Below are 115,343 nucleotides of genomic sequence, written 5' to 3'. Positions count from 1 at the left end.
GAGTATGGGGGTGGTATGATGTGGGTTTACGCTACAGGACGGTATGAAATCACTAAAGAGAAAAAGAATGGCTTTTACTTCAGGCTTTCAGGTAAGCAACTCAGTGCGGAGTACCGTATGCATCTGATGAAAGACAAGGAGTGGTTATTGGAGCGTGTAGATACCCCACAGCAAAATCTATTGGACCAGGTAATGAAACCTATGCTGGCCGATGCATCAAAACGTGTGCCGCTGGGTGACTTCTATTATGAACTGAAGTGGGATGGAATTCGAGCATTAATTCACCTGAATGAAGGTCAATTGAAGATCTATAGCCGAAATGGCAATGACATCACCGAGCAGTTTCCGGAACTGAACATTCCTGAGCAGGCTTTCCGTATCAACAACGCCATTTTTGATGGTGAGATTGTGTGCCTCGATCAAGAGGGAAAAGCCAATTTCAAGAAGGTGATCAAGCGATTGATGAGCAAGAAAAATTTTGACTATGAATCTAAGCGATCGCCAGCCTATTGCTACTTGTTCGATTGCCTGTATCTAGATGGTCGCTCTTTAATGAACGACCCGCAAGACCGCAGAAGGTGGTGGATGATCGATTCTACTAGAGTGGGAGAGACCAACTACCGGATCAGTCAATCTGAAGAAGATGGTAAGGCCTTGTTTGCAGCTGCAAAAGCCCATGGTATAGAAGGCATTGTCGCCAAAAGAATTGATGCGAGATATACTCCCGGCAAGCGAAGTGATGCATGGATTAAAGTGAAAGTAAAGGAAACGAAAGACTGCTACATCATTGGTTTTACACAAGGTGAAGGGGAGCGTGAACGATCATTTGGATCTTTGCAACTTGCTGAGAAGGATGGTGATGATCTGATTTACAGAGGTAGGGTTGGTACAGGATTTGATGATGCATTGCTAAAGTCGTTGACAAAGCAATTTGTTGAGTTAGTCTCTGCTGAAAAGCCTGTAGAAGGAGAAGTGCATGAAGAGAAAAAGACCGTTTGGTTGAAGCCGGAGCTAGTATGCGAAGTAGAATACTCCATGATCACTGATAATGGCACATTCAGAGATCCGGTTTTTAAGAAGCTTGCTGAGTTGACCTAGAACGATTCGTGCTTGTTGAAATATCGAAAAACATCAATCATACCACCTGATTGTGATAACTGGATGTTTCTTAAAAAGATGTAGTCTTTTACATCCCTCTTCCCGAAAATATCATATAAGTCTTTTTCCTCACTCACACGTATAAAATCGCCCTTAATCATTGTAAAAAACAATTCACCTGCCTCTAACAACGGATGATCACCTGAGATGAGAACCTTGTAAAAGGTAGTATTACCTTCCTTGTAAATCGGGATATAGGTATCACGATGCTCGTTCAACAAGGTGACTTTCTCAATATCACTTAGAAACATCCTATTGATTGAGTCTTGCTGAATCAAAATAGTACCAGACTCAAAATTAATTTTGACCATTCCATAAATGGTGTCTGATCGGATAATAACATAACCCTCTTCGGGATCATTGGCCTGGGCATCAAGAAGTCCTGAAATCAGTATCAAGATAATAATTAATAGGTTTCTCATGGCTAGTTGTGTTGATCCACAAACAAGCTAAAAACGAAAGAAAAAGTAAAGGAATGAAAGCAAACTTGACACAAGTATGACAACTACATAAAATGAGTTTAACAGTAGAGGTACGTTATTATTAAATTATAAATACTTGGGCTAAATAGATTGTAAGTCTGGCACAGATTAATTAAGGCATTGATAGGTATATTAACTAATGTGTTTTTACTGGATTCCTCACATTTTTTCTAACGTACCGTTAATTATATTTGGATGACTTTAAAATTAAATAATATTATATTGACATTATTTATCGCCAGCAAATGGAAGAACGGATGAAAAGAATCGTTTTGATTGATGATGATGAAACGACGAATTATCTAAATAAATTAATCATCGAGCGGTCTAAATTAGTCGATGAGGTGGTTTCATTCGACTCAGCACAAGATGCGCTTAATTTTTTCTCGAATAATCATTCTGAGGAAGATGAGTCACTCGTACTATTGGATGTGAATATGCCAATAATGAACGGCTGGCAGTTTTTAGATCATTATCATACCTTGGATAAAAACAATTCGAATAAAATTGTCATTCTAACCTCTTCAATCAATCCGGCTGATAAACAGCTTGCAGAGGAAAAGAAAGGAATCATTGATTATAAGGCCAAGCCACTGTCCATTGAAATGATAAATGAATTGGTGTCAAACCATCTCAACTGAGGTCGTTTCCTGAGGAAACTCGATGTTAACGGCCGTTCCTACTCCCTCTTCACTTTCAATTCTTACCCAGCCATTTAGCGCATTTATTCTGGACTTCACAATAAAAAGTCCCATTCCTCGACCTTCAACATCCAGATGGAATCGTTGATACATTTTGAAAAGTTTATCTCCAACTTTGTTGAAATTCATCCCTCTGCCATTGTCTGAGATGACAAGGTATTTATGTAAATCATCTTCATAGCTCTTGATCTGAATGTGAAGCCTTTTTGATGGATCCGAAAACTTTATACAATTGCTAAGAATGTGATAGAAAGCGTCTACTAAGAATGGCCTGAAAGATTTTATTTTCTTTACCTCCAGGTTTTGATCAATTGTGATATTTTGATTTGTCAACTCCGGTTTAAGAAGGTCAAGAACTTCTTTTATCACACGCTCAATAGAAAGCTCTCGATAGTCTGAAGGAGTTGGGTCTTGTACATTAAGTACCGTGCTCAATTCCTTGATTACCTTATCTATACGATTCGAAGCGTGACCAATTTTGTCAATGATATCTTTTGAGAGCGAGACTTCATTTTCGTCTTTTAGCAAGTCAGAAAATCCAATGATTTGAGTAAGTGGTTCTCTTAAATTATGGCTGATTACACTATTGAATTCAAGAAGACTTTTATTTCTACTTTTCAGTTTTTGAATGAGCTCTTCTTTTTCTATTTCCAGAATATTGCTTCTGTATTTTGCGATTGCTGTGATGATCAGGTCCACCAGCGAACCAACATATCGCTCTTCATTTACTGTCCAATCACGGTATTTATTTTTCAACATAGAATACGAGATGAACCCTGCAAATTCACCATCTATAAATACCGGGGCATTTAAGATCGACTCTATTCCTGCCGATTTAAAATACTGATAATAGATATCTCTTAATCGGTCATCTTTACTAATTTGATTTACGGCTAGTGTTCTATTATTTACGAAATCCTTGAAAAAATCAGGAAAATCATTCAGACTTATTTCTTTGCTTGGGATGGTGGAAGCTTCTTGTTTTGAGTTGATCGCATTTAAGATGACGACATTTCTGTCTTTTTGATAAAGCCAGTATGTCACACGATCACACTTTATTGCTTTTCTAGATTGTTCCAGTAAACCCTGGATAAATGAATCGAGATTAAGCGTATCGCTGTTAAGCTCTTTTGATAATGACAAAAGGGTATTGGTGAACTTTGCTTCCCTGCTAGCTTCTTTAATCTTTTTTTGGCGCTTTCGGTATTGATAACTTGAAAAGCCCAATCCACCAACTATAAAAATGGCTAACACAAAAACAATCAGTCTTGCTTCTTCCTCAGCCTTCAGCTGCTGTTGCTCTTGTCTCAATAACTTGTTTTCAGCTAGAACCAACTCAGATTGCAGCGCTGATTTCATTTTTTCTACATTGGAGATAAATTCAGCGTTTCTGATGCTATCTCCTAAGTTCTTGTGCTTCTCAAGATAGAATGCTGCATCTTGTATTTCATTTCGTCTGAGATGAAAAGTGTAGAGTTTGTTGTATGCTTGATTTAGCAGATCATTTGCTTCAAAGGATTTAGCAAGCGCTTCTCCTTTCCTCCAATAGTATTGTGCACTATCGGTACTAATTCCACTTAAGTAATAGTCTCCAATTTGTAAATATGATTGAATCAACCCACGCTTATGATCAGCGATTATTCTGTTTTCAATTGACTTTCTCATCAAATCAATCGCTCTTTTCTTCGCTCCTTTCAGGTAGGCACATTCTGCCAGTCCAAAGTAGCCGTAACCAATTCCTCGAAAATGATTGGTGCTTAGCGCATTGTCCAGACAAAGTGTGAAATACCTTTCAGCCATGTCAATTTCTCCTTTCATCAGACTAACCTCACCTAGGTTATTGTAAATGATAACAGGCTGATATTCAGGTAATTTTTCAATTGCAAGGGTCAAGGCCCGATTGAAATAGGTTAAACTGGAATCAAATACTCCCTTTCGTCGATAAACTTCACCGATGTTATTATTCAACCTGACATGATCAAGTGGATATTTTGATACATTATAGGATAAGGCTTCCAGGTAAAAGGCGAGTGCCTGATCAGGAAGTCCCACCACCAGGAAACTACTACCTTTGATCGTGGTAGCACGGATTAATCCTTGCTCGTAACCAATATCCTTTGCTATGGAAATCGCTTGGTTGATATAATAGATAGACTGTTGCTGATCAGTCATACTGAACCTGAAAGCAATCTCATTTAATGCATTTACATAGGTAGAATCATGATTTTCAATTTCACTCAAAGAGGATATGAGGCTGTCCAGCTGGTCACTTTGTCCGAAACACGGGCTGATACACGTAACAATTACAAACAGAAAAAAATATTTCCTCATTCCAATATCTAAGGTAGCCCTTACCTTTGGATTATGGCATCAGACTATTCGCAAATTTTGAAAGACATCAATGGCGGATCCTTCGCGCCTGTCTATTTCCTCCAAGGTGAGGAAACGTTCTTTATTGACAATATAATTGAAAATATAGAAAATAACGCTTTGGAAGAAAGCCAACGCAGCTTCAACCAAGTGATATTATACGGTAAAGATACTACACTTACTGATGTTATTGGTGCCGCAAGAAGATACCCAATGATGGGGGAGCGTCAGGTAGTGATTGTGAAGGAAGCTCAGGAAATGCGTGACTGGAAAAATGAAGATAAACAAAATCTGGTCATTAACTACCTGGAAAATCCGCTGGCCAGTACCATTCTAGTGTTTGGGTACAAGTATAAAACGGTTGACAAACGAACCAAATTTGGAAAGGTGGTTGAAAAGAACACTGTTTTTCTCCACGCTAAGAAGCTCTACGACAATCAGGTTCCGGATTGGATAAAAAACTATTGTGTTAGTCAGGGAGTAAAGATCGATGATAGTGCAGTTATGATGCTATCTGAAAACATTGGCAATAATCTTCAGCGACTCGCCAATGAAGTAGAAAAGCTATTACTGAATGTAAAAGATGGAGAAATGATTACTTCGGCCATGGTTCAGAGATACGTAGGAATAAGCAAGGACTACAACATCTTTGAGCTGCAAAAAGCGCTTAGTGCTTTGAACAAACAAAAGGCACACAAAATTGCCGACTATTTTGCTGCCAATCCAAGCAATAATCCTCTCGTCTTAACCATCTACAGTCTTTTTTCATATTTCAGCAAGTTGTTATTGATTCATAATTCAGCGGATAAAAATGAAAGAGCTATTGCCTCTACCATAGGAGTGAATCCATTCTTTGTTAAAGAGTATTTACAGGCGGCAAGAAATTATCCGGTCGGAAAGGTGGTTCAAAACATTAAATATCTGCATGAAGCCGATTTGCAGTCAAAGGGGATCGGCTATGCAACAAAAAAAGAGGGTCCGGTTTTAACAGAGTTGGTATACAAATTGATGAATTGATACAATTTGCCAAAAAAATTACGTTCCATTTGATGGTCAAAAACAGTAATGTATTGAAAAAGATATTATTCCTGATACTAGGTTTAATCACCTATTCATTATCCGCCCAGAATTCATTTTCCAGTAATGACTTTGCCGGCTTAGAAGCATTCGAGGAGTTTCAAGCCAGAAAATATCAGTCTGTTATTGGAGGTCTCAAAAGCCAACCACAGCGGAGCAATGGTGAAGAAATACTGTTGTTGCTCAGTGAGTTAAAAACGGGAAAAAGAGATGCTTCCAAAATAGAAGCATGGTATCATCAAAATGAAAATCACCCCATCAAGCCATTCGTTGCTTATCACCTGGGAGAGTTCTACTTCTATCAAAAAGATTCACTGAAGAGTAAAGAATACCTGTCATCAATTACAGCTTCTGAGCTCTCCACCCAAGATAAAGCTTCATATGGCTATATCTACGGTTTGCATCAGTTAGCTGGTGGTAACTATAAAAATGCAAAAGGCCTTTTTCAATTTGCTCGTAAGAATGGATTTTCAAATACGGCAGCTTTGGACTATTATGAAGCCTATGCTAGTTATCATTTAGATGACTGGGAACGTGCTCTAGAAGGGTTCGAAAAATCATCAAGTACTAATGAGTATGGTACTTCATCTAAATTTTTTATAGCTAAAATACAACTTGAGAATGGACAATTGGATCAGGTAATTGAGCTTGCTCAGGGGGAGCTATCTGAAGAGGCTTCCATTACCAATTCCGGTTTTTATCAAATCATTGGTGAGGCTTATGCTCTTAAGAACAATACTCAAAAAGCAGATGCCTATTTTGAACGAGCAATTCAATTACATCCTGGTCGGCCTACTTCTGCTCTCTATTATCAGGCAGGGGTTTCCAAGTTTAAGATCGGGAATGAAGATAAAGCCATATCATACCTGACTAAAGCCGGTCTTCAGGGCGGAGAGTATGCTCAGCTAAGTGCCTTTCAATTAGGAAGGCTTTACTTGAAGAAAGGAGCCCTGGAAGATGCCTTATTTGCATATATAGAAGCATCCGCAGCTGATAATGATGTTATCAAAGAGGAAGCTTACTATCAGTCTGCTCAAATACATACCAAACTGGAAAACTACTCTGAAGCTATTCAGTATGCTTCCGATTACCTGGATCAATTCAATTCTGGTCAGTGGAAAGTAGAAATGCAGAATTTGATTGCTCAGTCTTATTTACGTACATCCAATTACGACCTTGCCATTGAGCATCTGCAATCATCAGGAATTAATACTTCGACACAAAAAGAAGTCTATCAGGTAGTCACTTTTCAAAAGGCATTGTTGCTGTTTAATGATGCAGCATTTGATTTATCGAAAAAATGGTTTCTGGAAAGTTTGAAGCACCCGGAGGATATCATGCTCACAAACCGGAGTTATTACCATTTAGGAGAGATTTCTTTGAGAGTAGGAGCATATAAACAAGCACTTAACCACTATCAGAAACAAACACTGATTGATCCACTCTCACATTATGGAATCGGTTATGCATATTATAATCAGCAACAATATGAAGCAGCCATTAGTCATTTCAGAAATGCGAGGAATGCCACTGAAAAAGAGATTCAACAAGATGCTGCGGTGCGCCTGGCTGATTGTCTGTTTGCGACCAAGTCTTATGACCAAGCAGCATCCATTTATCAAAACTTACAAAATCAACTCAACTCACCGTACGTTACTTTTCAGCTAGGGAAGACGTACAGGAATCTGGGGAATGATGATCAGGCCATTCGTGCATTTAGAACAATCTTTTCATCAACCAGATATGGAGCACTAGCACGTTTTGAGTCAGGCATGGTCTTCTTCGAGGCTGCAAAGTTCAGTGAGGCAATTGAAAACTTCAGTCAGGTAATTAATAGATTCCCTGACTCACCTTCAGTTTTGGAATCTATACTCAATAGGGGAATTTCCTATAAAAACCTGGGTGAGCTGGGAGAAGCTAAAAATGAATATTTAAGTATTCTCAACAAATATCCGACGGAAGAAATTGCTTTAAACGCAATTTTAGGTTTACAGGAATTGCAACAAGCAGGAATTGAGGTTGGCAATCTGGAATCATTCATTGACACCTACAAAAAAGCCAATCCTAACAGTGGAAGTTTGGAGGTAATAGAGTTTGAAGCGTCTAAACGACAATACTTTGACTTTGCCTATGATCAGGCTGTAAAATCATTTGAAAAGTTTTTGAAAAACTACCCATCCAGTTCTAACAATTTAGAAGCCAAATACTATTTAGCTGATGCCTATTATCGATTGGAAAAATATCAGGAATCGGAGCGAGTATTCAATGAATTGAAATATGTCAGAAATGCGTTCACCGGTCGCATTCTAAATCGATTAGGAGATATCAATCGCCAATTGTCGGATGTAAGTGAATCTGAAGAAGCGTTTAAATTATTACTTGACTTAGACCTAAACCCTAAGGACACTTACAACGCAAGGCGTGGTTTAATGTCTCTTTATTATGAAAACGATCGCTATCAAGATGCGATTAACCAGTCTGATGAAATCATCCAATCCACATGGAAACCGTTGAATGCTGAGCAAGAGGCCAGGCTGGTCAAGGCAAACAGTTTGATGAAACTAGGTAATGTTGATTCGGCTTTAGAACAGTTTCAAATGCTGGCTGAGGGAAAGGACGTATTTGCAGTTGAGGCAGGTTACAATATTGGATTAATCCAGTATAACGAAGGAAAGCATGAGGAATCTCTCAACACCTTATTTGACCTGAATGCAGCCTATGGAAGTTACCAGGACTGGATCGATCGATCATATCTCTTGATTGCCAGAAATTACATCACAATGGAAGAACTATTTCAGGCAAAAGCTACTTTGAGATCCATTATTCAGCACGCCAAAAATGAAGAAGTCAAATCGGAAGCTGACACATTATTAAATCAAATTGAACAAGACACCATTGATTCTGATACCATCACTAAAAATGAAGAATAGCATGCGGTTGATAATTACAATTTTTTGCTTGGTATATGGTGGGTCATTATTGGCACAGAACGACTCTACCCGTACGGAAAAAGGGGAAATACTTACCGGTGAGGTAGTTATTGAGAAAGATAAGCGAATCGTATTACCACAGGCAGATAAGATTTTCTTACGAAGCTCATTGAAGGATTATAATAATAAGCCGCTTAATGTATCCTTTGACATAAGAGAGCCCAATTTTGAGTGGCCGGACTACAAATCTGATGTTCCATTTCAAACTACAGAAGAAACATATCCGGAGGCTGCCTTTCAAAACTACGTTAAGCTCGGGTATGGTAATTATAATTCTCCATTATTGGAAGCAGGGCTGTTTCATTCAATAGGAAAATGGGATAGTCAAGCGAAGTTGTATTATGAGAGCTTTAAAACAGGGCCAGTTAATGCTGATAACAGTGGAAACGCTGAGGGAGGAGTAGCATTATCTAGCACATACCTTCAAAAGAGTTTTACGATAACGCCCTCACTTTCCTTTAATCAAAATCGCTATAAATATTATGGGAATACAAATCGGGTGAACGCTGGATTTGATTCAACAGACCCTGAAAGAGGGACTATCACTGATTTCATGACGGATTTAAATCTTGGCTGGGAGAAAAGGGATATAGAGATCACGATAAGACCTCACTTTTCTAGTACCAAGCAATCAATCAGCCCTTCAAATGAAGGAAATAGTGAAAACCTCTTTGGAACAGATGCTTTCCTAAAGTATGAAATTGATGAGGTGTTTAATGCAGGTCTATCAATCAATGGATATGTTGCTAACTATAAAGGTGGACTTACATATAATAGGTCATTATTGAATATTAACCCTTGGGTTTCGCACGAAAAAGATAAATTATCTCTTAGGGCAGGCTTCATTTTGTCATCAAACATGGTGAATGAAGTATCAGAAACAAAGATCTATCCAAAAATCAAAGCGGATTATTCGATATCGGAGAACTGGACCGTATTTGGTACCATTGAAGGTGGTGTTCAATGGAATAGTTTGACTAACCTCTTTACTCAGAATAGCTTTTTGGATGACTCTCTTGCGATAATCAACACAGAAAATACCTTTAGTATTGGAGGCGGATTGGAAGGAAATCCTGTGAAAAACATGCTTTTGAGAACTTCCCTGACACACTTTTCTTTAAATGGTCTTCCATTTTTTGTGCCTTCATCCGGTGATTCATCTAAATATGTGTTGGCTTACGATACAGAGACCATCAATTTATTACAGTTTAAATCCAGCATTTCTTACATGCCAAATGCTACAAGTAATTATGGAATGAGTCTTGAATTGAATAGCTACAATTTAAGTTCACTTGATAGGCCATGGCATAAACCAGCGTATATTTTGAAGGCTTTTACAAGTCACAATATCAGCGAAAAATTGATTGTATCCGCCTTTTTCACCAGTATGGGAGGAATCCGTGGACCAGCAGACGTTCCTTTCGGATACGTGAAGCTTCCTGCCTTTACGGATGTTGGGATCAGTGCTAAATATCTACTATCTCCACGTTCATCAGTATTCATTGACGTAAATAATTTGCTTAATAATGAATACGAACGATATTTGGGGTACCCGATCCGAGGACTCGCTTTCAAAATTGGTGGTCAGTACCGTTTCTGACACTAATATTTCCTAATAATGAATTTTATTTTATCTTGGTTCGGTCAATAAAATAAACCTATGGCTACAGACGATAAGAACAAAGACAGAGATGATGACGATTTCTTCGGTGATGATGAGGATTTCGGTCTTCCGGAGTTAGACTATGAAGCATTGGAAGATGATGATGATAGTGATGAAAAAACTGAAGAAGAAGTAACTGAAGAGGTTGAGGAGCCTACCGCTAGCGCTCCAGAGGAGACCCCTGAAGAGACAGAAGACGAAGCTTCTGATGATTCTGTCTTTGATAATGAGTCAATGGATATGGACGACATGGACATGGATATGGATGATGAAGATATCCCTGACCAAATATCTGATGAAGAACTTGAAGCATCTTTAGATGATTTAGGAGATGATGATATGCCGGATGTCTCAGATGAAGATTTAGCTTCTGACGATTCCTCAGACGATCCTTCAGAAGAAGAGATGGAGGATTTTTATGAAGAAGAGTCTTTTGATGATTTTGAATCTGATATGGAAGGCGATGGTGAAGAAGTGCCTGATTCCGTTTTTGATAGTGATGTGTTAGATGAAGATGAGTTTGCTCAATTTGAGCAGGAATTGATGGACACAGAGGCGAAAACTACTGAAGACATTCCTACATTCCAGGCAGATAATGTGCCGTCAGAAAACAAATCCAAGTTTGCCAAGGTGGTGATCTTTGGTGTGCTCATTTTTGCTGCATTAGGAGCAATCTTTTATTTCATGGCACCATTAAGTGGCGAGGGAGAGAGCGAAGCTCAACCTGTGGCTGAGCGAGCGGAAAGACCTGCCGCTAAAAAACCGGAGGAGAAACCAGTCGAAGAGCAAGCTAAACCTGCGGAAGAAGAAAATAGTGGCGCGGCTAAAGAAGAGGAAAGCCAGCCTTCCAATAATCAGGCAGAGAATAATGCCACGCCTGCAAGAACACAACAGCCTGCACGGAAGCAACCTGCCAAACAAGAGCCTCAACAGGTTCAGCAGACGGCTGGAACAGTTAATTCATTGACTGACAGAACGGGAAATTACCATATTGTGATTGGTAGTTTCTTGGATGGTGACATGGCGATGGATTATGCTAATAAGCTCTCAAGCGAAGGAAAAAGTCCATCTATTATTCCTCCATTCGGTAATGCAATTACTCATCGAGTGGCAATTTCCAGCTATGGCTCGCTAGCAGGCGCTCAGAATGCTGTTAATGGGTTTAAAGACCAGTATGGACAGGATATTTGGATTCTGAGATACTAGTGTACTAAGTTTTACGTTCAATCTGATTGAGTGGAATTTCCATTCATTTAAACTCAAGATAAAAGAACAATATGCTTATTAGTGTTATGCAGGATCCTCTTGTAGAGGGTCTGGAATCAGAAGAATCAATCTCTTTATTAGAGCTTCTTACAAATGGTGGGTATATGATGATACCCATCCTTTTATTATGGATGGTTGCCATCTACATTTTCGTGGAACGTACCCGCACTTTGAGTGCAGCTGCAAAGACTCCTGAATCTTTTAAAGACCAAATTAGATCACTGGTTATTGCAGGCGATATCAATGGGGCACTGATGCTTTGCGGTAAAACAGACACACCTGTTGCCCGAATGATTGAAAAAGGGATCACCCGAATCGGGAATCCATTAAAGAACATCGAGGTTAGTATCGAAAATGTAGGTAAGCTTGAGATTTATCGATTAGAAAAGAACCTGAATTTGCTGGCTACTATTTCAGGAGCTGCACCTATGATTGGTTTCCTTGGCACTGTGACAGGGATGATCCAGGCATTCATTGCCATCGCGCAGGAAGAAGGGGCTGTAAGCCCTAAGCTCCTTTCGTCGGGAATTTATGAGGCAATGATTACCACTGCAGCTGGTCTGTTTGTTGGTATTTTAGCATACTTAGGGTACAATTATCTTGTGTCGAAAGTTGGGAAAGTGATCCACACAATGGAGTCTAACGTTATAGACTTTATTGACCTTTTGCAAGAACCTAAAAAGTAGGCGCTCATGGATCTGAAATCAAAACATAAGGTGAATGCTAGTTTTAGCATGTCATCAATGACAGACATCATATTTCTGTTGTTGATCTTCTTCATGCTTACGGCCTCTTTTATTACGCCTTCTGGGCTTCCTGTCAATCTACCTTCCTCTAAGTCATCCGAAATCGTGATGCAGAAGGTGAGTGTTACAATAACCAAAGACCTTAGTTACTTCGTTAACAATAAACGGGTGAGTCGATCCGGGTTAGAGTCTGTCTTAAGATCAAACCTGAGCGGTAAAGAAGGCATAGTGGTATTGCATTGTGATTCCGCTGTTCCGGTAGAACGATTAGTGGAAGTTGCAGGAATTGCAACTTCATTGAAAGCTAAAGTTTCGATAGCTACGAAACCAGAGTGATGGACGAAAGAGAGAAACAAGAAGAAAAGAACAAACGCATTGGTTGGTTGACAACCATAGGGGTTCAATTGGTACTGCTGATTCTGTTCTATTTTATTGTGGCATGGAAAGAACCATTTCCGCCTATCCCTGAATATGGAATTGAGCTTGGGTTTACAACTTCAGCAGGTGCACCCAGCACTTCATCTCCTTCAGTAGAAGCTCCGGAAGAAGAGGAAACAAATGATGTAGAGGAATCAACTGAGACAGAGGAGGTAGTTCAAGAGCAACCAACAACAACAGAAGCCACAGATCAGCAGCCGGAAGTAGTATCCGAGTCGGAATCTCCTGTGAAAGTTGAGGAATCAAACGTGGAGCAACAGGAAGTCGTAGAAGAGACAAAAGAAGAAGTGGATACGCGTGCAGTAATGAATCCGTCAGAGACCAAATCAGAGGAAAAAAGTGACAACCCTTCCGAAGGAAAAGAAGAAGAGAGAGAAGTGGATCAAAGAGCTATTTATGGAAGTCAGGGGCCAAACACAGGCGATTCAGAAGGAGCGCAACTTTCCCTAGCAGGTTGGAAATGGGATTCAGAACCAAAACCTGATGACACTTCCGATGAGTCAGGCACAATCGTTTTTGAAATTATTGTCGATGAAAGGGGTGAAATTCGTGGGATAAAACCAATAAAATCTACTGTTTCTCCAGCTGTTCAACTTAAATATAGACGAGCTATTGAAAAACTGACTTTTAGTCAAACACCAGGAAGCAAAGTTCCTGCACTTTCCACTGGTACCATTACATTTATTATTAGATCCAGATGACATACGATCAGACTCTCGAGTACTTATTTACTCGATTGCCCATGTATCAGCGGGTAGGGAAGAAGGCATATAAAGCAGATCTTGTCAATACGATCAAACTGATGGAGTACCTGGACAACCCCCAGGATAAATTCAAGAGTGTTCATATTGCCGGAACCAATGGTAAGGGTACAAGCGCACACGGAATTGCTGCTGTATTACAAACGGCAGGATATAAAGTGGGATTATACACATCGCCACATTTAAAGAACTTCACTGAGCGAATTAAAATCAATGGTAATGAAGTTTCAGAAGCATTTATAGTTGATTTTGTCAATAGGATAAAACCGGCTATAGAGAACATAGAGCCTTCTTTTTTCGAAATTACCGTTGCAATGGCTTTTGATTATTTCGTTCAGCAGAATGTTGATATTGCGGTAATCGAAACAGGTCTGGGAGGCAGATTGGATAGCACCAATGTGATCACTCCTGAGGTTTGTCTGATCACCAATATCGGATATGACCATATGGATCTGCTGGGAGATACCCTTGAAAAAATCGCTGCTGAAAAAGCAGGCATCATTAAACGACATGTACCTGTGGTAATAGGTGAGACCCTTCCTGAAACCGCACCCATATTTGAGCAAATAGCTGAAAACAACGAATCAATTTTAATTAAAGCAGGCATTTCTAACTGGAAACCGAAGAACCTGGTACCCAGTTATTTCCTTAAAAACATGGGAGGTATCGAATCTGTCATACAAGAACTTATCCGTCAAGGGTGGAAGATAAAGCCTGAGCATATCATACAAGGCGTAGAAAATAGTAATGAATTGACCGGACTTAAAGGCAGGCTGCAAGTGTTAGATGAGGAGCCACTCTTAATAGCTGATGTTAGTCACAACGTGGATGGGCTAAAGCTTCTATTTTCACAGGTCGAGAGTATCTGTCAAGGCAGATTGCATTTGGTGTTTGGTACAGTAAAAGAGAAAGAGCTTAGCTCAATCTTCTCAGCTTTTCCTAAAGATGCTGTAGTCTATTGGACGCAATCACATGTGCCACGAGCACTGGAAGTTGAAGAACTAGCTATTCAAGGAATCATACATCAGGTCGAAGGAGAATGCTTTAAAGACGTAAATGAGGCAATACAAAGTGCAAAAGAAAAGGCGCAACCCCAAGATTTAATTCTTGTAACAGGAAGCACCTTTGTTGTAGCCGAGGTGGATAATCTCTAATCTTCTCCTAAATGCAGGTGATGCACATGCTCGTCGATTAGGTCTATCTGTTTGGTTATTTCAACCACATACTTCTTGAGCTCATCTTCCAATACTTTTACTTCTTTCTTGTACTCAGGGCCTTTCGCTCGACCCAGATTCTTTTCAATGTCATTGTAGGTATTACATTCCTGATGAATAAATCGTCTAAACGACTTAGTGGTATATTCACTTTCCAGTGTTTCTATATCATCAAGTGTCGCTTTTGCTTCAGGGTCTTGATTTGCCTCGAATTTGCGAGTCACTATTCCGTAGAGCAGCGTGTCGTAATGATGGATTTCATCAAGCATCCCGATAATTTTCTTTCGGTAAGCAGATTCACCACAAAAACTGCCTAACCCTTCATAAGTTTGCAGCTTCTTAGCTTCATTGTCCCAACTGATGGTTAAATCATCTACTGCTTTTACTACTTCGGCTTCATTTACCTGACAGTAGGCATTAAGGGCAAAAAGCATAGCAATGGATAGGAGAATACTGGTTTTCATGATCGGATATTTTAATTGAAAAGATAATACCTTGGGTAAGATAAATAAGTTAGAAAAGTTTGCACAAAATAAAGCAAGCAGAAATGTCATTGAGCCTGGAAAAGAACTATACAGTGAGATTAAAGGTAATTGGAATGCGTTTTTTCAGAATGAGAATGATATTGTCATCGAATTAGCCTGCGGTTGGGGTGAATACACCATTTCATTGGCAGAAAAATACCCTGAAAAAAATTTCATCGGAATAGATATTAAAGGCGATCGAATTTGGAAGGGAAGCCAATATGCTCAAAAAAATGGGTTGGATAATGTGGCTTTTCTACGTACGCATATCATAGAAATCTTGTCGCTATTTGACGAAGCAGAAGTGGATGAAATCTGGCTCACCTTTCCTGACCCCAGACCAAAGGATCGGGATGAAAAGCATCGTCTTTCCAATAAAGCATTTTTGGAAAAGTATCGGGCAATTCTAAAACCGGATGGCTGGTTTAAATTCAAAACGGACAATACCGAGTTATTTGAATACACCCTTCAGGTGTTGACAGACTTTAAGATAAGAGACCATGAATTCACTTTCGATCTGTACAACTCACCTATGATGGATGAGCATCATGGTATCAAAACCAAATACGAGCGCATCTGGACGGAAAAAGGAGAGAAGATCAAGTACATGAAGTTTCGGTTTTTAGTTGATTGAACCCTTCTTATAATCTTTTTTCGTTAAACACCAATTTATTATGAAAGGGGTCAGTAACCTCCATGCAGAGATCTTTCCATGGTGCTTTGCTGATGCCAGGATTGTTGTATTTGTAGTTCTTCTTTTTTATGCCTTTATGGAATTCCTTTAAGCCACTGCAATTTATGAAGACCTTCGCTCCTGGAGAACAATCGCCATGATGCTCTGTCAAGTGTAGTATCATATTACCATTTGAAACTTGTAAATAGATCGGTGCGTCATCGTGGAAGCGAAAAGAATATCCCAAGGCTGAATCTAAAAACTCGTCCTATCATGCGCGCCTTGTAAACCGGTTTTTGACCTTCATCCATAATCAGCAATTACAGGTTCCATTTTGTATCGGTGGACACTTCTTAGTCCCATAACTACAATACACACAGCAATCACCAGATTTGGGCTTCAACATCTGGTGGCAATTTTCACATTCATAGAAGTACTGGCATGCATCTGTAGGCATGGTTTCTTCCTTCTGATGTCCACAATTTGGACAGGTGATGGTGGATTGTAAAACTGCTTCTTTCTCCATCTTATTCATCTTTTGGCTTCTCAATTACTGTATATCCCGTTTTATTGATCACTTCTATGATTGTTTTTTCTTCGAGCTTTGATGGTAAATACTCTATGATGGCTGAACCTTCCGCATAGATGGCATCCACAGACTTCACACCCTGAAGCATTCCAACCTCATGTTCGATTGAAGCTTCGCAACCTGCACAGGTCATTCCCTTTACATCCAGAACCATCCTATTTGTTTTAGTTGTGTCTTGTACAATAAAAGTAGCAGGTGTCTGGCCACCTCCATTGGAATAGAAAATATGAGCGTAGCTAGGGAATGCAAGCATCAATCCTGCAAAGACGGTAATGATTCCTAAGAATCTTTTTGAATGCCAGAAAGAGGGTTTTACATCGTCATCACATTCGCAAGCTATTTCCTCTGCGGTTTTGGGTCTAAGTTTCTGATACCAAGCAAAGCTTAAAATACCAATAGTCAATACTATTAGATATGGCCTGAATGGTTCCATCCACGAGAAAGTTGTAGCTATACCACCAATACCAGCCAACAAAGAAAACACAGGTGTGATGCAGCATAGTGATGCTACAATTGCTGCAAATAGCCCGGCACTGGCACTTTTTGAAGAAAGATTTGTCGTACTCATGAGGTTATTTCTTTTTGATTTTGCTGTAGCAAGCCATCCAACACTGGTTTGATAATCTGGATATTGGTTTCTACCAGAGAGTAGAAGACGGTTTGTCCTACTTTCTTGTCTTTGACAAGCCCTCCATCCTTCAGTTTTCTTAAATGCTGAGAAACACCCCCTACGGATATATCCAGGATATCACTTAGGTCACAAGGACACATTTTGCCTTCGTTGTGCAGTAGAAAAAGAATTTTCAGTCTTGCAGCATTCCCGGAAAGGTTGAATATCTGTGTTGCTAGCTCCAACTGTTCATCAAGCTGGTTCAGGGATTCCTTGCATTCCTTAATTTGGACGGGATCCGCCAATATTCTTATACATGTCTTGCTCATCTTTTATTGTTTTAGCAATTACTAAAACGTAAAGATATAAGGAAATGTTCAGTATTTAAGAGAATGCTAAAATGTTGAGAATTATTAGATAAAAAATTAAGTGAATGAAGAATTGTAATCGTTTACCAATGGTTCTTTTTCTAGCTATATCAATATGTCCGTCACTATTAGCTCAAAATATGAGTGAATCAGATTCGCCGGCATACTAACAATAAATGTATATATCGAAATTGGATTTATTATGGTTATCGTATTGTTGTTTGTTTCCTTTTTTAGCAAAGCATTGAAATCAAAAAAGAAAATGAAGGTTTGGCGTTTTACCAATTATTAAATTGGTAATTGGAAGGGTGTTATGGTCTAAATAACCATACACCTTTTCTTTTTTAAAGCGAGCATTGCTTTCATTTTGTTGATTCTAAAGTTCTAAATTCGATTGAGTATTTGTTTATTAGATGCTCTAGGTTATTCAATATAGGATTCATCGTATGCTTCCGGATGTGAGATAGAAATATCCTCACCAGGTTCAATGCTTGAATGATGACTAACAATCTGACCGTCTTTGATTACGAATGAAAACCTGAGGTCATTGGTTTCTTCAAACCCTGCGGATTTCCATTTGATCTTATATTGCCCACTATCTACCTTAAATCCATCAACTTTTTGTGATATTACCTGGTAAGGAGCTACCATTAATTCATGTTTTTCAAAGAGGTCTCGATATAGGTCTCTTATTTGATCTTTGCTCCTTCTTATTCTCGTAGAAAACGCCGGTATCATAATAGCATCATCGCGGTAAACCTGCATTAATGCATTTAAATCATGGCTATTAATGGCTTTCACCCATCTATCTAGCGTGGGTACACTAGGTTCAGCAATCATATCTTCTCTTTCAACTTTGGTTTTATCAGAGTCAGGCTTGAAGGTGTCTTTGAAAAGATCTATGACTTCTTTTGTGGATTTCCCTATTCTTCTCATGAAAATATATTGGATAAGGGCATGGGCAAGTAGTAGCAGCAGTAGTCCCTCGAAGATTCCCAATTCAAAAACCAGAAAGCCACAAATACCTGCCATGATCAATGCATATCTGCCTTCTGATCGTACATGAGCGATGTTGGCTATCATTTTCCAGCCGGAATAAACCATAATGATTCCTAATGAATATTCCGGGGTGTGTTCAAGAATGATAGGAAACAACACAACCATAAGAATAACCAGGGATGTAAATACATTGGATAGTTTGGTTACCGCACCCGCTACGGTATTAGTGGTACTCTTTGCCAAACCGTCCAGGTTGGTCATTCCTCCAAAAAATGTAGCACCCATATTGGCAATCCAGATTGCAAGCAAACTATTATTGGAATCTGCTTTTCTATTTAATGGATCCATTTTCTCAATTGCCACGTTACTCATGACCTGTTCAATCACATCGATCGTTCCAAGCATCATCGCATACCCAATCATTTTTAAGATGAGGAAAAATGTTTCTTGCTCATTCAAACCTGTAAAATGCGGCAATGGTAAAGCAAGCTTAAAAGGGACAGAGTCAATGGAGATCATAGGTAATGGCATGAAAAAGCTTAAAACAAAGCTTGTAGCCATGATAACAATGTAGGGCAAAGCAGGCATCTTTTTTTTATAGTACTTATATAGAAGTACGAAAGACACAAAAGACACCAAACTAAGCAGGATAATCACTTCTCTTTCAAAATTGAGCCATGTCTCAGACTCGTGCTCAATGTCATAGAGAAACGGTACAAACTTAAGTGCGATCTTCAAACCAACCCCAGCTAACAAGCCCTCAACCAGGTAGTGGGGCACTATTCTTAAAATGTATCGTTCCAGTCGATATTTCCATACCACTGCCTGAAACAAAGCAGTGAGTAGGATTACAAATGGCATGTTTTCCATTCCAAAAGTGTGAACTCCTAAAGCCAGGGCAGGCGCTAATCCGGCAGCTACGCCAGGCATTCCTGTGTAATTGCCCGGCTTAAACAAATACGTTATGAAACTAATTACACCCGCTAAAATGACTGTATAAAGACCTGTCATGATCGGGTATTCTGACATTAAACAAATACCGACGGTCAGTGGGACAGCCATAACACCTGCTACAGTTCCTGCAAGCGCATCTCTTTTTATATATTTTATAGATTCGTTTAGACGTTGCTTTATCATCTTATTCTTGTTTGAGTTGAGTCATATGCACTGCTCAACCTGAATTAATAAATTGGGAATTTGCCTGCGTAAACAGGCTAAGTGAGTCCGGTTAGACTCAGAAAAAAGAATAAGATTATCCTAGATGAATTTTGAGACAACAATGCTTTAGGAATAATGCAACATCACTTCTTCTAATTAGAGAATAATGTCCGGTAATCCCTTGATATTCAAAGCTTGTAAAATGTCGTAACTGGTAAGAAACCTCATTTGAGATGAAGTAATTGTTACTTGGTGAAAATTGAAACCAATCGCTTTTTTCAACTCCCTCTTTGAGTTCTTCTCGTTCTACTTCACGACTTTCAATGACCTCTTCTTTTTCAAAACAAAAATGTCTTGTATCAATAAGCGTCATAGCTCCTAGTAGAAGCAATGAAGTAAAGAGCATTATTGATTTGTTACGAATCACGAAGCAAAAGAAGAATTTTTTTGATTTTAAAAATAGGACATTAGAATTGTCAAAATGTGATAAATGTTACACTTTACACTACGCATATCACCAACTGAATGAAAGTAGATATCAAGAAGTTTGATTTTGAGAGTGATAGAATCCTCTCATCACTATCAAAGAGAGAGCAGGAGCTTTTCATTGCTCATGGCGATACTTTGATGTTTAAAAAAGGTAAGTTGATATTTTACGAAGGAGGTATTCCAACCGGGGTTTTTTTAATTGAAAGTGGTAGGGCTAAAATTTATAAAACAGGCGTAGATGGAAAAGACCAGATTTTCTATGTCTATAAGTCGGGCGATCTGTTAGGTTATCATGCACTCCTTTGCAATGAACATTATGAAGATTCTTGTGAAGCCCTGGAGGATTGCAAAATCCTTTTCATCAGTACATCAAACTTTAAAAGTATCACTAAGAAAATATCTCACTTGAACCAGCTGCTCATTCAAAATATGAGTCATGAATTTGGAGTATTAGTCAATACAATCACCATACTTGCGCAAAAACCATTGAGGGAACGATTAGCACTTTACCTACTGATTTTGAGTGAAAAATATGTTGAGCAAGATGGGGATATAATGCTTCCGCGCGAGGATTTAGCAAACATTATTGGAACTGCAAGAGAAAGCCTGGGAAGACTACTTAAAGAATTTAAAGAAGAAAATTTGATTGAGGTTGATAACAAGATCATACGAATCAATGAATACGATAAACTATTTAAGATAGCCAGCTCAATCTATCATTAATCTTATCTATACTCCGGATTCTCAAAATTCCATCGCGTGCCATCATCCCAGTCTTTTCGAGAATTGCCATAGACAGGGTACCCATCACTCTCCTTAAGCATCTTAGCCAGATGAAGCAGGTTATAAGTCATGAAGGTGGTATTCCGATTCGTAAAGGCATTTTCATATGCTTTGGCTTCTTTGTCCATGTAACTTGGACCCGGACCAGCTTCACCGATCCATCCGCAATCAGCTTGCGGTGGTATGGAATAGCCTAAGTGCTGTAACGCATATAAAATGCTCATTGCACAGTGTTTAATCCCATCTTCATTTCCGGTAATCACACACCCGCCCACTTTGCCATAATAGATGTATTGGCCTTTATCGTTTTGCTTGCCGCTCATTCCATAAAGTCGCTCGATCAGCTTTGTAGCTACAGAGGACTTTTCTCCCAACCAAATAGGTGTACCAATCACCAAAATGTCAGCTTTCATCACCTTATCAAAAATTCCTGGAAATTCATCCGAGTCATATCCATGTTCAGTCATGTCCGGATACACACCATAAGGCACATCATGATCCACGAACCGCATGTATTCCACTTTTACATTTTCCTTCTCCATGATATCCATGGATAGTTGCATCAAACCTTGCGTGTGACTCTCTCTGGGAGATTTCTTAAGCGTACAGTTGATGTAAAGAGCGGAAAGGGAAGAGAAATCAGGTTTACTCATAGGAATGATTTATTTAAAACGATCTTTGCATTTCATAAACAGAACAGATCCGTCGACCGAATGTTATAATGAGATCATGTCCTTTCTAAAATTACAAAATATAGAGAAGAGCTATGCTGCGGATAGACCAGCGTTCAGCTGCTCGTCATTAGAATTAGCCAAAGGCACAAAAATTGGGATAGCTGGTGAAACCGGATCGGGCAAGTCTACTTTATTGCGTATAATTGGAGGGCTGGAAAAACCCGATAAGGGTAAGGTACATATGGATGGTACCTCTGTGTATCCGAAACTTGACCGATTAATCCCCGGACACCCTGAGATGGCCTATTTGTCTCAATCATTCGAATTACCCAAATTCATTAAGGTCATCGAGTTCCTACAGTCCAATGCGATCGAGGAAGAAAGGTTCGATCAGATCGCCAGTCTTTGTCGAGTAAAACAACTTCTGGATAAGGACACACGTGCTTTATCAGGAGGGGAGCGACAAAGAGTAGCATTGGCTAAAGTGATCCTAAAAGAACCCGTTGTACTCTTATTGGATGAGCCGTATTCCAACCTGGACCCTCATCACAAGCGAATCATCAAGGAGGTGATTAGGGACATCAGTAAGGAAACTGATGTAACCATCCTTATGGTTTCGCATGACCCTTCAGATCTTTTACCCTGGGCAGATGAAATACTCATCCTTAAAGATGGAGAGATCGTGCAAATCGGCACACCTAAGGAAGTGTACTATCAGCCGGTCAATGAATATACAGCAGGCCTTTTTGGTGACTATCAAAAGCTGGATGGAAGTAAATGGTCATCATTAAAGCAGGATTTGATCGTAAGACCAGAGCAACTCACACTCAATAATCACGGCAAGACAGGAGAGGTGAAGGCAGTTTATTTTCACGGAAACCATGAGTTAATTGAAGTGAAAACAGCGCATGAAACCATCCAGGCACGGTCTGCTCCAGGCACCTATCAAAAAGGAGATAAGGTGGGCGTAAGTCTAAAACTTACCGACTATTCAAAATAGCGTTAAGTGCCTGATCGCGGTAAGTTCTACTTACAGGAAGTTTATTGTCACTAATAATTACCTGATTGCCTTCTAACGCACTCACATGATTCTTATTGATCACATACTGTTTATGAATCTGTACAAATGACGATGGCAGGCTGTCCACGACGGATTTAAGTGTAGTGTGAGTAATTAGTCTGGTTTCTTTGAGTTGCAGGATCACATAATTCTGCATGGATTCCAGGAATAAAATGTCCTGATAGCGGACTTTTTCCATGCGCTTGTCTGTCTTTACAAAAAAGGAATCCTGACTGCCCTGAAAAAGTGTTTTTGTTTTTTCTGCTGCTTTTAAAAAGCGATCAAAGGAGATAGGTTTCATGAGGTAATCCACCACATCCAATTCAAAGCCTTCCAACGCATACTGATCATAGGCAGTGGTAAAAATTACTTTAGGTGGATTGTTGAGACTCTTTACAAAATCTAGACCCGTCAGATGTGGCATTTGAATATCCAGAAATAATAGATCGGGTTTTAGCTCTTCCAATTCATTAAGTAGGTCCAATGCAGAGCTAAAAGAACCCAGATGAGTGAGATAGGGTATCTGCTCCACGTACCCTTCGATTCCGGCTCGGGCGAGCGGCTCATCATCTACGATGCAGCATTTAATGGTCATTGGACAGGTAGTTTAAGAACCACTTCAAAAGTATGATCTCCATCGAGAATCTCTAAGTCATAATTTTGTTGATAGAGCAAGTCAAGTCTTCTTCGAAGATTATTCAACCCAATTCCTGATCGAGTGAGATCATCCGTTTTCATTGCTCTTTTTGAATTAAAAACAGTAAATACAGCATACCCACTTTCTTCTCTTAGTTTCATTTCAATGAACGGTTTTTTCCCTTCTACATATTTAAAGGCGTTTTCTACTAACGGAATCAATAGGTGGGGATAGATTTTACCTGGTATATCTTTCAAATCTACTCTCAACTCCAAATTATCATCTTTGCGGACTTTGTGTACTTCAGCATAGAGCTGGATAAACTCGATTTCTTTTGAAATGTCCACCAGTTTCTGTTGATCCTGATACAAGCTGTAACGAAGTAATTCCGAGAGTTTCTCTACACTTTTTTTAGCCTCAGGTACACTTTGATCCATCTGGAAGTAGATGTTATTCAAGCCATTAAAAAGAAAGTGCGGACTGAATTGTTCTTTAAGGAAGTTTAATTCTGAATTTAGTCGATCATTCTCAATTTGCTGAAGCTTGAGTTTACTTTGAACAAAAGCCTGGATGTAAAAATTACCCCTTCGGATCGCGAAATACAGCACGATGTAGAGCGTAGGAATGATGGTGATTTGAACTAAATCACTAAGTGATAATCCATCATCAGTTACTGCAGCCATTGGAATAATTGTACAATAAACCACAAGCAGAGCAATGCAAACAACACTCAATAATTCTTTACCAGCTCTTTTTAAAGTCAACTCACTGGCATCATCGTTAAAGTACTTTCGCTCCTGTACCCTGATGATATAGGTGAAGATGTAGCCAACGATGACTACCGTGATAAATTCGATTACGTTGATATAAAGTGGTCGTTCCCAGAACTTAAAGCCCTTGCCCATGGTATCATTCACCACGCGCAAGGTGCCATAAATAATGAATCCGTAAAGGGCAGGAAATATCTTAGGCCACACTTTTTTCATTTATGATATAATGAAATTGATTTCTTGAATTAAATAAACTAAAACCTGTCTTTTCGACGCTAGGAGGAATCTTTATAATCAGATAACAAATCCTTTGGTTAGTAGACCGTCTTACATTGAACATAGATATTTCATTGCATTCAATATGACAGGTTTTTGTTCTTTTTAGGTCATAATCAGGCAGCTTTAAATTCTGCTCGCTCTTCCAATTTAGTAAAGTCTTTTTGTTTCTCCTTTTTCGGAAGCTCTTTCACTCCAAAAAGGAAACGCATAACTCGGAAAGGGCGAACGAAATATTCATATCCTGCAACGGATAGAATGAAACTAGCTGTGCTTACGAATAGATACTTTGCCAAAATTCCTTCATCTACTAACGTTACGATGTAGTATCCAATGATGATAATGATGGTCTGGTGCAGAATATAAAATGGATATATCGCACGGTTTGCATATGCCAAAATCGGGTGAGGCTTATTCAAATACTTTTTACCAAGTGAAAGCATCGACAATAACCACAGCCAGCCGGAAAAAGCTAATAGTATCAGGTAAAGTGTTTCACTAATACCTTCCAACTCAATTCTATTCCATCGAAAGTAATTCAGAATGATCGTACTAAGAAGAGCCAATCCCACCAGGTTCCGAGTGTCTGATTCAATGCGCTTCCACATGGCAGGAATGATGCCGGCAAAATATCCGGCCAGAAAAAAACTACCCCAATACGTCATCCAGCCCCAGTCTCCAATCAATGCATTGGTGCGGTTGGTATAGACAGTGAAGGTCACATAAATAAGCACCGTTGGTACAATAAGCAGCACGTATGAAAGCCATGAATGCTTCTCAATAAGTTGATTGAAGTAGTTTTTAACCTTGTCTTTTCTTAACCATAGAAATAAAGGCAGCAAAATGGCTGAGTAAATGAACAAATACAATACAAACCACATGTGGTGCCAGGATAGATTACCTTCAGGATAGGGTATCATTTCAAATATGGTGGGCCAAAAAGCAGCGAAGCTTATCTCTGCTCCATTGAATAACCGTTCAAAGTATACCTGAGGTGGCACAATTACGATCATCGCAAAGATCAAAGGCACCATGAGTCTGTTGCTTCTCTCTTTCAAATACCGCCAGGGCGATCGTTTCCTTAGAGCTAAATAGGTGCCGTATCCGGAAATGAAGAACAGGAGGGGCATTCGGAATCTACTCAGCCAGAAGTTGAACTCCAGCCAGAGATAGCTGAGTTCATCGTTTTTGATGTGCCAGTCCCACTCAGCAGTGAAGATCATGGCCGTATGAAAGTAGAGTACCAGGATAATTGCGATTACCCTGAGCCAGTCAATGTCGTGTCGTCGTTCCATAATGTTTGAGTTTTATGGAACCGAAAGTGAGATTATCTAAATAGGTGACGAAATTTTGTTGACGACTGACAGCTTTCTGTTGATGACTGACATGAAATTCCTTTTTCTCAAAAAAATCTTGTAGATGCTGAAATAAATTCAGCATGACCACATATTCAATGAATCGTCACCCTGAACTTGTTTCAGGGTCTTCTCCACATAAATTATTGCATTAATCTTATTGAGAAGATTACGGGAGGGAAGCACAAAAAAAGGGATCAATCAGTTGATCGATCCCATTACACGCTCCATAAATTCATTCATGGCTTCTTTCTTAGGTTTACCATCCTTGATGGCTTTTGCCACTTCAAGAGAGCCATAGAAGTTAGAAAGCAACTCACCAATGACGTCCAGCTCCTCATCTTTAATACCCTTGGCTTCAGCCATGTGTTCCAGCAGTTCAACAGCCTCTACCACATAATCCTCATCATTCTGCTCTATGAAATCCAGGGTGTGTTTAATTATTGGTAATCGCATGTAGTATTTCTTTTATGTTGTCCTCTTTATTTCCGGCATTGCTTGCAACCAGCTGTCCACCTTTAAATCCGGCAAAAGTTGGAAGGTTTTTTACTTCTGCCAATGCACGGGAGTTTGGTAGTTTTTCAGCATCTACATAGATGAATTTCACTTCTTCATTTTCACCTGCCAATCTTCTGAATTTAGGTTTTACCAATCGGCAATTTCCGCACCAGGCCGCTCCGTATTGCACAATCACCTGATCGTTTTCTTCGATAACATTTGCTAAGTTATCTTCTGTTAAATCTATCATTTCGTTATCGTTTATTTGAATTTGACGCGAAGTTGTGATATGATATATTTATGACTTAAATAAGGTCATTAAATTTACTTATGAATCTACAGCAACTTGAATACGCGCTTACATTGGAGCGACTGGGGTCTTTCACTCATGCTGCCAAATCACTGGGAATGACCCAGCCGGCGCTTAGTCTTCAAATTAAAAACCTGGAAAACGAAATCGGGATATCCCTTTTTGATCGTTCTAAATCGAAAATAGAGCCTACTGAACAAGGACTTAAATTTCTTTTGCGTGCCGGTGAGATCGTTTCAGCCAGCAAGCAGTTGAAGGCCTACGCCATCAGCCTTGGGAATGAATTTGAAGGAGTGCTCAAATTAGGTGTGATTCCAACGCTATCTCCATTCCTCATTCCATTATTTATCGATGACTTCACCAATAAATACCCGGCAATAACCATTGAGGTGCATGAGCAGCTGACGGAGCAAATCCTCCAACAAATCAGACTAGGTGAACTTGATGGCGGAATCATTTCCACACCCATAGAACGACAAGGAATTGCTGTGAATCTGCTATTTTATGAGTCATTCTTTCTGTATAAGAATGATGAATTATTTGAGTCATCAGAAAGCTTCAGCATTTCCAATATTGAAATAGAAAACTTGTGGTTGCTGGAGGAAGGTAACTGCTTTAGAGATCAGGTAAATGACATTTGTTCATACAAAAACATTAAATCTACAACCAGGCTGAAGTATCTGTGCAGCAGCATTGACTCATTGATTCGCATGGTGGATCATTACGGAGGAGCTACCATTCTTCCGGAATTGACAACTCTCAGCCTGGAATCCGACCAGGAAAAGCACCTGGCTGTCTTAGACGATAAAATCAGGGAAATTGGATTTGTCAGTAGAAAACTTAGTGGAAAAGAACATCTTTTCGATGCTTTAATAAACACGATCAAAGAAAGCATACCAGCTCGAATGAAAGATAGAAGTGGGAGAGAGGTGGTAGATCCAGGGATCACTGTGGATTGGTGATTAAAACAAAGAGCCCGTCTTTGGTAAGGCCTGACGCCTCAAATGCATCAAATAAAGCTGAGCGCATGCATGAGCATCGCTGTAAGCATCATGATGATTGAGTTGGATCTTGTACTTTTTACTCAGATAGGCAAGTCCTCGCCTGTATATGACTCGCGTACATCGCACCTCAAAGTCCGGCTGAACGATATCATAATACGCAAGGCTGTTTCTTAGGCAGTTGATGTCAAAATTGGCATTATGAGCCACGACCACTTGATCTTCAATTAAATGCTTAAAGTCAAACCACACTTCTTCAAACAGTGGTGCGTCTGCAGTGTCCTCCGGCTTTATACCATGAACCTCTATGTTTTTATAGAAGTATTCATTTTTTGGAGGTTGAATCAGTCGATTTATCTTCTCTACAATCTCCCCGTTCTCCATTCGCACGATCCCGACCTGGCATACACTTGCCGGATTCCAGGTCGCTGTTTCAAAGTCCAAAGCAGAGAAAGATTCAAGTGCCATTAGCAAACTAAATTAATTGATGAAATTAAGAGATTGGGATTTATTCAAACCATTGGAAGCCTATTCTGTTGATTTTGTAGATATAAAATTGATATAGAATGGAAAAAGACAACATACAGATACAATTAAACCGGATTTTGGACAATATTACTGCCGTAAGAAAGCTAACCGAACAAATGTCTTATCAGGATTTCGAACAAAATGAACCTGCTAAAGAAACGGTTTACGCACAATTACAGGAAATTGGTCAGGCTGCATATGAAATAGAAAATCAGACCAATGAATCTCTAACTTCAAATTTCGATATAAGTGTATTGTCTTCTCTCAGAAACGCCAGATACAATATGGAAGCTGAAATTGATCACCGCAATACATGGGCACTAATTAAAGGTGATCTGGTTACTATAGGCGAAGAGATGGAACATTCGGATGTATATGTTAGATAGAATATATCTTTTGCTTACACCGTAACGTAACGTTCCATGCTACACGTATCCAGGATCACTAGTCTCGAATGGACGATTTCAATAAACGTGATATTTAAAATCTACAAACGAAGATTATTTATCTAACTAATCAATTGGTTCGTAGTTTATTTTAAAAATCACTTCATTTTTTATGATTGCTTTTAATCCACAGGCCTATTTTTGATCGTATATCAAACACTTTTTGATGTTTAGATATCTACAATTGGCTTTTCTGTTGGTGCTAACCAGCACGTCTGAAGTGTTGGCAAATGGTGATACATGGAAAAATATTCTTTCTGATAAGCAGGGGATAGTCGAATTTTATTGGTACCCTAACAATGTCATCATTGAAAATTCGAGAGATATTATCGATGGTATTGAGCATGATCTTGCTATTTCATTTATACGTTTTTTAGAGGCTAGTCACAATGTTTCAATAGAGCTCCGCTGGATTGAAACTGATAGTTTCGAAGAAGTAATAGATAAAGTCAAAAACGGAAAAGGCGGAACTTTTGGTGCTTCATCCATTTCTATCACCGAACAAAGAAGTGAGTACCTAAACTTCACCGCTCCTTACATGGCAGATGTAGCGGTTTTAATTTCAAATTCAAATTTAAATGTAGCGCTAAGCCTTGATGAATTAAAAGAGGTCTTAGATGGAAACACAGCGGTCTCCATTACGAATACGACATTGGTTGAATCTTTAATTAAGCTTAAGGCTAATCTGGGGGTTAACTTTTCCATAAAGTATGTCAAGAATAGTGGGGATATTATCAAGCGCGTCAGCGAGCTTGAAAATAGCTTTGGATACGTTGACATTGCGAATTTTTTAGTTGCAGTAGATAAAAACACCAATATAAAGCGGCAGTTTTTTTTACCAATAAAACTGGAAGGTCTCTCGATTATTTACCCAAAAGGCAGTGATTGGAATAAACCTGTAAAAGATTATTTTGAGAGTCAGCAATTTGAGGAAGATAGAAAGAGGATAATACAGAAATATCTGGGTGCTAATGCGACAGAAATCATTGATCGTATATCCAAATCGGCCGAAATGGGACCTCTTGAAGAAATAGTTATTTCCAACAGAGAAAAGGAGGCGCAATATGAACGATTATTAGAGGCTGCTAAAAAAGACCAGGATTCGGTAAGATTGACAATCATTCTTATTTCCATTTTGATAGTAGTATTGGTGGTATTAGTGCTATTGTATGCACTATATCGCATTAAGTCTCAAAATAACGATCGTTTGCTGGAACAGCAGCGATTAGTGGAAGAGGCCAATGAGCAGCTAAGGTCTCTAAATGAAGAAAAGAATAACCTGATTAAAGTGCTGGCTCATGATTTACGCTCCCCACTCTCCAATATTTTGAATGGTTCTCAAATAGTTGAGTCAAATGAAAAATTAAGTGAGCAAGGTCAAAAGCTTTTGGGTTTTATAATGGATTCCTCTCAAAAGATGAGCTCAATGATTGATAAAATATTGGATGTTGATGCAATTGAAACAGGTCGGCATAATCTTAAAATAGAGCATATTGATATTCATGAAACGCTCCAACAGATTATTAAAGAAAACGAGACTAAAGCCAACAAAAAGTCCATTCAAATAATAGCTAACCTTCAGAAAGATTTAATAGTAGAGGCAGATAAAATCTACACCGCTCAAGTAATTGATAATCTGGTTTCAAATGCGATTAAATATAGTGGTGAGAATGCTAAAGTTGAGATCACATGCCAGCCAGTAGGTGAAATGGTTCGAATTAGTGTAAAAGATGAAGGACCGGGTCTCACTAAAGAAGATGAGAAAAAGTTATTCAAAAAGTATCAGCAGCTGAGTGCCAGGCCTACAAAGGGCGAAATGTCCATCGGGTTAGGCCTATCAATTGTCAAGCTTTTTACAGAATTAATGGGAGGTCAGGTTAGTTATGAAACAGAATTGGGAAAGGGAACATCTTTCCATGTTTACCTTAAGAAAGGAATCTAATCTTCCTCGATTAATTCCAGGACATCCATAATTTGTCCATAGTCTTTGAATCCTGGACGCTCTTCTTCGCTTGCTTCTAGTGCCAATCCAGGGAAATTACCCAGCTTTTTATCTTCAGATATCCCATAGCCCTTGAGCAACTTTAAGTTTCCATTGTAATAGCCAATCTGACTATCAATTTCATCGAAGAGCTTTTCATTATTTGAAATGACAATTACCATTTTTACAAGCTCATCCAGGTAGGAGAGGTCCGATTTAAATTGCGCTAACTGTGAGGAATTGTTGATTTCTAATCTGAAGATTAAAGGCTTTCCTAATAATCCAACTTTTTCAACTAAATCTAAATCGCCAATTTCAATGTAATCAACCGGATAGTTTTTGACACTCTCTTTGATCTGATCAAGCCCGGCACCATAAAATTCACCCGCAAATTTTACGCCTGCTACCCATTCGGTGATCTCAGCAAAATCTGAATCGCTAACCTGTGAATCTGAACTTGGATCAATATTAAATCCTAAAACATCAACCATCATTCCGGCACAATAACGTGCGTCTGAAAGGTTGCTAATATTACTGATTTTTACAAAAGTTTTAAGTGCCATGAATCTTTGAAATTTCGTTCGCAAATAAACGTAACAGATCGAAACATTTTGAATTAATTTGCTGTTTTGCACAAAAAACATTCAAAATGGCAGTAGAATTAAAGACAGACGAAGACTTCAAAGAAGCAATTTCCAACAATGATAAAGTAGTAGTTAAATACTTTGCTGACTGGTGCGGTAGTTGTCGATTGTTTGCACCAAAATTTCGAAGACTTTCTGAGGACGATCGATTTGAAAATATCACCTTTTTGGATGTGAATGCCGAAAAAAGTCCTGACGCTAGAAAGCTTGCAGGAGTAACTAATTTACCTTTCTTTGCCACTTTCAAAAATGGAGAATTTTTATCCGGGCAAGCGACTAGTAAAGAAGAAGCCGTGATAGAATTGATAAATGAATTATAATTATGAAAATCCCTGTCATCAAGCAATTGATTGAAAAGTATTCAAAAGATGAATTAGAGAAGGCTGAGGCTGCTATTGCTGAAGAAGTACAACCATGACATTGAAATACCCGGGGAAGATGAAGGAGAGCAGCTTACGCACGCATATGCAGCTATTCAAATCATTGAGTCTATGAATGATAATAACGTAGACTTTAAAACGGCACTTCGAGAATATACTGGCCGTGTTAGAAATTCTATTTCATAGAATTGGTTCATCTACGACATTTGTATTAATAAGTCCGATATCCAGTGTGCTTCGTATGTAATGCACGTTAAATTCACTTGACCAAAACAAATATGGAAGCATACTTAGATACTACGAAAGATATTTACAAGCGTGCAGCTGAAACTCCGGATGTGGGGCTATGCTGTACCACTACTCCAATTTGGGCATTTCCGGGACTGGATATCCCCAAGATCATGCAACAAATGAATTATGGATGCGGTAGTACCGTTCATCCCCGTGATTTGATCAATAATCCAAAGATCCTTTATGTTGGAGTTGGTGGCGGTATGGAATTACTGCAATTTTCCTATTTCAGCAGACAGAAAGAAGGTGTAGTAGGAGTGGATGTGGTGGATGAAATGCTGGAGGCATGCGAGCGTAACTTCAAAGAAGCGGAGCAAAGCAATGACTGGTTTCAATCAGATTTTGTAAGTCTCAGAAAAGGTGACGCATTAAACTTACCAGTAGAAGACGCATCTATCGATGTGGCGGCTCAAAACTGTTTATTCAATATTTTTCATGAAGAAGATCTAAAAAAAGCACTTCATGAAATGTATAGGGTGTTAAAAACTCATGGCAGATTAGTACTTTCCGATCCAATCAGTGAGGATGAGATGCCTGAGAATCTCAAGAATGACCCGGAGCTTCGTGGGCTATGCCTGAGTGGTGCACTTCCTTTGCAAAGGTACATCGACATGATTACAGAGATCGGATTTGGCACAGTCGAAATAAGAGCTAAGAGGCCCTATAGAATTCTTGATACTAAGCATTACGACACAGCAAAACCTATTCACATTGAAAGTGTGGAAGTATGTGCAATTAAAGATCCTATGCCTGCGGACGGACCTTGCGTTTTTACTGGTAAAACAGCTATTTACACTGGAGATAAGGAATATTTTGATGACCATGCGGGTCATGTTTTAATGTACAATCAGCCATTATCCGTTTGTGATAAGACTGCTGGCAACCTGGCTTCTCTTGAGAATAAAGATATTTATGTGAGCAATAGCACCTTTTTTTATGATGGAGGTGGATGTTGCTGAACAATTTCTAATTGCTTCTGGTTATTTAATGTATATACATACAATTTAACTTAAACCAGAAAGTATATTATGAAAATGAAACAAGTAAAATTATTAAGCATCCTGACTGTGTTAGCAGTGATTTTCACAGCTTGTGGAGGGGGAAGCAACAGCGATTCTTCGACGGCAACAGAAGAAGCTTCTGAAACCACTTCAACTAAGGTATCAGGGACATATCAGCTTAGCAATGACGAGTCTACTATTGCCTGGAAAGGGGAGGTAGCCGGCGTTTACGGACACAATGGCGTCATCGACATGCAATCAGGTACTGTGACTGTGACAGACGGAAAAGTTACCGGAGGAGAAGTAGTTATCGATATGACAACTATACAACCACTAGACACAGCATCTTATGAAGCAAGCGGAAAAACACCTCAAGACTTAGTAGATCATTTGAGCACTGGTGATTTCTTTTTAGTAGAGGAATATCCGACAGCAAGCTTTGTGATTAAAAGACATGAAGGCAATTCTTTGGTAGGAGACCTTACAATAAGAGGTAATACGAATGAAGAAATAGTAGAATTAACTTCCTTTGAGGCAACAGATAATGGCCTGAAAGCTGAAGGAAAGTTGATTTTTGATCGACAGAATTACGATGTTAAGTGGGAGCATTATGTAGAAGATTATGTGCTTTCTGATGACATTGAATTGACGTTGAATGTAGCGGGTAAATAACCATATGCCAACATATTAAGGAAGGCCAGCTCTAACGAGCTGGCCTTTTTTTATTGCATTATTATTCATTTAGCTTAAATATCATAGAAATTGTCATCGAACAATTCAAAGTCTATTTCATCCTCAACTTCCTGCTGGAAAGCAGCATATGCATCCCACACATTGGGATCTTTTTTTGAAGATAAGATTCGTTTGTTGTTCATCGCAAAAAGTATTGCTTTTGATTCCCTTTGACTGTTGTTAATTGATGGTTTCATAATTGCGTGTGTTTTAAAAATTATGAATCAAACTTATTTGGGTTACAAGTATCCATCCAGAGGTAATCACTCATTTTGCTTAAATACGTATTTTGATTAGACTAATACCAAAAACACGTATAGCGATTGAGAGCAATATATCTCGATACATCTAACTGTATTTTAAGAAAGGTTTTGTAAAGTTTTAATTCTACCTTTGCAGCATATGTATAAACCGTGGCTGTGAACCCGGCAGAAGTACGAAATAATGAGTAAAAAAGGACGAATTTTAGTCGCCATGAGCGGCGGCATTGATAGCTCACTGGCGGCAGTGATGCTACACGAAGAAGGCTATGAAGTGATAGGGATGACCATGAAAACATGGGACTATCAATCTTCAGGAGGGAGCAACAAAGAAACAGGTTGCTGTAGCTTAGACTCCATCAATGATGCGCGAAATATCGCTGTAAGCTTAGGTTTTCCTCACTTTATTGTTGACATCAGAGAAGAATTTGGTGATGCTGTCATCGATTACTTCACGGATGAATATGTGGCAGGAAGGACGCCAAACCCTTGTGTAATGTGCAATACGCACATAAAATGGGATGCGCTGCTCAGAAGAGCAGATAAGCTGGATTGTGAGTACATCGCAACCGGACATTACGCCAACATACGAGAGGAAAACAATCGCTTTGTCGTATCCCGGGGAGTAGATGGGTATAAGGATCAATCATATGCCTTGTGGGGTATTTCCCAGGAAAGCTTAAGTAGAACCAAGTATCCGCTTGGACACCTTAAGAAATCTGAGATATATGATATGGCTCGTGAAAGGGAGTTTTATGAGTTGGTATCTAAGTCAGAATCATATGAGATCTGTTTTGTACCAGATAATGATTACAGGGGATTCTTGAAACGAAGAGTACCGGAGCTGGAAAAAGAAGTTGCAGGTGGTGAATTCGTACTGGAATCAGGGGAAGTTGTGGGTAAACATGAAGGGTATCCGTTTTACACTGTGGGTCAAAGAAAAGGTTTAGGTATTGCTTTAGGCTATCCGGTTTATGTCACTGAAATACAGAAAGATACAAATCGAGTTGTGCTCGGTACTTTCGACGAGTTAAGTCGTGATGGCATGTACGTGAAGCAGCTCAACATGCAGAAATATGCGAGCATTGAAGGCGAGCGAAAAGATACTGTCACCAAAGTACGATACAATGATAAAGGTAATCCGGCCGTTATTGAGCAGGTCGGAGATACAATGAAAGTGTATTTTGGCAATGGAGTAAGTGCAATTGCACCTGGTCAGGCTGCCGTTTTCTATGAAGATGATGATGTGATTGGTGGCGGTTGGATTACTTCAAGCTTTCATCAGAATAGAGAAAATTGAAAAATTCAAGGTTACTTTTAAGATTAATTCCCCCCTTTAGGGGGATGAAGGGGGGCGTTTTTTTACTTCCTTTTGTATTGCTTCTGTCCTCCTGCAACGAAACCAAAGAAATAGGTCCATCTGCACTTGGTTACGATTACTACCCGATAGAAATAGGCCAGTATCGGGTATATAATGTTGAGGAGATAAAGTACTTGATTAGTGGTTTTGATACCACAGCATTTCAGCTAAAAGAAACCATTTTTGATTCGATACAGTCTACAGATCAAATCACCTATTTATTGAGACGAGATATCCGCACGAATGAAACTCAACCCTGGGAGAGCGACTCTGTCTGGACAGTTGCACGTACGAATAACTACCTGGCAATCACTGAAAACAACATTCCTTTTATCAAATTAACCTTTCCTGTAAATGCAGGGAGGAAATGGGATGGAAATAGTTTAAATAGTAGGTCAGCAACAACTTATTACTACCAGTCATTGGAATTTTCGGCCATTGATTCCTTGGCTGCTCAAGATCAAATTAGGGTTGTTATTGAAGATATTGAGGAGAACGTGACCGGGATAAACTTGAAAAGTGAGATTTATGCAAGGGGAGTAGGGCTCGTAGAAAAAGACTATTTAACTCAGAAGAAATGTACATTCAGCGATTGCGGTACGGACTTAGGTGAGGTTATTGCTGGCCGTTCACTGAAACAGACCTTAATTGAAATAGGAAATGAAGAATAAATTAATATGGCTGATAGCCTTCATCACTATAGCTCATTTAGGAGTTGCACAGAGCCAGATCAACCGGTATTTTATTTATTTCACAGATAAAGCAGGTGAAAATTATCCTTATTCCATTTCAAATCCGGAAGAATTTCTAACGCAGCGCGCCATAGAAAGACGTGAAAAGCAGGAAATAAGTATTAAAGAAGATGACCTTCCGGTTTCTCCGGAATATGTACAAGGTCTAAGAGACGCAGGAATTGATGTCTATTTTACCTCTAGATGGATGAATGGAGCTTTAGTCAATGCAGATACTTCATTGCTTGATGACGTTTCTCAGTTGTCTTTTGTCGATAGCATTGCTTGGATTGCGGATACCACTCGATTGAGTGCTGAAAAGAGCATCCCGGACTATCCTGATTCATTTGATCCACCAACTAGTCAAAGTGGAGACTCAGACATTCAATTGATTATGCTTGGGGCAGATACAATGCATGAGGATGATATCAAAGGACAAGGGATGCTTATTGCTGTATTGGATAATGGTTTTACAGGAGTAAATCGGTTTACGCCATTTCATCATGTATGGGAAAATAATCGAATCATCGCCACTAAGGATTTTGTTGAAAATTCAGGTGATGTTTTCCAGTTTGGTGATCATGGTACTTCCGTTTTTTCAATAATAGCAGCCAACTACACATCAACTGACGGAGACCTTATTGGCATTGCCCCTGAAGCAGAATACATCCTTTGTGTTACTGAAGAAGGTGGAAGTGAAGATCGGGTGGAAGAATACAATTGGTTACTGGGAGCTGAATTTGCTGATAGCCTGGGAGCCGATGTGATTAATGCATCATTAGGATATAATACATTCGATATCACCGAACATGATTATTCCAAAGAAGATCTGGATGGAAAAACAGCCATCGTATCTATTGCAGCAGAAACAGCAGCAAAAAAGGGAATGGTTGTAGTTACAAGTGCCGGCAATAGTGGTAGACGAAACCCACCTGGTAACCTGATCAACCATCCGGCAGATGCTGATAGAATTCTGGCCGTGGGTAGTGTAGATCCAAACTTCGAACGGTCTGCGTTTAGTTCAGTAGGCCCCACTGCGGATGGTCGTATAAAACCTGATATAGCTGCTTTTGGGGATGGAACTGCAGTAATGAGTGGAAATGGTTCAATTGAAAGAGGCGGTGGAACCAGTTTTGCCTCACCGCTGATTGCAGGGTTTGCAGCATGCATCTGGCAAATGAATCCAGAAAGGACAGCCAATGAAGTGATTGCCGCAATCAAAAATTCCGGACATCTGGACAGTAATCCTGATAATTTGTTGGGGTGGGGAGTACCTAACTACATGTATGCTAAAGATGTAAAAGCACTAAACATTACCGATATCCTGGAGGATAAAGTGACGATTTACCCCAATCCATTTATTGGTGATACACTCTATCTCTTAACGGATGGAAAGTTCAATACCGGAATGACAATAAAAATCCTTGACCCAAAAGGAAGCCTGATTTTTAATCAGGAATTCAAGAAAAAAGAAATTAAGGAAAACATGGAATTGAAGATCGACAGTAGTCAACAAGGAGTTTATTTCTTATTCTTGCAAACAGGAAATAGTCAGAAGATTGTCAAACTCATCAATTTCTAATGTCCAAAAAACTAATCGCCCCTTCTTTTCTTGCTGCTGACTTTGCTAATGTGCAGCAGGAGGTGGAAATGCTCAATAACTCAGAAGCGGACTACATCCACATCGACATCATGGATGGTGTTTTCGTCCCAAACATTTCTTTTGGTTTTCCGGTGTGCCAGGCCATTCACAAACATGCAAAAAAGCCGATGGACTTCCACCTCATGATTGAGCACGCTGATCCATATTTGGAGGATTGCATGAAAGCAGGCGCAGAGATTATTACAGTGCATGAAGAGGCTTGTAGGCACCTACACCGAACGGTATCAGAGATTAGAAGACTGGGTGCCAAAGCTGGAGTAGTTATTAATCCTCATAGACCGGTTAGTTGCCTGGAAGAGATTCTGCCTTACGTAGATTTGGTTTTACTGATGTCAGTAAACCCCGGCTTTGGTGGACAGAAGTTCATCGAGACTACTTTTGAAAAGACCCGAAAGCTTAAAAAAATGGTAGATGAGGTTAATCCTGAAATCATTATTGAAATAGATGGAGGTGTAAATGATCAAAACGCCGGTGAACTTTTTAATGCAGGTGCAGATATGTTAGTAGCAGGTAGCTTCGTTTTTAAATCAGATGACCCGGCTCATACAATCGCTAAACTTAAAAAAGCCTGATCCAGTGAGAACACTGGTTTTATTGCTCTCTTTTTTCACTTCATTTCTGGTAGCTGCACAGCAGGATATTATTCAGGGACGAATTGTGGATGAGAATGGTGAACCGATTCCTGCAGTCAATGTAATCATCAAATCAGATCGATCTAAGGGAACCATCTCAAACATTGATGGTTATTTCAGCCTGGAAATAGCTACAGGCACCTATGATTTGATTTTCTCTCATGTACAATACGGAACGTACGAGCTCACGGACATTCCGACCGGAGTTTCTGACTTCATTGTTACTCTCAGTCCTAATGCCACACAGTTAGAAGACGTTAAGGTAGAAGGTCAGCGAGAGCGAGACGCGATAGACCCTGCTATGAAAATAGATGCTAAATCTGCTAGAAACTTACCATCCGCATTCGGAGACTTTAGTAAAGTGTTACTGACCTTACCGGGGGTTGCTGCTAACAATGAACTATCGTCAGCATACAATGTGAGAGGCGGAAACTTTGATGAAAACCTGGTATATGTCAATGATATCCCGGTTTACAGGCCTTTCCTTGCCAATGCCGGAAGGCAAGAAGGGCTGAGCTTTATTAATCCGGATATGGTTGGCGACATTAACTTCTATGCCGGAGGATGGGAGTCGAAATATGGTGACAAGTTATCCTCTTCGTTGAATATCGATTATAAAGAACCGGAATCATTGGAAGGACAGTTAAACTTTGGCCTACTGGGTGGATCTGCATACATCGGAGATCGAATCAGCGAAGATGTTCAATACCTCTTTGGAGCCAGACACAGAGACTCCAGGTATTTATTGAATACACTCGAGACAGATGGTCAATATCTTCCTTCCTACACGGATGCACAAGCATTTTTTACATTCGATCTGACAGGAAAAAATAGCAAACAGTACAGTAGAACGAAGTTAAACTGGCTGCTTGCATATGGGAGGAATCGGTACCTGACCTTGCCTATCTCACAAACGACTGAATTTGGGTCTGTGTCGCAAAACCTTCGAATTCAAACCGCTTTTGAAGGAAGAGAGCAGCTTGATTATGACACCTATCAAAGTGGAATAAACCTATCTCACAGGTGGTCTGATCGATTTTTGAGCAGGTGGATAGTTTCAGGAGTGTATACTTCCGAACGAGAAAATTATAACGTAGAAGGAGCCTATCGAATTTGCGATGTAGATAATAATCCCGGATCAAACAGCTTTAACGATTGTGTAGTCATTAGGGGGGTAGGTAGAAATTTTGAATATGGAAGAAATAGGTTAGAAGCTAAAATCTATAATGCAGAATGGCGCAATGAATACCTCATTTCCGACTGGTCCATCCTGGAAGCTGGATTTGGCTACAACAAAAACATCATTGATGATGAGCTGAATGAATACGCGTTTCTGGACTCTGCAGGATTCGTAAACCTTAATGAAAGCACTTTCAATGAACTTAATTTAAGTACCGGTATAATTACCGCCTATGCACAGTCGACAGTGTTTACCAGAGACTCACTTCATGCGTTCAATTTTGGCATAAGGGTCAATCACATGGACTACAACAACGAAACACTGTTTAGCCCCAGGTTTATCTATCGCCTAAAGCCACGATGGGAAAATGAAACCTCTTTTCGGCTTTCAGTTGGTAAGTACAGTCAGCCTCCTTTCTATCGAGAGCTGAGAAATTTAGAGGGAGACATTCAGGAAGGAGTAGAGGCACAGCGCTCGATACACGTTATTGGAGCCATGGAGCGTATATTTAATTGGTGGCAAAGACCATTTCTTTTTACAACGGAAGTGTATTATAAATCACTATCCAATGTAATACCGTACGACATTGACAATGTGCGCTTGAGATATTTCGCCAATAACAATGCAGATGCTTATGCCTATGGTTTTGATTTCAGAATCAATGGAGAGTTTATTCCGGGAACACAATCCTGGTTTAGTTTGGGTATTCTAAATACAAAAGAAGATATTGCTGAAGATGACAAAGGCTTCATCAGGAGACCAACTGATCAGCGGATAAACCTGGCGTTTTACTTTGAAGATCATTTACCGAATGACCCTACCATGCGTGTCTATGTCAATTCAGTATTTGGTTCCGGCTATCCATTGGGACCACCAAATGAAATAAATGCAAGAAATATTTTTTCCGGCGATGAATACTATCGAGTAGATATCGGAGCTTCTAAGTCATTTGAACTACTTAATCATAAGTATCTGAAAACCTTGTGGTTAAGAGCGGAAGTGCTGAATGTTCTGGGTGCAGATAACACCTTGTCATACTCATGGATTCAGGATGTAACAGGCGCTCAGCTAGCCATACCCAATTCATTATCGGCAAGGTTTTTGAATTTCAAAATTGCAGCAGACTTTTAGGTGAAGGTTTCGCCTATCTTTGTTTCACCATAACGTAAATAAAATGAAAAGACTCACTCAATTATCCATAATGCTCATAGTTGTCGTTGCGATCACTTCTTGCAACAGACAGGTAACCAGAATTAACCCTGATCAGCAAGTAGACCTCAGCGGGCGCTGGAATGATACTGACTCTAAGCTCGTAGCAGAGGAGATGATCCAGGACGTTACCGGAAGGCCGTGGCACAATGATTTTAGAATAGAAAACAATCGTAAGCCTGTTGTAATCGTAGGCTATGTAAAAAACAAAAGCACTGAGCACATTGAATCGGAAACCTTCATTAAGGATATCGAAAGAGAATTCATTAATTCAGGTTTTGTTCGAGTAGTATCTAATGCAGATTTTAGGGAAAAACTTCGTGAGGAAAGAGCTGAGCAGGGTGAGTTTGCTTCGCCTGAAACACAAGCAAAGTGGGGTAAAGAACTAGGCGCTGACTTTATGATGTTTGGCGTTATTACAGCAATTACAGATAGTTATAAGAAAGAGAAAGTAGTAAGCTATAAAGTCAATCTTGAATTGGTGGATATAGAAACAAATGAAAAAGTTTGGATTGGAGATAAAGAAATCAAGAAATACATTAAGAACTAGATTTTAAATGGCTGCACTAATTGGTGCAGCCCATTTTATTTCCTTATCACCACACTCGACTCCAATGGTTTCCAACAAAGCCAAGTATTCAATTATTATTCTGATTGTTCTATCAGGATGTGCTTCTTTTTACCAACTTAATTATGAATTCAATAAGAATTTTGAAGAAGGGAATATAGAAGAAGCTGCCAGTGTATTAGATCAAAACAAAAAAGCTGCTCGTAGTAAGACAAGGTTTTTGTATTATGCCAATCAGGGAGTAGTAGATCACTTGCTTGGAAACTATGAAGAAAGTAATAATTGGCTTGAAAAGGCTTACCTCTTTGGAGAAGATTACCAAAAAAACTACGTCAATTTCGCCACATCTTATTTTCTTAATCCTAATTTAATCGTATACCCGGGTGAGGATCACGAACACCTCATGCTTTTGTATTACAAAGCCCTGAATTATCTGAAATTGGGACAATTTGAATCTGCCTTGGTAGAATGCAGAAGGTTAAATCAGCGACTGTATGAATTAGGAGATAAGTATGTTTCTGAAAACAGGTATAAAGAAGATGCATTCATTCATAACCTGATGGGTATTATCTATGATGCATCTGGTGATTACAACAATGCATTCATTGCGTATCGTAATGCTTATAAGATATACCGGGGATCTTATTCAGAAATGTTCAATTTGCGAGTACCAGACCAGCTGAAAAAGGATTTGCTTCGAACTGCTTCACTTGCAGGGTTTCCCGAAGAACTGGACATGTTTAGTGATAGTTTAAACATGGAGTATAAAAAGTTACCACCATCTCCTGGTGGTGAATTGGTGTTTTTCTGGCATAATGGTTTAGCTCCTGTAAAAGATGAATGGTCAATAAACTTTGTTGCTGTTAAAGGAGATGGAGGCCAGGTATTATTTGTGAATGAAGAAATGGGGTTAAGTTTTCCGTTCTTTTATGATGCCGGATCTGACGGGAATGCATCCATTACAGACCTGACAGGTACACGTGTTGCATTTCCAAAATATGTAGAACGTGAGCCATTCTTTCAGCAAGCCAGCCTTGAAATAAACAATTACTACTACCCGTTAGAAAAAGCAGAAGATGTTAATGCCATCGCTCAAAAAACGTTAAATGAGCGAATGATAGAAGAGCTGGGAAAGGGGTTGTTACGGGTAGCTCTTAAGAAATCTATCGAAAAGCAAGTCAGAAAAGAAGATGAGACGTTGGGCTTTCTGGTCGGTATTGTAAACTTCGCCTCAGAACAGGCGGATACAAGAAACTGGCAAACTCTCCCACATAGTATTCACTACACTCGTGTGCCATTGAGCGAAGGTGAAAACACAATCACTTTACACACAGAGGGTTCGAGAGGAGAAAATCAACAAACGTTTACATTTATCGGTGAACCTGGAAAGACCCAATTCCAAACGTACCAATCGTTGGAAAGCAATATCGCATTCTAACGATCCAATCGTTTTTCTTCCATTGTCACATCTTGATCTGTACGAACATGCATTTTGATGTTGACCAGAAACTCTCTGCAACCACCATCAATCAATGCTTGCTGAGCATCACGGGCGACTTGCTGTAGTTTGTCGTATGGACCTTGCATCACAGTTTCCATAGGAGTGATCATATAAGTCACTCCTGAGCACTGAATCACATCGATCGCTAAATCAATCTTAGAATATACATCTTCGTCTCGATCCAGAGGAACCACTTGAATAGCTAATTGAATATCTTTATCTGTCATGGATTATAGGTTTTAAGCGAAAATAATTCTTTGAATAATTAGCGGCACACTTTTCCCTATTTAGTGAAAAGGCTTTATTTTGAGGCATCATATTATAACTAACCATTAGCATGTTCACCGAGTACGAAATTGAGTCTATGATAGCATACCCTGAGGTTGCTGAAGCTACTAAGGCTTTAAAAAAGGAATTCCTGAAAACTGAAGCCCCATATTTGGAAATAAGTGATGATGATTTCTTTTCTCTTATCATCATGACACCAACCATTGGAATTGCCATGGCTGATAGTAAAATCAGTTTATTTGAGGAAATGGCGCTCAATAAGAAGGCAAGAAAACTTTCAAAAGGAGGGTACTTCATGAAGAAAGATCCGGTAGTCTACGCAATGAAGTTTCTTATTAAGAACTATTACAATTGGTCGGATAAATTTCTGGATGTATTAAAGCAAACGATTAAAATAACCTGTCCGCTGGATGATATGAATTTAAAGCCGGTAGATAAAAATGCAGAGGTTGATTATCAAGAATATCGTGAAGCTGTACTCCATGCTCCTTATTTATTGATCCGGTTCATTGCAAGTTTCTTTTTGGAAAATGATGAAGACATCATTAATCAAAATCATAAAGTGAGTAAGGAAGAATTTCAGCGTATGAATTTGATTGCTGAGAAGTTGGAGTTAGATAAAATTCCCGTCTTCCAAATGTTTTGTAAGACTTTCCAATAATCTATCGACAGATAAATCGTTGTTGGTATTAATGAATAAATACCCGTTTATATTCATATTTATAGTGGGGGTGATCTTGACTGCATGTGGCGATGACGATACACCAACAACTACCATAGATCAGGAAGTACAGCTGTGGTTAGACTCATCCGGAATCTCTGCATCATTCGATGAAAATACAGGGATTTATTACTATCCGGATTCATTAAACCCGGGAGGCTCCCAGGTTAGCAATGGAAGAGTTGCAGCTATTTACTACACCTTAACAGATTTAGATGGTAACACCATCGCTTCTCATCAGCCTTCAGATGGAGACTCACTATTGTTTAAGGTTGGGGTTTCAGCCGTATATCCGATTGGTGTAGACTTTGGAGTAAGCCTGATGCGTGTAGGAGAAGTTTATAATTTTATTTTGCCACCGTCACAAGCATATTTAAACCTTACATCAGGAGCTATCAACTCCAACCTAATTGCTCATCTTAAAATTCAGTTAGTAGCTGTTCACAACGAAGCGGACATATTTGCGCAGGATACGGTTGATATTAGACAGTACATTGACGATAATAACCTTAACAACCTTTCCTTAAATCCAACCGACTCGATTGTTAAGTATTCTACAGGAATCGTTTATAAAAGAAGAAGCAGGGGTACAGGAAACATTCCATCGAATGGTGATACTGTTGTAGTAGACTATACCGGCAGATTTCTTGATGATACCGGTTTTGCGAGTGATGGGACGTTTGAGTGGGTATTCGGTTCAGATGAGCCAAGAGAACTTTTAAGTGGTTTTGAGTTTGGAGTATCCCTCATGCAAACAAATGAGCGTGCACTTATTATGATTCCATCGTCAGAGGGATATAGAGAAAGTGCTTTGATAATTCCTGCATTCATTACAGGTGATCTTATTGAAGATGACATTATCCCGGACTATGTATCCACCATTCCTCCATATAGCACATTGCTATTTGAGGTAGACCGTACCGATTAATCCATTAATTTTGGAATGATTTGCTCGCTGGCGTCAAACGATATGGAATATACCTGATCCTGGTATTTAGTTGCCTACAGGCCAACACCCAGGATATCTACGAGAAATACAATATTTATCGGGATCCGGTAAAGGTTTTTTTAAATAAGTTCAGCATTACAGCTACCACTGGAATGGCTGTAACAAACTATTCTCATCAACTGCAAGGAGTATATTTTTACCAGGACGCACAGAGTCAATTTATCTTTTCAAACGAGGTTGAAAATCTGGGTAGTTCATTTATCGGATATACGGATTGGCTCAACGACCCTCAGGTAGGATTTAATACCACACTTGAAAATCCTTTTGATGTACCTTTTGGTTATCTGGAAAATCCGGTAAATAATCCATTATTAGGTGATCAAACGTTCTTAATTGATACTGATACAACAGACTTTGGATTTATGGGGGCTTCCAGGGGTGTTCCAATAAATCTTTCCGTCCACTATGAGTACAAAGAATTTAGAGTAGGTGCCGGATATTCGTATGAAATACATTATCTGAGACCTCTGGAACCTACAGCTTTTGGTGATCATGTGAGAGCATATCAGCCAAATGCCAGGCGAACCAGGTACTCCAGACTTTATGGTCTGGTAGGCTATAAATTTTATCAGTTTTGGAGCTATGACTTTGTGGCTGAATTACAAGTGGGTAGGATAAGAGCAGGCCAACAGTTTAACAGAGGTGCTATTAACAGAGGGCTTTACACCAACTTTGGAGTTAGCATTGAAAACAATTGGTCAGAATATTTCAGAGTAATTATCAGACCTAGTGTAGAGTTTAAATCTTACACAACATCAATTCCGGATGGTTCTTCTGTTTCACATAAGTATCCAACATTTGCAATTCAGGCTGGGATTAGCATCAATATTCCGGACATCCCTCGATCACCAATGAAGAGTGATCATGTGCAGCTAAAGCACGTTTATACCGATCCAGTGACCGGTCGCCGAATGGAGGTTAGAGGACAGCCAATCTATAAAAGACAGAACCCTAAAGTCGGAGAGAATCATCGCACGTTATGGCGATATAAGCGCAAGAATCGGAGGAAACTTAACCCGACAAAAAATTAATACTTAACTAGTCGGTAAACGCTAAATTCTATCTTCATTAAAGCAATGATTTGACTAGGATTTTTGCTAAATTGCGGGTTGATTTTTGGCTAACCCAAATAAGCATAAATGGCAGACGGAGATATCGATAACCTATCCTCATCCGAAGAGAATATTATCCCAATAAATATTGAAGAAGAAATGCGCGGCGCATACATCGATTACTCGATGAGCGTTATCATTTCAAGGGCTCTTCCCGACGTTAGGGATGGATTAAAACCAGTTCACAGAAGGATCCTTTATGGGATGGATGAACTAGGTGTTAACTACAATAAATCATATAAGAAGTGTGCAAGAATTGTCGGGGACGTACTCGGTAAGTACCACCCGCACGGAGATACTGCTGTATACGACACCATGGTACGTATGGCGCAGGATTGGTCCATGAGATATCCGCTTGTAGACGGGCAAGGAAACTTTGGTTCAGTAGATGGGGATTCACCGGCAGCTATGCGTTACACAGAGGCACGGCTTAGACGGATTTCTGAAGAGCTTCTGTCTGACATTCGAAAGAATACCGTATCCTACGTTCCTAACTACGATGACAGTACGGAGGAGCCAAGCGTATTACCTTCTAAAATTCCAAACCTACTGGTAAATGGAGCCAGTGGTATTGCTGTAGGTATGGCAACCAATATGGCACCACACAACCTATCAGAGGTAGTTGATGGAACCATTGCCTATATCGACGATAGAGATATTACCATCGAAGGGTTGATGGAGCATATTACAGCACCTGACTTCCCAACCGGTGCTACCATTTATGGATACCAGGGAGTAAGAGCAGCTTTTGAAACGGGCAGAGGTCGTGTAATGCTTCGTGCAAAAGCAGAATTTGACACCACAAGTACAGGCAGGGAGCAAATTATCATTACTGAAATCCCATATCAGGTGAATAAAGCAAGCATGATCGAAAAGACTGCTGCTCTAATTAATGATAAGAAAATCGAAGGTATTTCTGATATCAGGGATGAATCAGATAAACAGGGTATGCGCATCGTATATGACCTGAAAAAAGATGCAATTCCTAATATTGTTCTTAATAACCTATACAAACAAACAGCCCTTCAATCATCGTTTAGTGTTAATAATGTAGCCCTTGTAAAAGGACGCCCTAAAACACTAAACCTTAAAGACTTAATCGTTCATTTTGTCGATCATCGTCATGAAGTCGTAGTTAGAAGAACGGAATATGAACTGGATGAGGCTGAGCGAAGAGCGCATATACTTGAAGGTTATCTAATTGCACTTGATAATCTCGATGAGGTTATTAACCTGATTAGAAAATCAAAGGATCCGGACGAGGCACGAATCGGTTTGATAGATAAGTTTGACTTATCTGAAATTCAGGCAAAGGCCATTCTGGATATGAGACTCCAGAGACTAACCGGCCTTGAAAGAGATAAAATCCAAAAGGAATATGAAGAAATTCAGGCACTCATCAAGGACCTAAAAGAAATCTTAGGAGATGAAGGCAAGCGAATGCAAATCATCAAAGATGAGCTTCTTGAAATGAAAGAGCGCTATGGTGACGAAAGAAGATCCGATATCGAGCATAGTGCAGATGAGTTTACCGCAGAGGATATGATCCCGGATGAGGATATGGTAATCACTATTTCTCATCAAGGATATATCAAGCGTACACCGTTGATTGAATACCGAACCCAGGGTAGAGGTGGAGTAGGAAGCAGGGCAGCCACATCTAAGGATGATGACTTCACAGAACACCTGTTCATTGCTTCAGCTCACAATTACCTATTGATCTTTACCGAATTTGGTAAAGTCTTCTGGAAGAAGGTTTGGGAGCTACCGGAAGGAAGCAAGGCATCCAAAGGAAGACCAATTCAGAATCTGATCAATATTGAATCGGATGATAGGGTACGATCTGTAATCAATGTGAAAACATTAGAGGATCCGGATTATATCAATAACAACTTCCTCATAATGTGTACGAAGCGAGGAGTCATCAAGAAGACTTCTCTGGAAGCGTATAGCCGACCAAGAAGAAATGGCATCAATGCAATTACCATCAGGGAAAATGATAAATTATTGAACGTACGCCTAACTGATGGTGATAATCACATTGTCATTGCCAGCAATTCAGGTAAGGCCATCAACTTCCATGAGGGCGATGTTCGGTCAATGGGAAGAATGGCTGCAGGAGTGAAGGGAATGAACATTACCGACAAGGAATTTATAGTTGGTATGGTTTGTGTAGACTACAAGAACCCACCGAACCTATTAGTAGTATCTGAAAAAGGATACGGTAAACGATCTGACCTGGAAGATTACAGAATCACCAAACGTGGTGGTAAAGGTGTGAAAACGCTGAATGTGACCGATAAAACAGGAGCACTTGTAGCAATCAAAGATGTAATAGATGGAGATGAATTGATGATTATCAATAAGTCTGGAATCGCTATACGGATGTCTGTCGATAATCTGAGAGTAATGGGAAGAGCCACCCAAGGTGTTCGACTCATTAAACTGAATGATGAAGATGAGATATCAGCAGTAGAAAAAATATCTAACATTGGCAACAATGAAGATGAGGAGGGTGAGTCAGAAGCCTCCAATGAAAATGAAAACCAAAAGGATAACGAATAAACAAAAAAAATAATGAGAACATTTTTAACCATTCTTTTAGCGGCTATTTGCGTGGTAGGATACTCGCAGAAAAAGCCTAAAATCAATAAGGCACTTTCTGCAATGGAAGATGGCGAACTTGCAGAAGCAAAAATGATTATTGATGCTGCTATTGAGCATGAAAAGACAAAAGATGATGCCAAAACATGGTATTACAGAGGACAGATTTATGCAGCATTAGACACAGCGAATAATGAGCCTGGTGCATTAGACGAATCTTTGAGATCTTTTGATAAGGCTCTTGAACTAGACCCTGAGCAAAAGAGTACTTCATCCTTCACAGGAACAGGCATAGAGAATGTAGATAGTAAAAGACAAGGATATTATGCTTACTACTATGATCAAGCTGTTCAAGCATACAACGCTGAATCATACGAAGCAGCTACAGAAAATTTTGAAACGGCCTTCTACATCAATCCGTCGGACACTAACGCTATTCTAAACGCGGCATATGCTGCAGTTGCAGCCGGAATGGATGACAAAGCAGAAGAAAATTTTAAGAAGTCTTATGATGCAGGAATTCGAGATAAGAATTTGTTTCTACAGTTGTATAACTATGCGGTTAAAGATGACCGATTAGAAGAAGCGCTGGTTGTCATCCGTAATGCAAAGGATGCACTTCCTAATGAGGTAGAGTTTGCTAAATATGAAATCAGTCTCTTAATTGAACTTGATCAGACTGAAGAAGCAATGGCCGAACTTGAGAAAGCCATTGAGGCAGATCCTAAAAATCCTGATCTACATTTCAGCCTTGGAGTATTGAAAGATGAGCTTGGTGATAAAGAAGGAGCTATGGCAAGTTATGATCGAGCTATAGAAATTGATCCTAATCACTATAACTCAAACTTCAACAAAGGTGTATTCATCTTTAATGAAGCTAATGAATTGATTAAGGAACGAAACGCTCTAAGCTACAAGGAAGAAAAGAAAATTAAAGCACTATCTCAAAAAATTGAAGTGAAGCTAAAAAATGCACTTCCATCTTGGGAAAAGTTGTATGAACTTAATTCTGAGGATGAAACGGTGCTAGAGACACTAGCTTATATCTACACAAGCCTTAAAATGAATGATAAGGCAGAGAAGATTCAGGATGAATTAGATGCTGTCAAAAATTAATTGAAAGTAATATTTCAGATTCAAGCCGATCTTATTGATCGGCTTTTTTGTTTATACACAAATCCACAGATATGCTTCAAGAAATACTTGCCAATTATGCGTTTGAGGAAAAGTTGATTCAGGAAATAAGCGATTCCGGCTATTCAAAATCGTATAAGAAAGGTGAGGTTGTCATAGACTCATCCAACATTAATGGGTATGTACCATTGGTAATAAAGGGACTTTTAAAGGTTTATAGAAAAGAGTCTGACGACAGAGAAGTATTGCTTTACTACCTGGAGAAAGGTGAAACATGCGCCATGTCTATTACTTGCTGTGTAGAACAAAAGAAAGCTTCCATTAAGGTGATAGCTGAAGAAGATTCAACCATTTGGTTTATTCCAAGTACATCAATGGATATTTGGCTCTCTAAGTATCCCTCTTTTAGAAGGTTTGTCTTTCGATCCTATCAGACTCGCTTTGATGAGTTAATGTACACCATTGATAGCATGGTTTTCTTCAATTTGGAGGATCGACTGTATAAATACCTATTGGATACCAAACAAGCGACTGGTAGCTTCGAAATCGCAAAAACTCATCAGCAAATTGCGAATGAACTAGGTACATCAAGAGTGGTTATCTCCAGACTGCTGAAAAAACTGGAACAGGAAGATAAAATCACGCAAACGAGGAATAGAATCGAAATACTCTAAATTCTTGTAACAAAAGTTACACCTCACTTACTTCTCATCAGCTACTTTTGGCTCGTGAATAAAACAGTTCAGCGATTCATTCCAATACTTTCCTGGTTGCCTGCTTATAGGAAATCTCAGCTAAATGGAGATGTATTTGCAGGTATTACTGTAGGAATTATGCTCATACCCCAAGGCATGGCCTATGCATTGATTGCAGGATTACCACCCGTCTATGGATTGTATGCGTCAATCGTACCACAAATCATTTATGCCTTACTAGGAACATCGAGACAGCTTTCAGTGGCTCCAGTGGCCATGGATTCCTTGCTGGTGGCAGCCGGTGTATCTGTTTTGGCTACCGAAGGAAGTGATACCTATGTAGCTTTTGCCATTTTACTTGCCTTTTTTATGGGAGCCTTCCAGTTCTTGCTTGGCATTGCTCGATTAGGATTCATCACCAATTTACTATCAAAACCGGTGATCAGTGGGTTTACGTCTGCTGCAGCATTGATTATTGCATTTAACCAACTGAAATACTTACTCGGTACTGAAATACCTAAGAGTAATAGATTCTATGAAGTCATACTGAATGCATTGAACAAACTTGATGAAACACACCTTTATACGCTCATAATTGGAATTGGAGGCATTATTATCATTCGGCTATTGAAACGCCTGCACAATAACATTCCGGGAGCATTGATTGCTGTTATTGTCGGAACGTTGATCGTCTACATTTTCAACCTCAATTCAGCAGGAGTAAGCATTGTGAAAACAATCCCTGAAGGACTCCCCGGGTTTCAACTACCGAATTTCTCATTAGGTCAATTTGGAGAGGTTCTTCCTTTAGCTTTTACAATTTCTGTAGTTGCATTCATGGAGGCGTTTTCTGTTGCTAAAGCTATGGAGGCCAAAAAGAGAGATCACCGAGTAATACCCAACCAGGAGTTGATTGGGTTAGGAGCCGCAAATATCATAGGATCACTATTCCAATCATATCCTGTGACTGGTGGATTTTCACGGACGGCTGTGAATCAGCAGGCAGGTGCAAACACGCCTTTATCATCAATTATCAGTGCTTCACTAGTGGCACTAACGTTGCTATTTTTAACGCCGCTGTTTTACTATCTGCCTCATGCCATTTTAGCATCTATTATCATGGTTGCAGTAAGCAAATTGTTTGACCATTCCTACGCTATTCAACTCTGGAAAGAAAACAGAAAAGAATTTTTAGTACTTCTATTCACCTTTCTGGTAACCCTCAATATCGGAATGGTGACAGGCATAGTTACGGGTATCATATTGTCAATACTGTTGTTTTTATATCGGGCAGCATATCCACATATTGCAAGGTTAGGACGCATCAAAGGGCATCACGAATTTAGAAATGTGACGCGATTCAATGATTTAGAAACGTGGCAAGAGTTGGCGATTATAAGAATTGACGCACCACTAACCTTTATCAATATTCAGGAGATCAGCGACTATATAAATAAGCTGATTGCAGATGATAAGCGTATCAAAGAAATCATAATTGACGCAGGACCTATAAGTCACATGGATGCCACTGCAGCAGACGGGTTACATGACATTGTCAGCATGTTAAAGGAAAAAGGAGTGAGGCTGGTGATGTGTGACATCATAGGACCGGTAAGAGACGCAATGAAGCAAACAGGATTGGATAAAGTAATCGGTAAACGTAATCTGTTCCTAAGCCTGAGTGAGGCACTAGAAAATGCGCTGACCAACGCTAAAGATCCTTATAAAAAAGTGACCTTACAAACGAATATTAAAACGTAACAATTGTTACAAACCTGAAGATCAAAGCTTCGTACTTTTGTAACATAATTAATTAGAGAAATGAACATCGAACAGATATATACAGGATGCCTTGCACAAGGCGCTTATTTTATTGAAAGTGAAGGAGAAGCGGCTATCATTGATCCGTTGAGAGAGTCTGCTCCCTATTTGAAAAAAGCAGAGAAAGAAGGGGCTAAAATCAAGTATATTTTCGAAACGCACTTCCATGCGGATTTTGTATCCGGTCATGTGGATCTTGCAGAAAAGTCGGGAGGAACAATCGTATATGGACCTGGAGCAAACGCAACGTTTGATTTTCATGAAGCCCAGGATGGAGAGGTGTTCCAACTTGGAAAAATAAAGATAAAAGTGCTACACACTCCAGGGCATACCCTGGAAAGTACTACTTATTTATTGATAGATGAAGAAGGAAAAGAACATGCTATTTTCAGCGGAGATACACTGTTCATTGGAGACGTAGGTAGACCGGATCTTGCACAAAAAGGTGACCTTACACAGGATGATTTAGCCGGGATGTTGTATGAAAGTCTAAGATCCAAAATCATGACTTTGCCGGATGAGGTGATCGTATATCCGGCACATGGCGCAGGATCAGCCTGTGGTAAAAACATGAGTAAGGAAACATTTGATCTATTGGGTAATCAAAAGAAAACAAACTATGCGTTACGGGCAGACATGTCCAAAGAAGAATTTGTCAAAGAAGTGACCGATGGATTGTTGCCACCACCTCAATATTTTGCCCAAAATGTGGCTATGAATAAATCAGGAGCTGTAGCGCTTGATAAGGTGCTAGAAAAGGGAAATGTACCACTAGATGTTGAGACTTTCGAAGCAATGGCCAATCATGAAGGAGCTTTGGTATTAGATACACGACATCAAAAAGACTTTGTAAAAGGACATGTACCTAACTCGGTGTTCATTGGAATAGCCGGAGATTTTGCACCATGGGTAGGTGCCTTGATTCCAGATCTACAACAACCAATCGTATTTTTAGCAGATGAGGGCAGGGAAGAGGAAGTAGTCACTCGACTGTCACGCGTAGGCTATGACAATACCCTCGGATACTTAAAAGGAGGGATTGACGCATGGAAAAATGAAGAAAAAGAAGTGGCTACACTGGAGTCTATTTCAGCCGAATCTTTTGCAAAACAGTTCAAAGAAGGTAATCTGCATGTGATGGATGTAAGAAAACCGGGAGAGTTTGAAGGAGAGCACATCGAAGATGCCGAAAGCTTACCCCTGGATTATATCAGCGAAAATATGGACAAGGTGGATGAGAACAAACAATATCACATTCACTGTGCCGGAGGATATCGTTCAGTGATCGCAGCTTCTATTCTTAAATCCAGAGGATTTCATAACCTGGTGGATGTAGCAGGAGGATTTAAAGCGATTAAAGACACGGATATACCGACGACCGATTACGTATGTCCAACTACACAGAAGTAGACAAATAGTACATTTCCCCCTTAGGAGGGGGACAGGGGGAGGATTCTTCCTCCTCTTTACACTAAAAAATCAACGAATTTTATGGATTTTATCAATGAACCATGGCCCTGGTACGTGGCAGGGCCACTTATTGCCTTTATTATGTTAAGTCTGTTGCTGAGCGGTAAACGATTTGGGCTAAGCAGTAACCTGAGAAGTATGTGTGCGGTGATGGGTGCTGGCAAGCATTGCGAGTTTTTTGACTTTAACTGGCGAGCACAAAGCTGGAACCTGGTCTTTGTAGTAGGCCTCATCATAGGTGGTGCAATTGCCAACAATTATATGGGTGTTGATAGTGTGACCATTTCAAATACAACCATCAAAGAATTAACAAAAATGGGGTTTGAGAATCCGGGAGAAAGCTTGATTCCCAAAGAACTATTTAGTTGGGATAATCTGCTGACTTTTAAAGGGTTAATAGCTATTGTTTTAGGTGGATTTTTAGTTGGATTTGGAGCAAGATATGCCGGCGGTTGTACTTCAGGACACGCTATCAGTGGATTAAGCGATTTACAAAAACCTTCGTTGATTGCGGTCGTGGGATTCTTCATTGGAGGACTCCTTGTGACTTATCTGATAACACCGTATTTGTTAGCACTTTAAAAAAAGACGAATGAAATTTCTAAAATTTATATTCTTCGGAATCATTTTCGGTATCACGCTTTCAAAGGCAGAAGTCATTTCCTGGTATCGCATCTATGAGATGTTTCGATTCCAATCCTTTCATATGTATGGTGTAATTGGATCTTCCGTCGTAATGGGTATCATAATCATTCAAATAATCAAGCGAAAGCAGATTAAATCCATTGATGGAAGACTGATAGAGATAGAGCCAAAAGCTCGTGGCATTCAGAGATACTTATACGGAGGGATCATCTTTGGAATAGGATGGGCATTGACAGGAGCATGCCCGGGACCATTGTTTATTCTTGTTGGAAATGGAGTTGGTGTATTCATCATAGCCATTGCTTCTGCAACATTAGGAACCTATGTATATGGAAGAATAAAACATAGATTGCCGCATTGATTTGATAATTTTGCAGTCATGTTGCTAACGATCCTCTTACTGGCCACTTTGGTGGGTATCATTCTATTTGTGCGCTACATCTTTAAAGATGAGGGACCTCATCATCAATAGGTCTTTAGTCATCACTACGTGATTTACGTAATACCTGAAATCAGAAAATCCCTGACGTATTAAAAGATGCTATGATTCACTTTTGAGGAAACAACTCGAAGGATCTATGAAAGCACTACTTACATTCCTATTTGCAATTACATTTTCTGTTCAGGCATTTAGTAAAACGGACCCAGATAACAACGGTAATAAGCATGTGTATGAGGCTCAAAGAATAGCCTTAAAACTGCATCAGGTGTATAATCACTATAAAAACAAGGATATTGAAGCTTGTAAAGAAGGCATGCAACAGCTTTCATTTGAGCTTACCAAGAATATTGAGATAAAGGTTCAAACCAATGCAACTGTTGATAGTCTGGTGTTTGAAAACAATGAAATGCTACGTTGGGCATATTACAAATCAGTTGATCTTGGATACATACGAGACGTAGAAGCTACTATCGCTATCAAGCATCCCAAAAGTAAGTTGATTTTGGAGGAGTTGGCTCAATTGATTAAATCCAAGCACAGCGTTACAAATAGGGAAGAGGAAAGCGATTGGGAAACCATCAAACTCTCTGATCCAATAGGTGCAGACATTATTGACGATCGGTTTAAGATCTATACCGTTACAAAAATTGCCAGTCTATACACCTATGAAATCAGCGCCAATGGTGATTACCTCATGCTCAATATGAAAGAATCAGTGCCAAAAATCAAGGCAACCATTAACTATACATCCTCTAATGGTGTTGCTAACCAATAAAAGAAATTACTTGCTTAGGCGATTAGCGATGTGTTCTATGATGTAATCATTGCTATCAAAGTAAAAGATAATGTCCTGAGTACCACCCGAATTGATCAATTTATAGCCCATCACATTGTTACTAATAGCAGAGGTAAATCCACTACCTAGCTTAGTATTGATTGATTCGGTTCCCATTTCCATCATAATATCCTGAGGAAGCGCCTTGTTCAGTGGTAATTTTGTTAAACGCCACTTATTCTGATTTCTTGAAAATATTTTAAACTTCTCAATATCACCCATTACAGAGCCGGCTTGAGGATATAATAGAATAACCCTTACATAATCACCTTCAAGAGTAAACTCTAAACCGTAATCCGGATAGAACAGGGAAGTTAATGAAACATTCTTTTCGGAAACTTGGGAAATCAAAGCTGTCTTGCCAAGCCGGGCTTCAACATCTTCCAGCTTATCACCAATCTTCAATCCATTGAAATAACAGACACCATCTTTAATCAGAATATCATACGTATTACCAGTGACTTTACTTTCAAATTGGGCAGATGTGATTAATACAAAGCATAGCAGAACGGTAGCTGACAGAATCTTTTTCATGGTGTAGGTTGTGTTGTTATACGATTACTAAAATAATGTGATTGTCCCAAACTCAATGCCGTTTAGTTAAGACTTTCTTACCCTCACAGGAGCTAAAAGGGTTTCAATCAAATTGCTAATTTTCTTTAACTGAACGGTATTAAACTCAAATAATGCAATAAGCATATTTCAGATTAATCAAAACCAAAAGTGTTTCCTCCGCGATTTGAAAGATCAAATGAAACAAACTCGATAAGCTGATGCAGGGATTCGGTAGTTTTGCGCAAAACGCCACTCAATGAGCAACTTTGAACATCTGGATCTTTCCAATTCACTCAAACATGCATTGGAAGACTTGGGCTTTCATACGCCAACACCAATTCAGGTTCGCGCGTATGCTGCCATTCGGTCAGGGAAGGACCTGGTGGGGATCTCTCAGACCGGAACAGGGAAGACGTTTGCATATCTATTGCCGCTGCTCAGAGACTTAAAATATTCGAAAGAAGTACCTCCAAGGGTGTTGATCATTGTGCCTACAAGAGAATTGGTGGGGCAGGTAGTAGAGCAGATAGAATCATTAACTACCTACATGAATATCTGTGTGCTGGGTGTTCACGGGGGAAAGAATATCAATACCCAGAAACCGGCTGTGGTGGCCGGAATGGACGTATTGGTAGGTACTCCAGGACGTATTTATGATCTGGTTTTGCATAAATCTTTGTCCCTTAAAAGTGTAAAAAAAGTAGTCATTGATGAGGTAGATGTGCTACTGGACCTAGGTTTTCGCTTTCAACTAACCAACATCTTTGACATGCTGCCCAGGAAGCGCCAGCACATCATGTTTTCAGCGACTATGACCGAAGAAGTTGATGAGTTGATCGACGACTATTTCATTCAGCCAGAGAAAATTACCATTGCTCTAAGTGGCACGCCACTAGAGAACATCATACAGGTAGCTTATCAAGCTCCCAATTTTTATACGAAAGCAGAGCTGCTCAAACATCTGTTGGTCTCTGCTAAGGCTTTCCCTAAGGTATTGGTATTCGTTTCCAGCAAACGCAATGCAGATAGATTGTATGCGGAATTGGAAGAATTGTATGAAAAGGATCTGTGCATCATCCACAGCAACAAAAGTCAGAATTACCGTCAACGATCGCTGGAAGCATTTAATGAAGGGAAAAAACGTATTCTTATAGCTACAGACGTCATAGCACGTGGACTGGACCTTACAGACGTGAGCCATGTGGTCAATATGGATGTTCCGATTTATCCGGAAAACTACATGCACCGAATAGGTAGAACAGGTAGAGCAGAGAAAGAAGGCTCATCCATTTTACTGTACACCGAAAAAGAAACCGAACAGAAGACAGCTATTGAAGAGCTGATGAAGCTGACGATTGCTGAAGAACCATTTCCCGAAGAAGTAGAACGATCGAATGAACTGCTGCCAGAGGAGCGACCAAAAGATAAACAGAAGGAGCTTTCACACAAGCTCAGTCCGAAGGAAGCTAAGGGAGAATCTACACACGAGAAGAAAGACAAGAACAAGAAGGTAAACCTGGGAGGATCATACCGCCGCAAGCTGGCCAAGAAGTACAAGAAGCCATTGACACGTGGTGACAAGAATCAAAACCGTAAGAAACGGAAGTAATCCAGAGGTTGTAATTAATCCTAAATCAACACCATAGGGCAGTTTTCTTATTTTTATACTTAACATAATATAAATTATATAACAAAGCTGTTATTTATTACTGCGGCGCTGTTTGGCGATTATCTGTCAGCTTAGATTATATAATGATATTATGTTAACCAGCAGAGCTGGACTTTGACGTGCACGTTTCTGATTGATGATTTTTTTGGTGCAGTGCTCTTAGCAAGGTTGTTATATAATTAGACGTTATATTAAGTAGCCGCTCAGGCCAGCGCCTCAACCAGCCCTGTGCCGTGCCCTGATCCTGAGCGCCTAATAATTTTTCTTTTTGGCTAACCCGCAAAAGAGTTTTTCCCACCGCACACACAACAGATCCTGACTTCCTGATTGCTGAGAATCGAATATATGATTGGTCACGGACCATTGGTGCAGAATACGTTGAAATATGACGTTATAGAACGTCAGGAACACTTGTGTTTTCCCGATCCACTGGATCGTAGATCGATTAGCTCACAAATGATTGATTTGTTTTCGTATGGAGTTCGCTTGATGCCCTCATGCCGGGCAGGCAAATACTTTTGGCATTGGCCCAAAAGTATTCAAAAACCCTAGCCAAAATAATCACCTATCAGCCGCACAAAGTCCAGCCCACGCCCGGGTATTTTGGCAGGCCAACGCTCTATTTTACCATCCTCTGAGAGTATTTGCAGTTTCCACATTTTCTCTATGTGGTCGATCATTTATAGTTGGTGGTAGATGTATAACTGCTCTTAAGTTGTTAATGAAATTTTCACGGCCTCCGTCTAAGCCAATATTCTGTAATTCATCTAAAAGTGCAGTATTAGTTGATATGCTATAATCACCATTGAATTTAACAAGCCTTCTATCATATGACCTATGATGAATAGCGCAAAGAGCAATACCATTCGAAGTGTCATCAGTTCCATTATGTTCTACAGGAACTATGTGCGCAGCATCAATTAGTTTAAGTTGGATACCACAAAAAGCGCAACGATTGCTATATGCAGTTAGAATTCTATTTTTGAAGCTATTGTCTCTTACTTTCTTCTTTACACTAACTACAATTTCTCGTCTGTTTTCGGTTACGCTATTTAAGGTTTCTTCATTTATTTCCTCAGCTGACTCAACCACACTTTCTAATACTTTTAGATCATTATTGGAAGTTCCAAAACTGTGTAATTCATTTAAACTATCTATATAAGTAGTTAAGAAATCAGGTCTAATCGCTAAGGCTATTTCACTATTCCCTTTTTCCCAAGCGGAAATTCCATTCACATAACCATTTCTTAATGCTGATTCACGTATTTGTATTGATGGAGATGCTCCAAGGTGAATATTGTGATAATTAAAATCAAATCCAGCAAAAACACCTCCTTCTTCCCACCACCCTAAAATCATTACCTTCCCATTTCCTAAATTTTCAAATCTTTCGACACCAGTTATCTGTATTCTATATTCATCAGCCGCTCTTGCTGAGCCACCTCCATGTGTTAAATTCCAGATATATATAGTTAAATCATGGCTTACACCATTTTTAAAAATGCGGAGAATAAATGGATGAAAAGCCGGGTCATGGAGATACAATATATTCCACCCATCATCCGAAATTGCATTTATAATCAGATTTAATAAATCTTGTTTTCTGTGCTTTCTAAAAGACATTCGTTATTTGTTGATTTCTCCATTTGACGCGATAATTCATGGCCTAATATCTCTGCAAATAAAGGAGGAACAGCATTTCCAACTTGTCTCCATTGTTGCTCAATTGTACCTGCTAACTGCCAACTGTCAGGAAATGTCTGAATTCGTTTAACTTCTTCTATTCTTAAAATTCTATTTCTCCAATGGAACGGCCCCATATTATTAGATCTTCTTGCTTGAATAGTCCAAGAAGGCAAATTAGGATCTAATTTAAGGAGGAAAGACCAATATCGAGATCTCCATTTAAAAACAGGATTGCTGTATCCCCTTTTTTCAGTGAAATACAGATAATTATCTCCTGGCGGAACTTCTTTTAACAAATTGTGATGCTTACCTCCAGCAAAATGTCCTGTATCATCAGCATTTTCTTCTGTATCCAAATCATTCAGAACACTGCCGCAGGCTAGCCACTTCTTCTTGTAAAGTCCACCCTCTTTTGAATGAGTCTCCTCAGGAAATACAAATTTCTTACCCTTAATACCCACCATGATGAATCTTTGTCTGATTTGTGGAACTCCATAATCAGCAGTGTTAATTATTTTCCAGGAAATTTTATACCCAAGACTTTCAGCTGTACTGGTAATAAATTCAAATGCATCCTTATGAGACTTAAAGGTTATTCCTGCAACATTCTCAAAAATAAACGCCTTAGGCTGTAATAATTCAAGAGCTTTGAAATAGCTTGATATTGTAATTTCAGCGGTTGGATCATCCAAAGCACGAGGCATTTCTTTCCTATAAAATCGAGACTTTGAAAATGGTGGACATGGAGGGCCTCCTGCTAATAAATCAATATTTTCAAATGTCTCAGGGTTTTTCGTTTTTTCAATTTCTAGATAATCGAGAAAATCAATAACTGATCCAGAAAAAAACTTTGTATGAGGAAGATTTAAATCATACGTTTTTTGACATAAACTTTCAAGATCATTAGCATACAACGTACGAAATCCGGCATTTTCAAGTCCAAGATCTAAACCTCCACCACCAGAATAAAGACTAATTAGAGACCTTTTATTCATATCGCTATAAGACTTGAATTTTTACTTTCTATTTTATTTATCAGGGGCTGTAAACATCCACTTGCGATGTTTGAAGGTAATGCATTACCTATTTGCTTAACTCTATCTCTTCTTTTACCTGCAAAAACATAATTAGGTGGGAACCCTTGCAATACTGCCAGTTCAACAGTTCTAAGCCTCCTACTATCCCAATGAAATGGTCCCGTCCAAGGACCTGGATTCGCAGCAATTGTCCATGATACTTCTTCTGGATGTAGTTTCAATAGAAAATTCCAAAAGCGTGTTTCTGCTACAAAAGTCGGGTTTGGATGTCCAGCCCACTCTGTTAGTGCTTTATAATTCATGCCAGGAGGTATTTCTCTGAGATGGCGAGCCCATTTACCTTCAACAACTTCCTCTGGCTCAAAGTATTCATCAGTCTGAAAAGGTGATAGAACATCACCAGCTTTGAGATATGGTTTAAGACCATTTGACAAATCACTTAAGCTATCAGAATGTGTTTTAAGTGGTTCGGGAGGTACCTCTCCCTTTAGGCCTAAAAGTATAATTCTTTGACGTTTCTGAGCAAGTCCAAAATCTAATCCATTCACTTTACACAAACGGGTTTTAAAGCCTATACTTTCTACAGCATCTTTAAAATCAAAAAATGTTTGTTTATTTCTCGGATGAAGTATACTTGGTACATTTTCAAATAGGAACCCTTCAGGATTTGATTCTTCAATTAATCTAAAATACTCTTGAATTAAACTCCTTCTTTCATCCGGTTTAGCTTCAATGATGGCCTGAGGTTTTGCCATTTCAATACCTAATGACCTAGCTCTTCTATATTTTGAATCATTGCCTGGGTCAGTCCAATAGCTGGCTTTTGAAAATGGCTGGCATGGAGGACCTCCAACCATAATAAAAGGCTCATTTTTATTGAGATTAGCCTGTTCCCTAAGTTTCTTCCCATTAAGGGTAGCAACATCTTCACATAATACTTTACCAATATGATATTTAGAATTGGATTCCATGCTTTCACATGCTAGTTTGTCTATCTCAACCGAAAGCCTAAGATCTCCACCTGCATTTATTGCCCCTAAACCTAGACCACCTGCTCCCGCGAATAAATCAATAATCGGTATACTCATGCCTTTTTCATATGTTTAGATTCTTCAAAAATGGATAATGTTGATTGGCTAAAACTTTCAAATTTTAAGTTCAATTCTAGTGGTGAAATTATTTCAAGATTCTTACAACCAATTACCTGCAGCACTTGAATCAAGAATGCTGCTGAAAACGTGCCTCGACTTATTTTGCTATTTATACTAGATTTAGTTTCATGTACACCTATTTTATGTAATAGAGTTACAAGATCCTCTGCTTTTACATCTCTCTTAAGCATTTCTGACTTAATAAGTCGTTTAGCATATTTACTCCATGTATCCTCGGTCATAGCTACAAACATTTTCTCAAAAATGAGAATATACTCTCATATAAGCAAAAATATTTAGATATATGAATAACATTGGCGTTTCTCAACCAAACATTTCAATTATACTAATATATTTAGTTATAAACTAATATAATTAGTTTTTAGAATATAATTGCGTCAAAAAATTGCTCTAGTAATTATGTGAAGTCTTGATAAGATATTAATTGCCAATCCAAGAGTCACACACATTTGTCATCCGCTCAAATCCCATGCACAACCCAGGATGTCAAAAGAGTGCGTCTCTCCCACACTAAAGAAAAACTCTTTTCCCCCTCCTCTTAAAAGAAAAATGATTAGTCCCTCCCCTCAATCCCTAAGCTACATTAACATAACGCAAGCAATGTCGAACGGAATAACATTATATAACATCTATTGATTGTTCTACACAAACAAACGACCCATCATTTCATTAACTTGCGAACGTTTTCAAAAACAAGATCATTGATTATGTATGAGGCGAAAAATTCCAGAATCAACACTGCCAAAAATCATCCGCTCGCAATTGATTACTCCCGAAGGCATGGAGAAATTACGGGAAGAACATGATCACTTGTGGCGAGTTGAACGTCCGGACATTACTGCGAAGGTCTCATGGGCCGCAAGTTTGGGAGATCGTTCAGAAAATGCCGACTACCACTACAACAAAAAACGTCTTCGGGAAATTGATAGTCGCATTCGCTATCTGAGTAAATGTATTGACAACTTAAAAGTGGTTGACTACCACCCAAACCAAGAGGGAAAAGTGATGTTTGGTGCATGGGTAGAAATTAAAAACGAAGCGAAAGGTCTTCAAAAGCGATTTCGAATTGTAGGTTTCGAAGAGCTCATCGGTAACAAAAATTATATCTCCATGGACTCCCCCATGGCTAAAGCGCTGCTTAATAAAACTGTTGGAGATGAAGCGATAGTAAAAACCAAACTGGGTGATTTTGTATGGAAAATTCTAAAAATAGAGTACCAGAAGTAGTATAATCAAAATAGATCTTAGACTATAATTCAGGCACTTGAATAAACGTCATTTCTCAATCCTGTAGTAGAATCCTGGCTCGCATACTTTTTTCAGCCTCTTATTCCCTCGCAGGTTGCACTTCAACTTTGAAAGCACCGTAAATCTTTGCTTTCTTTACTACTATGAGCATATTCAATATAATCACGATCTTAATCATATTATCGGCGGTATTTGCCTTTATTAACGCCAGATTCCTAAAGCTTCCTTTCACCATTGGTTTAATGATCATTGCCATGGTTTTTACCTTAGGAATCACGATTCTCGGGCATTTTAATCCTTATGTGCTGGACGAAGCAAAATCCTTGATCCAATCGATCGATTTCGAGACGGTATTACTAGACATGATGCTTAGTTTCTTACTCTTTGCAGGCTCACTACATACTAAAGTTGATGCGCTAAAACGGCAAAGAGGTCCAATCGCTTTATTCGCTACAGTCGGTATTGTCATTTCTACTTTTTTGATTGGCACGATAATGTATTACTTGTTTTTAGCATTTAGCTATCCAATTAATTATGTCTATTGCCTGCTTTTTGGAGCGCTCATCTCTCCTACTGATCCGATTGCTGTTTTAGGGATTCTGAAGGAAGCAAATGCACCTAAAAAACTAGAAACAAAAATTGTAGGTGAATCACTGTTTAATGACGGTGTAGGAGTCGTTGTATTTATCGTTCTTTTTAAAATCGCTCAGGCAGGCATAGGCTCCATGGGCGTGGGAGCTATCAGTTTACTCTTCATAACTGAGGTAGCAGGTGGTGTTGTTTTGGGAATCGTTTCGGGATATATAGCCTATCAAAGCATGCGCGTGATTAATCACTACGAAACAGAAGTCATGATCACACTGGCACTCGTCATGGGTATTACAGGTATTGCGCTCTACCTCCATGTGTCAGCCCCATTAGCTGTAGTCGTTGCAGGACTTTTTCTGGGGTATAAAGGACCATCCATCGCCTGGTCCGAAAATACCCATCTATATGTCGAGAAATTTTGGGAGCTTATTGATGTTTTGCTTAATGCTATATTGTTTGTATTGATCGGATTGGAATTACTCATTATCACAATGAATAGTCAATACATTCTTTATGGCTTGCTAGCTATTCCAATAACATTGGTGGTTCGATTTGTAGCTCTGTCGGGACCGATTGCTTTGTTTAGAAATAAACTAGATTTTATACCCAAAACGAGCCTGATGATGACTTGGGGAGGTATTCGTGGCGGTATTTCTATTGCACTTGCCTTATCATTAGAAGCAAGCATGCAGCGAGAGTTGTTTCTCACCATAACCTATGTAATTGTGGTATTTTCCATCATAGGTCAGGGACTTACTATAGGTCCGCTGGTGAAAAGGGTGATTAAGAAATATACCTAAATCCAGTGTGTTTTGCTTACACATTTTTTAGACGTATCGATTCCGTTCATGTCACCGATGTGTTGAAAGAATTGCTGTGGTTAATTAATATAACCAAGAACATTTCTGGTCTGTGGTTCGATACGGCAGACCGATAACAATAGTAATGAAAGTTCCTTGCATGTAATTACAGCCCCTTAATGAACTGCTTATATTGATCGATTTTCAATATGCCCTTGAGCTTATTCCACAACACACGATTCTGAATCCTTTTAGGTAAGAATCGGCTTGCCAGCCAGATCTGGAGGGATTGATTTCCATAAATAATTCTGGGTTCCCCTCTTTGTATGCCACGGATGATTCTTTTAGCAAGCTTTTCCGGAGGAGTAGTGAGAAAGGCATCATCAAAATCACGATCTGGATCATCATTCAGTGCTGAGTCGGTAATGTTGGTCTTGATACCACCAGGGTGTACGGCATGAATACTGATGGGTGATTGATGGAATTCGACTGAAAGTGCCTCCGTAAGTCCTCTCACGGCAAACTTACTGGCACAGTAATCAGTAGCTCCGGGATATCCAATCAAACCGAAGACACTGGAAATATTAACTACAGCTCCTTCGTTGTTTGCTACCAGCTGTGGAAGAAAAGCTTTTGTTCCATACACCACACCATAAAAGTTAATATCCATTACCTTTTTATAAGCAGAAGTGGGCGTTGAATAGAAAGGCTCGGTGAAACCTGAAATTCCGGCATTGTTAATAATGACATGTGCATTGCTCCATTGATTTTTGATCGTTTCAGCAAAGTCAAACATCGCATGCTCATCGGAGACATCAAACACCTGACTGTATACCCGGTCTTGGTCATTCCTTTGAAGCATGGAGAGCGTCTCGGCCAGGCCTTCGTCATTGTAATCATTTAATGCCAGCCTGGCACCCTGTTTCTCAAATCCCAATGCTAATGCCCTTCCTATCCCGGATCCGGCACCTGTAATCACGACGATCTTATCGTTAAAGTTTTTCATCCATCACCTCCTTTACCGGTTCATGTTTACGGAATTTCAACACATTATCAGCTATGGATCCAAACCTGGTCGCCAGCATATCTACCAGGTAGCTCTGAAAGACACGCCATGGGCGCTTGCGTCCTTGCTTAGGTAAAACATCTTTGGCTCGCTGGATATAACCGGAATTAAGATTCAGCACGCTTTCATCAGATTCCATATCCTGTTTTTCAGGAACGACCACATCATACCCTTTGCTATCCATGTAGTTTAGCAGTTTGCATAGGTAGTTGGCCGTCAGATCAACTTTCAACGTCCACGAAGCATTCGTGTAGCCAAAGGAATAGATAAGGTTCGGTACGTCACTGACCATCATGCCCTTATAGATCATGGTTTCATTTACCTTGACAGGCTGATCATTGATGCTAACAGAAGCGCCACCCAGCAGCTGGATCTTTAACCCTGTGGCGAGCACAATGATATCCGCATCTATGGATTCTCCGGAATTTAATGTCACCCCTTTCTCAGTAAAATGCGAGATCTTATCGGTGGCAACAGCTGCCTTCCCGTCTTTAATTACGCTGAAAAGATCACCATCGGGTACCACACATAAGCGTTGATCCCATGGATTGTATGTTGGATTAAAATGTTTCTCCACCGGATACCCTTTTGGTAACTGTTTGGCAGCTTCCTTCATCAATGTCTTCTTCATCCACTTGGGAAAGAGCTTAGAAAGGTTAAAGGAAATCATCTGCAAAAGGATATTCGTCACCCGGGTGACCCGGTAGGCCCATCGTACGGGCAAAAACTTCTTCAGACCGATAAATACCTGATTCCTATTGGGAAGGTTCATCACATAGGTGGGTGATCGCTGCACCATGGTCACATGTTTAGCTCCACCTTCCACCAGGGCAGGTACAAGCGTCACTGCGGTAGCTCCACTACCAACAATCACGACTTTTTTATTTCGGTAGTCCAGGTCTTCCGGCCAGAATTGTGGAATAATCACTTTTCCCTTAAAATGTTCCTCCCCTTCAAAACGTGGACGATAGGCCTCTTTGTAATCATAATACCCGGTACAAATACTGAGAAACTTACAATTAAGCTGCTGATTTCCATTGGCAGTTTCGACCTCCAGTATCCAATGACCGGATGCATCGGACCAGTTAGCGCTCATCATTTTATGATTAAATAAAATATGCTCGTCAATGTCATTTTCGCTTATCGTCTCCTCCAGATAATTAAGAATCTTATCTCCACTGGACAGGGATTGCGGATCTGTCCATGGTTTGAAACGATAGCCGAAGGTGAACATATCGGAATCGGATCTAATGCCCGGATACTTAAATAAGGACCAGGTACCACCGATAGCACTTCTGGATTCAAGCATAACAAATGTTTTTGAGGGGCACTTTTTTTTCAGCCAGTATGCCGTGCCGATACCGGAAATACCTGCTCCTATGATAATGACATCATGAACCTTATGCATGTGGGATTTTAATAGCTAATTAGAATTTGGATTGATAATGCAAAGGATTAAGTTATAAATAAACCAGCGAATGATTATCATTTGCCTCATCGCTTTATCGGCCATTTATACGAGCACTTAATTAATCAATTCCTCTTAGCTAGTGCTAGAATGAGAAAAAGCAGTGAAAAGCATTCCAGGCCTACCCTGCCCCAGTGCCACTGACTCCAGGTAATCAATTCGTTTTTTAATTCAGTCGGAGAAAATGCAGATTGGTAAAACAACTCATTGGTTCCCTTGAAGTAGACGTAAAAGCAAGCAACAAATAGTATGGCCAATACTGCAGATATGAGAGCAAGACGAGAACCAGGCGCTTTGGTACGAACCATGTAAACAGACAAAGCAATAGGAATCACCGCTGCTATGATGGTCAGAATGGTGTAAAATCGACCGATTGAGAGCCCGAACGCTTGATAGTAGCTATAAAAGTCAGCCGCTGACAGTGATTGCCAGTAAGGAACCAAAAGAACGGCTTCAGTAATCTGGCTACCTAAAAAAATAGCAAACACGGCTACCAAAAAGTACATGAACTGTTTCTTCATAAACGTGAAAATAGTTGAGAAAATCGAAGTGAATTTAGCAAAACACAGGACATATTGGTCTACGCGACCTGGTGCGAGGTTACGGTAACGAGCAGACCCTGATGTAATTATTTTAGCATGAGTATGTGGCTATTCCTGAGGTCTGAGGTTCTCAATCACCTGTGCGTCCACCCAATAAGGCTTTCCTACCCAATTTTCACTTCCATCTTCTTTAATTTCCCACTGTCCCCTCGTGAAAAACAGGTATTTTCCATCGTCTGACACGCGTGCACCACTCTCACTTAATGATGAGTTGATCTTATCTCCCATATTCATTGCAGGGAGCCAGGAACCATCTTTGTCTCTAAAACTGATGTAGATATCAGATCCACCATATCCGTCTTCCCTTCTGACATCCCATATCAAATAAGATTCATCTTTAGCAATATAGGGATGGGCAATCCATGTCCCAGTATTGATCTCCTTATCTAATTTTTGGCGAGGTTCATATGTGCCGTTTATGAGTCGGGAATAACTGATAGCTCCAACTGTATCAGGTTTTCCATTTTCATCAAATGCTATTTCATCAAAGTAAGCAGTTCCATTATCAGAAAACGATAGCCCCATAATGTGCTTATCCGAAAAAGGGGCTCCAAGACTTTTGTATTCCGACCAACCAGTGTCGGTCAAAATTCTATATTTATTTCCACGATATATGGTATCTCCTGATGCAGAGAATTTGGGCCATTTTATGTCGGTTTCAGTCTCATTCTGCCATCTACCATTTTCATATCGAATAACAAAAGAGGTTCGTTCCTGATACTTTCCGTTTTTTCTGGTGAAGTAGTACTCCCTCCCATCTGGGGAAAAGCTGCCTCCTTCAAAAAGTCCCTCCGGAGAGACAATTTCAGGTTCAAAAAGTTGAGGAATTAAGCCTGGTGGCGTTTCTCCAAAGTAGTCCGAAGAGGGTTTATCTAATTCTGAAAGCCATCCTACACTGCGAACTGCCATTCTCGGAAATGCAGTTTGATGATCGCCTGACATCTCTTCATGGGTGACCAGAAAAGTCTTGTCATTCTTGTTTTCAAGAATAGCGACAAATTCTTTCACATATTCCCTTAACTCCTGCTCCTTGGAACCATTGGTAATGAAGACATTCGCCTTTAAGTCTTTATCTGCAATTAGCTCTGTGAGTAGCGAGATATCTCTTCGCAATGATGGACTTCCGATTAAGTAGTTCTTAAAGGTCTCAGGTCTGGACGATAAAATATAGGCTCCAAATAAACCACTCGCTGAGTATCCGAAATAGGTGCTGTTTTGAGGGTCGGCTTGGTAGTTCTCTTCAATATACGGTATGACATTTTTACGAATGAATTCCAGATGATTGCCTGCTTGACCTAATTGGTATTTGGCTTGAATTTCCGGATTGCTATGTGGTCGCACTGTGTAATCGCGGAATCTGCTTACATGGGCCCCTCTTTCTTCCAGCAGGTCTTTATCGATATCCTTTTGCCAGGATATGCCAACTAAAATGGCATCTTCCAAAATGTATTCAGCAGAACCTGACAGCATTTCTAGATGCCATACCGCATCCGCATAGTAGATAACCGGATGTTTTTTGCGCTCGCTTTCCGAATACTTTTCAGGTAATTTTATGTACAATTCATATTGTCTGTCATTTTGAGTGTCCTTAATAGGAATCACCTTTATGTTGGGTAATTCAAAATTGGGGCTTTGCTGATGCTCCTCACTACCCCTTTCCTGAGCGAGTAAGCTGCTTAAGGATGCGATGATCGTAAACGAGAAAATGAACAGGTTTTTGGCTCTCCAGGTGTTCAATATTTTGAGTAAATAGGTCATGGGTTTTGATTCAGTTTTGCATGTATACTTCAATCTATTGATGAGAGTTGTTGATCTGCTTCGTTTAACTTGTGAACTGCTCTATATCTGAATGAACTGCTCAAAACCAACTGGAAAAGCCCGTGATATCAGGTTAATTTGCTTGTTTAAAACATAGTTATCCGAGAAAAGAATTAATAAGAAATACTACAAGAAACCTCCCGCTGTGGTGGATCGTCCCAAGGAGGGATTGTCCCCTTGAGGGGACTCAAATGCTATTAAGTTAAGGTCATACTGAACTCGTTTCAGTATCTATGTATGATTGTTCACCCTTTTAAAAGTAGATTCTGAAACAAGTTCAGAATGACTTTGAGCAGAGAAAACCCTTAACTTAATAGCATTGGAGGAGGACTGTAGGAGGTGTTTAGAAATTTTCAAAAATGCCCTTAAATCCGTCAAATGACTGTATTTTAAAGCCAAGTTAAAATGAATTTGAGGTCACTTCCATCCTTACTTTTAATAGGTATTTTGTTGCTGGCCACTTCCTGCGTGCAAGCGCCTGAAGTTTTCAAGGAACAGCGTACGGTATTTAAAGTAGGTGATAACCCAACCTGGGCGAAGAAGGTCTTGAATGATAGCAATTGGGAAAGAAGGATAAATCTCATTCCGGAAGGTGAGATTTTCTGGTCCAGAACCCGAATTGATATTTTGAAATCCCCAGAGAAACTTAGACCCTACGGCCTTCAAATAGATGCCTATGGGGAATATGAAATTTTTTGGGATGGAGTGTTGATTGGAAAAAATGGGAATCCCGGACAAGAGGCAGAAAATCCTCCTGAAGGAGAATTGTGGATTACGTATAGCATCCCTACGCATCTGGCGACCGAAGGCGAACATGTGCTGGCCTTGCGATTGAGTAATTACTATTTTCCGGATCATGTAGGGCATTATGAACTCGAGATTGCTGATTATGAGGATTTGCTGGCCAACATGCTCATTGAAACTTCATATATGCACGTCTTCGCAGGAGCTTTTCTCATCGTATCCATCTACTTTCTTTTTCTATTCCTCAACAATAGAAAAGAATATCCAACACTCATTTTTAGTGTTTGTTGCTTTCTCATTTTTGCACTTGTGCTAACTGTATTTAGTAAAGATTACATCTCCATACATTACAGTGTGCACGTCATAAGATTACAAATCCTTAACTCATTTTTATTGGGCATTTCCTTTTTGATTCCATACTACTTCTCCATACAATTTCCCTACTCAAGGCGAAGATTGTTATTAATTCTATACGCGGCATTACTCATTATCTTTTGGTTTATGGGTAATCATGCTTTTGATTTCAAAACAGTTAGCATGGTAGTGAGTATGTGGATTTTCTCCTTTGGCATAGTAGCATACGGAGCTTATAAAAATGCAAGGGGAGCGCGCCTCGTTCTTGTGACCTTACTTTTGTCGGTTGTGGTATTTCTTGCCTCCGGATTTGTCATTAGTATGTACACTGGGTTGGGACTTATTCTACTAGGTATGCTGTATCTACTCGCATTGAACATCAAAGAACAGCGATTGGCATATGAAAACACATTGGTTCAATCTACTCGCTTGCGTTTGGAACTGTTAAAAAAGAACATTCAACCTCATTTCCTGATGAATACCCTAACTTCATTGATCGACTGGGTAGAAGAATCACCAAAGAAAGGTGTTCAATTCATTGAGGCATTAGCCAAAGAGTTCGACCTTTTTAATAAGATTGAAAATGAAACCTTGATCCCCATTTCTCAGGAAATAGCGCTTTGTCAAACACACCTTGAGATCATGGAATACCGGAAAGAAATAGACTATTCATGGGAAGAAGAAGGTATCGACCCAGATCAAAAAATACCTCCAGCCATTCTTCATACACTCCTTGAAAACGGAATTACACACAGTCTGCCCTTAGCAGACAACAGCATCAAGTTTAAATTGATTTTCGAATCGAGCCGCGAGTACAAGATTTACACTTTTCTGACATTCGCTGCTCGTACTGAGCAAGGAAAGAATACCAAAAAGGAAGGTACCGGGTTGAAGTACATAAAGGCCAGATTGACAGAAAGCTATGGTTATAAATGGGAACTTACTTCTGAGCAGGCGGATCATGGTTGGAGAAATGTTATTAAGGTTTATTCCTCTGCTAAATACACCCCTAAATCCCCTAAAGGGGACTTGTTAAATGATTGATGAATATGTACCTAAATTCACTGAAGTAGATTTTTTGAGCTCCCCTTTAGGGATTGCAGGTAGATTAATGAACGAAATCCTCCAATGCAAATGAACATTTTAATCGTTGAGGACGAAACCAGAATTGCCAAGAGAATAGAGCGAATAACTCGGGATATTTTAGGCAATTCCCTACAATCGCTCACCCATATCAACACGCTGAGTGAAGCTTTAACATTCATTGAAAACAACTCACTGGATCTCGTTCTGCTCGATCTGAATCTCAACGGAGATGATGGGTTTGACCTGCTCAGCACGGCGGTAGCTGAATCATTTCACACCATTATTATTTCAGCTAACAAAGATCAGGCACTTGTTGCTTTTGAATATGGTGTCCTAGATTTTGTCCCAAAGCCTTTCAATCAAGAGAGACTGGAACAGGCTTTTAATCGAGTCTTGGCAAAAGAGAAGATCGAAACCAATTCAGTTAAATACCTGGCTGTGAAAAGAAGACACCAAATACAACTAATACCGATTAAGGATGTCCTGTATATCAAAGGGGCTGGTGCCTATACCGAGCTATTCCTTACTAACGGAGGCAAAGAACTACATGATAAGTCACTTGAAAAGCTGGAACAGCTATTATCAAATACTTTTGAACGTATCCACAAATCATACTTGGTAAAGATGTCTGAGGTAAAAGAGATTATTGTGAAGTCTGGGAGCAAATACATGGCCGAATTAAAGAATGGAGAATTGATTCCTGTTGGCAGAACAAGGTACAAGGAGTTGAAGGCGAAGTGGGTGTAATCGCCTGCCGTAAGAGGTCGAATCAGAACTCCGGTGAATTGATGATCACAATTGCCACCATCCTTCCGTTTTAGATAGCCATTCAATATATGCTTAAAACTAGGTTTGTTGTAAGAGTTATCTTATGACGGTGACATATCTCTATTGATCTACCTTATTACGTATGCGACGAATGTCAAACTAGATAATAAGCAATAAATCCTTTTTCATCTATCAAATTTTTATTAACTTATTGATAATCAAATAGATCGTATGTTTTGAACTATTAGTCTCACACACTTAACTACTACTATTATGAAATCACTACTCACCCTATTCCTTTGTGTTTTATGTAACATCACCATTTATGCGCAATTAATTAATAAAAGGTTTTTTCTATCCCTCCTATTTATACCCATACTTTTTACTGCATACGTCCAGACGGTCAAAGTTGTAGGCATGGGGCAGTTAAATGGTGGTGGAATATTTGCTGTTAATCCTGATGGTAGCAATCCTGAGAATTGGGTTGATTTGAGTGTTGCAAAAACTCCCCTTTATACACGACTCATAGAAAGTAATAATAGACTATGGGGTATGTCTAAAGAGGGAGGTAAGTACGGGTTAGGAACAGTTTTCAGTGTTAATTCTAACGGAGAGGATTTAAGAGTACACCACAGTTTTGAAACTGTGGAAGTGGATGGTGTAGAAATAGGTGGTGAGCCAACGGGTAGTCTAATTGAAAGTAATGGAAAATTATGGGGGATGGATTCATATAATTTTGGTAGTATTTTCACAATAGATACTGATGGAACCAATTTTCAAGTTGTCTTATCTTTTTCTGACATTGAAGGGTCTACTCCAAATGGTAGTTTATTTGAAAATAATGGGGTTTTATGGGGTATGACTACTAAAGGAGGATCAGGTAGCGGAACAATTTTCACAATCAATCCAGAAAACTTAGAAACAACTACCGTACACACTTTTGACAATACCAATGGGCAAAAACCAATTGGAAATTTGATATCCAGTAATGAGAAATTATGGGGAATGACAAGCGAGGGAGGATCGAATGATTTAGGGGTGATCTTCACCCTTAATCTAGATGGGTCTAATTTCACCAAAGTACATGACTTTGATGAAACAAATGGTTCGAATCCTTTCGGCACACTAATAGAAAGCAATGGTAAATTATGGGGGATGACAACAGAAGGTGGTTCAGGTTATGGTGTCATCTTTTCCTTAGAACCAAATGGATCCAATTTCAAGAAAGAACACAGTTTCAACCTTACAAATGGAGCTTATGGTTTTGGCGATCTTATTGAAAGTAATGGAAAGCTTTGGGGTCTTTTACGGGCTGGTGGAGAAAATGATGATGGAGTTCTTTTCAGTATTGATTCCGATGGATCTAATTTTCTGGTTCATCACCATTTCAATTTTTCAGAAGATGGATCAGATCCATATGGTAGTCTAACTCTATCTGGTGATAAACTATGGGGAATAACGTCCCTAGGTGGCCGAATCTTTACTATAGAAAATGACGGCTCTTCTTTTAAGATAGTTAAAAATCTAGAAGACAATGTATATGGCAGTTTCCCAAACGGAAGCTTGTTGCATCATGAAGGTATGCTTTGGGGAATGACTAGCCAAGGTGGTGTCCATGGATATGGAACAATATTTAAAATGAATTATGGGGGAAAAGATTTTGTGGTAGTTCATGATTTTGATGGTAGTAATGGAAGTCACCCTTTCGGTAACCTAGTTGAAAATAATGGAGAGCTATGGGGGATGACATCAAGTGGGGGATCTGAAGGAAAAGGAGTCATCTTTAGCTTTAATATTGATGATGAAGAATTTAATAAACTTCACGATTTCAATGAAGGAAGAAGTCCAAGAGGAAACCTTACTTTATTTGATGACCAGCTTTGGGGCATGACAAGATTTGGAGGATCGAATGATGGCGGAACGTTATTTACCATCAATGCAGATGGCACTGACTTTACCATAGTTCACAATTTTCAATCAAATAGTGAGCCAGAAGGTGATGTCACTGCGAGCAATGGAAAAATATATGGAGCAACTACCGGTGGTGCTGGAATATTTGGAACTTTATTCTCCATAAATTCAGATGGAACAGATTTTAATACCATTCATCTCTTCAATTCTTCAGACGGTAACCATCCAGTTGGCAAACTTCTGTATAGTAATGGGAAATTATGGGGAATGACATCTCAAGGAGGCTCATTTAATGTTGGAGTTGTTTTCAATATAGAAGGTGATGGCACAAATTTTACGATAGCTCATCATTTCAACACCTCTTCATCTAGAGCTCCACAAGGTAGTTTAGTTGAATATGATAGTAAATTTTGGGGATTGACTAGTGGAGGAAATGGATCATTGTTTCATATGGATAACGACGGAAATAATTGGTCAAGATTGATAGATCTTGAGGAAACTGGAGCTCGACAGCCTTTCGGGAGCCCTACCATAATTGAAATTACAAGAGCCGATCCTGTGATAACTTTTAGTGTTGATGATTTTGTATATGGAGATGAAAACTACATGTTAACAGCTTCGTCCACAAATAGTGATGAACCCATTTCATTCATTTCCTCCGATCCAGCTGTTATTGATATTGTTGATGAGAATATGGTTTCTATAGTTGCAGCAGGCACGGTTACTTTAACAGCCTCTCAAGAACAAAATGATTATTTCAATGCTCAAACCGAAGATGTAGAGGTTAATGTGGAAAAGGCGAGCCTTTCTGCAATTGCAGATGACCAACAAAAGACATATGGACAACAAAATCCTTCACTCACTATTTCTTATGAAGGTTTTGTAAATAACGATAATGAAGATGAATTAGACACTGAACCAACTGCCTCGACTTCTGCTACGGAATCAAGCAATGTTGGAAACTATACAATTGAAGTTTCTGAGGAAACCGACAATAACTATGCTATTACTCCTGTTAGCGGTCAACTTACGGTTAGTTCAGCGCCCCTCACCGCTAAAGCTGATGATAAAACCATTATTGAAGGTGACCCAATTCCAGAATTAACCATTTCTTATGAAGGTTTTGTTCTTAATGATGGAGTAGAGGATATTGAAGAACCCTCCATTTCAACTGAAGCTACATCATCAAGTGAGCCCGGAACTTATGATATTGTGTTATCATCAGGCACTGCGAATAACTATATCTTGACACTGATCAATGGCACATTAACCATTATGCAAGCATTGGGTATTCATAATGGGATAGAATTAACAGTATACCCGAATCCGATTACCAGTGGTTTTAAGATTAAATATCCTACTGGAGGAATTGAGTCCGTAAGTCTTTTTAGCCTGGATGGAAGAGAAATTAAGAGATGGAAACCTTTGGAGACATACTCAATTTCCGAACTGGAAGTGGGCATTTATACATTAGTGATTAGATTACAGCATAGCAAAACAATCACTGAGACAATTTTGAAAGAGTAATTAGCTAGGCTCCTATGGATTATCAAGAGTCAAATGCTTTCGCGGTTTGATATAGTTAATGATAGGTAAAAGGAAAATATTTTTTCTTCTTGGAAGTCTTCTTGTAATCGGCGCTTACGCTCAACCCAACAAGCGACAAGCCATACTCATATCGAGAGTTGGAGATGATTATTTCTCTATTGGAGCATATGAATACGCCATGAGGTATTACCGGGCGGCCTTTAAGGAGTATCCGGAATACGTAGAAGCACAATTTCAAATGGCTCAGTGCTTTCGCTTAACAGATCAATACGACAGTGCGGCACACCATTATGGATTGATCATCTCTAATGGACAGGATTTTCGATATCCACTTACCAGATATCACATGGCGATGCTTCAATTGAAAAACAATCAGAAAAAAGACGCCCTTCAGAACTTTAAAGCATTTAGAAGCTTACTTGTTACTAACGAGCAGCATGAACTTGAGAAGTTCAGGGAATACTATAAGCAAGCAAAGGTTGAGATGGATAAGATTAAATAATAAGGACTAACTCAGGATTTATTATCTTAAAGGTTCTAACCTAACATCATGAAAAACATTGACCGTCGACAGTGGCTTAAATCGGTAAGTTTGGCCGGAACAGCTGCCATACTCCTTCCAACCCAGTCTTTTTCAATTGACTCGCCTGCCAGAAGAATAAAGGGCGATAAAGTCCGACTAACATCCAACGAAAATCCGTACGGACCATCAAAGGCCGTGAGAAAGGCCATAATTGATGCTTTTGATATCACCTGCCGGTACCCTTCCATCAATTTACGTCCGCTGGTTGATGCTATCGCTGAAAAAGAAGGAGTCACCAAAGAACATGTGGTAGTAACCGGTGGCTCCACTGAGGGTCTCAAAGCTGCAGGCATGACGTATGGACTTGAAGGTGGAGAGATTGTAGCGGCAGACCCCACATTTCAGGCCATGCTTAGGTATGCTGAAAATGTAGGAGCTTATGTCCATCGCGTGCCACTCAATGATAAGATGGAACATGACCTGGATGCAATGGCTGCCAGAGTCACAAGTAAGACAGGACTCATTTTTATTTGTAATCCTAACAACCCCACCGGAACCCTGCTAGATAAGATAAAATTGCAGAATTTTTGCAATTCGTTCGAAAAGCGGACAATGATATTTAGTGATGAAGCATACTATGACTACATCACAGACCCGGATTATCCTTCAATGGTTAAGCTGGTTAAAGAAGGCAAAAATGTAATCGTAAGTAAGACGTTTTCTAAAGTATACGGCTTGGCGGGTATTCGTATCGGCTATTTGATTGCGCGTCCTGATATAGCACAACGATTAAAGAAAAACATCATGGCAATGACTAATGTCCCTGCCATTGCAGCTGCAAGTGCTGCATTAAATGACGATGAATTCTATAAGTTCAGTATCTCTAAAAATATGGAAGGTAAAAATGCGATCTATAAAACACTGGATGAACTAAACCTTGACTACATCAGATCACATACAAACTTTGTGTTTTTTAAGTCTGGTCGCCACATAGAAGCACTTGCAAAGGATATGGAAAAAGAAGGGGTATTGATAGGAAGACCTTTCCCCCCACTCTATCAATGGGCCAGAATAAGTACAGGCACTACCGAAGAAGTAGCTGCATTCTGTAGCGCCATAAAAAGGGTATATAGCTGATATCTAATACTTCAATACCCAAACGTTTGCTCCAAAGTTGCTGAAGGAAGCAAGGGCGGCATTGGCTTGATCCCATGTATCATAATCAGCCACTGACACGCCATGGAAGGGCAACTCATTATAATTGTGTTGAACCAGCTTCACATTGGTACCTTCCTCAGAGAGCTTCTGAGCATAGTCCATGGCCAGATCATCATCAATGTTACTAGATACAATCACATAATATCGGCCGGTTGGAGTAGTAATGGTTTCTATTTCACCAGCAGCTCGTTTTGCTTCCCTTTCAGCGATTTCATCCAGCTTTCCATTTACCAAATTCAGTTGATTCTGCGGATACGGCTCATTTGGAAATAGTGATGAAGCTTCAGAATATAATGATCGTGCTGATTCCCAATCTTCCTGATCGAATGCCGAATCTCCATCTGTGATTAATTGATCATACCGGGCTTTTCTTCGTGCTGCATCTTCCTGCCTCTTTTTCTCTGCCTCTGCCTGCGCTATCTGCTCCAGACGTGCTTGCTCTTTAGCTTCCTGTTCAGGTTTGTAAAACCCAAAATACCAGGCTCCAATAGCTCCTAGTACAATCACTGTTACGATGGCTATGACTATTATAACTCTTCCACTGCTGTTTGATTCGCTCATTGGCTTTATAAATGTTTAGACTAAAGGTAAGCAAATGATGAAACATGACTTGCTTTAAGGATTATTATCTGTCCCAACTAAGGGTTTGATTCATATGCTTTTTTACAAGTAGTAATAATAGTTCAAGCGTAGCTTAGCTCTCTTTAGACTAAATAATACTATTTGAAATCGATTATTATTTCTCTGGCTCTTTGCTTCACTTTCAATCTCCTGATTGCACAGGGTATCGAAAGCCTGCCTGATTTAAATGGCAATCTGAATGATTGGTACAGCTCAGTCAACGATCTATCATCGCCAATCATGAAGGGTACCTATTTCTATTACACTCAGGAACAAATGGTCACCCAGGATCAAAATCCATTTTACAAGCAAGGCTGGGATCAATTAGGCTCGATAACGTTCGAAGGTCGGACATATTCAAATATGAATATGGTTTACAATACTTCTGAAGATGTTCTTTTAATATGGAGCTGGGATATGAGATTAGAAGGGATCAAATCACTCCTGATAGATCAAACAAAGATTGATGCATTCATTATTCACAAGGATAGATTCTTAAGTGAAAAGCATGCGAATGTGGGTAGACCCGGTTTTTATCGTGTGATAGTAGAAGGTGAAAATCTGGCTCTTTATGCCAAGGAAGAAAAGAGAGGAAGTCTGGAAGGAATGTATTATGAATTTGAAGAAAATCGACAATACTACCTACGATATAATGAAAGGACTTTCAAGTACAATCGTAAATCTTCCTTGTATAGAATTTTTCCTGAATACAAGAAGCAAATACGGAAATACATAAACACCAGCTTTTCTTCATGGAAAAAGGGTGATGAAAGGTTGCTTAAAGCCACTTTAACTTATTGTGATTCGATAGTGAAATGAGGAGAATTCTAAGCATTTTATTAGTGGTGATCATTTTTGTTTCCTATAGTCAGGAAATGCAACCATCCAATGACAGCTTATCTCTTGCAGATGCTATTTCAGCGTTTGAGTCTTCGAATGACAGTCTCTCATTCTTTTATCACAAGGAATGGATAAATGGTTTAAAAATCCATAATGAAGACTTGCAAACTGAGCTTCCTGTTGAGGAAGCGATTCCATTATTGCTAAAGAACACGCCTCTGAATTATTATTTGAACCGTAATCACGTTATTTTATTACTCAATACGACCATTGTAGTGCCTCAGTTATCTCAGCGTACCTCTGAAAGTAGCAGTGTTGCTTTAGACTTTATGAATGAAGTAGTCTTTCAAAGAGAATCTTCAAACGGTGGCGCTGAAAATAGGCTTCATATAATTGGAAACATAAAAAACTACGAAAAAGGAGGAAATAGCACCATCCGTGGAAAGGTATTCTCGGAAAATGGACCCGTCGATGGGGTGTATGTTTTTAATGTAGAACCATTTATTAGTACAATTTCTGACGAGCAAGGCAAGTTTAGCATCACTTTGCCAAATGGGATCAATGAGTTGAATTTTCAGTCAGTTACAACCATTGATACTAAGCGAAGATTAAAGGTCTATTCCGATGGAGAATTGGAGGTAGCACTTGATGTAGATGTAGTAGCATTGGAAGAGGTAATTGTAAGCACGCAAAGGGAAAAAAACATCAATTCCGTACAAATGGGGCTTACAACAATAGACCCAAAGCAAGTATCTATTTTGCCGGCATTATTGGGAGAAAAAGATATCATTCGTGTAGCTACTTCCACTGCTGGTGTTCAAAATGTGGGTGAAGGATCTGCAGGAATCAATATCAGGGGTGGCAAAGCGGATCAAAACCTCTTTTTGATAGACAATAACACCGTTTTCACCACCAACCACTTTTTTGGGTTCTTCTCTGCATTTAATTCACGAGGTATTGGTGAGTTATCCCTATATAAAAATGGAATTCCTGCAGAATATGGAGGAAGACTTTCCTCTGTTTTTGACATTAAAACGAAAGATCCAAGTGATGAAAAACTTGAAATAACTGGTGGGCTTGGACTTGTCACCTCTCAACTACAGATTGAGGGACCCATGAAAGATGTAAAAACAAGCTTTTTGATAAATGGCAGAGGAACCTATTCACAACACTTACTTGATCGATTCAAGGACTCCTCAATTGGAAACAATGATGTTTCATTTTATGATTTCACGCTCAAAACACACACCAAACTAAGCGACACAGATGAGTTTGCCGTTACTGCATATTATAGTTATGATGCGTTTAAAGTGAAATCAGATACGTTGCTGTCTTTCAGTGACTTTTCGTATGAAAATAAAGTAGTTGGTGTAAGTTGGAAGCATATTTTCAATGATAACCTTTTCGGGATATTAGAAGTTGGTAACAGTAACTTCACATATCTGTCTAGTTATGATGTGCTTCCAACTCAGGCATTCAATGTAGACCTGTTTGTAAATGAGTTTCGCGCTGCTGCAAAATTTGACTACTTCATCAATCAGGATCTAAACTTCAAGTTTGGAATTGAAACTAAAGCCTATACAATCAGTCCGGGAAAGAAATCGCCTAAAGGGCCTGAATCAGTAATAGAGTACCAAGCCATTGATGAAGAACGTGCCGTGGAGCTGGCTCCTTACATTTCTGCATCCTATCATGCCTCAGAAAAACTTGCAATAGATGCCGGCATCAGATATTCAGTTTTCAATTCTTACGGGCCGGCTGAAATCAATACGTATCAAAATGGTGCTCCTAAAGAACCATCAACTGTAATCGGTACCAAAAACTTTCGTGCTGGCGAAATTATTCATAGCAATCATGGACCTGAGTTTCGTTTTCAAGGAAGGTACTTAGTTGGGGCCGGAAGCTCCATCAAAGTTGGATATGGCAGAACCAGACAAAACATCCATTTACTACTAAATGCGGCTTCCATTGCTCCTACTGATGTATGGAGATTGTCTGGCCCATTCATAGATCCACAACTTGCAGATCAGGTTTCAGTCGGATATTTCAAAAACTTCTTTGGAGAACATCTCATTGAAGCGTCTGTAGAAGCTTATTACAAAGACATTGATAATCTCTTGGATTTTAAAACAGGTGCTGAGCTTCAATTCAACCCAACAATTGAAACAGATCTCTTACAGGGTGATGGCAAATCCTATGGTATAGAGCTGTCACTATCCAAATCTACAGGTTGGCTAAGTGGATGGTTAAACTATACCTACTCCAGATCTTTTGTGCGGTTGGATGGGAATAACCCCTCTGAGATCGTAAACGGTGGAGTCTTCTTCCCTACAGGCTATGACAAACCTCACTATTTCAATTCTGTCACCAATTACAAATTCACCCGAAGGTTAACCATGACACTTAATATGGTTTATTCCAGCGGTATTCCGGTAACATACCCGGTTGGTAAATGGAATTTCAAAGGATCGGAAAATATCCTTTATTCCGATAGGAATGAGTTTCGAATTCCAAACTATTTCAGAGTTGATCTTGGATTTAATATCAACATGAGTCATAAGCTGAAGAAGTTTACCCATTCATCCTGGACTTTTTCGATTTACAACTTACTAGGAAGAGACAACATTTACTCAATCTTCTTTGAAGTGGAAGATGAAGAAATAAACGGCTACCAAATGAGCATCTTCCCTACTCCTATCCCTACAATTACTTACAATTTTAAATTTTGAGAAAGTATTTTACCATATTTATCCTTTTCACAGCATGTATTGAACCGTACAATCTGGAGGTTTTAGTGACGCGTAAAGTTCTGGTAATAGATGCCATTGTCACGAATCTATCTGGTGAAAATAGAGTTCGACTAGAGTACTCCTATTCATTAGACAACTCCGAACCAGAACAGGTATCTGGTGCTGTTGTCACTGTAACAGATGACCTGGGCAACACTCAAGAATTTCTCCAGGTGAGCCCGGGACTTTATAAACCCGATGATTCGTTTGCCGGCGTAGTAGGAAGAAAGTATCAGTTGCGAGTGGAAACACCCGATGGAGATATTTACGAATCCCATCAAGAAGAATTATTAGAGCCGGGAACAGTAAATGATCTTTATGGAAAATATTTATCTCTACGATCGGAGACAGGAAATGGGTTTGAAAGAGGAATACAGTTTCTTGTAGATATTGAGGGAGTAGGGAGTGATAACTACAATTACAGGTTCCAATATGAAGAAAATTACTCAATAGAAGTTCCGTATGAATCCCTTTACGAATTCAACCCCAATACACTCACAATTGAACCAAGAGCTCAGTCAATTAAAGTTTGCTACATAAACGAGCAATCAAATGACTTGCTAATCGCAACAACTAATGGACAAGTTGACAATGAGCTTCGTGAGTTTCCCATTGTTTTTGTCGATGAAAATGATCCGGAGTTAATCGGTAGATACTCAATTACGCTAAAACATTATCGAATCACTCCAGCAGCTTATCAATTCTACAAGGATCTGAAAGAAAACAACGAATCCGCGGGAAGTTTCTTTGATAGACAAAAGGGATCATTTAATGGAAATATTAAAAACATAGCAGATTTAAAAGAGCCAGTTCTTGGATATTTTGAAGTTGCCGGTGTGTCTAAGGTATTTCAGATATTTGATGGTGGAACATGGAAAGAAGATGGATTTAATGCTCAGGGAATTCTAGAATTTTGCAATAACCAGGTGGAATCTATTAGAACTGCAGATATTATCAGTGGAAGTTTTGATTTCGGTAACAGATTGATTTACAAATTCGCAGACACTGAGGAATTGTTACCTGGAACATTTTATAACGTGGAAACGCTGCTTCTTCCTGAAAGGTGCATTGATTGTAGATATTATGGAACCTTAGAAAAACCTGAGTTTTGGGACTAAGACAAATATTATATACGGGATTGTCAATAATCCTCTTTAACCTTCATGGACAAAGTAGTGATTATCAGGAAGAAGTTCACCTTGCCGTGAATACTACAAATATATTAGTCGGGGAATCCCTCTCATTCTCTGCATTTGTTTACAGCAATGCAACAAAAAATGTTAGCGCCTTAAGTAGCATTTTATACATAGAGCTAGTTGATGAAAGTGGCAGATCGGTTTCAAAAACCAAAATTGGTCTACGAAAAGGTCGAGGGGCTGGTAACATGTATATAGACCCTGACTGGATGTCAGGCACCTATCGCATTCGAGCCTACACTAGATGGATGATGAACTATGAATCATTTTATGAGCAAAAGGTATTGATATTGAATCCATACAGTGGAATTACAGTTGGAGAGTCTATTTCAGGAGATCCTATCAGATTCGAAGACACTATGGATGGTTTGACTGTTTATCAACCGGCGCAAGATGTTTCATTAAATATTGGCTCACTGGAACCATCTACCCTCTCGATTGCTATCACAAAGGCAACTAAACTATACTACCCAAATGAAATAGAGCTGAATAATAAGGGTGTGGAAATGCGATCATTTGAGAAACTTCCTGAGTACCGCTATGGGCTGGTACAGGGCAAAATATCGAAACCCTCTGGTGAATTGAACCAGCTTAGGGTGAACATGATCATAAAAGGTTCTTCCATGCAAGTGGCTACTACTAAAACAGATAAATATGGTCGCTTTTGGATGAGCTATAATCCGGATTATTGTGCCAGATCTGCTGAAGTCCAAGTATATGTTGAAGATGATTCAGTGAGTCAAATAATACTCGTAAATGAATATTATGAAAATCACACACCGCTTGACTCAGTTTATACTGCCATTGATTCAATAATCGCAAAAGAAATCATCGAACGAAGTATACATAGCCAGGTCCAAAGAGCTTATGAAGGTGTTGAAAAACCAATATCAAATGATGTTAAAAATTATACACTGCCAAGTGCTGAGGTATACTACCTAGATGACTTCAGGCGGTTTTCATCTGTCAGAGATACATTCATTGAATTAATTAAATATGTCGGAGTATCCAAATCTGAAGGTAATTATAGGATGAATGTAAGGTGTGCACCACCTGATGGATTACTTTCGGCTAATAAATCTCCTTTGATACTCTTGGATGGCTTAGAAGTCAGTTCCCAAGATATTCTAAGCCAGTCACCCAATGAAATAGAGAAAATTGAGATTGTGCCAGAGTATTACTTTGTCAATGATATCGCATATAAAGGAGTGATCTCAGTCCACACATTTGGAAGAAAAGACCTGGAAACACGTACCAGAGGACTAAAATTTCCTATAGCTAATTATCAACCATATTCAGATGATAGCAATACAATACTACTAAATGAAAATCATCCTCACTATGAGTCGGATTTATTGTGGAATCCTATCTATAAGCATGCAGGTGGATTAGTTATTCTTGACTTTGCTACTTCCAGGCTTACAGGTACTTATAAAATTTCAATTTCAGGGATATCTAACACAGGTAGAGCAATCAACCTCACCAGGTATTTCAAGGTTTCTGATTCCGTAGCTACTAATAACTCCAATTAGTTTTGGTATAAAGCCTTATTGCATATGCAATTGAAAATGCTGGAATTTATACTACCATCGATTCAAGTGATATTAGTAATCCATAGTTCTATTCATTACTTTTTCTAGATGAAGCAAGCCCAATTTCACAAATGCTCAATTTTAAACGAAGCAATCATCCTTTTCTCTTTGATATTAATGGTTCCAGCTTGTCAATCGCCCAACAGTGAGCAAAGCCAGGACAAACAAAAAGTGGAACGAGCTACCATCGAAGATGTGGAAAAAGGTATCCGGACACATATTGAAAAAGAAGTAGCAGAGAATGATGGCTACTTTCACTATGAAGGAGATACCTCAGTGCTGGATCTTAAGCTTGTACGTGTACATACCGAATACCTGTCTGTACTTGGATCCAATAAGTTCTTCGCGTGCGTTGATCTTGCGACCATCGAAGGTGATGTCTATGATGTTGATTTTTTTCTTGATGGTACGGCAGACAGCATGAAAGTTACCCGAACCAATCTACACAAGCTTAATGGCAAACCTTATTACACCTGGAAACAAGCTAAGGACAAAACATGGTTTACAGTACCTGTCAAGAATGCTTCCAATGACTTACTTGGAGTTATCGAGGGACAGGATCGTTTCACGTTTAAATATGAAGTACAATTACCTAAGATTTCAGCTAAAGGTGAATTATGGTTACCCCTGGCCCAGAGCGACCGTTTTCAGCAAATAGTCTCACAGACCATTGAAGCTCCAGTCGATTATTCAATAATAAAAGAGGCCACTTTTGGTAATCAAATCCTGTTTATGGAAATATCACCGGAACATAGTGAGGAAAAAATCACGATCACTTACGATGTGATCCGTGAAGAAAAAACGGCATATAGGGATGAGGAAGCTGATTTAGATCAATACCTGAAAGGTACTCCACTCATTCCTTTGACCGATCGGTTTTCAACCATTGCTAATGAAGTATTGGCTGAAAGCAATGCGAGCACTCCTTTAACCGAAGCAAGAGCTTTGTATGATTACATCATAGACAATATGCGATATGCTAAACAAGGCACCTACGGAACAGGAGACGCCAATTATGCATGCGACAGTAAGTCTGGTAATTGTACAGAGTTTCACTCATTTTTCATTGCCCTGGTCAGGTCGGTAGGAATTCCGGCAAGATTTGCAGTCGGAGCATCTATCCCCTCAGAAAGAAACGAGGGTGGCGTGAATGGGTATCACTGTTGGGCAGAATTTTATGCAGAGGGAAAGTGGTGGCCAATTGATATAAGTGAAGGAAACAAGTATACCCCTTTGGCCACATATTACTTTGGTCACCATCCGGCCAATCGAATAGAGTTGAGCAAAGGAAGAAATTTAGAAATTAGTCCCGGGCCGGTTTCAGGTCCCATACCATTTATGGCCTATCCGATTCTTGAAATAAATGAGCAACCGGTAAATGTAAAAACGACTTTCTCATTTCAGAGAAAGCCGAATACATCAAGTTAAGAATATTTTACTCACTATCCTCAGTGGCTGTACTGTCCGCTTCGGATTCATCTCCACTTGGGTGCTCGCCGCTAGGGTGTTCATCGCCTCCAGATGGATGCTCATCTGATTCTGTTGCTTCTTCAGATGATTCATCAGCTTCTATGCTTGCTCAGTCTCGTCTTCATTACCCTCAGCTTGCTTCTTCACATCACACGAAACGATAGTGCTTGCAGTGAATAAGACAACTAAGAGCATAGCCATCATGGACTTTAAGGTTTTGGTTAGATTTTTCATGACATTAATCGTTCAAAAGTTTAAACAAGATAGAAAGCTAGGTGTATTTTTATCCAAATTGAAATGATTGTTCTGGATTATATCATTTAGTCACCTTTCCATCCCGGACCTTTTACAAACCTACCCGGAGTAGCTCCCGTATGCTCACCATCCTTCAGCACATGCCCGCCATTAACAAATACGTGCTTCACTCCCACTGCATATTGGTGTGGGTCTTCAAAAGTGGCTTTATCATCGACTTCTACTGGATCAAAAATCACAACATCCGCAAAATAGTCTTCCTTAAGCATCCCTCTGTCTTTGATTTTCAAATTAATTGCAGGAAGTGAAGTCAGTTTCCTAATTGCTTCCTCCATAGATAGGATTTGATCCTCTCTTACAAACTTTCCAATCACCCGTATGAATGATCCATACGCTCTTGGATGTGTGCTTTGCTTGATAAACACACCTTCATTGGTGTATGATCCAGCATCCGAACAGAAGCTAACCCATGGAATGGCTGCCTTTTTTAGGATATTTTCTTCGCTCATTGAGAAATAAACCACTTGAATACGACTATCATCTTCAATGATGATATCGACTACTGTTTCGGCAGGGGTTTTACCTAGTTCCTCAGCCAGCTCATTTAGGTACTTTCCTATATGTACTCTCAAATCCTCGTTTTTAAATCCAACAAGGAGTATTGTATTGGGTGGATTTCTAAATTCAATTTCACTGATTACTTTGTCTCTGATCTCTGGATCTTTCAGACGCTCAATCATTTGATCAATACCTCCTTCACGTACCCAATTGGGAAGCTGAACATGCAAGCCTGTACTACTGGCATTGTAAGTATAAATATCAGCAGTCACCGGCTGTCCGGCATTTCTTGCTGAATCAATCTTCTGAATAGCAATGTCCATCTTATCCCAGTTTTGCTGACCAGAAGCTTTCAAATGATAAACTTCTGCGTGTAATCCCCCTTTTGCTCCTATTTCTATCAATTCATCAATGGCTTCCAATAAATAATCGCCCTCATTTCGAATGTGCGATACATACATACCATCATATTCAGCTACAACAGACGCCAACGCTATCAACTCTTCAGTATCTGCGTGCATACTAGGTGTATAGAGCAATGATGATGAAATACCGACGGCACCCTCTTCCATGGCTTGCCTTGTCAGTTGTTTCATTTTTTCCATTTCATCAGGAGTAGCATCACGCCCTTCATAACCAATGACATACTTTCGTAATGTCCCATTTCCAACAAATGATGCCACATTTGTCGATACTCCTTTATCTTCCAGATATTGCAGGTATTCACCTAAAGTGGTCCATGTTATATCATATTTGATATCCACTTGATCGGCAATCATTTCATCTTTCATCTCCTGAGTCAATGGTCCCATTGAAGACCCCTCTCCCATTACTTCCAGGGTGACTCCTTGCCTGATATCGCTCTGAGACCTGCCATCCTCAAGTAAGCTTACATTGGCCCAACTGAGCATATTTATAAAGCCTGGTGATACAGCCATTCCTGTAGCATCTATTTCAGTTACACCCTTCCCTTCTACAACTCCAAGTTTGACTATTCGATCCTCTTTAATAGCCACATCGCCAACATAAGATGGATCCCCAGAGCCATCGTAAATGGTTCCGTTTCGAATAACTACATCATAATCCACTTGCGTGCTGCAAGAAAATAGCGTCAATGTGATGAGTAAGTAAAGGAAGGTCTTCATGATTTTTTAAGGTTGGTTTGGTCGAATTCAATTTAGGACATTATTGGGAATTGTACATTAGTGTCTCCCCATTAGCAATTAGAGCAAACGTAAAACGACAACAATAGCCATATAATAGCTTATTATTCACGGTTAAACTAAAAAGAGTGTTAAGTCTCCTCACTCTTTCATAGATTAGACCCGTAGAGTTAATAACACCGTGATAATAACCAATACTATACGCAAGTGGATGCTGTTTTTTTACCTCATGGATACCAATAAAGACGGTGTTCTTGAACCTCGGGATTTTGATGAGCTTCTGGGTAGACTCTATGAAACTAGAAAGGGACTCTTTAATAGGGCAGAGAAGAATTACCTAAAGTACATGACCATTAAAAATTTTGACCGGCTATTGATGGAGTCTGATGGAAAAGGTCGAAAAATCACCGTTCATGAGTGGGTAAATATCATCAAACGCTCAAACGAATCAGAGGAGAAATCATATTTCATACGATGGTTCTCAGCCTCTGTCGTAAGGTTCCTGTTTGATTTGTGTGATCACAACAAAGACGGATTCATTGATTTCGATGAGTTTGAAACCTTGTATCGTATTCTCGGACTGAAAAGAGGTTCAATCATTTATGCATTCAAGGAGTTGGATGTCAATCGTGACGGACGATTAAGTAAGTCTGAGATGTATGAAGCCATCAATGACTACTTCTCATCAAGTAATGCAACAATTAACAAGCATGTCTTTGGTCAACTGGAGAGCATCGATCATGAGTATATGACCAAGTTGATTACTATCTAAAAGATTTTAGCGCTGTTTTAAAATTTACCCGTCGTAATCTGATGTTATAGCAGATAATTAGATGTAGCTTCCGCCTTCAATTTTAACTGTCCCGAATTTATGGATGTACAATTACTAATTATTTCGGGAGCAGCCTTGGCCGGACTATGGCTATTACTCTACATTTTCCCTGTCAACTTATGGATAACAGCAGTTTTCTCAGGAGTTAAAGTAAATCTGCTGGAATTGGTATTCATGAGGTTTAGAAAAGTGCCACCACCATTGATTGTTAATTCACTAATTCTTGCTACCAAAGCGGGCATTCTTAATATCAACTCACAGCTATTAGAAACGCATTATTTAGCCGGAGGCAATTTGACAAATGTGATAAAGGCACTCATTGTAGCTGACAAAGCCAATCTTAATATGACATTTAAACAAGCGACCGCTATTGACCTGGCTGGTCGGGATGTGCTGGAGGCCGTACAAATTTCCGTTACCCCTTACATGATCATTGTTCCTTCCATAACAGGGGTTTCTGTAGATGGCATTCAGCTAATCGCAGAGGCAAGGGTAACGGTGCGTACCAATATTCAACAACTCGTTGGAGGTGCCGGAGAAGAAACAATAAAGGCACGTGTAGGTCAAGGCATTATTTCCAGCATGGGTGAGGCTACCAACTACAAAATCGTTTTGGAAAAACCAGAAGATATTTCTAAGCGAGTATTGGCAGATGGCTTAGATGCCGGCACTGCATACGAGATCTTATCCATCGATATTGCTGATATTAACATCGGCAAAAATATCGGTGCAAAGCTACAAATAGATCAGGCTGCAGCTGACCTTGAAATCGCTAATGCGAAAGCGGAAGAACGCAGGGCAATGGCGGTCGCTTTAGAACAAGAAATGCTGGCAGAAGTTCAAAAAGCAAGAGCAGCAGTGATTGAAGCTGAAGCTGATATACCAGCTGCACTTTCTATGTCTTTCAGAAGAGGTCAGTTATTATCCAAGTTGAAAAAAGCATAGGCAATAAAAAAGGTGACTCTGCAAATGCAAAATCACCTTTTAATTAAGCGCTTAAAGCGCCGAGGATAAACGATTAGTCTACTAACTCAACGTTTACCGCATTCATGCCTTTTCTTCCTCTTTCGGTTTCGAAAGCTACTTTGTCATTCTCTCTGATCTCATCGATCAGGCCACTAGTGTGTACGAAAATGTCTTCGTTTGAATTATCAGGAGTGATGAATCCAAATCCTTTTTCATTGTTAAAAAACTTTACAGTTCCTTCTTGCATTGTACTAATTGTTATTGTTATTAAAATTTGCCATTTAAAGCGCTGAGTCGACAATCCATAAAGTCTATGGAAAACCGAACGACATCTTCAATATTCTCATAAGCATGTCTCAAATAATTTGAGTCTGCTTAAGTCAACGTTTTAAAAGGAAATCTTTGGAAAGAAACTATTCGAAACGAAATCTGACTCATGTGGATCACATCGAGTCGGGGTACTACTGAAGTGCTCATAACTTTAGAGAGCAGTGCAAATGTACTACTTCTTTTATTATCCAATGAATTTATTTTAAATATCCTACTATGTCTCCCATGAGATGAGACCCACATCCTTCCAAATCTCTATTTAATAATAATTTTTCTTGTGGATGAGTAATCACCAGATTTTATATGAAGTAGATAAACACCCTTTGAAAGTAAAGAAGTATCAACGATATAATCACCAGTATGCTCTCCTTCGATTAGGACTTTCCCCTTTAATTCTGCTAGCTGAAATTGAAAAGCTCCCTGATTCTTAATAACTATCTGCTCACTGGCAGGATTTGGATAGACTGTTATTGATTTAACTCCATGACTTCCCAAAGTGAGATCCCCTCCTATCAACACCTTAACAGACTTTGCCCGGAGAGTTACTTCAATGCTGGCCTTATTTTCAATATCGATTCGATCATTGCTAAATACATCCACTAATGCAGGTTCATCACTAAATGAATCATCAATATCAGAAATATCCACACTTACTGTGGTTGGTTCAGTTGAAAGATTAGCAAGAGTGATTACTTGTTCCTTCTCAAATACTCTCTTATACCCGATCACCTCACTTGAACCTAAATTCATAGCATGATAATCACCTATTTGCAGTGCTTTACTAGCACTTCTTAACTGAATTAGTTTTCTGTATGTATTGAAAACGGAAGTATTATCAGTTCTTCCAACTTCCACATTGTTTGTTTCATAATTTGACGCAGGTTCATTCCAAGGATTACCTTCTGTAAACCCTGCCTTTGTTTCTGCACTCCATGACATTGGTCTGCGAATATTTTCATCAGGCTTGATTCCTGTCATTCCTACCTCTTCACCATAATAAACAAATGGAATACCCGGCATGGTCAGGTAGATACCGGCTGCCATCTTCACCAAATCCTCGTTAGAGGATAGCTCGTTCATCAGCCGATTCATGTCATGATTTGTGGTAAATGTCCCGAACTGATAATAAGGATAGCTGTTTATGACCTTATTCACCTGAGAGGTTAATGAATTTCCATCACCTGATTTAACTGCGTTTATGATACTATTGGCCAGGTCAAAATCAAAGCAAAAGTCCATTCCGTCATTGACTACATAAGGCACAATCTTTTCTGTAGAAGTCCATGCTTCTCCAACAGACAAAGCTTCAGGATTGGAGGATTTGGTAACGGCAACCCATTCACGCCAAAATGCATGGGTAGCCGGAAGATCTTCCAGAGAGCTCTCTTCTTCAATGATATACTTGACAGCATCTAACCTAAAACCATCTATCCCAATATCTTCCAGCCAGTACCTGGTGATGTCAAACATCTCTTCTTTTAATTCAGGCGCTTCATAATTCAAATCAGGCATCCCTCCCCAGAATAAACCATAGTAATATCCGGTATTGTCCTCATGCCAAACTTGTTGTCCCCAAGGCCCACTGTATGAAGGACGAGTATCTGACCATCGATACCAGTTTCGTTTTTCTGCAGTTGGTGAAGAACGAGCATTTTGAAACCAATCGATTTGGGAGGACGAATGATTTAAAACCAAATCAATAATCACTTTAATGCCACGTTTATGTGCTTCCTCCAGAAACTCCTTAAAGTCATCCATCGAGCCGTAATCAGGATTGATAGAGCGATAATCATTAACGTCATATCCATGATAGCTGGGTGAGTCATGAATCGGCATTAACCAAATACCTGTAATACCCAGATCTGATTGTGTTTCCGGATTACCATCATTTAAATAATCTAACTTTTCTATGATTCCCTGAAAGTCTCCAATACCATCTCCGTCACTATCATAAAAACTACGAACAAAGATTTCGTAAAAGACTGCCTCATTCCACCACCCCAGATCTTCCATTGACTGATCTTCTACTGTGATGTAATCCTCTAAAATCAATTCATCATCAGAAAAATCATTTGATACTTTAATTGAAACATCATAAGTACCTGGATTAGAATAGGTTACTGATATTGAATTTTCAGAAGAAGTAGCTGGTAATCCCCCTTCAAATGTCCACTCAATGTTATCGATTTGTCCACTTCCTGCTTCTTCAAAGAATATGCTGCCTCCGGTATAAGTGAAGGTCGAAGATGATGCGATACCAGCTACTGCCGGTCCGGATGGTGGCTCTTCATCATTGTACCAAAAACCTAGTGACTCATCATCTGATCCTACTGTGTGTGTTCGATTATTTCCTGCACCAGGAAACTCCTCACGATCGTCCCAATCACCATTATATCGGAATTTGAACTCTATTGTCTGGCCTGGATTAAAGTTATTTAAGGTTACTGACCAAACACTATCTCCATCATGATCGGAGAGCTTGTTTAAAGTTCCACCCCAGCCATTGAAGGTTCCGGCAATATCAACGAATTCCGTTGAAGGACTGAACTTACCTTGCTCTATCTGGTAAGACATATTCACATTGAATGTGATTGCTACATTTTGAGCATATAAACCGTTTAATAAACCGAATAGAAGAGTAACTATGATTGTAAATCGCATCTAACAAAGCTAGTGAGAAACACTTCTGGATAAGCTTTAGAATTCAATTTTGACCGCAAACGTTTTCATGACTCATTCCCGTCCCTTAAAACCAATCAAAGATCGAAAAAAGCATGATTTTTCTATAAATAGTTATATATTGAGTAGTATAACCGTCAATCAATGCTACGCTCTACCTTATATATTAAGGCTATCTTTACTTTTGGATTAGCCTTAATTATAGCGCCCATTTACGCTCAGTCCTGGCTTTCTGGCTATGAGTATCGTAAAGAAATCACACTGGATGGTACGCTAATTAGCGGTACACATACGGATTTCCCACTCCTTTATGAGCTTGCCTCAGATGCTCAATTAGCAGCCAATGCCCGTTCCGATGGCTTTGACATTGTTTTTACCGATGAGGATGGAACTACTCAGCTAGACCATGAGCTACTCTCCTATACCAGTGGTACTGGTGCTTGTAGAGCCTATGTAAAGACTGACCTTACCAATGCCACGGATAAGACCATATATATGTATTATGGCAAAAGTGATGCTTCTACTGATCCTTCTTCCACAGGCACCTGGAGTAATGATTTTCAAGCAGTGCTTCATCTTCAGGAGTCCGGCAATGGAACCACTGACGAGTTTGTAGACTCATCTCCAAATGCTGTGCATGGAACAGGTGGTGGATTGCCAAACAGTGGGAATAGTGGCTCTACTCCTACTCAAACCACTGGTAAGTTTGGGTTTGCTCAAGATTTTGATGGTACTGATGATCGCATTCGACTTCAGGCAATTAACGATGATTCCTGGACTTCATTTACTGTACAGGTTTGGATTAATCCGGATGATGCAGGTGATGATCGAGTATTTGGGAAATGTTGGGGTACTGGAGCAGATGATGAAACCTGGTTGCTGAGACAATCCGGTGGCGTTATTGGAAGTCGAACCAACGTAAATAATGGTGGAACAGATAACGATGCAGAAATAGATGATGATGATAATCCGATTGCTTACAATACTGGAACCTGGTATTTAGCTACCTATACATGGGATGCTTCTGATAACACTGTAAGAGTCTATTTAAATGGTACCGAAGTAGAAACAGGGGCTCTAACAGGTTCAAATCTTACACTAACTGGAGAACCGTCAGAAACAGATTTTGCTACCATTGGAAACATCCCTGGAGGTGGCCGGGATTTCAACGGTCAGCTGCAGAGTGCTCAAGTATCAGATGTCGCACGTTCTGCTAATTGGATTCTGACTCAATATAATATTGAAGATGATCCTACTGGATTTGTTACGACCGTAGGTACTGAAGAACAATGTGGAAGCCCAGTGCCAGAAGGAGGAACTGCAACCGCATCAGAGAATACTATTCGTTCTGGAGAATCGACAACAATAACCTTAAGCGGTGAAAATACAACCCCTTTACAGTGGCAATCATCCACAGATAATATAAGCTTCTCAGATATCGGAGGTGAAACAGGCTCGACACTCAACACGGGTGTCCTAACAGCAACCACCTATTATCGAGTTAAGGTTGGATCGGCCTCCTGTCAGGTACTGTCAACAACCGCCACCGTAACCGTCCTTCCTCCTTTTGCTAGTGGTTATTGTTACCGAAAGAAAGTTACGATCAATAGCGATCAGGTTAGCGGAAGCGCTGATTTGACCAACTTTCCAGTGCTTGTAAGCGTGACAGATGCAGACCTTCGCACGGTAGCTAATAATGGCAATGTAGAGAACACGAATGGATACGACATCACATTTACAACTTCTGATGGCACTACAGGTCTTAATCATGAAATAAGCGCCTACACAGCAACTACCGGCGCATTTGAGGCTTGGGTGAATGTACCTACAGTCTCATATAATTCTGATACAGAAATCTTCATGTATTATGGCAATTCCGGTGTATCTGGCGATCCATCGACAACAGCGACATGGAACAGCGACTATGTGGCAGTTTGGCACCTTGAAGAAGATCCCAATGGAGATGTAGCTGGATCGATATTAGATGCCACTAGTAATAACAATGATGGTCAGCCCCAAGGAACTATGACAACTGCTGATTTAGTAGCAGGCCAAATTGGAAATGCGATTGATCTGGATGGAACAGATGATTATATCACAGTACCAGATGCCGCTAGCTTGCGTGTAACCGACAATACCATCACACTAAGTGCATGGGTAGATACAGAAGGAGACCTTGACAATGATGAAGGCTTCATTCTTAAAGGTGCTAACAACGATGAAAGCTATATGCTTGGTACAAATGATGCAGGAGCCAGCAATGAACAGCTTCGAGGGAGGATTAACAATAGCGGAAACAACTTTCAAGGTGGCCAGGTAACAACGACTGATTGGTCATATACTGTAGTTGTTTATGATGGAACCAATGTAATCGGATACGTTGATGGTGTCCAGCAATTCAGTTCTGCATTCACCACCAATATGGATAACAGTATAGGTGAAGCTATTTTACTAGGAACGCGTGCCGACCTGACAGGCACACGATTCTTTGAAGGAATTCTGGATGAGCTGAGGATCTCAGAAGCTGCACATACCGCAGGTTGGGTAACAACGGAATATAATAACCAAAGCAGTCCATCTACCTTTTACACATTTGGTGCAGAAGAATATCCACATGATGGTGGAACTGCAACGGCCGCATCTTCTGAAATCGATTACAATACCAGCACTACTATAACGCTTTCCGGACAGGAAAGCGGAGGCACCATCCAATGGCAGTCTTCTACGGACAATGTCACATTTAGCGATGTGGGTGGTGGGACCTCAACCACATTAAATACCGGAAACCTAACAGCAACTACCTACTACAGAGCTGAAGTCACGGATAGTGGATGCGAAGCATTTTCTACTACGGCTACCGTTACTGTTCAACCAGACTATATCAGTGGTTATTGTTATCGTAAAAAAGTCACCATTAATGCCAGCCAGGTGAATGGAAGTTCGGATCTCAGCAACTTCCCTATGCTATTCAATTCTACTGACCCGGATTTGCGAACAACAGCCAATAATGGACAAGTAACCAGTGCTAGCGGTTATGATATAAAATTCACCGATGCAAGTGGTACTGAGTTGGATCATGAAATTGAAAGTTACACAGCAGGAACAGGAAACTTTATAGCATGGGTGCGAGTACCTACTGTATCTGCTTCAGAAAATACGGTGTTATACATGCACTATGGAAATTCTGCAGTGGTGACCGATCCATCAGTGACTACCACCTGGGATAGTAACTATAAAGCTATTTGGCATTTTGAAGAAGATTTATTGGACGCCACTTCCAATAATAATGATGGAACTGAAGGTTCCGCAGGAAGTACAGATGATGAAATCGGGGTGATATCTCACGGAAGAGGATTCACAGGAGTAGACAATGGAGATAGCTGGATCAGTGTTACCAATAGCACGAGTATTGATACCGACATCACCAATCAAGTGACACTTGAGGCATGGGCCAGATATTTTCTGCCGGTTCCTCAGGATGCTCCATTCATTATGAAGGCTCCTGCCGTTAATCAGGAGCGATATATGCTTGGAACGGACGGTGGTACTAATCCTGCTGCCATCAACCAGCGAGTGACCACCGGTTCTGGACATTTTCGATACGACAATGGCTCAGTAGATGCAGACTGGCACCATTTTGTTCTTACTTACGATGCTGATTTAGCTGCTAACCCACGAATGAAATTATATGTTGATGGTGTATTGACCGCATCTAATAACGCCGATGGAAACATCTTGAGTGATAATACCAACCCTCTTTACATTGGCAGAAGATTAGATAACAGAAGATATCGAGGCGCACTGGACGAATTAAGAATTTCAAACAATGCTCGTGCTGAAGGATGGATCATTACAGAATACAACAATCAAAGCGATCCTTCCTCTTTTTATTCCTTAGGTACAGAGGATTATAACGGAAATGGTGGTACGGCTACTTCAGATAATACTACGATCGACTACAATACCAGCACGGATATTACCCTTACTGGCGAATCCGGAACGATTCAATGGCAAAGCTCAACTGATAATTCTTCGTTTTCAGATATTGTAAGCGAGACTTCAAATAGTTTGAACACTGGTAACCTTACGGCCACCACATACTTCAGGGCTGAAGTTGACAATGGAACCTGCATCGTCTATTCCAACACGGTCCAAGTGAGTGTACGCCCTGACTTCATCACCGATTATTCATTTAGAAAGAAGATCATCATAGATAATAGCAAAGTTTCAGGTAGCACAAATCACACAGACTTTCCACTACTATTTAGTACCATAGATACGGATTTAGCTCAAGCAACAGGTAAAGTGCAGGATGCAAACGGGTACGATATACTCTTCACTTTGGCAGATGGCACTACCTTAGATTTTGATATTGAAAAATATGATGGAACCTCCGGAGAATACATTGCCTGGATTCGCATCCCTACTCTCTTTGTCAATGCAGACACAGAAATATTCATGTATTATGGCAACTGCAGTTTTGCTGGCGGAGATCCTTCCGTAACAGCAACTTATAATTCCAATTATCTAGGTGTTTATCACTTCAATGACGATTTAGGAGCTACTACAGTTGTTGATGACCGCACCAGCAATACCAATGACGGTACAGCCAATGGAACGATGAATGGTGCGGATGTCATAACCGGCCAGGTGGGTGATGGTTTTGATTTTGATGGAGCAGATGATTACATCAATATGGGTACCGCTCCACAGACTACAGCTGCCGGGACCAGAACGATTGAATTGTGGGCACAAGCAGACGCCTTTGATGATGGTGGGGTATTTCAGGGAGGTACAATAGCTAATGACTTTTCATTACACACTGATAATGGAACAGACGGTAATTGGGACATTGAATACAATGGGAATAATGATGAGTTTACATTGAATGGTAGTGCAAGTAACTGGCATCATTATGCGTTAACGTATGATGGGAGCATCGTGCAGCTGTATTATGATGGCGCATTATTTGACAATACCACAGCAGCACTTACTACCGCCGCAAACAACCTGGAGATCGCCCGTTGGAATGCAGTTGAATTCGATGGGCAAATCGATGAAGTGAAGGTCTCCGATGTTGCCAGGTCCTCCGGATGGATTCAAACCGAGTATAACAACCAAAGTGATCCAGACAACTTTTATAGCATAGAGGCAGAAACAGCTGAAAACCAATGGACTGGAGGTAATGGTAACAGCAATTGGAATGAAGGTGGGAATTGGAGTTTCTGCAGTGTCCCGAGTGTGAGTAATGACATTGTAATCCCTTCCGGATTAACAGACTATCCGGTGTTGGATCAATCCAGGACAATAGGTGTTCTCAATATTGAGTCCGGCGCAACCCTGGATTTGGCTGGTTTTACATTGACCTTAGAAGGAGATTTTATTAATGATGGGACACTGACTACTAATGGTGGTACGATTGAGTTTACAGGAAGTGCTGAACAGGATATCACAGGGTCAACATCAACTACTTTTCATAATATCGTTGTTAACAAATCCGCATCGACAGCAGAGTTAAGACTAGCTGCAAATGTTGGCAATCAACTAACGTTGACATCTGGAAATCTTTCTTTAAATGATAATACACTTACAATAGAAAATACAGCAACCATTTCCGGTGGTAGCAGCTCTGCATTTCTCGTAACAGATGGGATCGGCGAGCTTTGTCAGAATGATTTAGGAAGCGCAGATGGCACTAGAGTGTTTCCTATTGGACCTACAACCTCCAGCTATAATCCTATCAGTGTCAACAATGTAGGAACCTCGGATGATTTCTGTGCAAGAGTGGCCGAAACTGTTTATTCTGAAGGCCAAATTGGATCAGGCACTCAACAAACAGCAGACGCCATCGATCGTACTTGGTTTGTCGACGAAGAAACGGTTGGCGGATCAGATGTTACGTTAACTATTGAATGGGATGGATCACATGAATTGACCAATTTCGATCGAACAGATATGTTTATTAGTCACTATAACGGGGCAGATTGGGAAGTTTATGGTAGTGGCATAAGTGCCACAGGATCAGATCCATACGCTGCATCCGTTGCAGGAGTTTCTTCGTTCAGTCCGATAGGTGGTGGATCCTCTCCTAGCCCACTTCCCGTAGAACTCAAGAGCTTTAGTGCTACACATCGTGGAGATTATGTTATACTCGAATGGGTGACAACAACGGAAATTAATAACGATTACTTTACAATTGAACGATCCACAAGTGGCTCAAACTTTGAGTCAATAGCTAAGGTTCAAGGGGCTGGAAATAGCAGTGAGATTATTCATTATGAAAGCATTGATGACAGTCCTTTATTTGGGAGTGCTTACTATCGATTAAAGCAAACAGATTTTGACGGAACTAACTGGTATTCTGAGATTGTGCAGGCTTCATGGAGTTTGTCGCAAGACCTGGCTGTTTATCCTAACCCAACCAAGGGTAATTTTCAAATTAATCTTTCCGGCTTGGAACAAAATGAGCCGGTTTTTATTTCCTTAAATGGAATAGATGGTAGACGGATATGGAAATTGAGTCTTAATTCGGATGAAAGTGGAAAAATCAATCAACACATCGAGTCTCCAAACGCTCTTAAACCAGGTGTTTACTTCATGGTTTTTGAACACTCCAACTCAAGTATGCGAGTTAAAATTATCGTTGAATAAATCTTTTTTCAATTTAAAAATATATTGACTTAGCTCTTTTCGGGTGGAATAAGTAATCCCCTGTTTATTCATAAATGCTGTTTTAGCATCGTTAAGGAAAAGTACCTCTCCGAAAGCATTAAATACCGGCAAATCGAGTTCTTCAAAAAACAATCTGGTGGCAGCATAATCCCAGATACTTCCGCAACCTTTATTCTGTTTGGGAAACTTGAAATAGCAACCATTTGATACATTCATTACGGATATAGCATTTCGAACACCACCGAAATGATCCGTGTAGACCAGACCAACATTCATTTCTGAAGCATATCCTTCCATCTTATTCATTACCTGATTAAAGTAAGGTTCCTGATTAAAGCTACGATCCATATACATATGAATCGGACCCTCATGACTTTCATTTCTTGAAGCGAAAACTTCACCATTTAGCTTTACGCCATCATGTTTGATAGAAACGTAGCATTCCTGTAAATCAGGAATATTGACAACACCTATCACCGGATTTCCATCACGAGAAATTAAAGCGATAGAAACTGCATAACCCGTTTTCCCTTCCGAAAACGGTAGCGTCCCATCCATCGGGTCGATACACCAGAAGTAATCTTTGGATAACCGTGAACCGTTATCATCTAGCTCTTCGGTTAACAGACCCAAATCATACTTATTTATTGAAGGTTTTAAATGCTTTAAAATGATATTTTGAGCCGTTATGTCTACTTCAGTGACCACCTGTGAGGCAAGTGTGTCTCCACCATCTTTTGGTCGTTTTTCAAACTGGGTTTTGAATCGTGATAGAATATACTGTCCGGCCTCAAGGGCAGCTGCAGCTGCAGTTTCACTCAGGTGAGATAATTCATTGAATTTAAGCTTCATTTACACTACCAATTCATTGATTACATTTTGAACCATCTGTTTGCTGTAACCATGCATCTTCCAATGCCCCGGACTCCACCCATCCAGGAAGCGATAAAAGTCCGCCCAGGCATACTTATAAAGTTCACCCCACTCCTTTTTAAGTTCTTTGAAACCGATGGAATGATCCAATGCTTTTTCTAAAGAGTTAAAATAGTGCTCGAGAAGCTCTGATTCATATTTTTCGCACAATTGCTCATCCAGGCAGCTACTGATAAAGTATGCTACATCTTTTATTCCTACACCTTTTCCAACATATTGAAAATCTACTGCTGCCACTTTTTCTTTTTCACCAAAGCAGAAGTTAGCCAACTTGGCGTCACCATGAACAAGTGTTTGAAAGTTGGCATTATTCAACCTTGTATCAATTGCAGCAGCAGCTTGCTTCAAGTCATTATTTTCCATGCGTCCCCATTCATCCGGACGCGTTTCCAAATGCCAATAGGTTCCTTTTTCCCATAATCCTTTTGCATCACAATGTATGAAGCAAGCATGAAAATGGGCCAACCATGAAAGGCAGTTTTTTATATCCGGGATCGTAACTGTTTCTGGTGTTAACCGAACTGGAAAACCTGATGCATTAAGATCCTCCATAATGAATAACAATTCATCATCGTTTTGCCGGACAAAATGACACCTTGGTGTTCTACAATTTTCATTGGTTCTATTTGTGTACGATTGATACCACTTGCTTTCAACCTCATAAGATTTGAGTTTCCGCTTGTGAGATCGACTAGTGTTCCACCCTTTTGGATGGTTGGCTTTATTGGATAACTGGATATGTTTTACAATGACACTAGACTCCCTACCTCCATTAAGGAAATATCTTCTGATTTCACCATAACCTCCCCATAAGGATTGGACGGACATTGACTTCTCGATGGATTCCGCATCTATGGTTTTGCATATCGTGACTTCAAGAGATTTCATTTAAAACAAAGCTTACTATTTAGTTATCAATCACCAACTATAATTGTTGTTTAGCTTCACAATATGATGAGGTTTGAAATTGATTCGTCGAAATCAAATAGAGCTGCTTGCTTTTTTATCTGTGAGCGAATAGCTTAGAAGTATACCAATAAATCTAACCTATGAAATTTGTGACATCATTTACGTTGACCTTGATCTGCTTTATGTCCCTGGCACAAGATCAGGATATTGTTAAAATTGTTGATGACCTTACTAAAAAGTGGGACAAGCAAGCAGTAGACTTAAGCAATTATTCAGGCATCAAATACTATTGTACCTCAGAAGTATATAGGGATAAGACGATAGGGTTGCTCGACAAAATCCATCACTATGATACAGTCTTATATCGAATCGTAAGTGAAAAATACGAAGACAAAAACGATAAAGAAGCAGAAGCCACGCTTAAGGAAATACTTACGGTAGAAACAAAGTATACTACACCAAACTTTAAAACATTTCTAAAAGAAGAATGCGATAAGTTCACTGAAATTGGTGAATCCTATGATCGCAGCAGTTCAAAGTTTGCCAAAGAAATTGAAAAGTTGGAAAAGGAATTAGATAAATATGTGAGTCACATTACTGAGCGAATTGATTTGATTGATGAGCACATTCACCATCTGAAGCTAGACTAGCACTTTTCAAACATATCATTCTTAATCGGCTACCGTATAATTTGTAAAGTGATCTAATTATCTTTAATATGATCACTTAGATTTAAATATGAGTGCCCACCTCGACATAGATGAGTTAAATAAAGCCTTTTCAGAGAATGAAGAGGTATTCCATAAACTAATCAAAGATTTAGATCTGGGGGTTGGCGTTTACAACGCCAATGCAACTCCTGTTGCATGCAATAAGTCTGCTTATGAATTATTGGGACTATCAAAGGAACAGTTTATGGGAAACTCTGCTATGGATCCATATTGGAAAATCACACATAGGGATGGTTCTAAATTTGAAACGTATGATTTCCCTATTATAGATGTGATCACCAACTACAAACCAAAACTGGGCGTCATTATGGGTGTATCAAGACCGCTTCTCAACGACAAAGTCTGGTTAGAAGTAAATGCACATCCAATTAAAAATTCAGATGGTACCATTAAGCGTGTTTTTTGTACCTATAAGAATGTCACAAACATCATTGAGTCTTGATTTTGTGTTTAAAAAACATACCTTTTTCAAGATCAATTGTGATTAATTTGCTATGAGCAAAAACTAATCGAGCAATTTCCACCGCTCACCTAAAAGCGTATGGAACTAACTCAAATATTTATTCTTTTTATAAGAGGAAGAAGATACTAAATGGAGCCAATCAAATTACAACCAACAAGAAACACACCAGCAGTTTTACTAGACCCAAGCAGAGGGGTCTTCAAAATGTATGGAAGATCCAGTCCTGAAAACTCCATTCAATTTTATGAGCCTATTCGCAATGCGCTTGCAAATAAAATGGCTACTCCTAAAGTTGACATCCGAATTAAAATGGAGTACTTCAATACAAGTTCATCAAAGTGCATCTATGATTTGATGAAAGAAATAAAGGCATTGGAAATGAAAGGCAAGGAAGTAATTGTCCGCTGGTATTACGATGAAGACGATGAGGATATGCTAGAGGCTGGTGAAGACTACAGTGATTTGCTCGATCTACCATTCAAATTCATTGAGTATCATCCGAAAGATCAGTACGAGAAAAGTGCATAGAAGCAGGCAATCCTATTCTTAATTTCAGTTAATTATCCATACCTCTTTCCATCTGAGGCAATTTACAAGCAAGTGAAGCAATAATTCTTTTAGGATTAGAACTGGGCATATCCTACAATCAAATTTTTGATAAGTTGAATTTTTTCGGAGTAGTTCCGCAATATACCCCTACATAGGTATTGAATTTATTCAATTAACGGTATTACATTACCGTATCATTAAGCCCAATTTTTATGAAAACATTTCTTATAACATTCACGCTAGCGATTTTGTGCCATGCGTGCGCTCAGGAAAAAAAAGATAAGGCCTCTGATCTGGTTTATCTAAATTCATCGGCAAACCTTGACAAGCAAAACGAATTTTATCAGGATTCATTAATTGAATTTGATGATTCAAATAAGGTCTATTTTGATCAAAGCATCGGGTTTGATCGGTTCATTAACAGGTATGACACGGTTATCATTGATCAGGAAATATTCTTTATTGTTCAGGGAGATTTGTTGCTGGACATGGATGAAATGGTGGACTATTATTCTACCTACTTTAATGACACTACTCAATATGAAAAATTGGTCATTGATGTACTGCCTGATGGTAAAATTAACAAAATGCCTAATGCTGATCAGTTGACTTACGCAGTTGTTAGATCTTCGTTTCCCTCAGAAAATGAATATAAAAGTGTTGTCCGTTACATGGCAGAAGCAACTAGGAACTGGTCGGATATTTTACCAGAAAAAGTTGCTTTCAAACATCTAAGTTATCTTGATGATCAACTCAGACCGTCTCAACAGCATCCTGATGTAACATTTACGATAAGACATTATAACTCTGGTGGAAAATTTGTCGCTGCAGCATTTTTTCCTCACTATTCAAAGTATAGATGGAAAGTAAGAATTGACCCTAGCTATTATACAACTCGTGCAGATAAAGTTGGTGTTTTACGGCATGAAATAGGTCACATCCTTGGATTTAGGCACGAACATATTCGAGCGGAAGCTCCTATTGACTGCCCAAGAGAAGACGACACTACATTTGATCCACTGACAAGCTATGATAAAGTGTCTGTTATGCATTACCCGTGTGGTGGATTTGGAGATTTAAATCTGGCATTTACAGAAAAAGACATCAAGGGTTCCCGACTAATCTATAATTAATTGAATATGAAACGATTTACTGTAAGCATACTTAGCATTATGATCTGCTTATCTGTATTTGCACAGGAGCGCCTTGTAGTCTTCGATAAGGAAGGTAGAATTATAAAGAATGATGGGTTTAATAAAGCTGATGGTGCATACACCGTTCGATTTATGATTGAAGGTGTTACCCAGGATGAAACTGATAATTACTTTATCCTACATCAGAATCGAAACGATCACTTATATAAATCCAACAATACTTTTGAGCCTCATAATACTGAATCGTTTATTTATCGTCAGGGATATATGGCTGAATCTATCATTCAGGTTGGCGACAGAGGTGATGACGCTGAATTGATAGACTACCTATTAATCAGGGTTAATGACAGCTTGGCCAACTGGATACGGTTAAATATTCGAATGGGTACAGTTATAAATGCTTTCGTACTCCAACAACATTCCCTGGATATGTTTCTAAATCGCGTTAGCGCTATAGATTATGATGATATCGTAGAGCGACTGAACTCAATTGCTACCAAAGAAGCGGAGCTTTCCGCCCTTAATAATCAAAAAATGAAAGAAGAATACAATGAAAGCTTTCAGGAGTTGCTGACAGAAATCTCATTCACAAAGAAACAACTCGAACTTCTAAGGGAACATCGGTCTAGCCTGCCTAAAGAAAAGGAAAAATGTTGCCCAATTGAAGAACTAAAAAAAATTAGTGAGGAAATAAAGATGCTGGAAGAACAGCTTTTAGATCAGAACAAAGATGTGTTGCAAACAAAAAAAGATCACGACAAGAAAATTATTGATAAGAAGAAGGAAATAAACAAGTCAAAATCTGATTTAAAGAAAGCGCTAGCAGAATCGATTGGAACCGGCGCAATGCCATCAATCCATTTTCTACATCAGGGAACACTTATTGTATTTGACGAAAACATACATGAAATATCATATAACGCGTATGAAAAGAAGATTGATAATTCGAACAAAACCCGTATTTCATTAGGCAGATGGACACCAGACTTACCACAACTAAACACTGCTTCCCAGTTATACCTTCACATTTTCAACCTTACTCCAGACGTATTAAAATCAGACCCATTTACGATTGAACTATCATCTGAACTTTCTGAAGAGGTTACCATTGAATCACCTTCTAACTTTCAAGGACTACAAGAAGCCGATCTAGGATTCGATTTCTCATCGGTACTAGGTAAAATGCCCTTTTCAGATGGATTTGTGTTTTTAAGTGAACGGCATGAACTACCAGTAGGATTTGATTCAGACAAAATCAAAAACCTTTATACATTGATAAAAACAATTGAAATAGAACCTCGCTACATAGACTATATTCTAAAATACCCTACCCCGTTCAAGCCACTTAGGGAAGTAACACTTGATATAAAAAGAAATCAATATACCACAGATTCTTTTGAGCAAAAAGTAGAAAAGGGAGATCTAAAAAAAGAAAATTTTACCATCAAGTATCAGAGTGAAACATTGGCTAAAGATGTCTTACCTGCTGTTCACAGGCTATACCGATTTTCTCTTAATACCGGCATTGTCTATTCTAATCGTATAACCTACAATTACCGTACTGAACCTATTGGATCTTCTTCTCAATTGCGATTGATTGAAGAAAAGAATACCAATTCTTCTTTCAGGCCCATTTTAACATTCTCAACCTATTTAATTAAAAATCAAGATACTGCTATTGATCCTGAAGGTTTTTGGGGAATAATGGAAACAATTCATTTAGACTTTGGTCTTGACTATGCTCAAAAGAATGTCTTTGATGATGTCTATCTTGGATTAGGTTTCGAACCAAAGCGATCAATTCATTTGGCAGGAGGTGTGAAAATCAGTCAGCTTGAAAAGGTAGACATCAATCGCTTAGATCCTATAACCCTCAATATAGCAGATGCATTAAGGAAAGAAACTGAAGTTTCAGGGTATTTCAGTCTAAACCTGGGTGTAAGCCTTATACCTACAGTGCTCAAAAATTTAACTAAGTAACCATGAAAAGACTTGCTTTAATTTTACTTATTATCATGTCGTATAGTTGCAGTGAAGAGTGCATTGAATCAGACAATGTATTGGATACACATGTGATCAAGGGTGAAATTTCTTACTCAGATATTTTGACTGAAAAAGTAATCTCTGATGATGCAACCATTAAAACAAAGTTAGAAGCATTGGAAGAACCGTGGCTTCCCATTAATTATCAGAATGAGCAAATTGGTAACAAGTTTGAATTTGGAGCCCTGAAAGGCAATGGGAAATACCAATTAACATTTGAGAAAGTTGGTGAAGTAAATTATACTTCTAAAATTGTAATTGACAATTTCCAGGGAAATAATGTAATAGATACAGCTATCACACTTACTATTAGCGATGAAACACGGATACTGGTGACAGTCCTTTCCAATGATGGTTCGCCGATCAAAGAAGCAGGAGTAATGCTATATAATGACTCCACATTTATGAAAGATTACGGGGAAAATGGTGGTTTTATCGACTCCCTACAAACCAACCAATTCGGTAAAGCACTTTTCTCAAGTCTTAAAGCCGGTCAGTATTTCCTTTTCCCTATTTTTATTGTAGGATCGGACACATTACGGGGTGACTTAAGTCAGATTACAACTTATGATATAATTGCTGACCAATTGAACGAAGTGTCCGTTTCTCTAGTCAACTAAACGATTCAAGTTTTCTTTTACCTCGCTTATACTACCTCTCACTTCTACAAGATAACTATCAAGTTCATCCCAAAAGTGCTCTGCTTTATGATCGGGCACGCGATCTGATATTTCTTTTAAATCCAGATGGGCCAGGTTAGATTTCATTTTATGTAAATGGTCATGTGCCTTATTTCTATCCTTAAGCTCAAAAGCTTCCTGACTACCCTTCACATCTCTTTCGATGGATTCCACTGTCATATTCGCTATTTCAATGATCTTTTGCTGATCACCACCTAGTACCTCATTAAGGAATATAAAATCTGGATTTTCTTCTTGCTGTACTTCGGACACTGGATCCATCTTTCTTTTGCTTAGTCGGCTTACTTTTTCATAAAGATCAGCAGGGTCAAACGGTTTGGAAACGATCTCATTCATACCACATTCTTTCATTTTGCTTTTAGACTCAGAAAGCGTGCTGGCAGTAAGTGCTATTATTGGTAAATCCTTGAAGTATTTGTTTCTCTTATTTCGGATTCTCCTGGTAGCTTCATAGCCGTCCATCACAGGCATTCGCACATCAATGAGCATCAGATCAAAGGCCTTTGATTCAATTTTCTCTACAGCCTCTTGTCCATTGTTGGCGAGCTCTACTTGTACACCCCACCTTGTAAGAAAGCTCTTGGCAATCTCCTGATTGGCTAAATTGTCTTCAACTAACAAAACATGGATGGGAATTGATACATCTTTAGGAATCACATCATTTTTATCAGTGATTGCTGCCGAAGATTTAATTAGTGAAAGCTCAAAGTAAAAGGTGGCTCCCTTTCCTATCTTTGATTTTGCATTAAGCTCACCCCCCATCATTTCTACTAGTCTTTTGGATATCGAAAGACCTAAGCCCGTTCCTCCTTTTCTTAGTGCTTCCTGGCTGTTGATTTGCTTAAAGCTCTCAAAAATAGTTTCTAGCTTGTCTTCAGGAATTCCAATACCTGTATCCTTGACACTGAAAAGAATGCCTTTATTCTTGGTCGGTTTTACTGTTAATTCTACTGATCCCTCATTGGTAAATTTCAATGCATTACTCAATAGGTTATTAAGCACCTGAGTCAGTCGAATTTCATCACACCGATAATTGAAATTAAGTTTATCAGAAAAGTTTAGCTTTAACTCAACTTCATTTTCATTTGGAACTGCTTTCCAGGTATTGATGACATTCTCACATAATTCTTTGAAATTAACGTCACTCTCCACTATCTCAAGATGACCCGCCGCAATTTTCTGAAAATCAAGGATATCATTGATGAGTGTTAGAAGATTGTTACTACCAAACTTCAACATCTTCAGCCGGTTGCTGTCGGTCAATTCGGGGTGCTCCAGCTCTAATAAGTGAGTAGTGCCGATAATGGCATTTAAAGGAGTTCTTATCTCATGACTCATGGTTGACAGGAACTGTTCTTTGATTTTTCCTGCTGCCTCCGCTTCTTCTTTAGCTTTTCTTAACTCTTGTTCCTGCCGTTTCATTTCCGTCAGGTCATTGATAAATATGATGATCCCTCCTACCTTATCCTTACTTGTATACCAAGGATGGATTTCTCCCTTTAGCCATTGAATACTGCCATCCGCTCGCTCAAACTTTTCAATGCCCGGCTTGATTACTTCGCCACTCAATGCACGCTTGTGTAGCTTCTTCCATTTGGTGGGTATCTCAGGAAATACTCTGTAATGAGACTTACCTATGATATCTCCTTTGATATTCTGATCCTTCTTCCATCGTTCACTTGCAGATATGTAATTCATGTGCTTATCAAACATGGCCATGGCTGCCGGTGCACTTGCTACAAATGTCTTGAGCAGGTTTTGTTCTTGAATAAGTTTAGCCTGACTATCCTGCAGCTCCATCAATGATCCTACCCACTTACCTACTAATGAAATAAAGTCAATTTCATATGCTGTAAACGGTTCTTTCCTTGGTTCCACACTAGTAAAATTGACCGTACCTGCCACTTTTCCATCCACACGATAAGCAGAACCAATGTAAGACTGGAGTTTAAAATTTTCAAAGCAAGGATGACCCATGTGCTGAGACACAGACATATCGTCTATACTAAGTACTTTTCCTTTTTGGGCAAGTGTTATATCACAATAGGTGTCACCAAGTTTGAATTTTTGATTTTTGCTTAGACCGGAACTTTCTGGGTAGAATGCCTCTATCTGATATTCATCCATCCAGATCTTACTTACAATCCCTACTTCCAGGCCAAGAAAATCCAGACAAAGCTTTAACCCATCTTTCAGTCGATCCTGAATGGACATTTCAGACTTAGCATTCAGATCATTGAGTAACCTTAAACCCTCTTTATATTTTTCTTCTTTAACGGACGATTTGCGTTCATCCGTTATGTCTCTCGCAATGTTGTAAATTTTTATTAGCTCACCTTCAGGGCTATAGCTAAAGTCTGAACTTTGAGCAATCCAACGCTCCTCTCCTGAAGAAATAATAACCGGAAATTCCCGATAACATGCTGATTCTTTTCGTTTGATAAGGTCACCGAAATAGCTCACTATCTCCTCCCTTTGTTGGGTTGGAATATGCTCAAGCCATGTACGTTTATTCGCTTCTTCCAGACTATAGCCGGTTAATTTGCTGAATGCTGGATTTACGTAGGTGTACTGACCCTTTTTATTTAGTTCGTAAACAATCTCCTGAGTGCCATTGATTAGGCTTTCATAACGATCCTTTGAGGCGACCAAGTCCTCAAAACTGGCTCTATTCTGCTTGATTTTTATCCTAACCAATTGCGATGTAAATAGAAATACTAAAGATGCAGCACAAACTACCACTAACCCTAGCAGCCAATATTGTTTAGATATCGTATTTTCCAGTTGATGGTCTACATAATTCAATAATACATGATACTCATCTGTCAGAGCAGTCATTAGTGGAAGAAACGATTGCTCATGTTCAAGCATTTTTGCTTTGAAATTTGCAATGTTGTTAGCTTCCTGAATTCCGTAGCTACTTCTTATTAAAGCAGATATTATTGGAGCTAGCCTATTGTATAAGCTATCCACGGTATTCAGATCCAGATCCACACTTTGTTTTAAATCACGATTGGATGAAGCCAGCGCATTATGATTCTTATTAAATAACAGTAGAGCCGAATCTAGCTTTTTGATAATCAGCTCTTGATCCTGGATGTCATCCTGAAGCAAGAGTGCATTCTTAGTAAGAAATTGGCTTAATGTTCGCTGCTTATAGCAGTTATTTAGAACAACATCCAATTTAGAGTTGTATGCAGCAAACTTCTCAACTTGTTTATTTGAGATGTAAATGATAGTCAAAACTGCTAATACGCCAATGGCAAATGCCAAACATATTCTAAGTAATAACTTCTTAAAGTTGAGCTCTTTGAAAGCTGTGGTGCTCTTATTCATCCTATGGTCAGTACACAGCGAGTATTCTAGTTCCTTAGCTGATCAATCGGATGCAAAATAAGCCATCTAAATCCCTCACTCACAGTTCATTCGATGGACGAATTCAATCTTACGACATAGATATATTCTTAATGGAATAATCGTTTTATAAGTTATTAAATAATTATCACTCAATCAATTAATAAGAATACTTCTGTTAGGGAATAATTATTTCTAACTTCGCGGCTTAAATAAGAAGGCGGATGATTTCAACTGAGAATATTTCACTACAATACGGAAAACGAGTTCTATTCGATGATGTGAATATGAACTTCACCCCTGGCAATTGCTACGGTATCATTGGGGCTAATGGTGCCGGGAAGTCTACATTCTTAAAGATTCTTTCAGGAGAAATCACACCAAATTCGGGATCTGTAAAGATTGAGCCGGGAAAACGTTTGGCTGTTTTGAAGCAAAATCATAACGAGTATGATGAAGTGCCTGCTTTGGACACAGTCATGATGGGCCATAGGGAATTGTGGGATATCATGAAAGAAAAGGATGCGATTTATGCAAAACCTGATTTCAGCGAAGAAGATGGAAATAGAGCTTCTGAGTTAGAGGCCAAATTTGCTGACATGGATGGCTGGAACGCAGAATCTGATGCTGCTGCCCTATTAAGTGGATTGGGAATTTCAGAAGCTGACCACTATAAACCACTTAAAGATTTAAATGGATCTGAAAAGGTGCGAGTCTTGCTGGCGCAGGCACTTTTTGGAAATCCGGACATCCTCATTCTGGATGAGCCCACTAACGACCTGGACATTCAGACAATCTCATGGCTGGAAGATCATCTACTTGAGTTTAACAACACACTCATAGTGGTATCTCACGATCGTCACTTTTTAGATACCGTGTGCACACACATCGCAGACATTGATTTCGGTCAGATAAAGTTGTACACAGGGAACTATACCTTTTGGTATGAATCGAGCCAGCTAGCGCTGAGTCAGCGTGCATCCGCCAACAAGAAGGCAGAAGAGAAAAAGAAAGAATTGCAAGAGTTTATTGCGAGATTTAGCGCTAATGCATCTAAATCTAAACAGGCAACTAGCCGAAAGAAACTTCTGGATAAAATCAATGTCGAGGATATTCAGCCATCCAATAGAAAATATCCAGCCATCATCTTTAACCAAAATCGTCCGGCTGGTGATCAAATACTTGAAACCAAGGGACTTACTAAAGAACTTGACGGTGAGAATTTGTTTAAAGACGTTGATCTGTTTGTCAATAAAGGGGATAAAATTGCTGTAGTGGCTGATGACAGCTTGGCCGTCACTACATTTTTTCAAATCCTTATGGGTGAAAAACAAGCAACTTCCGGAACATTTAAGTTTGGTCAAACCATCACCCATGCTTATTTGCCAAATGATAATTCAGAGTATTTTAATTCAGATGAAAACCTGATTGATTGGTTGCGCCAGTATTCTAAGGAAGAAGAAAAGGATGAAGTCTACATTAGAGGGTTTCTAGGCAAAATGCTTTTCTCAGGACAGGAGACACTCAAAAAGTGCACGGTACTGTCCGGGGGTGAAAAAGTACGTTGCATGATTTCGAGAATGATGCTACAAGGAGCAAATCTTCTTATTCTCGATGAGCCAACCAATCACCTTGATCTGGAATCAATTACAGCATTGAATAACTCCCTGAAGGAGTTTCCGGGTACAATATTGTTTACCTCTCATGACCATACATTTACCCAAACAGTTGCTAATAGAATATTAGAACTAAGGCCTGACGGATATTTAGATACCCTAAGTACCTATGACGAATATTTGGAAAAGAAAAGAATGGTAGCTGAGAAGGTTTAGGATTTAAATCCTATGACCATGATGTCATCATTTTGCCGATTGACACCTGTCCAGGCTGTAAGGTATTGATCCACCAATGCTTTCTGACCAGCCATGTCGTGCTTTCGGTTTTCCAGTAAGTAGTCACCGAGCTGAGTCATACTTAACTTCTTAAATTCAGGGCCTCCGATAAGGTTATAAACCCCTGAACTGCAGAGATAGAATTTAGATTCTTTGGTGTCTTCAAGTGTAATCGAGGTGTAACTGGCTCTGTGTTCACCTGTTTCTCCAACCTGACTTTCCTCCCCTTTAATGATTTTTACACCTTTTGGCGAAACCTGAAGAAGATTCATGTTGGCACCCGCAAATTCCATCTCCTTGGTCTTATTATTCAGCTTCACAATACCCACATTTGCATTAGTATTGAGAAGGATGTTGTTCTTATCCTTAAATCGAGCCCTTACTTCTCTGTGTAAAAACTGTAGAATAGATCCAGTAAAATCAATGGAATAGCCATCAACCATTTTTTTCAGTGCGTTCATGTATATCCTGGTCATCATGCTGGCCAAATGACCCTCTCCGATGCATGTAAATAGAGCCAGATACACATCATCTCCGTGGCTATGGAGCCAAAATCCATCTCCACCTACTCTTCCCTTAGGTTTATTAATGACAAAAGCACCTGAAAAGTGCTCCATAAGCTTCTTCTCTTCAGGTAACACAGAGAAATAGTTGCGTCGAGTGCTATCCTCAATGCGATCAATATTTATGATCCAGTTAGACTCATTACCATTATTTCCTGTATCGCCCATCATCATTAATCTAATCCTAATACTACAAACGCCTCATGGTTGTTCCACTTTATTGGAATAACATACATAGAAACGTTTTCAGGAATATGAAGTTCCTCGGGCATGCCTTCAAAGACAGTAGGAACTGATATCATAAAATTGGCACCTAGGTTGGCTCTCACATTACCGGCAACAACATTGGAGATTTCACCAGCCATATCCAGTATATCTTCTTCACTTGGATCCTCAATGCCAATAAACATGTTTATAAGGTCCGCAAACATCTCTCTATTAGCAGAGATATACACAAAACCCTGTCTGCTACCAGAGATACCAATCATTCCGGTAAAATCCTTCAGTACAAGACCTTCTGATTCTTTAAGGTAAGGAACCTTCATATCAGAATCTATCTCAGTCAAGTGCTTGAAATAGTTGCTCACTGAATTAATGAACAAGTTGCAGGTTGCTTCAAATTCTTCTTTTCTACTCTCCATCCCGCTTCAATAGTTTGTCAAATGCTTTTGAAAGGTCATCAGCATTTACAGGTTTATACATAAATCCGCGAGCACCCTTATCCAAAGCAATTAGCCCTGTAAGCTTATCTGCCAGTGCAGTAATGATCATCACCTTCGTCTCCGGATTGATTTTCATGATCTCCTCCAGACAGGCTATACCATCCATTTCAGGCATAGTTATATCTAATGTTACAACGTCTGGCTTTTTGTCCATCACCATCTGCACAGCTTCAATTCCATTAGCGGCCTGACCAATGATTTCCAAATCGTAATTCTCTAGATTTTTCTCAATGGTCCGTCGCATCACTGAAGAATCATCTACTATTAGTAACTTCTTCTTCATTCTTCAATATCGTTTTCTTTATTAAGAATCGGAAGTTTGATGATCATTTCAAATGACTTTCCTGGAACAGAGTTGATTTCAAATGCACCTTTATGTTCATCAATGATTGATTTCACCAAGTGCATCCCCTGTCCTCTACCTGCATGTGTGTCAGATTTATCAGCTGTTGAAAAACCCTCATGGAAAATTAGATTTTGAATCTCATAATCCTCCATCTTTTTCAATTCAGTTTCTGTAACCACACCATGCTCTACTGCCTTGATCTTGATCTGCTCAAGATCTAAACCTCTGCCATCATCTATATACCTGATGAATACTTCACTATCTTGTTTTGATAGCTCTATCAATAATTCTCCTGTTACATTTTTCCCCTCATTCATACGAACACTTGGTGCCTCTACTCCATGAACCACTGAATTCCTTATTAACTGGATCATCATATCCTTAAATGGATTAATATAGGTTTCAGGTAGCACCACATTTTCAAGGTTATCAAACGTAAGATTGACGGTCTTACCAACCTCTTTTGCAATCAACTCCGCTCCTCTTTCAAGTGAATCAATTACCATGATATTAGAAACGGAATCACCTTCTGCAGGGAATTTTTTATAGATATTGATGATCTTATAAAGCATCTCTGCAATTTCGGCTATCATTCGATCTGCCTCATCTACTTCATAAAGGATAGCCAAGAAATCCTTGCCCCTTACATCTTTCGATTGTAGGGCTGTGATGGCATCCTCAATTTCATGGAATTTATTGGCCATCAGCTCCATTCCGATCACCACGGCGTTACCTTTCAGGTTGTGAATAATATCAAATGTGAAGCTCAACAGCTCAGAATAGTCATCATTATCGTTCTTCTCGTATCGTTCAGATATGCTCTTAAGCATTTTCCTCGAGTTGTGAAGGAAGCCTCTCAAAATCGAAGGATCGATCTTAAGAATACTAAGCACTCTTTCTGTTTCTTGCTGCTTTTTCTTCTCAGCTTCGCTCAAGTGCTGTTGTAACAATACTGATTCTGTCTCATCAGAAACAGTAACCATGATGTTGTTTATCTTATTCTTTCTGAAAATTCGTGTAAACTCTACTCGAATATATTTAGTAGCTACAATTCCATTTTGCTCGGTGTGAATTTTAACCTGATCAATCGGGTTTAATTGGTTCACCACCTCTTCATCCATGTCTTCATTGAAAAGATGTCTCATGAACATTTCGAGGGCTTCCAGTTCGCGAGGAAGGATAAGTGGTCTCATGAAATTGGTGAAGTTCTCGCCTGCAATACGATCATTATTAAAGATCTCCTTCATTGCCTTGGAGTGAAACTTGGAGATCTTGAACTCTTTGTCAAGCAAGAAGATACCTTGTTCGATGTTTTCAAATACGACTAGTGAAACACCATAAATATTCTTGTAGAGAAACTTTGCTTTATCTCGTTGTTTGCGTAGTTCAAAATGAGATTTTTTAATCTCATAAACCATCTTATTAAATGTATTGGCATATTGGCCCAATTCATCTTTGGTTGGAATCACCACTTTTTTAGACATATCTCCAGCTGAGATTCGTCTGGTGTAAGCTTCCAGGATACTTACGTTTCGTAGCAAGTTTGAAACGATAGTCGTCATCAACCAAAAGGCTATTACGCCAATGGTAATATCTAAAATAAGGAAGGTCCAGAAGTTTCGAACCGACTGACTGG

Annotated in this window: 101 protein-coding genes and 1 pseudogene (2 of these 102 only partly in view); 62 read left to right on the top strand and 40 right to left on the bottom strand. The window is 39.4% G+C overall.

The genetic code is table 11. The features are described from left to right. A protein-coding gene (ligD, locus tag ACQK2H_RS11300) for a non-homologous end-joining DNA ligase (protein WP_425391551.1) crosses the window boundary here: on the top strand, nucleotides 1–1,098 show its 3' end. Its footprint begins 1,215 nt before the window's first position; only the last 1,098 of its 2,313 coding nucleotides appear in the window; its start codon lies beyond the left edge, outside the window; it ends in the stop codon at nucleotides 1,096–1,098. Here the strand turns inward: ligD and ACQK2H_RS11295 are convergent. Beyond that, nucleotides 1,095–1,580 (bottom strand): hypothetical protein, encoded by a 486-nt coding sequence (locus ACQK2H_RS11295; RefSeq protein WP_425391550.1) that lies wholly within the window; start codon nucleotides 1,578–1,580, stop codon nucleotides 1,095–1,097. The genes ligD and ACQK2H_RS11295 overlap by 4 nt on opposite strands. Before the next feature lie 317 nt (nucleotides 1,581–1,897). On the opposite strand from ACQK2H_RS11295, the gene ACQK2H_RS11290 reads away from it, so the two are divergent. Then, nucleotides 1,898–2,281 carry a response regulator gene (locus tag ACQK2H_RS11290; RefSeq protein WP_425391549.1) on the top strand — a complete coding sequence of 128 codons (384 nt, stop codon included), beginning with the start codon at nucleotides 1,898–1,900 and terminating at the stop codon, nucleotides 2,279–2,281. On the opposite strand, the gene ACQK2H_RS11285 is transcribed toward ACQK2H_RS11290, so the two are convergent. Then, nucleotides 2,264–4,672, bottom strand: coding sequence for an ATP-binding protein (locus ACQK2H_RS11285; RefSeq protein WP_425391548.1), 2,409 nt, complete (start codon nucleotides 4,670–4,672; stop codon nucleotides 2,264–2,266). The genes ACQK2H_RS11290 and ACQK2H_RS11285 overlap by 18 nt on opposite strands. A gap of 33 nt (nucleotides 4,673–4,705) precedes the next feature. Between ACQK2H_RS11285 and holA the strand changes: the two genes are divergently transcribed. The 8 genes from holA (at nucleotide 4,706) to ACQK2H_RS11245 (ending at nucleotide 14,806) form a co-directional block, all read left to right on the top strand. Then, nucleotides 4,706–5,728 carry a DNA polymerase III subunit delta gene (gene holA / locus ACQK2H_RS11280; RefSeq protein WP_425391547.1) on the top strand — a complete coding sequence of 341 codons (1,023 nt, stop codon included), beginning with the start codon at nucleotides 4,706–4,708 and terminating at the stop codon, nucleotides 5,726–5,728. A gap of 53 nt (nucleotides 5,729–5,781) precedes the next feature. Beyond that, nucleotides 5,782–8,718 (top strand): tetratricopeptide repeat protein, encoded by a 2,937-nt coding sequence (locus tag ACQK2H_RS11275; RefSeq protein WP_425391546.1) that lies wholly within the window; start codon nucleotides 5,782–5,784, stop codon nucleotides 8,716–8,718. A 1-nt stretch (nucleotide 8,719) separates the two neighbouring features. Continuing rightward, nucleotides 8,720–10,378, top strand: coding sequence for a hypothetical protein (locus ACQK2H_RS11270; protein ID WP_425391545.1), 1,659 nt, complete (start codon nucleotides 8,720–8,722; stop codon nucleotides 10,376–10,378). Between the two features lie 60 nt (nucleotides 10,379–10,438). After that, nucleotides 10,439–11,647 (top strand): hypothetical protein, encoded by a 1,209-nt coding sequence (locus tag ACQK2H_RS11265; protein ID WP_425391544.1) that lies wholly within the window; start codon nucleotides 10,439–10,441, stop codon nucleotides 11,645–11,647. 71 nt (nucleotides 11,648–11,718) lie between these two features. Next, complete coding sequence (locus ACQK2H_RS11260) at nucleotides 11,719–12,393, top strand: MotA/TolQ/ExbB proton channel family protein (protein ID WP_425391543.1); 675 nt, start codon at nucleotides 11,719–11,721, stop codon at nucleotides 12,391–12,393. A 6-nt stretch (nucleotides 12,394–12,399) separates the two neighbouring features. Then, nucleotides 12,400–12,789 carry an ExbD/TolR family protein gene (locus ACQK2H_RS11255; protein WP_425391542.1) on the top strand — a complete coding sequence of 130 codons (390 nt, stop codon included), beginning with the start codon at nucleotides 12,400–12,402 and terminating at the stop codon, nucleotides 12,787–12,789. After that, the gene (locus tag ACQK2H_RS11250) at nucleotides 12,789–13,592 is read left to right on the top strand and encodes a hypothetical protein (RefSeq protein WP_425391541.1); all 804 of its coding nucleotides are present in this window, start codon (nucleotides 12,789–12,791) and stop codon (nucleotides 13,590–13,592) included. The genes ACQK2H_RS11255 and ACQK2H_RS11250 overlap by 1 nt, the downstream gene beginning before the upstream one ends. After that, the gene (locus ACQK2H_RS11245) at nucleotides 13,589–14,806 is read left to right on the top strand and encodes a bifunctional folylpolyglutamate synthase/dihydrofolate synthase (protein ID WP_425391540.1); all 1,218 of its coding nucleotides are present in this window, start codon (nucleotides 13,589–13,591) and stop codon (nucleotides 14,804–14,806) included. The genes ACQK2H_RS11250 and ACQK2H_RS11245 overlap by 4 nt, the downstream gene beginning before the upstream one ends. Here the strand turns inward: ACQK2H_RS11245 and ACQK2H_RS11240 are convergent. After that, the gene (locus tag ACQK2H_RS11240) at nucleotides 14,803–15,330 is read right to left on the bottom strand and encodes a hypothetical protein (protein ID WP_425391539.1); all 528 of its coding nucleotides are present in this window, start codon (nucleotides 15,328–15,330) and stop codon (nucleotides 14,803–14,805) included. The genes ACQK2H_RS11245 and ACQK2H_RS11240 overlap by 4 nt on opposite strands. Before the next feature lie 31 nt (nucleotides 15,331–15,361). Between ACQK2H_RS11240 and trmB the strand changes: the two genes are divergently transcribed. After that, on the top strand, nucleotides 15,362–16,024 hold the full coding sequence (gene trmB, locus ACQK2H_RS11235) for a tRNA (guanosine(46)-N7)-methyltransferase TrmB (RefSeq protein WP_425391538.1): 663 nt from the start codon (nucleotides 15,362–15,364) through the stop codon (nucleotides 16,022–16,024). Nucleotides 16,025–16,031: 7 nt separating this feature from the next. Here the strand turns inward: trmB and ACQK2H_RS11230 are convergent. From ACQK2H_RS11230 to ACQK2H_RS11205, 6 genes and pseudogenes are all read right to left on the bottom strand, one after another. After that, nucleotides 16,032–16,316, bottom strand: a pseudogene (locus tag ACQK2H_RS11230) (glyoxalase superfamily protein); the annotation flags it as partial. Nucleotides 16,317–16,376: 60 nt separating this feature from the next. Then, nucleotides 16,377–16,589: a GDCCVxC domain-containing (seleno)protein gene (locus ACQK2H_RS11225; RefSeq protein ID WP_425391537.1), complete on the bottom strand. Its 213-nt coding sequence runs from the start codon at nucleotides 16,587–16,589 to the stop codon at nucleotides 16,377–16,379. Between the two features lies 1 nt (nucleotide 16,590). Then, nucleotides 16,591–17,220 (bottom strand): mercuric transport protein MerTP, encoded by a 630-nt coding sequence (gene merTP / locus ACQK2H_RS11220; protein ID WP_425391536.1) that lies wholly within the window; start codon nucleotides 17,218–17,220, stop codon nucleotides 16,591–16,593. Further along, nucleotides 17,217–17,591 carry an ArsR/SmtB family transcription factor gene (locus tag ACQK2H_RS11215; protein ID WP_425391535.1) on the bottom strand — a complete coding sequence of 125 codons (375 nt, stop codon included), beginning with the start codon at nucleotides 17,589–17,591 and terminating at the stop codon, nucleotides 17,217–17,219. Before ACQK2H_RS11215 ends, merTP begins: the two co-directional genes overlap by 4 nt. Nucleotides 17,592–18,053: 462 nt before the next feature. Next, nucleotides 18,054–19,766, bottom strand: coding sequence for a SulP family inorganic anion transporter (locus ACQK2H_RS11210; RefSeq protein ID WP_425391534.1), 1,713 nt, complete (start codon nucleotides 19,764–19,766; stop codon nucleotides 18,054–18,056). 115 nt (nucleotides 19,767–19,881) lie between these two features. Further along, nucleotides 19,882–20,214, bottom strand: a complete 333-nt coding sequence (locus tag ACQK2H_RS11205) for a hypothetical protein (protein ID WP_425391533.1) — start codon at nucleotides 20,212–20,214, stop codon at nucleotides 19,882–19,884. 98 nt (nucleotides 20,215–20,312) lie between these two features. Between ACQK2H_RS11205 and ACQK2H_RS11200 the strand changes: the two genes are divergently transcribed. Further along, a complete protein-coding gene (locus ACQK2H_RS11200; RefSeq protein WP_425391532.1) occupies nucleotides 20,313–20,999 on the top strand; it encodes a Crp/Fnr family transcriptional regulator in 687 nt (228 codons plus the stop codon). 2 nt (nucleotides 21,000–21,001) lie between these two features. Here the strand turns inward: ACQK2H_RS11200 and ACQK2H_RS11195 are convergent, their stop codons facing one another. Further along, nucleotides 21,002–21,712, bottom strand: a complete 711-nt coding sequence (locus ACQK2H_RS11195; protein WP_425391531.1) for a flavodoxin family protein — start codon at nucleotides 21,710–21,712, stop codon at nucleotides 21,002–21,004. A 76-nt stretch (nucleotides 21,713–21,788) separates the two neighbouring features. Here ACQK2H_RS11195 and ACQK2H_RS11190 point away from each other — a divergent pair, with 76 nt between their 5' ends. After that, nucleotides 21,789–22,733, top strand: coding sequence for an ABC transporter ATP-binding protein (locus tag ACQK2H_RS11190; RefSeq protein WP_425391530.1), 945 nt, complete (start codon nucleotides 21,789–21,791; stop codon nucleotides 22,731–22,733). On the opposite strand, the gene ACQK2H_RS11185 is transcribed toward ACQK2H_RS11190, so the two are convergent. The 5 genes from ACQK2H_RS11185 to ACQK2H_RS11165 form a co-directional block, all read right to left on the bottom strand. After that, nucleotides 22,714–23,388 carry a LytR/AlgR family response regulator transcription factor gene (locus tag ACQK2H_RS11185; protein WP_425391529.1) on the bottom strand — a complete coding sequence of 225 codons (675 nt, stop codon included), beginning with the start codon at nucleotides 23,386–23,388 and terminating at the stop codon, nucleotides 22,714–22,716. The genes ACQK2H_RS11190 and ACQK2H_RS11185 overlap by 20 nt on opposite strands. Then, on the bottom strand, nucleotides 23,385–24,416 hold the full coding sequence (locus ACQK2H_RS11180; RefSeq protein ID WP_425391528.1) for a sensor histidine kinase: 1,032 nt from the start codon (nucleotides 24,414–24,416) through the stop codon (nucleotides 23,385–23,387). Before ACQK2H_RS11180 ends, ACQK2H_RS11185 begins: the two co-directional genes overlap by 4 nt. 176 nt (nucleotides 24,417–24,592) lie before the next feature. After that, nucleotides 24,593–25,771 (bottom strand): acyltransferase family protein, encoded by a 1,179-nt coding sequence (locus ACQK2H_RS11175; RefSeq protein ID WP_425391527.1) that lies wholly within the window; start codon nucleotides 25,769–25,771, stop codon nucleotides 24,593–24,595. Nucleotides 25,772–26,032: 261 nt separating this feature from the next. Beyond that, entirely contained in the window at nucleotides 26,033–26,287 is a 255-nt protein-coding gene (locus ACQK2H_RS11170; RefSeq protein WP_425391526.1) for a DUF6952 family protein, read from the bottom strand. Then, nucleotides 26,268–26,579 (bottom strand): thioredoxin family protein, encoded by a 312-nt coding sequence (locus tag ACQK2H_RS11165; RefSeq protein WP_425391525.1) that lies wholly within the window; start codon nucleotides 26,577–26,579, stop codon nucleotides 26,268–26,270. Before ACQK2H_RS11165 ends, ACQK2H_RS11170 begins: the two co-directional genes overlap by 20 nt. 80 nt (nucleotides 26,580–26,659) lie before the next feature. Here ACQK2H_RS11165 and ACQK2H_RS11160 point away from each other — a divergent pair, with 80 nt between their 5' ends. Then, nucleotides 26,660–27,601 carry a LysR substrate-binding domain-containing protein gene (locus tag ACQK2H_RS11160; RefSeq protein WP_425391524.1) on the top strand — a complete coding sequence of 314 codons (942 nt, stop codon included), beginning with the start codon at nucleotides 26,660–26,662 and terminating at the stop codon, nucleotides 27,599–27,601. Here the strand turns inward: ACQK2H_RS11160 and ACQK2H_RS11155 are convergent, their stop codons facing one another. Next, nucleotides 27,602–28,108 carry an exonuclease domain-containing protein gene (locus tag ACQK2H_RS11155; RefSeq protein ID WP_425391523.1) on the bottom strand — a complete coding sequence of 169 codons (507 nt, stop codon included), beginning with the start codon at nucleotides 28,106–28,108 and terminating at the stop codon, nucleotides 27,602–27,604. Nucleotides 28,109–28,206: 98 nt separating this feature from the next. Between ACQK2H_RS11155 and ACQK2H_RS11150 the strand changes: the two genes are divergently transcribed. Further along, nucleotides 28,207–28,554 (top strand): HepT-like ribonuclease domain-containing protein, encoded by a 348-nt coding sequence (locus tag ACQK2H_RS11150; RefSeq protein WP_425391522.1) that lies wholly within the window; start codon nucleotides 28,207–28,209, stop codon nucleotides 28,552–28,554. A 226-nt stretch (nucleotides 28,555–28,780) separates the two neighbouring features. Beyond that, nucleotides 28,781–30,556, top strand: coding sequence for an ATP-binding protein (locus tag ACQK2H_RS11145; RefSeq protein WP_425391521.1), 1,776 nt, complete (start codon nucleotides 28,781–28,783; stop codon nucleotides 30,554–30,556). Here the strand turns inward: ACQK2H_RS11145 and ACQK2H_RS11140 are convergent. After that, a complete protein-coding gene (locus tag ACQK2H_RS11140) occupies nucleotides 30,553–31,158 on the bottom strand; it encodes a hypothetical protein (protein ID WP_425391520.1) in 606 nt (201 codons plus the stop codon). The genes ACQK2H_RS11145 and ACQK2H_RS11140 overlap by 4 nt on opposite strands. Nucleotides 31,159–31,244: 86 nt before the next feature. On the opposite strand from ACQK2H_RS11140, the gene ACQK2H_RS11135 reads away from it, so the two are divergent. From ACQK2H_RS11135 to ACQK2H_RS11115, 5 genes are all read left to right on the top strand, one after another. Next, entirely contained in the window at nucleotides 31,245–31,559 is a 315-nt protein-coding gene (locus ACQK2H_RS11135) for a thioredoxin family protein (protein WP_425391519.1), read from the top strand. 2 nt (nucleotides 31,560–31,561) lie between these two features. Next, nucleotides 31,562–31,657 (top strand): DUF6952 family protein, encoded by a 96-nt coding sequence (locus ACQK2H_RS11130; protein ID WP_425391518.1) that lies wholly within the window; start codon nucleotides 31,562–31,564, stop codon nucleotides 31,655–31,657. Further along, nucleotides 31,635–31,805: a DUF6952 family protein gene (locus ACQK2H_RS11125; RefSeq protein WP_425391517.1), complete on the top strand. Its 171-nt coding sequence runs from the start codon at nucleotides 31,635–31,637 to the stop codon at nucleotides 31,803–31,805. Before ACQK2H_RS11130 ends, ACQK2H_RS11125 begins: the two co-directional genes overlap by 23 nt. A gap of 92 nt (nucleotides 31,806–31,897) precedes the next feature. Next, complete coding sequence (arsM, locus tag ACQK2H_RS11120; protein WP_425391516.1) at nucleotides 31,898–32,869, top strand: arsenosugar biosynthesis arsenite methyltransferase ArsM; 972 nt, start codon at nucleotides 31,898–31,900, stop codon at nucleotides 32,867–32,869. Between the two features lie 75 nt (nucleotides 32,870–32,944). Continuing rightward, entirely contained in the window at nucleotides 32,945–33,583 is a 639-nt protein-coding gene (locus ACQK2H_RS11115) for a YceI family protein (protein ID WP_425391515.1), read from the top strand. A gap of 74 nt (nucleotides 33,584–33,657) precedes the next feature. On the opposite strand, the gene ACQK2H_RS11110 is transcribed toward ACQK2H_RS11115, so the two are convergent. Then, nucleotides 33,658–33,840, bottom strand: a complete 183-nt coding sequence (locus ACQK2H_RS11110) for a hypothetical protein (RefSeq protein WP_425391514.1) — start codon at nucleotides 33,838–33,840, stop codon at nucleotides 33,658–33,660. A gap of 247 nt (nucleotides 33,841–34,087) precedes the next feature. Between ACQK2H_RS11110 and mnmA the strand changes: the two genes are divergently transcribed. Genes mnmA through ACQK2H_RS11075 form a run of 7 tightly spaced genes read left to right on the top strand, consistent with a single transcriptional unit; the run spans nucleotide 34,088 to nucleotide 42,684 of the window. Then, complete coding sequence (gene mnmA / locus ACQK2H_RS11105) at nucleotides 34,088–35,203, top strand: tRNA 2-thiouridine(34) synthase MnmA (protein WP_425391513.1); 1,116 nt, start codon at nucleotides 34,088–34,090, stop codon at nucleotides 35,201–35,203. Nucleotides 35,204–35,247: 44 nt separating this feature from the next. Then, nucleotides 35,248–35,934 (top strand): hypothetical protein, encoded by a 687-nt coding sequence (locus tag ACQK2H_RS11100; protein WP_425391512.1) that lies wholly within the window; start codon nucleotides 35,248–35,250, stop codon nucleotides 35,932–35,934. Then, nucleotides 35,924–37,576, top strand: a complete 1,653-nt coding sequence (locus tag ACQK2H_RS11095; RefSeq protein ID WP_425391511.1) for a S8 family serine peptidase — start codon at nucleotides 35,924–35,926, stop codon at nucleotides 37,574–37,576. Before ACQK2H_RS11100 ends, ACQK2H_RS11095 begins: the two co-directional genes overlap by 11 nt. Beyond that, nucleotides 37,576–38,229: a ribulose-phosphate 3-epimerase gene (gene rpe / locus ACQK2H_RS11090; RefSeq protein WP_425391510.1), complete on the top strand. Its 654-nt coding sequence runs from the start codon at nucleotides 37,576–37,578 to the stop codon at nucleotides 38,227–38,229. Before ACQK2H_RS11095 ends, rpe begins: the two co-directional genes overlap by 1 nt. A gap of 4 nt (nucleotides 38,230–38,233) precedes the next feature. Continuing rightward, a complete protein-coding gene (locus ACQK2H_RS11085; RefSeq protein WP_425391509.1) occupies nucleotides 38,234–40,600 on the top strand; it encodes a TonB-dependent receptor in 2,367 nt (788 codons plus the stop codon). A gap of 43 nt (nucleotides 40,601–40,643) precedes the next feature. After that, nucleotides 40,644–41,228 (top strand): penicillin-binding protein activator LpoB, encoded by a 585-nt coding sequence (locus ACQK2H_RS11080; RefSeq protein WP_425391508.1) that lies wholly within the window; start codon nucleotides 40,644–40,646, stop codon nucleotides 41,226–41,228. Between the two features lie 7 nt (nucleotides 41,229–41,235). Next, on the top strand, nucleotides 41,236–42,684 hold the full coding sequence (locus ACQK2H_RS11075) for a COG3014 family protein (RefSeq protein ID WP_425391507.1): 1,449 nt from the start codon (nucleotides 41,236–41,238) through the stop codon (nucleotides 42,682–42,684). On the opposite strand, the gene ACQK2H_RS11070 is transcribed toward ACQK2H_RS11075, so the two are convergent. Next, nucleotides 42,681–42,974: a thiamine-binding protein gene (locus ACQK2H_RS11070; RefSeq protein ID WP_425391506.1), complete on the bottom strand. Its 294-nt coding sequence runs from the start codon at nucleotides 42,972–42,974 to the stop codon at nucleotides 42,681–42,683. The genes ACQK2H_RS11075 and ACQK2H_RS11070 overlap by 4 nt on opposite strands. A gap of 110 nt (nucleotides 42,975–43,084) precedes the next feature. Between ACQK2H_RS11070 and ACQK2H_RS11065 the strand changes: the two genes are divergently transcribed. The 11 genes from ACQK2H_RS11065 to ACQK2H_RS11015 all read left to right on the top strand — a co-directional run bounded on the left by ACQK2H_RS11065 (nucleotide 43,085) and on the right by ACQK2H_RS11015 (nucleotide 55,463). Next, nucleotides 43,085–43,696, top strand: a complete 612-nt coding sequence (locus ACQK2H_RS11065) for a hypothetical protein (RefSeq protein WP_425391505.1) — start codon at nucleotides 43,085–43,087, stop codon at nucleotides 43,694–43,696. Between the two features lie 31 nt (nucleotides 43,697–43,727). After that, nucleotides 43,728–44,684, top strand: coding sequence for an FKBP-type peptidyl-prolyl cis-trans isomerase (locus ACQK2H_RS11060; RefSeq protein WP_425391504.1), 957 nt, complete (start codon nucleotides 43,728–43,730; stop codon nucleotides 44,682–44,684). A 20-nt stretch (nucleotides 44,685–44,704) separates the two neighbouring features. Beyond that, nucleotides 44,705–45,796 (top strand): hypothetical protein, encoded by a 1,092-nt coding sequence (locus ACQK2H_RS11055; protein WP_425391503.1) that lies wholly within the window; start codon nucleotides 44,705–44,707, stop codon nucleotides 45,794–45,796. Nucleotides 45,797–45,904: 108 nt separating this feature from the next. Next, nucleotides 45,905–48,442: a DNA gyrase subunit A gene (gene gyrA / locus ACQK2H_RS11050; RefSeq protein ID WP_425391502.1), complete on the top strand. Its 2,538-nt coding sequence runs from the start codon at nucleotides 45,905–45,907 to the stop codon at nucleotides 48,440–48,442. A 12-nt stretch (nucleotides 48,443–48,454) separates the two neighbouring features. Beyond that, nucleotides 48,455–49,597 carry a tetratricopeptide repeat protein gene (locus ACQK2H_RS11045; RefSeq protein ID WP_425391501.1) on the top strand — a complete coding sequence of 381 codons (1,143 nt, stop codon included), beginning with the start codon at nucleotides 48,455–48,457 and terminating at the stop codon, nucleotides 49,595–49,597. 71 nt (nucleotides 49,598–49,668) lie between these two features. Further along, nucleotides 49,669–50,289 carry a Crp/Fnr family transcriptional regulator gene (locus ACQK2H_RS11040; RefSeq protein WP_425391500.1) on the top strand — a complete coding sequence of 207 codons (621 nt, stop codon included), beginning with the start codon at nucleotides 49,669–49,671 and terminating at the stop codon, nucleotides 50,287–50,289. Nucleotides 50,290–50,343: 54 nt separating this feature from the next. Beyond that, the gene (locus ACQK2H_RS11035) at nucleotides 50,344–52,071 is read left to right on the top strand and encodes a SulP family inorganic anion transporter (protein WP_425391499.1); all 1,728 of its coding nucleotides are present in this window, start codon (nucleotides 50,344–50,346) and stop codon (nucleotides 52,069–52,071) included. A gap of 60 nt (nucleotides 52,072–52,131) precedes the next feature. Next, nucleotides 52,132–53,541: an MBL fold metallo-hydrolase gene (locus ACQK2H_RS11030; protein ID WP_425391498.1), complete on the top strand. Its 1,410-nt coding sequence runs from the start codon at nucleotides 52,132–52,134 to the stop codon at nucleotides 53,539–53,541. 81 nt (nucleotides 53,542–53,622) lie between these two features. Then, nucleotides 53,623–54,183 carry a YeeE/YedE family protein gene (locus tag ACQK2H_RS11025; RefSeq protein ID WP_425391497.1) on the top strand — a complete coding sequence of 187 codons (561 nt, stop codon included), beginning with the start codon at nucleotides 53,623–53,625 and terminating at the stop codon, nucleotides 54,181–54,183. 10 nt (nucleotides 54,184–54,193) lie between these two features. After that, a complete protein-coding gene (locus ACQK2H_RS11020) occupies nucleotides 54,194–54,607 on the top strand; it encodes a DUF6691 family protein (RefSeq protein WP_425391496.1) in 414 nt (137 codons plus the stop codon). A gap of 217 nt (nucleotides 54,608–54,824) precedes the next feature. Beyond that, the gene (locus ACQK2H_RS11015) at nucleotides 54,825–55,463 is read left to right on the top strand and encodes a hypothetical protein (protein WP_425391495.1); all 639 of its coding nucleotides are present in this window, start codon (nucleotides 54,825–54,827) and stop codon (nucleotides 55,461–55,463) included. Nucleotides 55,464–55,469: 6 nt separating this feature from the next. On the opposite strand, the gene ACQK2H_RS11010 is transcribed toward ACQK2H_RS11015, so the two are convergent. Beyond that, nucleotides 55,470–56,057 (bottom strand): hypothetical protein, encoded by a 588-nt coding sequence (locus ACQK2H_RS11010; RefSeq protein ID WP_425391494.1) that lies wholly within the window; start codon nucleotides 56,055–56,057, stop codon nucleotides 55,470–55,472. A 277-nt stretch (nucleotides 56,058–56,334) separates the two neighbouring features. On the opposite strand from ACQK2H_RS11010, the gene ACQK2H_RS11005 reads away from it, so the two are divergent. Next, entirely contained in the window at nucleotides 56,335–57,687 is a 1,353-nt protein-coding gene (locus ACQK2H_RS11005) for a DEAD/DEAH box helicase (protein ID WP_425391493.1), read from the top strand. Between the two features lie 684 nt (nucleotides 57,688–58,371). On the opposite strand, the gene ACQK2H_RS11000 is transcribed toward ACQK2H_RS11005, so the two are convergent. From ACQK2H_RS11000 to ACQK2H_RS10985, 4 genes are read right to left on the bottom strand one after another with little or no spacing between them, the layout of a single operon-like run. Further along, nucleotides 58,372–59,370 (bottom strand): HNH endonuclease, encoded by a 999-nt coding sequence (locus ACQK2H_RS11000; RefSeq protein WP_425391492.1) that lies wholly within the window; start codon nucleotides 59,368–59,370, stop codon nucleotides 58,372–58,374. Beyond that, nucleotides 59,334–60,428: a DNA cytosine methyltransferase gene (locus tag ACQK2H_RS10995; protein ID WP_425391491.1), complete on the bottom strand. Its 1,095-nt coding sequence runs from the start codon at nucleotides 60,426–60,428 to the stop codon at nucleotides 59,334–59,336. Before ACQK2H_RS10995 ends, ACQK2H_RS11000 begins: the two co-directional genes overlap by 37 nt. Next, the gene (locus ACQK2H_RS10990) at nucleotides 60,425–61,558 is read right to left on the bottom strand and encodes a DNA cytosine methyltransferase (protein ID WP_425391490.1); all 1,134 of its coding nucleotides are present in this window, start codon (nucleotides 61,556–61,558) and stop codon (nucleotides 60,425–60,427) included. Before ACQK2H_RS10990 ends, ACQK2H_RS10995 begins: the two co-directional genes overlap by 4 nt. Then, nucleotides 61,555–61,863 carry a DUF6471 domain-containing protein gene (locus ACQK2H_RS10985; protein WP_425391489.1) on the bottom strand — a complete coding sequence of 103 codons (309 nt, stop codon included), beginning with the start codon at nucleotides 61,861–61,863 and terminating at the stop codon, nucleotides 61,555–61,557. The genes ACQK2H_RS10990 and ACQK2H_RS10985 overlap by 4 nt, the downstream gene beginning before the upstream one ends. A gap of 490 nt (nucleotides 61,864–62,353) precedes the next feature. Between ACQK2H_RS10985 and greB the strand changes: the two genes are divergently transcribed. Further along, the gene (gene greB / locus ACQK2H_RS10980) at nucleotides 62,354–62,869 is read left to right on the top strand and encodes a transcription elongation factor GreB (protein ID WP_425391488.1); all 516 of its coding nucleotides are present in this window, start codon (nucleotides 62,354–62,356) and stop codon (nucleotides 62,867–62,869) included. A 164-nt stretch (nucleotides 62,870–63,033) separates the two neighbouring features. Beyond that, nucleotides 63,034–64,278 carry a cation:proton antiporter gene (locus tag ACQK2H_RS10975; protein ID WP_425391487.1) on the top strand — a complete coding sequence of 415 codons (1,245 nt, stop codon included), beginning with the start codon at nucleotides 63,034–63,036 and terminating at the stop codon, nucleotides 64,276–64,278. A 166-nt stretch (nucleotides 64,279–64,444) separates the two neighbouring features. On the opposite strand, the gene ACQK2H_RS10970 is transcribed toward ACQK2H_RS10975, so the two are convergent. The 4 genes from ACQK2H_RS10970 to ACQK2H_RS10955 all read right to left on the bottom strand — a co-directional run bounded on the left by ACQK2H_RS10970 (nucleotide 64,445) and on the right by ACQK2H_RS10955 (nucleotide 69,172). Then, nucleotides 64,445–65,284, bottom strand: a complete 840-nt coding sequence (locus tag ACQK2H_RS10970) for an SDR family NAD(P)-dependent oxidoreductase (protein ID WP_425391486.1) — start codon at nucleotides 65,282–65,284, stop codon at nucleotides 64,445–64,447. Further along, complete coding sequence (locus tag ACQK2H_RS10965) at nucleotides 65,271–66,752, bottom strand: flavin-containing monooxygenase (protein WP_425391485.1); 1,482 nt, start codon at nucleotides 66,750–66,752, stop codon at nucleotides 65,271–65,273. The genes ACQK2H_RS10970 and ACQK2H_RS10965 overlap by 14 nt, the downstream gene beginning before the upstream one ends. A 125-nt stretch (nucleotides 66,753–66,877) precedes the next feature. Next, nucleotides 66,878–67,333: a hypothetical protein gene (locus ACQK2H_RS10960; RefSeq protein WP_425391484.1), complete on the bottom strand. Its 456-nt coding sequence runs from the start codon at nucleotides 67,331–67,333 to the stop codon at nucleotides 66,878–66,880. Between the two features lie 129 nt (nucleotides 67,334–67,462). After that, a complete protein-coding gene (locus tag ACQK2H_RS10955; protein ID WP_425391483.1) occupies nucleotides 67,463–69,172 on the bottom strand; it encodes an alpha/beta hydrolase-fold protein in 1,710 nt (569 codons plus the stop codon). A 465-nt stretch (nucleotides 69,173–69,637) separates the two neighbouring features. Between ACQK2H_RS10955 and ACQK2H_RS10950 the strand changes: the two genes are divergently transcribed. From ACQK2H_RS10950 to ACQK2H_RS10930, 5 genes are all read left to right on the top strand, one after another. Next, nucleotides 69,638–71,374, top strand: a complete 1,737-nt coding sequence (locus tag ACQK2H_RS10950; RefSeq protein WP_425391482.1) for a histidine kinase — start codon at nucleotides 69,638–69,640, stop codon at nucleotides 71,372–71,374. Between the two features lie 90 nt (nucleotides 71,375–71,464). Continuing rightward, a complete protein-coding gene (locus ACQK2H_RS10945; protein ID WP_425391481.1) occupies nucleotides 71,465–72,163 on the top strand; it encodes a LytR/AlgR family response regulator transcription factor in 699 nt (232 codons plus the stop codon). A 294-nt stretch (nucleotides 72,164–72,457) separates the two neighbouring features. Continuing rightward, the gene (locus ACQK2H_RS10940) at nucleotides 72,458–75,622 is read left to right on the top strand and encodes a choice-of-anchor tandem repeat GloVer-containing protein (protein WP_425391480.1); all 3,165 of its coding nucleotides are present in this window, start codon (nucleotides 72,458–72,460) and stop codon (nucleotides 75,620–75,622) included. 58 nt (nucleotides 75,623–75,680) lie between these two features. Then, nucleotides 75,681–76,145, top strand: a complete 465-nt coding sequence (locus tag ACQK2H_RS10935) for a tetratricopeptide repeat protein (protein ID WP_425391479.1) — start codon at nucleotides 75,681–75,683, stop codon at nucleotides 76,143–76,145. 48 nt (nucleotides 76,146–76,193) lie between these two features. Next, nucleotides 76,194–77,303, top strand: a complete 1,110-nt coding sequence (locus ACQK2H_RS10930; protein ID WP_425391478.1) for a pyridoxal phosphate-dependent aminotransferase — start codon at nucleotides 76,194–76,196, stop codon at nucleotides 77,301–77,303. Nucleotides 77,304–77,306: 3 nt separating this feature from the next. On the opposite strand, the gene ACQK2H_RS10925 is transcribed toward ACQK2H_RS10930, so the two are convergent. Continuing rightward, nucleotides 77,307–77,945 (bottom strand): hypothetical protein, encoded by a 639-nt coding sequence (locus ACQK2H_RS10925; protein ID WP_425391477.1) that lies wholly within the window; start codon nucleotides 77,943–77,945, stop codon nucleotides 77,307–77,309. A gap of 162 nt (nucleotides 77,946–78,107) precedes the next feature. Here ACQK2H_RS10925 and ACQK2H_RS10920 point away from each other — a divergent pair, with 162 nt between their 5' ends. The 5 genes from ACQK2H_RS10920 (at nucleotide 78,108) to ACQK2H_RS10900 (ending at nucleotide 85,850) form a co-directional block, all read left to right on the top strand. Continuing rightward, nucleotides 78,108–78,824, top strand: a complete 717-nt coding sequence (locus tag ACQK2H_RS10920) for a hypothetical protein (protein WP_425391476.1) — start codon at nucleotides 78,108–78,110, stop codon at nucleotides 78,822–78,824. Further along, on the top strand, nucleotides 78,821–81,574 hold the full coding sequence (locus tag ACQK2H_RS10915) for a TonB-dependent receptor plug domain-containing protein (protein WP_425391475.1): 2,754 nt from the start codon (nucleotides 78,821–78,823) through the stop codon (nucleotides 81,572–81,574). The genes ACQK2H_RS10920 and ACQK2H_RS10915 overlap by 4 nt, the downstream gene beginning before the upstream one ends. Beyond that, nucleotides 81,571–82,752, top strand: a complete 1,182-nt coding sequence (locus ACQK2H_RS10910; RefSeq protein ID WP_425391474.1) for a DUF4249 domain-containing protein — start codon at nucleotides 81,571–81,573, stop codon at nucleotides 82,750–82,752. The genes ACQK2H_RS10915 and ACQK2H_RS10910 overlap by 4 nt, the downstream gene beginning before the upstream one ends. Nucleotides 82,753–82,772: 20 nt before the next feature. Then, a complete protein-coding gene (locus ACQK2H_RS10905; protein WP_425391473.1) occupies nucleotides 82,773–84,362 on the top strand; it encodes a hypothetical protein in 1,590 nt (529 codons plus the stop codon). Between the two features lie 108 nt (nucleotides 84,363–84,470). Then, nucleotides 84,471–85,850 (top strand): transglutaminase-like domain-containing protein, encoded by a 1,380-nt coding sequence (locus ACQK2H_RS10900; protein WP_425391472.1) that lies wholly within the window; start codon nucleotides 84,471–84,473, stop codon nucleotides 85,848–85,850. Between the two features lie 141 nt (nucleotides 85,851–85,991). Here ACQK2H_RS10900 and ACQK2H_RS10895 read toward each other — a convergent pair whose 3' ends face one another. Together ACQK2H_RS10895 and ACQK2H_RS10890 are read right to left on the bottom strand one after the other, a co-directional pair. Beyond that, complete coding sequence (locus ACQK2H_RS10895; RefSeq protein ID WP_425391471.1) at nucleotides 85,992–86,126, bottom strand: hypothetical protein; 135 nt, start codon at nucleotides 86,124–86,126, stop codon at nucleotides 85,992–85,994. 86 nt (nucleotides 86,127–86,212) lie between these two features. Continuing rightward, nucleotides 86,213–87,850: an N-acyl-D-amino-acid deacylase family protein gene (locus ACQK2H_RS10890; RefSeq protein ID WP_425391470.1), complete on the bottom strand. Its 1,638-nt coding sequence runs from the start codon at nucleotides 87,848–87,850 to the stop codon at nucleotides 86,213–86,215. 229 nt (nucleotides 87,851–88,079) lie between these two features. Between ACQK2H_RS10890 and ACQK2H_RS10885 the strand changes: the two genes are divergently transcribed. Beyond that, the gene (locus tag ACQK2H_RS10885) at nucleotides 88,080–88,640 is read left to right on the top strand and encodes an EF-hand domain-containing protein (protein WP_425391469.1); all 561 of its coding nucleotides are present in this window, start codon (nucleotides 88,080–88,082) and stop codon (nucleotides 88,638–88,640) included. Nucleotides 88,641–88,739: 99 nt separating this feature from the next. After that, a complete protein-coding gene (gene floA / locus ACQK2H_RS10880; RefSeq protein ID WP_425391468.1) occupies nucleotides 88,740–89,645 on the top strand; it encodes a flotillin-like protein FloA in 906 nt (301 codons plus the stop codon). A gap of 73 nt (nucleotides 89,646–89,718) precedes the next feature. Here the strand turns inward: floA and ACQK2H_RS10875 are convergent, their stop codons facing one another. Beyond that, on the bottom strand, nucleotides 89,719–89,913 hold the full coding sequence (locus ACQK2H_RS10875) for a cold-shock protein (protein ID WP_425391467.1): 195 nt from the start codon (nucleotides 89,911–89,913) through the stop codon (nucleotides 89,719–89,721). Between the two features lie 338 nt (nucleotides 89,914–90,251). After that, a complete protein-coding gene (locus ACQK2H_RS10870) occupies nucleotides 90,252–92,657 on the bottom strand; it encodes an alpha-amylase family glycosyl hydrolase (RefSeq protein WP_425391466.1) in 2,406 nt (801 codons plus the stop codon). Between the two features lie 162 nt (nucleotides 92,658–92,819). Between ACQK2H_RS10870 and ACQK2H_RS10865 the strand changes: the two genes are divergently transcribed. Then, complete coding sequence (locus tag ACQK2H_RS10865) at nucleotides 92,820–99,326, top strand: DUF2341 domain-containing protein (protein WP_425391465.1); 6,507 nt, start codon at nucleotides 92,820–92,822, stop codon at nucleotides 99,324–99,326. Here ACQK2H_RS10865 and ACQK2H_RS10860 read toward each other — a convergent pair. Together ACQK2H_RS10860 and ACQK2H_RS10855 are read right to left on the bottom strand one after the other, a co-directional pair. After that, nucleotides 99,294–100,199, bottom strand: a complete 906-nt coding sequence (locus tag ACQK2H_RS10860) for an inositol monophosphatase family protein (protein WP_425391464.1) — start codon at nucleotides 100,197–100,199, stop codon at nucleotides 99,294–99,296. The genes ACQK2H_RS10865 and ACQK2H_RS10860 overlap by 33 nt on opposite strands. After that, entirely contained in the window at nucleotides 100,200–101,168 is a 969-nt protein-coding gene (locus tag ACQK2H_RS10855) for a phosphotransferase (protein ID WP_425391463.1), read from the bottom strand. A 161-nt stretch (nucleotides 101,169–101,329) separates the two neighbouring features. Between ACQK2H_RS10855 and ACQK2H_RS10850 the strand changes: the two genes are divergently transcribed. The 6 genes from ACQK2H_RS10850 (at nucleotide 101,330) to ACQK2H_RS10825 (ending at nucleotide 106,749) form a co-directional block, all read left to right on the top strand. Then, on the top strand, nucleotides 101,330–101,839 hold the full coding sequence (locus tag ACQK2H_RS10850) for a hypothetical protein (RefSeq protein WP_425391462.1): 510 nt from the start codon (nucleotides 101,330–101,332) through the stop codon (nucleotides 101,837–101,839). 88 nt (nucleotides 101,840–101,927) lie between these two features. Continuing rightward, on the top strand, nucleotides 101,928–102,362 hold the full coding sequence (locus tag ACQK2H_RS10845; RefSeq protein ID WP_425391461.1) for a PAS domain-containing protein: 435 nt from the start codon (nucleotides 101,928–101,930) through the stop codon (nucleotides 102,360–102,362). Nucleotides 102,363–102,512: 150 nt separating this feature from the next. Next, nucleotides 102,513–102,911 (top strand): DUF1987 domain-containing protein, encoded by a 399-nt coding sequence (locus tag ACQK2H_RS10840; protein WP_425391460.1) that lies wholly within the window; start codon nucleotides 102,513–102,515, stop codon nucleotides 102,909–102,911. Nucleotides 102,912–103,144: 233 nt separating this feature from the next. Beyond that, nucleotides 103,145–104,065 (top strand): matrixin family metalloprotease, encoded by a 921-nt coding sequence (locus ACQK2H_RS10835; protein WP_425391459.1) that lies wholly within the window; start codon nucleotides 103,145–103,147, stop codon nucleotides 104,063–104,065. A gap of 6 nt (nucleotides 104,066–104,071) precedes the next feature. Then, nucleotides 104,072–106,066 carry a hypothetical protein gene (locus tag ACQK2H_RS10830; protein ID WP_425391458.1) on the top strand — a complete coding sequence of 665 codons (1,995 nt, stop codon included), beginning with the start codon at nucleotides 104,072–104,074 and terminating at the stop codon, nucleotides 106,064–106,066. A gap of 35 nt (nucleotides 106,067–106,101) precedes the next feature. Further along, on the top strand, nucleotides 106,102–106,749 hold the full coding sequence (locus tag ACQK2H_RS10825) for a hypothetical protein (protein WP_425391457.1): 648 nt from the start codon (nucleotides 106,102–106,104) through the stop codon (nucleotides 106,747–106,749). On the opposite strand, the gene ACQK2H_RS10820 is transcribed toward ACQK2H_RS10825, so the two are convergent. Then, on the bottom strand, nucleotides 106,738–110,166 hold the full coding sequence (locus ACQK2H_RS10820; protein WP_425391456.1) for an ATP-binding protein: 3,429 nt from the start codon (nucleotides 110,164–110,166) through the stop codon (nucleotides 106,738–106,740). The genes ACQK2H_RS10825 and ACQK2H_RS10820 overlap by 12 nt on opposite strands. 242 nt (nucleotides 110,167–110,408) lie before the next feature. On the opposite strand from ACQK2H_RS10820, the gene ACQK2H_RS10815 reads away from it, so the two are divergent. Continuing rightward, a complete protein-coding gene (locus tag ACQK2H_RS10815) occupies nucleotides 110,409–112,016 on the top strand; it encodes an ABC-F family ATP-binding cassette domain-containing protein (RefSeq protein ID WP_425391455.1) in 1,608 nt (535 codons plus the stop codon). Here ACQK2H_RS10815 and ACQK2H_RS10810 read toward each other — a convergent pair. The 4 genes in view from ACQK2H_RS10810 to ACQK2H_RS10795 are tightly spaced (at most 5 nt apart) and all read right to left on the bottom strand, a layout consistent with a single transcriptional unit that may run on beyond the window. Then, entirely contained in the window at nucleotides 112,013–112,807 is a 795-nt protein-coding gene (locus tag ACQK2H_RS10810; protein ID WP_425391454.1) for a hypothetical protein, read from the bottom strand. The two genes, ACQK2H_RS10815 and ACQK2H_RS10810, sit on opposite strands and share 4 nt — an antisense overlap. A gap of 5 nt (nucleotides 112,808–112,812) precedes the next feature. After that, nucleotides 112,813–113,280 (bottom strand): chemotaxis protein CheX, encoded by a 468-nt coding sequence (locus ACQK2H_RS10805; RefSeq protein ID WP_420318919.1) that lies wholly within the window; start codon nucleotides 113,278–113,280, stop codon nucleotides 112,813–112,815. Next, nucleotides 113,270–113,644, bottom strand: a complete 375-nt coding sequence (locus tag ACQK2H_RS10800; protein WP_425391453.1) for a response regulator — start codon at nucleotides 113,642–113,644, stop codon at nucleotides 113,270–113,272. The genes ACQK2H_RS10805 and ACQK2H_RS10800 overlap by 11 nt, the downstream gene beginning before the upstream one ends. Continuing rightward, nucleotides 113,641–115,343, bottom strand: the 3' portion of a protein-coding gene (locus ACQK2H_RS10795; protein WP_425391452.1) for a nitrate- and nitrite sensing domain-containing protein. It continues 904 nt past the right edge of the window; only the last 1,703 of its 2,607 coding nucleotides appear in the window; its start codon lies off the right edge, out of view; its stop codon occupies nucleotides 113,641–113,643. Before ACQK2H_RS10795 ends, ACQK2H_RS10800 begins: the two co-directional genes overlap by 4 nt.

The organism is Ekhidna sp. (genome assembly GCF_965228795.1).
In the GTDB taxonomy this organism is placed as follows: Bacteria; Bacteroidota; Bacteroidia; order Cytophagales; family Cyclobacteriaceae; genus Ekhidna.
Note: the sequence above shows the minus strand (reverse complement) of the source record. Positions and strands in the feature narration are given on the sequence as shown.

What these genes read in the sequence shown, in the direction of transcription:
- ACQK2H_RS10800 (WP_425391453.1), bottom strand. Translation starts at nt 113,644, where the DNA reads ATGAAGAAGAAGTTACTAATAGTAGATGATTCTTCAGTGATGCGACGG.
- ACQK2H_RS10810 (WP_425391454.1), bottom strand. Translation starts at nt 112,807, where the DNA reads ATGGGCGATACAGGAAATAATGGTAATGAGTCTAACTGGATCATAAAT.
- ACQK2H_RS10970 (WP_425391486.1), bottom strand. Translation starts at nt 65,284, where the DNA reads ATGAAAAACTTTAACGATAAGATCGTCGTGATTACAGGTGCCGGATCC.
- ACQK2H_RS10840 (WP_425391460.1), top strand. Translation starts at nt 102,513, where the DNA reads ATGGAGCCAATCAAATTACAACCAACAAGAAACACACCAGCAGTTTTA.
- ACQK2H_RS11020 (WP_425391496.1), top strand. Translation starts at nt 54,194, where the DNA reads ATGAAATTTCTAAAATTTATATTCTTCGGAATCATTTTCGGTATCACG.
- ACQK2H_RS11045 (WP_425391501.1), top strand. Translation starts at nt 48,455, where the DNA reads ATGAGAACATTTTTAACCATTCTTTTAGCGGCTATTTGCGTGGTAGGA.
- ACQK2H_RS11040 (WP_425391500.1), top strand. Translation starts at nt 49,669, where the DNA reads ATGCTTCAAGAAATACTTGCCAATTATGCGTTTGAGGAAAAGTTGATT.
- ACQK2H_RS11065 (WP_425391505.1), top strand. Translation starts at nt 43,085, where the DNA reads ATGTTCACCGAGTACGAAATTGAGTCTATGATAGCATACCCTGAGGTT.
- ACQK2H_RS11260 (WP_425391543.1), top strand. Translation starts at nt 11,719, where the DNA reads ATGCTTATTAGTGTTATGCAGGATCCTCTTGTAGAGGGTCTGGAATCA.
- ACQK2H_RS11070 (WP_425391506.1), bottom strand. Translation starts at nt 42,974, where the DNA reads ATGACAGATAAAGATATTCAATTAGCTATTCAAGTGGTTCCTCTGGAT.
- ACQK2H_RS10865 (WP_425391465.1), top strand. Translation starts at nt 92,820, where the DNA reads ATGCTACGCTCTACCTTATATATTAAGGCTATCTTTACTTTTGGATTA.
- ACQK2H_RS11135 (WP_425391519.1), top strand. Translation starts at nt 31,245, where the DNA reads ATGGCAGTAGAATTAAAGACAGACGAAGACTTCAAAGAAGCAATTTCC.
- ACQK2H_RS11115 (WP_425391515.1), top strand. Translation starts at nt 32,945, where the DNA reads ATGAAACAAGTAAAATTATTAAGCATCCTGACTGTGTTAGCAGTGATT.
- ACQK2H_RS10875 (WP_425391467.1), bottom strand. Translation starts at nt 89,913, where the DNA reads ATGCAAGAAGGAACTGTAAAGTTTTTTAACAATGAAAAAGGATTTGGA.
- ACQK2H_RS11075 (WP_425391507.1), top strand. Translation starts at nt 41,236, where the DNA reads ATGGCTGCACTAATTGGTGCAGCCCATTTTATTTCCTTATCACCACAC.
- ACQK2H_RS11080 (WP_425391508.1), top strand. Translation starts at nt 40,644, where the DNA reads ATGAAAAGACTCACTCAATTATCCATAATGCTCATAGTTGTCGTTGCG.
- ACQK2H_RS11265 (WP_425391544.1), top strand. Translation starts at nt 10,439, where the DNA reads ATGGCTACAGACGATAAGAACAAAGACAGAGATGATGACGATTTCTTC.
- ACQK2H_RS10960 (WP_425391484.1), bottom strand. Translation starts at nt 67,333, where the DNA reads ATGAAGAAACAGTTCATGTACTTTTTGGTAGCCGTGTTTGCTATTTTT.
- arsM (WP_425391516.1), top strand. Translation starts at nt 31,898, where the DNA reads ATGGAAGCATACTTAGATACTACGAAAGATATTTACAAGCGTGCAGCT.
- ACQK2H_RS11015 (WP_425391495.1), top strand. Translation starts at nt 54,825, where the DNA reads ATGAAAGCACTACTTACATTCCTATTTGCAATTACATTTTCTGTTCAG.
- ACQK2H_RS11140 (WP_425391520.1), bottom strand. Translation starts at nt 31,158, where the DNA reads ATGGCACTTAAAACTTTTGTAAAAATCAGTAATATTAGCAACCTTTCA.
- mnmA (WP_425391513.1), top strand. Translation starts at nt 34,088, where the DNA reads ATGAGTAAAAAAGGACGAATTTTAGTCGCCATGAGCGGCGGCATTGAT.
- ACQK2H_RS10930 (WP_425391478.1), top strand. Translation starts at nt 76,194, where the DNA reads ATGAAAAACATTGACCGTCGACAGTGGCTTAAATCGGTAAGTTTGGCC.
- ACQK2H_RS10985 (WP_425391489.1), bottom strand. Translation starts at nt 61,863, where the DNA reads ATGACCGAGGATACATGGAGTAAATATGCTAAACGACTTATTAAGTCA.
- ACQK2H_RS11110 (WP_425391514.1), bottom strand. Translation starts at nt 33,840, where the DNA reads ATGAAACCATCAATTAACAACAGTCAAAGGGAATCAAAAGCAATACTT.
- ACQK2H_RS11005 (WP_425391493.1), top strand. Translation starts at nt 56,335, where the DNA reads ATGAGCAACTTTGAACATCTGGATCTTTCCAATTCACTCAAACATGCA.
- ACQK2H_RS11185 (WP_425391529.1), bottom strand. Translation starts at nt 23,388, where the DNA reads ATGACCATTAAATGCTGCATCGTAGATGATGAGCCGCTCGCCCGAGCC.
- ACQK2H_RS11285 (WP_425391548.1), bottom strand. Translation starts at nt 4,672, where the DNA reads ATGAGGAAATATTTTTTTCTGTTTGTAATTGTTACGTGTATCAGCCCG.
- rpe (WP_425391510.1), top strand. Translation starts at nt 37,576, where the DNA reads ATGTCCAAAAAACTAATCGCCCCTTCTTTTCTTGCTGCTGACTTTGCT.
- ACQK2H_RS10850 (WP_425391462.1), top strand. Translation starts at nt 101,330, where the DNA reads ATGAAATTTGTGACATCATTTACGTTGACCTTGATCTGCTTTATGTCC.
- ACQK2H_RS10890 (WP_425391470.1), bottom strand. Translation starts at nt 87,850, where the DNA reads ATGAAGACCTTCCTTTACTTACTCATCACATTGACGCTATTTTCTTGC.
- ACQK2H_RS10805 (WP_420318919.1), bottom strand. Translation starts at nt 113,280, where the DNA reads ATGGAGAGTAGAAAAGAAGAATTTGAAGCAACCTGCAACTTGTTCATT.
- ACQK2H_RS11195 (WP_425391531.1), bottom strand. Translation starts at nt 21,712, where the DNA reads ATGAGTAAACCTGATTTCTCTTCCCTTTCCGCTCTTTACATCAACTGT.
- ACQK2H_RS10995 (WP_425391491.1), bottom strand. Translation starts at nt 60,428, where the DNA reads ATGAATAAAAGGTCTCTAATTAGTCTTTATTCTGGTGGTGGAGGTTTA.
- ACQK2H_RS10915 (WP_425391475.1), top strand. Translation starts at nt 78,821, where the DNA reads ATGAGGAGAATTCTAAGCATTTTATTAGTGGTGATCATTTTTGTTTCC.
- ACQK2H_RS10975 (WP_425391487.1), top strand. Translation starts at nt 63,034, where the DNA reads ATGAGCATATTCAATATAATCACGATCTTAATCATATTATCGGCGGTA.
- ACQK2H_RS11210 (WP_425391534.1), bottom strand. Translation starts at nt 19,766, where the DNA reads ATGATAAAGCAACGTCTAAACGAATCTATAAAATATATAAAAAGAGAT.
- ACQK2H_RS11295 (WP_425391550.1), bottom strand. Translation starts at nt 1,580, where the DNA reads ATGAGAAACCTATTAATTATTATCTTGATACTGATTTCAGGACTTCTT.
- ACQK2H_RS10955 (WP_425391483.1), bottom strand. Translation starts at nt 69,172, where the DNA reads ATGACCTATTTACTCAAAATATTGAACACCTGGAGAGCCAAAAACCTG.
- ACQK2H_RS11245 (WP_425391540.1), top strand. Translation starts at nt 13,589, where the DNA reads ATGACATACGATCAGACTCTCGAGTACTTATTTACTCGATTGCCCATG.
- ACQK2H_RS11155 (WP_425391523.1), bottom strand. Translation starts at nt 28,108, where the DNA reads ATGGCACTTGAATCTTTCTCTGCTTTGGACTTTGAAACAGCGACCTGG.
- ACQK2H_RS11160 (WP_425391524.1), top strand. Translation starts at nt 26,660, where the DNA reads ATGAATCTACAGCAACTTGAATACGCGCTTACATTGGAGCGACTGGGG.
- ACQK2H_RS11170 (WP_425391526.1), bottom strand. Translation starts at nt 26,287, where the DNA reads ATGCGATTACCAATAATTAAACACACCCTGGATTTCATAGAGCAGAAT.
- ACQK2H_RS10900 (WP_425391472.1), top strand. Translation starts at nt 84,471, where the DNA reads ATGAAGCAAGCCCAATTTCACAAATGCTCAATTTTAAACGAAGCAATC.
- ACQK2H_RS10885 (WP_425391469.1), top strand. Translation starts at nt 88,080, where the DNA reads ATGCTGTTTTTTTACCTCATGGATACCAATAAAGACGGTGTTCTTGAA.
- ACQK2H_RS10990 (WP_425391490.1), bottom strand. Translation starts at nt 61,558, where the DNA reads ATGAGTATACCGATTATTGATTTATTCGCGGGAGCAGGTGGTCTAGGT.
- ACQK2H_RS10935 (WP_425391479.1), top strand. Translation starts at nt 75,681, where the DNA reads ATGATAGGTAAAAGGAAAATATTTTTTCTTCTTGGAAGTCTTCTTGTA.
- ACQK2H_RS10815 (WP_425391455.1), top strand. Translation starts at nt 110,409, where the DNA reads ATGATTTCAACTGAGAATATTTCACTACAATACGGAAAACGAGTTCTA.
- ACQK2H_RS10925 (WP_425391477.1), bottom strand. Translation starts at nt 77,945, where the DNA reads ATGAGCGAATCAAACAGCAGTGGAAGAGTTATAATAGTCATAGCCATC.
- ACQK2H_RS11255 (WP_425391542.1), top strand. Translation starts at nt 12,400, where the DNA reads ATGGATCTGAAATCAAAACATAAGGTGAATGCTAGTTTTAGCATGTCA.
- ACQK2H_RS11030 (WP_425391498.1), top strand. Translation starts at nt 52,132, where the DNA reads ATGAACATCGAACAGATATATACAGGATGCCTTGCACAAGGCGCTTAT.
- ACQK2H_RS11290 (WP_425391549.1), top strand. Translation starts at nt 1,898, where the DNA reads ATGAAAAGAATCGTTTTGATTGATGATGATGAAACGACGAATTATCTA.
- ACQK2H_RS10870 (WP_425391466.1), bottom strand. Translation starts at nt 92,657, where the DNA reads ATGCGATTTACAATCATAGTTACTCTTCTATTCGGTTTATTAAACGGT.
- ACQK2H_RS11200 (WP_425391532.1), top strand. Translation starts at nt 20,313, where the DNA reads ATGAAAGTAGATATCAAGAAGTTTGATTTTGAGAGTGATAGAATCCTC.
- ACQK2H_RS11100 (WP_425391512.1), top strand. Translation starts at nt 35,248, where the DNA reads ATGAAGGGGGGCGTTTTTTTACTTCCTTTTGTATTGCTTCTGTCCTCC.
- ACQK2H_RS10825 (WP_425391457.1), top strand. Translation starts at nt 106,102, where the DNA reads ATGTCGTATAGTTGCAGTGAAGAGTGCATTGAATCAGACAATGTATTG.
- ACQK2H_RS11250 (WP_425391541.1), top strand. Translation starts at nt 12,789, where the DNA reads ATGGACGAAAGAGAGAAACAAGAAGAAAAGAACAAACGCATTGGTTGG.
- ACQK2H_RS11130 (WP_425391518.1), top strand. Translation starts at nt 31,562, where the DNA reads ATGAAAATCCCTGTCATCAAGCAATTGATTGAAAAGTATTCAAAAGAT.
- ACQK2H_RS10845 (WP_425391461.1), top strand. Translation starts at nt 101,928, where the DNA reads ATGAGTGCCCACCTCGACATAGATGAGTTAAATAAAGCCTTTTCAGAG.
- ACQK2H_RS10855 (WP_425391463.1), bottom strand. Translation starts at nt 101,168, where the DNA reads ATGAAATCTCTTGAAGTCACGATATGCAAAACCATAGATGCGGAATCC.
- ACQK2H_RS11145 (WP_425391521.1), top strand. Translation starts at nt 28,781, where the DNA reads ATGTTTAGATATCTACAATTGGCTTTTCTGTTGGTGCTAACCAGCACG.
- ACQK2H_RS11025 (WP_425391497.1), top strand. Translation starts at nt 53,623, where the DNA reads ATGGATTTTATCAATGAACCATGGCCCTGGTACGTGGCAGGGCCACTT.
- ACQK2H_RS11165 (WP_425391525.1), bottom strand. Translation starts at nt 26,579, where the DNA reads ATGATAGATTTAACAGAAGATAACTTAGCAAATGTTATCGAAGAAAAC.
- holA (WP_425391547.1), top strand. Translation starts at nt 4,706, where the DNA reads ATGGCATCAGACTATTCGCAAATTTTGAAAGACATCAATGGCGGATCC.
- ACQK2H_RS11180 (WP_425391528.1), bottom strand. Translation starts at nt 24,416, where the DNA reads ATGAAAAAAGTGTGGCCTAAGATATTTCCTGCCCTTTACGGATTCATT.
- ACQK2H_RS10950 (WP_425391482.1), top strand. Translation starts at nt 69,638, where the DNA reads ATGAATTTGAGGTCACTTCCATCCTTACTTTTAATAGGTATTTTGTTG.
- ACQK2H_RS11225 (WP_425391537.1), bottom strand. Translation starts at nt 16,589, where the DNA reads ATGGAGAAAGAAGCAGTTTTACAATCCACCATCACCTGTCCAAATTGT.
- gyrA (WP_425391502.1), top strand. Translation starts at nt 45,905, where the DNA reads ATGGCAGACGGAGATATCGATAACCTATCCTCATCCGAAGAGAATATT.
- ACQK2H_RS11175 (WP_425391527.1), bottom strand. Translation starts at nt 25,771, where the DNA reads ATGGAACGACGACACGACATTGACTGGCTCAGGGTAATCGCAATTATC.
- ACQK2H_RS10820 (WP_425391456.1), bottom strand. Translation starts at nt 110,166, where the DNA reads ATGAATAAGAGCACCACAGCTTTCAAAGAGCTCAACTTTAAGAAGTTA.
- ACQK2H_RS11215 (WP_425391535.1), bottom strand. Translation starts at nt 17,591, where the DNA reads ATGAGCAAGACATGTATAAGAATATTGGCGGATCCCGTCCAAATTAAG.
- ACQK2H_RS10835 (WP_425391459.1), top strand. Translation starts at nt 103,145, where the DNA reads ATGAAAACATTTCTTATAACATTCACGCTAGCGATTTTGTGCCATGCG.
- floA (WP_425391468.1), top strand. Translation starts at nt 88,740, where the DNA reads ATGGATGTACAATTACTAATTATTTCGGGAGCAGCCTTGGCCGGACTA.
- ACQK2H_RS10940 (WP_425391480.1), top strand. Translation starts at nt 72,458, where the DNA reads ATGAAATCACTACTCACCCTATTCCTTTGTGTTTTATGTAACATCACC.
- ACQK2H_RS11150 (WP_425391522.1), top strand. Translation starts at nt 28,207, where the DNA reads ATGGAAAAAGACAACATACAGATACAATTAAACCGGATTTTGGACAAT.
- ACQK2H_RS11240 (WP_425391539.1), bottom strand. Translation starts at nt 15,330, where the DNA reads ATGAAAACCAGTATTCTCCTATCCATTGCTATGCTTTTTGCCCTTAAT.
- ACQK2H_RS10965 (WP_425391485.1), bottom strand. Translation starts at nt 66,752, where the DNA reads ATGCATAAGGTTCATGATGTCATTATCATAGGAGCAGGTATTTCCGGT.
- ACQK2H_RS10945 (WP_425391481.1), top strand. Translation starts at nt 71,465, where the DNA reads ATGAACATTTTAATCGTTGAGGACGAAACCAGAATTGCCAAGAGAATA.
- ACQK2H_RS10830 (WP_425391458.1), top strand. Translation starts at nt 104,072, where the DNA reads ATGAAACGATTTACTGTAAGCATACTTAGCATTATGATCTGCTTATCT.
- ACQK2H_RS10895 (WP_425391471.1), bottom strand. Translation starts at nt 86,126, where the DNA reads ATGAAAAATCTAACCAAAACCTTAAAGTCCATGATGGCTATGCTCTTA.
- merTP (WP_425391536.1), bottom strand. Translation starts at nt 17,220, where the DNA reads ATGAGTACGACAAATCTTTCTTCAAAAAGTGCCAGTGCCGGGCTATTT.
- ACQK2H_RS11190 (WP_425391530.1), top strand. Translation starts at nt 21,789, where the DNA reads ATGTCCTTTCTAAAATTACAAAATATAGAGAAGAGCTATGCTGCGGAT.
- ACQK2H_RS11270 (WP_425391545.1), top strand. Translation starts at nt 8,720, where the DNA reads ATGCGGTTGATAATTACAATTTTTTGCTTGGTATATGGTGGGTCATTA.
- ACQK2H_RS11095 (WP_425391511.1), top strand. Translation starts at nt 35,924, where the DNA reads ATGAAGAATAAATTAATATGGCTGATAGCCTTCATCACTATAGCTCAT.
- greB (WP_425391488.1), top strand. Translation starts at nt 62,354, where the DNA reads ATGAGGCGAAAAATTCCAGAATCAACACTGCCAAAAATCATCCGCTCG.
- ACQK2H_RS11000 (WP_425391492.1), bottom strand. Translation starts at nt 59,370, where the DNA reads ATGTCTTTTAGAAAGCACAGAAAACAAGATTTATTAAATCTGATTATA.
- ACQK2H_RS10860 (WP_425391464.1), bottom strand. Translation starts at nt 100,199, where the DNA reads ATGAAGCTTAAATTCAATGAATTATCTCACCTGAGTGAAACTGCAGCT.
- ACQK2H_RS11060 (WP_425391504.1), top strand. Translation starts at nt 43,728, where the DNA reads ATGAATAAATACCCGTTTATATTCATATTTATAGTGGGGGTGATCTTG.
- ACQK2H_RS11010 (WP_425391494.1), bottom strand. Translation starts at nt 56,057, where the DNA reads ATGAAAAAGATTCTGTCAGCTACCGTTCTGCTATGCTTTGTATTAATC.